Source organism: Mesorhizobium sp. M1227 (genome assembly GCF_040318315.1).
GTDB lineage: Bacteria > Pseudomonadota > Alphaproteobacteria > Rhizobiales > Rhizobiaceae > Mesorhizobium.
In genome coordinates, this window is sequence record NZ_JAMYLZ010000017.1 from 1 (window position 1) to 111222 (window position 111222).

Genomic DNA, 111222 nt, shown 5'->3' on the forward strand with positions numbered 1-111222 from the left:
AAGGCAGGAAATGGCAGTCGCTCCTTCGCTCAACTGCCTCTCCAAAGAATCCTTTCTCAGCCTAAACTCAACCCCAAAATCGCCATATGCGATTCCCCTGCCCCTTGTGGGGAGGGGTTAGGGGTGGGGGTCCTTCTTCGTAAGAATCCACATGCGATTTGCCCTGCCCCTGCGGGAGATGCCAAGTGGGGCGAAGGAATACGAGTTTGCAATCGTTCTGAGCAGCGACCTCGGACGAGCAGGAATTCGGATTTTCTATCGCTACAGCGTATTTTGTTCTTGCTTTGTGCCGGCAGCTATGCTACTAATTTCGGTGTGGTGCTAATTGGCTCCCAACGACCCGCCTCCGAGGCGGGTTTTTCGTTTAGAAACGCCCGGCAGGGCCAGAGGGGCGGCGCCTACTTCGATAATTGGCCGTCTTCAACACCAACCTGGCGCAATCGCCCGTCCAAAGCGATTGCCCGCGCCGGCGACGGCCCACCCGGCTGATCAGCCAGGCACCGTGGCGGCAACGGCATCAGCGCGGCCAAGACCGGCAACCGCTTTCCTGACCCGCTGCAGATGTGCCTGGCGTCCGGCGGCCGAGACGCTGTCCATCCGGTAGAGCGCCAGGAATTTGGTCCGGCACAGCGGATGGCAGACGGAGCGGAAGCCGCGCAGCAGGGTCCGCCGGCCGGGCTGTCCCATGATCCACGACATCAGCGGCGTGGCGCCACATGTGGTCATTGCCATCACCCGGCGTATGTGCCGCAATTTGGGCCGCGGGCCGCGTCGTGCCGTCGGCATCTCGAAAGCGAAGCCCGGCACCAGCACACGCTCCAGCCAGCCTTTCAGCATCGCCGGCAGGCCATACCACCAGGTCGGATAGATGAAGACGACCGCCTCCGCCCAGAGCAGCTCCTGCGCATGTTCGTGCACCGGTTGCAGGTTCGCCGCCTTGTCGTGGTAACCGCGCCATTCCTGCGTGCGCATGACCGGATCGAAGCCGGTCGCATAGAGGTCGAGCAGGTGGACCTGGTGACCGCTTTCGGCAAGCGTCTCCAGCACCGTGTCGCGCACCGCGCCGCTGAAGCTGTCGGCGCAGGGATGGCAATGGACGACGAGGACCTTCATCTGGCGTTCAGACCTGTCGGTCGCGAGAGGATCGCGGGGGTGCATGCAAGCGTCGCATGCAAACAAGCCACCCGCAGACGTAGTCGATCAGCTGTTTTCATGCGAAGCCCCGCAGCCCCCGTATCAAGACGCAACACCTCCGGTCGCGTCAAGGCCCGTTCGTGCGCAGACGTGGGCTTGCTGGGGCCAAAACCCTAACGGTGGATTCGGTTTTTCGATCAGCATTGTTCCAGAATGTCCGCGCCCTAGCTTCACGGCCGGTCCAAAGCGTCAGGAGAAAAAGAATGCAGACAGGAAAACTGAGCGGCAAGATCGCCTTGGTGACTGGCGCCTCTTCCGGCATCGGCGAGGCCACCGCCTTGGCGCTGGCGGCCGAGGGCGCCACGCTGGCGATTGCCGCGCGGCGCGCCGAGCGGCTGGACCATCTGGCGAAGCGGATCCGTGAGACCGGCAGCGCGGCACTGCCGATTGCCGTCGATGTCGCCGACGAAGCGCAAGCCACGGCGATGGTCGAGCGGGTCCAGCAGGAGTACGGCCGGCTCGACATGCTGCTTGCGGTTGCCGGGGTCGGCGTCGCCGCGCCGTTCCGCAACACGACGCCGGAAGAATACCGCCGGATGGTCGACGTCAACATCCTGGGCCTGCTTTATCCGATCCATGCGGCACTGCCGTCGATGCAGCGGCAAGGCGCCGGCCACATCGTCGTAGTCTCGTCCGGCACCGGCCGTTATATCCACCCTTCGGTGGTTTATTCCGGCACCAAGCACGCGGTGAGCGCGATGGCGGAATCGCTGCGCCGCGAGATCGGCAAGGACGGCATCCGCGTCACCTGCATCGAGCCTGGCGCCGTCAAGACCGAGTTCACCCAGAATATGCGCGCCGATGTGCGCCAGGCGGTCGAGCAGAGGCTGGGCGACATGGAGCAGCTGGAAAGCCAGGACATCGCCGCCGCCATCCTTTATGCGGTGAGCCAGCCGCCAAGGGTCAACGTCAACATCCTGACGCTCTATCCGACCGCGCAGGCGTGAGGCCGCAAGGTGGTACCCTGCGCCGCCCCCGCAGCGTCATCCGCCGGTCATCAGCGTGAACACAAGCTGCCGCAGCTTGCCGCCCGGGCCGAATTCGACCCGGTCGAAATCGCGGCTAGCCTGCCGTTGTGCCTGCGAGATTCCGGCGAGCCGTCTCGTCACTTCGATCCTGATCTTGCTGCAGCCACGGTCATCGGCGACGGTCAGGCCAATGGTGGCCGCCTCGATCTTGTGCACCATGTCGACGATGCTGGCGCCGTGCACCTTCTCGTGGGCGGCAAGGCCGGCTGCGAAAACCTCCCAGTTCTTCTGGATTGCGCCCGGCAGCCCCGCAGCCGGCTTCGGCAAGGTGTAGGTGATGATCAGCTTCGGCTGCGCCGACACCAGCACGCAGGCGTCGCCTTGCGGCTGGTAGTCCCTTACCCAGGTCAGCTTGAAATTGGTATGCGCGATGACGCGGCGCTCGCCGAGCAGCGGCCCGCGCCCGCCGATCGAGGCATAGAGCTCCGGGCCGGATTGCCCTGAGATGGCATAGGTCTCGACCTTCTCGACCGCCTGCCAGCCGGCATGCGCCGGCGATGTCGGCAGGAAGGCGAGCAGCAGGCAAAGGCGAATGGCTGTTTTCATGCAAGTCCTCGCAGCCGCTGCGCACGACGCAAACGATATGCAGTTCCCTTCCGTGGACATAGCCGGCGGCCGGCTATAGTGGGATGCTCGTATACAAGAATCCACAGGCAACATCATGTCGCCGCGACCGAACATTGCCCGGCAACGCCCTGCCCCCGGGGCCCAGCCTCCCGGCGTCAGCCTCTGTCGCGCGCTGTCGAAGCTTGGCCTGTGCTCGCGCAAGCAGGCCGAGCATCTGGTTGCCGAGGGGCGCGTGCGGGTCGCCGGCAAGATCGTGCGCAACGGCTCGATGCGCGTCGATCCAGGCCGCGATCGCATCGAGGTCGACGGCCGCCGCGTCGCCGCCGAGCGCAAGGTCTATCTGATGCTCAACAAGCCGCGCGGGCTGGTCACCACCCGCGACGACCCGCAGGACCGCGGCACCGTCTACGACTGCCTGGCAGGCCTCGACCTGCCTTTCGTCTCGCCGGTCGGCCGGCTCGACAAGGCGAGCGAAGGCCTGCTGTTGATGACCAACGACACGCGCTTCGCGCAGCGCCTGCTCGATCCCGCCTCGCATGTCGCCAAGACCTATCACGTGCAGATCGGCGCGCTGCCCGACGAGGCCATGCTGGCGCGCTTGCGCGCCGGCGCGACCGTCGACGGAGAATTGCTGGCGGCCCGCTCGATCGAGTTGCTGCGCGGCGGCACCAGCACCGCCTGGCTGGAAATCGTGCTCGACGAGGGCCGCAACCGCCATATCCGCCGGCTGCTCGCCGCCCATGATATCGAGGTGCTGCGCCTGGTGCGGATCGCGATCGGATCTCTGCAACTCGGCGACCTTGCCAAAGGCAAGGCACGCCATCTGAGCGCGGAAGAGCAGGCGCTGCTTCAGGCCTGAACTGCTGGCGGCGACTCGACAGTCAGGCAGCTGCCCGCCAAAGCTGTTCCCTGTCGGATACAGCATCAATTGCCCGCAAGAGAACTGACACCGCGGTGTCCAGGCTGCTTTCCTCGGCCTCCAACTCGACAAGCCCTGTCCAGGGATCGAGATCAGCAGGATCACGCTCTATGTTCGCGACCAACGTCTCGCGTGATTCAAATCGAAATGTGAGGGGTTCATCAATCTTCATTGTCGGAAGAAGCCTTGGCTTTGCCGCACTGGGCCAGCACCTTGCCGATGGCGGCGGATGAGCCGGCAAGCGGAAAGCTGTTCTCGCCATATTTGCCCGAGGCGACCGTGACCTCGCCCTTGGAGCGCAGCAGGGCCAACAGCGGGTCGGTGCTGCTCAATTCCACGGTGAAGGTGTTGTACATTTCTTCGAGTTGAAGCGTCTTGGTCACCGCCTTGCCGCCGGCCTTGAACGCGAACGAAGCGATGCCGGGTTCCAGTTGCGGACCGCTGTCGCCCAAATCATAGCTCAGCGTCGGCTTGCCGAAACAGGCCAGCGTCAGCTGGGCGCCGCCATTCGATCCGCCGCAGACCGACGCCATCAGCACTTTGCCGCCCTCCTCTTCCTCCAGTTTCGCCGTCCAGCCGCACGGCGCGGCAAACGCCGGCTGCGCCGCTTGCAGGACGACCTGAGCGGCGACGCAACCCGCCACGACGAATTTCGCCAATCCGCTTCGCATGATCTTCCCTTCCCAAAGTCATCGAACCATCGTCGGCCACGTGGCATCAAGGACTATACAAAACAAATTGTCCCGTGGCATTACCGGCGACAGGGCGCTGTAGCAATTCAGGCGGTAGATTTTCGATCGAGTGGAAGCGGCACCAGCACCGCCTGGCTGGAGATCGTGCTCGACGAGGGCCGCAACCGCCACATCCGCCGGCGGCTCCAGGGGGCCTTCGCACCGAACGGGTGATTGACATTAACATTCCTGTTTCATATTTTCCTTTTGTGAAACCGAAATGCGACAGCGCAATTGAAGGGCTGGTCCGACGCGAAGTGGCTCGGCAGCCGGAGAGAAAAGCATGAGCACGGCGTTGCGGGCGGTCCCCAGATTCCTGGACGAATTGGGCACGTTTGGCGGTCTCAAGGGAACCGACATTGCAAACATCACCGACGTGTCCAAGGCCACGGTTTCGAGGTGGAAGGCCGGCGACATCAAGCCCCAGCCGCGCAGCGAGCTCATTCTATCGGACCTGCACTATATCGTCGGCCGACTGCAGGAATTCTACGAGCCAAGCGATATCCGCACCTGGCTTTACGCTCGCCACCCGCAATTGAACGGTGAAAGGGCGATAGATCTCATTCACGACGACCGTGCTCTCGACGTGCTCAAAGTCATCGATCGGCTTGAGAACGAGGTCTTTCTGTAATTGGCGATCGCCGGGCGGATGAGACGAGACAGTCGGCTCATCGACGCTATCGAGGCAATAGTTCCGGTCGAATACTCCGGAACGGTTTGGCGTGTGGTGCGCCAGGGCCGCAGCCCGATCCAGTGCTCGAGCTCCGGCGGCCGTTGGGACGATGGAACGTTCGACGTGCTCTACACCTCGCAAGAGCGCGAAGGTGCCTTGAGCGAGATGAGATTCCACCTGACGCGGGGGCAGCCAGTGATCCCTTCGCGTGTCAGATACAATCTCTTCGAGATCGATCTTGCTTTGGACCGGACGCTCAGACTGCTCGACCTGGCAGCCTTGCAGACCCTTGGCCTCGACACCGCGCGCTACGGGCAGCTTTCGTATCAGGAAAAGCACGCCGAATATCCGAGATCGCAAGACATCGGCGAGGCCGCGCATTTCCTCGATTATGACGGCCTGATCGTGCCCAGCGCGCGACATGACTGCCTGAACGTCGTCGCGTTTTGTGATCGGTTGCCGGCCGGAGCGATGACGAGCAGAACCGATCACGGGGAAATTGCCTGGGCTAGCGGCGGCCCCGCTGCCGTCCATCCCCCGCTCGGGTGATGCGGCCAGCGGAAGTGGCGCGCTAACATTGCCTCCAAGTGTAGAGCGTCTAACGCGCAAGGGAGGATCCATGCGTATGCTCCGACTGATACCGACGCTGCTGGCGCTGCTGGCCGTCATGCCATTGAACGCTGAAGCGACGACGAAGAAGTACCCCAAGGGCCACGGCACGAATTGCGCCGAGAAGGACCAGGCGTGCCAGAAGAAATGCCAGGCTGTGCCGATCGACTACAACAGCGTCAAGTCCATCAAGGGGCGCAACGAATGTCTGAATAATTGCACCATCGGCTACGATCAGTGTCTCGGGGCACCCGCCCGAATCCAGGAACAGACAATCCAGGAGGACGCCGCGCAATAGAAGCCCGCCAGAGATGGCTCCAATGCGCAAAACATAGGTGTGATCGAATGACGGCGACAGCGCGCCGGTCGCCTTCATGTGCGGCCGCCGACTTCGTCGGCATGTCGTCGGAATCTTCATAGACGCGAAACGCGCCCGATTGGCGGAGCTCCTCGGTGCCGTAGCCGCCGCTGAGCAGGCCGACATTCAGCAGGACCGTGCGATGCGTCACCCGCCGCGCGCCGCGTCATGGATTTCGGCAAAATCCAGCCCATATTCCTAGATGTGGAGCTTTGAGCGTGAAACTCGCGCGTGCGGTCCTGCTTGCCGCGGCTTTCGTGGCTGTTGCGGCCGTTTGTCCCTCTTCCGCAACCGGAGAGGCGGACGGCCGGGAGAAAATTGTGTTGCGCGTCGAGATAGACGGCGCCATCGGTCCGGCGAGTGCCAGGCAGCTCGAGGAAGCACTGGCGGTGGCCGCGGACCGAAATGCCCAGGCTCTCATCCTGCAGATGGACACGCCCGGCGGGCTGGTCACCAGCATGCGCGAGATGATCGCCGGCATTCTCGCCTCGCCGGTTCCCGTCATCGGCTATGTCGCGCCCGCCGGCGGGCACGCGGCGAGCGCCGGAACCTACATCCTCTACGCCACCCATCTGGCGGCGATGGCGCCCGGCACCAATCTGGGCGCGGCAACGCCGATCGAGATGGGCGGGCCGCTGCCATCGTTTCCCGGCGGCAAGAACGATGGCCCGGAGGCGGACAAGGACAAGAAGAACGCACCCGCGGGCGATGCGATGATCGCCAAGGCGACGAACGATGCCGTTGCCCTGATCCGCAGCCTGGCTGAATTGCGCGGGCGCAATGCCGAATGGGGAGAAAAGGCCGTGCGCGAGGCGGCCAGCCTGTCGGCCGGCGCTGCGCTGCAGCAGCATGTCATCGACTTCGTCGCCCGTGACACCACCGAACTGCTTCAACTGGCCGACGGCCGGACCGTCGAGATCGCCGGCAAAAAAGAGGCATTGGCGACGAAAGGGCTGCCGGTCGAAACGCTCGAGCCAGGCTGGCTCATCCGGCTTCTCGCCGTGATCACGGACCCGAACATCGCCGTCATCCTGATGCTGGTCGGCGTCTATGGCCTCGTCTTCGAATTCACGAGCCCGGGCGCGGTCGCGCCCGGCGTGATCGGCACGATTTGCCTTCTGCTCGGACTCTATGCGCTCAATCTCCTGCCGATCAGCTATGCCGGCCTTGCCTTGATGCTGCTTGGCATCATCTTCCTGGTCGTCGAAGCCTTGAACCCGACTGTGGTCCTTGGGCTGGGAGGCGTGGCTGCGTTTCTGCTGGGCGCTGCAATGTTGCTCAGGATCGAGGGGCCCGGCTTCGAGATGTCGTGGGCCGTTATCGGCACCGCCGCCGTCCTGACGCTCGGCCTGGCGCTGTTGACCGGCAGCTATCTGTGGGCGGCCCGCAAGAACGTTCCGCGTGTTGGCGCACAGGCCATGCAGGGGCTGCCGGCGGAGGTCCTCGACTGGCAGGGCAGCGAGGGCCACGTGCTCGCCCGGGGCGAGCGCTGGCGGGCAAAAGCCGACGAACCGCTTGCAGTGGGCGACAGCGTCGAGGTGGCCGATGTCAGGGATCTTGTGCTGACGATACGGCGCCGCAATGTGAGAAGCGATGGAGCAAGGCAATGATCATCGGTTATGTGGCCTATCTGGCAGCAGCGCTCGTCGTGGTCATGTTCCTATCCGCGGCCATTCGCATCCTGCGGGAATATGAGCGCGGCGTGGTCTTCACGCTCGGCCGCTTCACCGGGGTCAAGGGCCCCGGCCTTATCATCCTCATCCCCTTCGTGCAGCAGATGGTGAAGGTCGATCTGCGAGTGGTGGTCCAGGACGTCCCGCCGCAGGACGTGATCTCGCGCGACAACGTCTCGGTGAAGGTCAACGCGGTGCTGTATTTTCGTATCGTCGACGCCGAGCGGGCGGTGATCCAGGTTGAAGACTTCATGACCGCCACCAACCAGCTGGCACAGACCACGTTGCGCTCGGTGCTCGGCAAGCATGAGCTCGATGAAATGCTGGCCGAACGTGACAAGCTCAACAGCGATATCCAGGAGATTCTCGACCAGCGCACCGATGCCTGGGGCATCAAGGTCTCCGATGTCGAGATCAAGCATGTCGACCTCAACGAGAACATGGTCCGCGCCATCGCCAAGCAGGCCGAGGCGGAACGGCTGCGGCGTGCGAAAGTGATCAATGCCGACGGCGAACAGCAGGCGGCGGCAAAGCTCGTCGAGGCCGGCAAGATGCTGGCCGAAGCACCGCAGGCCATGCAGCTACGCTATTTCGAGGCTCTCCATGACATCGCCGGTGAACGCTCGTCGACGGTCGTGTTTCCGGTGCCGATGGATCTGCTCGGTCATTTCATCAAGCAGGGTGGTGGAGGCGGAGGCGGCTGAGCGCATAATCTCCCCCTCGAGGGGAGATCAGCACCCTCACCTCCGCCACGGCGGGACCGGCGCAAAGCGTTTGCCGATCCAGTCGGCGAAGGCACGTGTCTTGGCGGCTTGCCCCTTGGCCGAAGGCATGACGACATAGACAGCGCCCTCGTCGGCAAGCGTCCAGTCCTCCAGCACTGGTACCAGACGGCCGTCGGCGAGCTCGCGTCCGACCAGCCAATCCGTGCTCATCATCAGTCCGACGCCTTGCACGGCGGCTTCGACCAGCACCTCGGCGTCGTCGGTGACCAGCGGCCCGGAGACCTCGATACTGATGCGGCGACCCGAACTGTCGGTCATCTCCCAGGCCGGAAAGGTCTGGAAACCCGAGAAGCCCAGGCAGCTGTGTTCCAGCAGCGCCTCCGGCGCAGTCGGCGTGCCCCGGCGGGCGAGGTAGGACGGCGCGGCGCACAGCAGCCGCCGCCGTGTAGCGACCTTGCGCGCCACCAGCCGCGAATCCTCCAGCGCGCCGAGACGCACGGCGACATCGAAATTCTCGGCGACGAGATCGACGAAGCGGTTGGAGAACTCGGCCTCGATACGAACGTCGGGAAATTCGGCGAGAAACTGGGGCAGCAGCGGGCCGATCCACATGCGCCCGAACGAGCCGGGCAGCGCCAGCCGCAGCACGCCGCGCGGCCCGCCGCCGGCATGCGCCGACGCGACAGCCTCGGCCTCGTCGACCGCAGCCAGGATGGCGCGGACCCGGATGAGAAATTCCGAACCCGCCTCGGTCAGCGACACGCTTCGTGTCGTCCGGTGCAGCAGGCGCACGCCCAACCGCTCTTCCAGCGAGGCAAGGCGCCGCGACAGGATCGTCGCGTCGCGGCCGATGCGAGCAGCCGCCCTGGTGAAGGAGCGTGCTTCAGCGATTGCCGCGAAGGCGGCCATTTCGACCAATGCTGCCGGTTCGTGCGATTGCTGCATCAGGTGCAGAGCTCAAATGTAAAAGCCAAGGATTATATACCAATAGCGCAGCAGCTAGTTTCACTCAATCCCGGCCCGTCAATCGGCCATCAACCGGAGTGAGACATGAAAGCGATCGAACTGACTGCCCCGAGACTGGACGCGTTTCGCGCGGCCACCGTTCCCACGCCTGAACCGCAACGCGGCGAAGTGCTGATCCGCCTGCGCGCCGCAAGCCTCAATTTTGTCGATGTCGCGATAGCGAGCGGCAACTATCCAGGTCCGAGCTTTCCGCTCATTCCCGTCGTCGACGGCGCCGGCGAGATCGTCGGCATCGGCGAGGGCGTGTCGAGGCTCGCCATCAACGACCGCGTCATCGCCCATGCAAAACCGCGCTGGATCGGCGGCCGTCCGCGGCCTTATGAGACCAGAGAGATGCGCGGGCTGACACTGCCCGGCTCGCTCGCCGAATATGTCGCGCTGCCGGCCAATGCCGTCGTGCCGATGCCGGCGCATCTGTCCTTCGAAGCGGCAGCGACGCTGCCGATCGCCGGCACCACCGCGTGGAATGCGCTTCGCGCCGCCGATGCCGGGCCGGGGTCGGTCGTCGTCCTGCTCGGTACCGGCGGTGTCTCGATCCTGACCCTGCAGCTGGCCAAGGCAGCCGGCGCCACGGTCATCATCACCTCGTCGTCTGACGAAAAGCTGGCCCGCGCCAAGGCCTTGGGTGCGGATCATCTCATAAATTATCGTGAGACGCCGGACTGGGACGCCAAGGTGCTCGAGTTGACCGACGGCCTCGGCGCCGATCTGATCGTCGAAACCGGCGGCTCGGCCACCTTCGCCCGCTCCATCAATGCCGCGGCGCCCGGCGGCACGGTGTTCGCCATCGGCTTCGTCACCGGCGCCGAGGCCACCACGAACCTGCTGCCGATCATCATCAAGGCACTCAAGGTTGTGGGCAACAACACCGGTTCGGTATCCGATCTGTGCGACGCGGCGCGCGCCATCGGCGCCGCCCGTATCGATCCGGTCATCGACACTGTCTACAGCCAGCACCAGGCGACCGAGGCCTACGCCCACATGGCAGCCGGCGGCCGGCATTTCGGCAAGCTCGCGTTCAGTCTGTCGTGGTGAGCCTGAAAAAGGCAGAGCGTTGAAGCTGCCGATCTCCCCTCTCGTGGGGAGATCGGTCGTCACCTCGGCTTTTGACAATCGCCAATGCGCCGACAGTCCCAACCTCCGCCTAAATCAGCTTCTCCAGCGTGATCGGCAGGTCCCGCACCCTTTTCCCGGTGGCGTGGAATACCGCGTTGGCGATCGCCGGCGCCACGCCGACAATGCCCAGCTCGCCGACCCCCTTGCCGCCAAGCGCCGAGGAATGCGGATCGGGAATACCGACCGAGATCACCTCGATGTCGGGAATGTCGGCATTGGTGGCGATGAGATAGTCGGCGAAATTGTCGTTGACGATGCGCCCATGCCGGCGGTCGACGATGCCCTCCTCGAGCAGCGCCTGGCCGATGCCCATGATGATGCCGCCCTTCCATTGGCTTTCGGCGAGCTTGGGATTGTAGAGCCGGCCCGAATCCAGCGCCGACACCACGCGGGAGACGCGAACCGTGCCAAAGTCCTCGTCGACACGGACTTCGATGAAATGCGCGCACCAGCTGTGGCGGGAATAGTCGCCCTCGGTGTGTGGCAGCGCCATGGCTATGGTGGTGTAGTTCTTGTAGCGGTCCTCGACCGTCGAATTGGCCGGCATGGTGTCGCCCTTCGCCTCGATATGCTCGCGCCCGACGCTCCTGAGCAGTTCGGCGATGGAAACTTCAGGGCCGTTGCCGCGCGGCGAGGCGATGCGGCCATTGGCGACGACGAGCGTGTTGGCCTGCAGCGCATGGAACGGCGAAGCCGGATCGCTGATGGCGAGCCCGATCAGCTGGTCGAGCGCGGCACTCGCCGCCTTGTGGACGGCGCCGGTCATCACCCCGGCCAGCCGCGAACCGCCGGTGACGCCGGCACGGGCATAGCGGGAATCGCCAAGCTTGACGACGACGTTTTCCGCCGGCACGCCCACCACCTCGGCGGCGGTCTGCGCCAGGATCGTGTAGGTGCCCTGCCCCATGTCGATCGATGAGCTTTCGACCTCGACCGAGCCGTCGGCGAGAATGCGCACGACCGCCTCGCCATAGGCGCGCCGCACCGGATAGGTGCCTGCCGCGACACCCCAGCCGATCAGCTGGTTGCCGTCGCGCATCGAACGCGGCCGGGGGTTCCGCTTCGACCAGCCAAAGGCTTCGGCGCCGGCCGCGAAGGCCTCACGCAGCTGCCGTGTCGACCACGGCTTCTTCGCATGCGGATCCTGCTCGGCATAATTCCTGAGCCGGATTTCCAGCGGATCGATACCGACCTCATAGGCGAGCTCGTCGATGGCGCTTTCGATGCCGAAGGCGCTCGGGTTCTCGCCCGGCGCGCGCAATGCCCCCGGCACCACCGTGTTGACCCGCACGACGTTCTGCCGCGACGAGAAATTCGGCGTCGCGTACATGACCGAGGTGACCGAGCCGAGCGGCTCGACCCACATGCCGTCGACCGAGGTCTCGTTGACGCCGCGATGCACGATCGACTGGATCTGGCCCTCCGCGTTGGCGCCGAGCGCCACGGTCTGGCGCGTCGCCGCCCGTCCGCCATAGGCGGTGAAGGTCTGCGGCCTGGTGACCGCCAGCTTCACCGGCCGTCCCAGCATTTTCGCGGCGACTGCCGCTACAGCGCCGTAGCCATAGGCAAACGCCTTGGAGCCGAAGCCGCCGCCAATATAAGGCGAGACCAGTCGTACATTCTCGAACGGCACGCCGAACCATTCGGCATAGGTCCGCGCCATGCCGTCGAGCCATTGGCTCGGCTCCCAGACCGTCAGCTGGTCGCCCTGCCACTTTGCGATCAGGCCATGCGGCTCCATCGGCGCCTGGTATTCGCGCGGCGTGTTGTAGGCGTTGCAGATCCTGACCGGAGCCGAGGCGAACGCTGTCTCCGCCTCGCCCCATTCCTTGGTCATCGCATCGACGGGGATGCCGTCGCCGGCCTTTGGATCGCTGAGGTCGACGATCGCCGGCGCCTCGTCATAGGCGATCTTGACCAGCGCCGCGGCGGCGACCGCCTGCTCGAAACTCTCGGCCACCACCGCCGCGACATGCTGGCCGCTGAAGGTGATGTCGCGCGCCAGCGGGCAATAAGCGACGTCCGGCGGCGGCGTGCCCAGCCAGTCCGTTGCGGTTCTCAGCGGCAGGATATTGTCGGGCGTCAGCACCAGCAGCACGCCGGGCGACGCCTTGGCCGCGGCCGTGTCGATCGAACGCACCCGGCCGGCGGCAATGGTGCTCTCGACCAGCACCGCATGGGTAAGCCCCTCGAGCTGCTGCTCGACGGCGTATTTGGCGGCACCGGTGATCTTGGCCGGGCCGTCGACGCGCGACAGCCGGCCGCCGACCTGGTCGGCGAGGACGGCACCGTCCGAAGCGTCGCCGCGTTTGGCATCGCCGGGTCTTGTTCTCAACTCGTGAACGGTCATGCCGTTTCTCCCATTTTGAGGATGGCGCGGGCGACGACGCGCGGCGCCAGTTCGATCTTGTAGTGGTTGGCGCCATGGTCGACGGCGCCCTCGACGGCGAGCAGGCTGGCTTGCCTGACGACCTCCGGCTCGAGCACTTTGCCTTTCAGCGCCTCTTCGACGGCAAGGGCGCGCCATGGCTTGGTGGCGACGCCGCCAAGCGCGACGCGCAGATCGCGGATCGTCCTTCCGTCGGCCTCGAATTCGATGCCGACCGCGGCACTTGCCGCGGCGAATTCATAGGACTGGCGGTCGCGGACCTTGAGATAGGTCGAGCGGCGGGCGGCCGCCGAAGCGGGAATGCCGATCGCGGTGATCATCTCGCCGGGCTCGATCGCATGTTCCCTTTCGGGTGTGCTGCCCGGCAACAGGAAAAAATCATCGACGGCGATCTGACGGTCGCCGAGATGGACGATCGCGTCGAAGGCGACGAGTGCAACCGCCAGGTCGCCGGGATAGGTGGCGACGCAGGCCTCGCTGGTGCCGAGCACGGCATGGCCGCGGGTGACCCCGCCAATCGCCGAGCAGCCGCTGCCGGGCGAGCGCTTGTTGCAGGCGGGGAAATTTGCCGGATCGCGGAAATAGGGGCAGCGTGTACGCTGCATCAGATTGCCGCCGATCGTCGCCATGTTGCGCAGCTGCGCCGATGCCGCCTGCCACAATGCTTCCGAGACTGCGGGGAACCGGCTCTTGATATCGGCATGGTCGGCGACGCGGCTCATCCTGGCCAGCGCGCCGATCGTGGCGCCCCGGTCATCAACGGCAATCGTGTCCAGTCCTTTGAGATGGGTGATGTCGACCACGGTCTCGGGTTCGGCAACGCCGCATTTCGCGAGATCGACAAGCGTCGTGCCGCCGGCCAGAAGCATGGCGCCGGGAAGTGCTGCTGCCTCACGGGCTGCATCGACGGAGCCGGCGCGGAGATACGAAAAGTCCCTCATGACGCGGCCTCCATGGCCGCCTGGCGCACGGCGGCGACGATATGCGGATAGGCGCCGCAGCGGCAGAGATTGCCGGCCATGTATTCGCGGATCTCCTCATCCGAGCCGGCATGGCCTTCGCGAATGCAGGCGACCGCCGACATGATCTGGCCCGGCGTGCAATAGCCGCACTGGAAGGCATCCTGTTCGAGGAAGGCGGCCTGCACCGCATGCAGCGTGCCATCCTCCCCGGCAAGCCCTTCGATGGTGGTGATGTCCCTGCTTTCAGCCTGAGTGGCAAGCGTCAGGCAGGCCAGCACGCGCTGGCCGTCGATATGAACGGTGCAGGCGCCGCACTGGCCCTGGTCGCAGCCCTTCTTGGTGCCGGTCAGCCCGAGATGGTCGCGCAAGGCGTCGAGCAGGGTAACGCGCGGTTCGACCTCCAGCTCATGTCGATGTCCGTTGATTCGAAGTTGGATTGGAGTTCGGGTTTTGCTTGTCATGGGGCGTCTGGCTCCAGTTGCTTGACGCGGGAGGGGATGATCTGGTGCCCGGCCGGCGAGCGGCAAGGTCAGCTTATGGCTAGGTGAAGGCTATCTTCCCCTTGGGGGAAGTGCCCGGCAGGGCAGAGGGGGTCGGTTCGACTTGGCGCGAGCTCCGGGGCTGCGACTTGGGAGGTCGAAAGACGTGACATACCCGATCCCGTGATTACATGAGAAAGGCGCTCCACAATCGGAGGCGCCTCCGTTTGTTACCTAAGGGCCTGCTCCGCCCTGTTCAAGCCCCGGATCGAAAATGATCAAAATTGGAGGAAATTGGCAGGGCAGCCGGCCGTCATGTCTGGAGATAAAAAAGCACCACCGGCCCAAGCCGGTGGTGCTCTCTGAACTGTCTGTAGGGGCAGGACAGTCCAATGATCCTGAGGGGATCGTGCTCAACATGGGCTCATTTTTGCCCCACGGCATCGGCCGAACAGATGACGAGTGCCGGCCGCGAGGAAATATCCTCCGTCGTCATCCACCGGACGTCATCCACGGGCCGTGCACCGGAGGCGGGCAAGATGCCTCGCCTGCCGGAACGCCGGCCCAGATTCGATCCTGTGATTATGTTTACTTGCGATTATATTTGCCGGAGACGTAACGAAGGTGGAAGCGTCTGCGTTCTTGAAACGGGGCCTGCCTATCCGGGTATGCTTCGGATCAGCACTGGAGAAAAAATTGGCCGCGGAGCCGCCCGTCATTTCTGGAGACAAAACCGAAGCCGCCGTTGCAAAGCCGCTGCGCGCCGACGCGCAGCGCAACCGCGATGCTCTGGTCGAGGTCGCGGCAAAAGCCTTTGCCGCGCAAGGCGTCGATGCCTCGCTGGAGGAGATTGCGCGCCAGGCCGGCGTCGGCATCGGCACGCTCTACCGGCATTTCCCAACCCGCGAGCACCTGGTCGAGGTGGTTTATCGGCGCGAAGTGGAAGGACTGTGCCAGGCGGCCGACGAACTCGCCCGCGATCATGCGCCCGACATGGCGCTCGAACAATGGATGCAGCGCTTCGTCGACTACATCGCCACCAAGCGCGGGCTGTCGACAAGCCTGCGCATCCTGCTCACGACCAACTCAACCCTGTTCTCCGACGTTTCCGGCAGGGTGACGCTCGCCTTGCGGCGGCTGATCGATGCTGCGGTCGCCGACGGCTCGATCCGCGGCGATGTCGATGCCTCCGACGTGCTGCATGCGCTGGGCGGCATCTATTCGGCCCCGGACACCAAGGACTGGCGCGACCGCTCGCGCCGATTGGTGTCGCTGCTGATGGATGGGTTGCGGTTTGGAGCGGCCAAATCCGGCCCATCCAAGGAATAACGAATGCAGTGACTGTCCTTATTTCAGCGAGATGCTCATACCGCTGAGATCGGCATTGACTTGCAGGCCTACCTGCCTGCCCGTGAGTTCGAGTTGGGCACCCTTGTCATTGGTCATGACGATCACCTGGGCTCCTTTGCCGAGCGCGCCGCCACCGCCCGCTGCACCGTACACCCCCGTCACATCCCGGGCGCGGCGTATGTGGCGCACGGTACCTTTGAAATAGGTCTTGGAGGCGCCGAAGGCGAGGCCGCCCGAGATGCCGCCGACCGAGATGGGATATCGGCGACCATGGAAGGTCAGTGTGCCCTCGCCTCCGGAGCCGCCGATGAAGAAGGCCGCCTTGTAGACGGCGAAGCGGATCGTACCGCTGTCGGCATGCGCGACGCTGGCAAAGCTAACTGCCGCCGCAGCGATGACGGCAACTGCGACTGAACGAAATCTGGACGAAATCTTCATGATGAGAACTCCTCAAGATCGCCGCATGCCCAGCCGGCCGGGCACGTCGGCGTCGTATCAAAGTCATAGCTGAACAGTCTCGCCCGTCATTGGTTCCAAGCACGCGGCCTGAATCCGGCTGCGAGAAGACCGCCACGAAACGAGGCGGATGGCGAGCATAGTCCTGGCTGTAAGAACAGTGGCCGAATGGTGGGGATGATCGTAGGTGTTGAGGCGGAATGGTATTAGTCTGCGCTGTCTGGGGTTTCGGGAGCGCGGCAAAGCAATGGACTTCAACTCACGACATGGCTACCTGCTGATCGGTGGCCTGATCCTGGTCGGCGCCGGGCTCCTGGTCGTTTCGCTGATCGTCAATCTTCGCGTGGCGCACAGTGTGCGTGACGACGTACGCCATCGTGAAAAGCTGCTGGAATATTATCGCAATATCTTTTCGCAGCTGGGCGTGATCCTGATCGGGATTGGCGTGTCCCTGTTCATCTTCTTTTTCCAGCAGAATTATCAGGACCAGCGCAAACGCGAAACGGAGCTCCAGCAGGTTCTCGCCAAACTGGCGGCGCGTGTTGCCCGCGGCAGCGCTGTCGTGGAGGCCCTCGGCGAATTCGACGCGCTGCTGGATGATGGCGGTGCCTATGCCAGTCCGGAACACGGCGGTGACAACGCCGCTGTCAGCGCCCAGGGAACGGGGCTCGCCAAGCAGGTTTCGCAGATCCTTCTGGTCGAGCGCGACGTCGATGTTCAGGGGTTCGATATTCTCAATCTGTCACGCGATTTCGAAGCATCGTTCGTTGTCAACGAGCTCAACCCAACGCTATGGTTCAACATCGTCCGGGACGAGAGCGACATCAAATATGCCACTACCCAGATCGCTCTGGATTACAAGGACCTGCAGGATGCAATCGGCGGCGAGCCGATCGAGGTTGCGATCGCCAATCCCGAAAAGGAACGGAAGATCAAGCAGGAGGTGCTCGACGTCTTTTATGATGCCGACCTCCTGCGCCAGCGCAGCAGGCGGTTTCTCGCCCGCGCGTGCTGGCTTTTCAGCACGGGGCGCGGCTTCGTCAAGCTTGCACCGGCCAATGAAATCGAAGCCGATGCCAGATCGCACCAGGAATGGCTCGACCGGTCGAAACCCTTTCTGACGCAGTTGAAGTCAGGAAGCGGCGATTGCTTCAAACTGCTCCAGTTCGGCCCGGCGCCTTTGAGTTGAGAACGCGCCAAACACTCAACGACCAGGTTCGACCCCATTGCGGACGATCCGTCAAGCGCCACAAACGCGTATGACTTCATCAGATCAAGTGTTGTCTCGGCGCGTACAGAAAGGTTGTCTGGCACCTCGATCCGAACGAGTAAAATGTCTGTTCCTTGATCAATTCCGAACAAAGCGGCAATCGGTCGGGGACCATCGAAATGGCACGATGCCCATCGCTGTGGAGATGCATCTGTATCGGTTTCTTTGAGCTCGTCTTCGAGAATCCTACGCAATCCGACATCAAGGGCCTCGCCAGCCATGTGACCGAGTTCATCGATCAGCGGGTTCCAATTAACTAGCCAGACCCAATTCTGCACCCAGGCCACCTGCTGGTCTCCAATTTGGGACGAAAGCCGACTGGTCTCGTTAGTCGGTCTTTGCATGATTTGTCGAATCCGCTATCGGCGATTCCTACCATAATAAGCTTGACTGCTTTTTGACCATCTCGGCTGTTGGCGGCAGCCCGCTGATTGAATTTTGACCTAAAGCGGTTCAGCTTTTGATAGTCGCTGACCCGCTCCAAATATCTGTTTTTACGCAATTATGGACGGAAAGCCGCTCCGGACTTTCCTGGAAGTGCTCTAATCTCCCACGCGTTGCAGCGTGCCGAGATGATTGTCGTCGAGAAATTCGACGGTGATGGCCGACGCCTTGCCGTCGGGGCCGACGGCAAAGCTGACGGCCGAGGGCCTGTCCGGCATCTCGGCATCGGGGAAGGTCACGAAGAGGTCGCGGTCGAAATGCTTCAGCGAATAGGACCGCGCGCCGGCAGGCCCGACCTTGAGGACAAGAGTGTCTCCTTCGCCCGATACAATAGCATCGCCGAAGAAATCGCTGAAGTAACGGCCTGCATAGGCACTAGCCGGCTCGGCTGGACTTGCTGGAGAGGGCGGCGCGGCATAGGTGGCCTTGGCCGCCGCAATCACCGGGCCGAACATGCTCGCATAGATATTATTCCATGCCTTTACCTTATCCTTCCCCAGCGTTCCGTCGAAAACGAGATCGGCGAAGCTGTCGGACAGCCCCTCCGGCACGCCTGTCGGAAAGGCGTTGGCGACGACGACGATGCCAAGCTTCTCCTCGGGGAAGAGCATCACCAGGCTGCGTGCGCCGGTGCTGAAGGCGCCCGCGTGACCCCAGATCAGCCCGTGCCGGCCGAATTCAATATTCCAGCCGAGGCCGTAGAAGGCCTCGCCTCCGGAGACGGGATTCTTGCCGCGAGCCGTCAAGGGAATATGTGTCTGGTCCAGCGCATCGGCGGCAATGAGTCTCTTGCCGGCATGGACCCCGTTGCCGAGCACAAGGCGCATCCATTGCGAGAGGTCGCGTGCGGTGGAACTGACGCCGCCTGCTGGCGCCTGCGCATCCGGATAGCGCTGGACCTTCGCGGTCCAGGCGCCATCGATTTTGGCGTGGAGCTCGGCGCGGTTGGCGTGTTTGATGAAGTCCGAATGACGCGAGCTGGTCGAGGCCATTCCAAGCGGACGGTAGAGCTTCTCTTCGGAGACCTCTTCCCATGATTTACCCGTCGGCTTCGCGGCCGCGACGGCACCCTCGGTCAGTCCGAAATTACTGTAGGAATAGCCCGCACGAAAGCTCGATGACGGCGACACGAACCGCAGCCGGCGCAGGATCTCCGCGCGGTCATAGCCGATATCCTCGAGGTCGTCGCCAGCGGTGCCGGGAAGCCCGCTGCGGTGCGCAAACAGGTCGCGGACCGTGAGTTCGCTGGTCGGATAGGGCTGAGCGAGCCGGAAAGCCGGATCGAGGTCGGCGATCTTGGAATCCCACGAAGCGATCCCGTCGCTGACCAGCGCCGCCACGACGGTGGCGGAGACCGGCTTGGAGAGCGAGGCAATCTGGAAAACCGTGTCAGCATCGACGGTCTCCGGTTTTCCGGCTTCGCGATGCCCGAACCCCTTGAGGAAGATCACCTCGTCGCCATGCACGACGCCGATGGCCAGACCGGGCACGCTACCATCCGCGACGACGCCTTCGGCCAGTAATTCGAGCTTCGCAATGGCCGCGGCGATCCGGTCGGGCGTAATGGTGTCGGCCGACGCCGCTTTCGGCGAAAGCGTAATAAGGGCGATGAAGGCCAATATCCTCCACCGGAGGTGATTCCGGTTTGTGAATAGCCGCATGCTCAGCCCCCTCCGCCTCCCCGGCGTGCACTATCGCAGGCCAACGCAGGGAAGGCCAGCCTCACGCTCGACCCACCATCCATTGACGGATGTCCGCTTCGCACCAGTCGAAATTCAGACAGCTGCGCCTGAGCTAGGATGCAGCGCGCAGGCGAAGGCGCCGCCTGCTGGCGCGGGCCTTCTCCGCCACCGCGGCGGTGATCTCGACCACGCCGTCTTCACGCGGTCTGGCGTTGGTGACCTTGTGGAGCCGCTCATAGGGCAATAGTTCCTTGACCCGGGCTTGAAGCGACGCGACTTCGGCTCGCAGATCCTCGCATTCCTGCCGCTGGACGTCGAACTGTATCTGTTCGGATGCCTGCTGCAGGGAAAGCTGCGAAAAATTCGCGCTGATTGCGGAAAGGTTCATCTTGTCGTTTTCGCTCTCCTTCGTGAGGGCGGACAATTTTTGCTCGACAATTTGCTTTTCCGCCACCGCGTCGCTCGCTTGGGCTTTGAGCCTGGCGATCTCGCTGGCGGCTTCGCTGTTGTGGTTGGAGGCGGCCTCCAGTCGCGATCGAAGATCCTCGATTTCAGAACGCAAGCCGGTCATCTCCGCGACACTGCGTGCAAGTTCGGCTTCCCTGTCACCGTCCCTGATGCGGGCCGCTTCCGTTATTTCCGATAGCTTTGCCTGCGCCATATCGAGCGATTTCTGCAGCCGCATCTCCTCTTTCTCGCTCTTGCCAAGCGCGGCCAGCAGTTCCGAAACCTGCGCGGCATCATTGGCATGGACGGTCGAGAGTTCGTCCAGCCTGTGCCGGGCCTCGGCCTCCCGTTTCAGCGCCTTGTCGAGGTCGATCGACAGGCTGACATGTTTCTCCCGCAGCATCTCGTTCTCGCGCGAGCGTCTGTTGGCCTCGACGGCTCTGGCCGAGAGTGTTTTGACAAGCTCGCCGAACTCGGCCTCGCGTTTTGCGCTCGCATTGCCTGCGACGACGAGTTCTAGCCTTGCCGCAGCCAGCGCGCCGCGAAGTGCTTCCTTGTCCTCGACCAGGCTCGCCTCGTGCTGCTGCAGGGCCTCGATAGCGCTGTCGCGCTCGCGCTGCTTTCTGGTTGCATCGTGGAGCTGTTCGGACAGCACCCTTTGCTGCGCGGTCAGGCCGGTATTTGCCAGTTCCAATTCGTTGGCGCGAAGAATGTCGCCGTGGAGCAGTTTCAGGAATTCGCCCGTCAGATGATGCGAGGTCGCGATCTCCGACAGTTTCGCATTGATCTCCCCCAGATACTCCTGCGCGTCGTGAAAGAGCCCATCGACCGCATTTAAGGCAGCCAGCCGGGTTTGCGTATGGGGGGACAGCCGTCGTGCGGTCTCGAAGGCGTCCGCATTGGCTTCGAGTTGCGAGCTGTCATCCGTTGCCGCGAGATTCTCATCCGATACCGTCTCATCCGGCACAGTGACGTCGTTCAACGGCGACTGATCGTCCACATTGAGACATTCGCTAAACGCATCCGCCAAATCGGTTTCGAGCTCCTTGAACGCTCTCTCCACTGTCTCGGCACGCTTGATCAAACCTTTGAAATTCATGACCGAATATCCCTCTCGTGCAGCGCCGGCAAGGAGCGGATTTTCAATACTTGACCCTCGCCTCCCCCGAATGCGGGTTCATCTCCTGACGTGCGCTCTGGCCGACGCACGCTAGGGACAGGCTTGGCCACTGTCCTCGTGTGTTTGAATGACGCAAAGCCGTGTTCTGCCGCGCTCCATACCCGAGGCGTTGGCACCGCTCGCAAAATGCCTGCTCATTTCACCCGAAACGGATATGAAGCGGCGCAAGCCTGAGGATCGCCTGGTGATTGTCTTGAGGACCGGCCGAGCCCTCGGTGTTCTGCAGCAGCTACAAGGTCACGGCCTAAGACGACGCGTGTCACTGCCGGGAGGCCTGACCTAATAAATGCCTGACCTAATAAATGATTGTGTTGAATACGTTTCGCTGATTAGCTGCTGTGCATAGACCAGGGACAAGACCGATAAAATGTTGTCCCGGGAGGACCGCGATGCCGGTGCTTGAGGTTCGCCACGTCTCCAAGAATTTCGGGGCTATCCAGGCCCTGACCGACGTCAGCTTCCAGGTGGAGCGAGGCGAAGTCGTTGGTCTGATGGGGGACAACGGCGCCGGCAAGTCGACGATAGTCAAGACTGTGGCCGGGAATTTTCCTCCGAGCGACGGCGAAATTGTAGTCGAGGGCGAGGTGTGCCACTTCCACCAGCCCGTGCAGGCCCGCGCCAAGGGGATCGAAGTTGTTTATCAGGACCTGGCGCTCGCCGATAATCTGACGGCCGCGCAGAACGTCTTTCTGGGGCGCGAGATCAAGAAAGGCTTCTGGCCGATCAGGATTCTTGACAAGCAGGCGATGATCGATCGCTCGGCAGCGCTGTTCAAGGAACTCAAATCGGAAACCCGGCCGCGCGACCTCGTCAGGAAGATGTCGGGTGGGCAGCGCCAGGCGGTCGCCATCGCGCGGACCCGGCTTTCAAATGCCAAGCTGGTGCTGATGGACGAACCAACGGCCGCCATCTCGGTGCGCCAGGTGGCGGAAGTACTCGAACTGATCCGACGCCTCAAAGCACAAGGAGTCGGCGTCATGCTGATCAGTCACCGAATGCCTGACGTGTTCGCCGTGGCAGATCGCATTATCGTCCTCAGGCGGGGCTCGAAAGTTGCCGACAAGCCAGCCGACAAAACATCGCCCGAGGAAATCACCGGACTGATAACGGGGGCCATCCGTGGCGAATAGTGTTCAGGAGTCAGTTGGCGTTCGGGGGTCAGTCGAAGAACATGGCAGGCCGGCCATGTCGGATTTCGTCCCGACCAAGGAAAAAACAGTTCTCCAACGTGTGATTTCAAGTCAGCCCTTCTGGGTGATGATCGCGCTCATCGCGCTCGTCATGTTGATGACTGCGATGGAGCCGAGCTTCGGCACCTCTGAAAACGTCGCCAATGTGACGCGCAACTTCGCACCTTTCGGCATCATGGCACTTGGCATGACGATCGTCATCATCACCGGCGGTATCGATCTGTCGGTCGGCTCCGTCATGGGTCTCGTGGTCATCGTCGCCGGCCTGTTCCTCACCTGGCATTATCCCTGGTACGTCGCCTTCGCCATGGGCCTTTTCTCCGGTCTGGCCTGTGGCGCGGTCAACGGATTCTTTGTCGCCTATGTCGGGATGCCGTCCTTTGTGGTCACCCTCGGCATGCTGTCCGTCGCGCGCTCGCTGGCGGTCGTATTCTCGGCCAACCAGATGCTCTACCAGTTCGGGCCCGATGCTCCGATCGTGAAGGCAATCGGTCAGTGGAAATGGCCGCGGCATGGTCCGAACGACTGGGCACCGCATTGGATACCAGAACTGTCGTCACAGTTCTGGACCATGGTGATCCTGGCCCTGATTGTCGGCTTCGTATTCAACTTCACAGCCTGGGCCCGGCATCTCTTCGCCATCGGCGGCAATGAGGAGGCGGCACGGCTCACCGGCGTTCCGGTCAACTGGATTAAATTCGAGGCCTATGTCTTCTCGGCTTTCACCGCCGCGCTCGCCTCGCTCCTGCTCCTCGGCTATAACGGTTCGGCTATAAATGCCATGGGCCAGGGCTACGAACTGCGCGTTATCGCCGCGACAGTCATTGGCGGCGCCAGCCTCATGGGCGGCGCCGGCACGGCCTTCGGTGCGATCATCGGTTCGGCCTTCCTCGAGGTGATCAGGAATGCGCTGCTGATGGCCGGCATCGATTCAAACTGGCAGGGTGCCTTCGTCGGCGCCTTCATCGTTCTTGCGGTTCTCTTGGGCATGCAAACGGGCGGCAAATCGATTCTCGCCGCGTCGCTGGCAGTCTTGATGCCCAAAAAACGCCGCTAGAAACCCGCCGGCGGGAGGCTTGCGGGACATCACACCAAGGAGGAGAACGTCACATGAAAAAACATCTGCTGACGGCCGCCGTCGCGCTTGGCGCAATGGTGCTTGCCGTTTCCGGCGCCCAGGCGAAATACACCTTCGCCCTGGTGCCGAAGAACATGAACAATCCTTTCTTCGACCAGGCACGCGACGGCTGCAAGAAAGCCGAGGCCGAATCCAATGGCGCCGTGGAGTGCATGTATATCGGCCCCGGCGAGCATGGTGGTGGCGACGAGCAGGTGCAGATCGTGCAGGATCTCGTGGCCAAGAAGGTGGACGGCATCGCCGTGTCGCCATCGAACGCCGCCGCGATGGCGGTTGCGCTGCAGGCCGCCAAGGAAGCCGGCATCCCGGTCCTCACCTGGGACTCCGATCTCCTGCCCGAAAACAAGGATCTGCGCGTTGCCTATATCGGCACGCACAATTATGAGATCGGCGAGAACCTCGCCAAGCTTGTCATGCAGATCAAGCCCAAAGGCGGCACGATCTGCATCCAGTCCGGCGGCGCCGCGGCGGCCAACCACAACGAGCGCATGCAGGGCATTCGCGATACGCTTTCGGGCACCAAATCGGCGGCCTCGCCCGGGGATCGGCTGACGGGCCAGAACGGCTGGACCGAAATCGAAGGCTGTCCGCTCTACACCAACGATGATTTCCCGCTTTCGGTGCAACAGTTCGAGGATATCATGGCGAAAAACCCGAACCTCGACGCATTCGTCCCAACCGGTGGCTTCCCGCAGTTCATCCCCGACGCCAACCGCGCCGCGGTCGCACCGTACAAGGACAAGATCGCCTCGAAAGCCCTGGCCCTTGTCGTTGCCGACACGCTTCCGGTACAGATCGACCAGATGAAGGAAGGTTTCTCCCTTGGCCAGGTCGGTCAGCGGCCGTTCGAGATGGGCTACAAGACGATGATGGCGCTGAAGGACATGAAGGAGGGCAAGGCTCCGCCGGCCGACCCGACCTACACGGGCCTCGATGTCTGCACTCCGGAGACAGCCGACACCTGCGTCGCCAAATAGCGCTTTTGGGCGGGAGGAAACTCCCGCCCTTTTCATAGGGGATCTCAATGCCGGAATTGTTCTCGCTCAAGGGCCGTGTCGCATTGGTCACGGGTGCCTCGCGTGGTCTTGGTTTTGCCATGGCCAAGGCACTTGCCGAAAACGGTGCGACGGTGATCGTCAATGCCCGCGACGTGGCCGCCCTTTCCGTGGCGGCCGAAAGGATCGGTGCAGAAGCCCTGCCGTTCGATGTCACCGACGCGGCGATCTCAAGGGCGTCGCTCGAAGGAATCGTCGAACGCCACGGCCGCCTCGACATTCTGGTCAACAACGCCGGCATCCAGCATCGGAAACCGCTGGTCGAATGGCAGGACGAGGATTTCAACCATGTGGTTGCCGTCAATCTGTCGGCTTGCTTCCGCATGATGCGCGACGCGGTGCGCCTGATGCTGCCAAACAAGTTCGGGCGCATAATAAACACCGGATCGGTCGCAGCGATCCTTGGCCGCCCCACCATTCACGCCTATGTGGCGGCAAAGGCAGGCCTGCACGGGCTGACACGCTCCACTGCCGCTGAGCTGGGCCGTCACGGCATCACCGTCAACGCCATCGCCCCCGGCTATTTCGCCACCGAGCTCAACACCGCACTTATGCACGACGAGGCCTTCACCAAATGGGTCGAGGCACGAACCCCCGCGGGCCGCTGGGCCCAGCCTGAGGAGCTCGGCGGAGCCGTGGTGTTTCTCGCCTCCGACGCTGCCGCTTACGTCAACGGGCACGTGCTGGCGGTTGACGGCGGGCTATCGGTTTCCCTGTGATTTCAACCGGCGACACCGTGCCGGGAGGGCGTGCCTGCTAGCCGCCTGAAATGACGACTTGATGCATGCGCTGCTGGCCCGGTCCCCTGCGCGGACGCCGACGCCACACGATTGGATGCCGCGCCGCATTGCAGCCGCCGACTTTCGATTCGCAACAGGTTATTTCGACGTCTGGCGGCATCGATGCTTGATGCCGCCAATATTTCATTCCACACACCGGTCACAATGAGAGACGACATACGGGATCAGCGCCGGGTATTCGGGTGGGCCTTGCCTGCCTCCGCGGTCGTGCATTTGCTCGCCGCCGCGCTTCTTTTGTCCGCACTGCCGCTGTCGCCCCCGCAGCCGCAGAAGGAGCAGCCCATCGCAGTTGATATCGTGCCGCCGCCTAAACCGCCGGAAAAAACCAAACCTCCGTCCCCCGCTGAACCGCCCAAGCCGGAAAAGCAGCCGGAAGCCAAGGTCGAGACGCCGACGAGCCGTGAGGTCACCGCGCAGAGACCTGTCTTCCAATTCGGTGAGAAGGACGCCGGTCCTCGCAAGTCTCTGGACGGCAACAGTGCGGAGGATGGTTCGGAACAACCGCCAGCGCCGCAAGTTCCCAGTAACCAGGATCTTGCACAGCCACCTGCCGTGACAGCGGTCGAGGGGAAAGACCAGGCTCCGTCGCCTGGCGCATCACCGCCGCCGAAGCCCAAGCCAGCGGATGTCGCCAAGGAGCAAAAACCCTTGAAGCTTCAGCAAGCCAAGACGTTGTTCTCGGAAGCAGTAACCGGTGATCCGATAGCGACAATCGCAATGGCTGCTTTGCCGCGCGGCGAACGGGTCGGGCAGCTCTGCGCCACGGAACTCGGCGGGCAGTTGCTCCACGCCTCGCCCCCCTATTTTTTTGATAGCATTCCCAAGTATCGGTTGAAGGAGGGCACGGTCCTTGACGTCGCCAGTGCACCCTTTCCCGTCAACGGGCAGTGGTACGATCTGAGCTTTCGTTGCGAGGTCGATCCGGACGCGACGAAAGTCATTTCCTTCGGCTTCCGTGTCGGAGATCCGGTGCCGCCCAGCGAATTGAAACGTCGCGGGCTGCCGGCCGAATAACTCGCTGAGGCTAATCGAGGCCGACGCGGGGCCTCAATCCACGAAGCAACCCGGCATCCGTAAGTTAGCTTTCGCCAACGGCCGGCCCAAGGTGGGACGAATGCTCGCCCGTCTTGGCAATCGCTGTGTCGAGGTTTAGCTTATGCTAAGGGAGGGTTCGATGACTTCAAGTTTCAACGTTCACCATGCTGCCGGCTATGAGCAGCTCATGGGCCGCTGGAGCCAAAAGCTTGCGCCGCTGTTCATCGGCTTCGCGGGCCTCAAGGACGGCGAAAAGATCCTCGACGTCGGTTGCGGCACCGGCAGTCTGACCTTCGCGCTCGCCAAGGCCGCTGACCTCGGTGAGGTCGCGGCGATCGACTTTTCGGCCGTTTTCGTCGAGGAGGCAATCCGGCGCAACACCGATCCGCGGATAAAAATCCGTCAGGCGGATGCCTGCGCCCTGCCCTTTGAGGATGGCGCGTTCGACCGTGCCCTGGCCCTGCTCGTGCTCCATTTCGTGCCCGAAGCCGGCAAGGCAGTCACCGAGATGCGCCGCGTCGTGCGGCCGGGCGGCGTCGTCGCGGCGACGGTATGGGACCATCTCGGCGGCATGCCGGGGATGCGCATGATGATCGACACGGTGGCGGTGCTCAGTGAAGGCGGACGCCAGCTGCGTGCCCGCTATTGCACGCAGCCGATGATGCAGCCGGGTGAAATGAAACGGACCTTTGTCGAACAGGGTCTCCGCGACGTTACGGAAACCCAGTTGATGATCCGCATGGACTACCAAAATTTCGAGGATTACTGGGCGCCGATTGCCGCCGGCGAAGGGCCGCTCGGTAAGTATGTGGCCACGCTCGACCCGGAAGAGCGGGCGCGCACCGACGCCGCCATGCGCGACGCCTACGAGGCCGGCCGGCCCGACGGCCCGAGGTCCTTTGCCAATGTCGCCTGGGCCTGCCGCGGCGTCGTTGCCTGACCTTGGCGCTAATGCATGCCGCGCAAAAAGCGCGTCGCATGAGGCCGATCGAACGCGACGCGCTTTAGCCGATCCCATAGACCAGCCCGACGCGGCCATCCGACAGCCGCTCGACCTTGCGCAGTTCGAGCCCACGACGATTTTTCGCCGTCCCAAACAGCGCCTTTCCTTCACCGGCAAGCAGCGGATAGACGATCAGCCTGAGTTCATCGACCAGCCCGGCATCGATAAGGCTTGCGGTAATTCGGGCGCCGCCCATAAGGTAGATGCCCTTGCCGGGCTGCTGTTTCAACGCAGCGATATCCTCGAAATTCCGCACGAAGCGCGTCTTTGGCCAGGCCGCCGAAGTCATTGTGTTCGACAGCACATAATGCGGGGTCTGCGCGGCGAAGCGGGCCCATTCTAACTCGGCCGGCTTCGGCAATTTGCCGGTCATCGGCAGCGGCTTGTCGGGCTCGTTCTGGATGGCGCTCCAGTAGCGCTCGTAGCCGGCATACATGACGCTGCCAAGCAGGCAGGCATCGATTTGCGGCGTCAGGCCGTATTCGTCCGACCACGCGTCGACCCAATCGGCGTAACCCTCGGGCCCCTCCATCTTGCCATCGACGGAAATCTTCATTCCAGCGATCAATTTGCGCATGACTTCCTCCATCAGGCTTGCGGGATGCAAGCACGTTTCATCGGTTCAGCGTTGCTTCGTGTTGCTGGCGGCGACCTCAGGGATAGCCGCCGCGAGTTGCATCAGGCCGGCAGACGGCGGTCGTATTCTTCCCGCAGGCGGCTCCAGCCGTCCCAGAACGAGGTCGGCGTCTTGCCCGCCAGGCGGGCGGCCAGCAGGTCGAGGTGTATGTGCCAGCCGGCGGTGATGTTGAGCTGGATTGCACGTTCCGGCAGGCGGCGATGAACGACGGTGAGCAGCACATCGCTACCCTTCGCCTCCAGCAAGAAGGAGACGCCGCCGGTGTTTCCCCAGGTGATGGAAAGCTTGCGCGGCGGATCGAGTTCGGTGATCCGGCCCTCCATACGATGCTCTTCGGGAAAGCCCGCGGGGCGCTGGCCAGGCGGGTCCGTCAGCTCGTCGTTACGCCAGACCAATTCGAACGAGCTGCCGGCCTTCATTTCCATCTGGCCCGCGGCCATCCATTGCCGGCGCAAGTCACTCTCGGTGAGATAGGCCCAGACGCGTTCGATGGGTCCGGGCAAAAGGCGCTGGATGGTGAACGTGGCGGCCTCGCTCAGCGCGCCATAGGCGTCGATGCTTCTCATCTGGTTCATTGCTCGTCTCCTTCTTTCGGGTTGGGCGATTTCCTGGACTCATTCTGGGCTTTGCGTGCGTCCTCTTCGCGAAGAAGGCGTTCGAGAACATCGAGACGACCGGTCCAGAAGCGCTCGTAGAAGCTGAGCCACTGATGGGCGCTGGCCAGCGGTCCAGGGGCTAGTCGGCACAGATGCGTGCGGCCCCTCACCTCTCGACGAATAAGCCCTGCGTTCTCCAGCGCCTTGATGTGCTTGGAGGCCGCCGCGAGCGACATCGCGAAGGGTTCCGCCAGCTGGCTTACCGTTTTCTCGCCATCGGCGAGATCGCGAAGCATGTGCCGCCGGGTGGCGTCGCCAAGGGCGTGAAAAACCGCGTCCATCTGGGGTGTCTCTAATTCAACCATGTAGTTGAATATAGACGCACGCTTTGAGATAGTCAACCATTTGGTTGAATAATTTATATGAAGCGCCACGGGGCCGTTTGCGCCATCCAGCGAGTCGACGTGACGGGAGATGCGGACGCGCCCCGCGACAATAAGGGCGAGGCCCTTATTTGCCGTCGAAGAAACTGTGGATCGCGGCTTCCAGCTTTTCGATAAGCTGAGGGTTGTGGCAGCTGCCAGCCCAGATCAGGGCGTTTAGCCTCATCTCTTTGTTGATAAAGCTCACTTTCCCAGAATCCAGCAGGTATTCCGCGATCTCGTAGTGCCGCCCCTTGATAGCCTCGATGAGCGCGTTGTTTCTCCCCGTCTTGTCGGTCAGATTTACTTCCGCGCCATTCTCCACGAGCAACTTGACGACTTCGAGATGCCCGTTCTTCGCCGCCTCGATAAGAGCCGTTCTGCCGTAGTAGTCAGCTCGCGCGTTGATCTCTATTTGGGGGTGTCTCACGAGGACAGAGATACACGCGTAATGTCCCTTGGCCGCCGCAAGGCTCAAGGGCGTGCTCTTCCACTTGTTTCTGGCATTCACGTCGATTTCCGGGTCTTCGATCAGCGCCTCCACCACAGCTGTGCGGTCATTGAGGGCTGAAAGGTGAAGTGCAGACCAGCCGCCGTCGTCCGACTGATTGATGTCGGCGCCAGCCGCCAATTCCGATCGAACCGCCTCCGCATCGCCTTGTTCTGCCGCGACCAGCAGGGGCGACCAGTCTCTTGCCCCTTCGGCTTCCAAGCTGTTGGTCAACGCAGTCGCCTCCTCGGATCGTCCACAGAATACCACAGAATCCGCGATAGTGGGGTCGTCCTGTATAGAGTTCCCTGGAGTCCGTGGGTCGCAGAGAGCTGTCGGCCCGAAGCGGAGGATCAGCGCTTCACGTCCCTCTCCTCACATTCTCCTGATATCGACTGGCTTTGGCGGCCATTCAGACTAGATAGAGCCTGCGCCGGGCGGAACGATGCAGAAGGACCTGAACATGCCTGAACAGATTACACTGACTAGACCTGAACAAATCAGATTGAACGACGGCTCCGCCATTCCGCAAATCGGCCTCGGCGTGTGGCAGGTCGATCCAGCCATCACCGCCAAGGTGGTGCGCTGGGGAATCGAGGCCGGCTACAGGCTGATCGACACCGCCGAAGGCTATCAGAACGAGGAAGGTGTCGGGCAGGCGATCCGCTCGGCCGGCGTCCCGAGAAGCGAGTTGTTCATCACCTCGAAACTGCGCAATGGCGCGCATCAGCGCGACGCCGCCTTGCGCGCCTTCGACGAGACGATGAGCAAGCTCGGCATCGAACAGATCGACCTGTTCCTGATCCATTGGCCGGTGCCCAGCCAGGACAGATATGTCGAGGCCTGGAAGACGCTGATCGAACTCAGGCAATCAGGCCGGATCAAGTCGATCGGCGTTTCGAATTTCAACCAGGACCACCTCGAACGGATCATCGGCGAGACCGGCGTCACGCCGACCGTCAACCAGATCGAGCTCCACCCCCGCTTCCAGCAGCGTGACAAACGTGAATTCCACGACAGGCACAACATCCGCATTGAGAGCTGGAGCCCGCTGGGCAGCGGCCGGCTGTTGAGCGATCCGACGCTTGAAAGTATCGCCAGGAAACACGGCAAGTCGGTGGCGCAGACGATCGTCAGGTGGCACCTTCAGGAAGGGCTGATCGTCATTCCAAAGTCGATCCACCAGGACCGCATCGCCGCCAATTTCGATGTCTTCGATTTCGAGCTCGAAGCAAAGGACCTCGAGCTTATCCGGGGCATGGATTCGCCCGACGGCCGCACCGGCCCGAACCCCGCTACAGCTGCATTCCTGTTCTGAGGGCCGACAGTGAAGCTGCCTATCTCCCCCCTTGTGGGGGAGATATCCGGCAGGACAGAGGGAGGCGTTGTCCCGCCAGCGATCAAAACTACCTTCCCGCTAGCTCATATCCCGGAGCCATCCACCAGCGGCACATCTTCGCCCTCCCAGGGGCTCGGCATCGATCCCTTGCTGAGATTGGCCGACGGCAGCGGCATCCAGCACTTCAGTTCGGGTTCGGCATATTCGACGATGCGTCCTGGAGACGAGTCGGAGGCGCGCCAGCCTTCGCTGCCGAACTGATCGGCGCGGGCCCAGTAAGCCATGTCGACCTCGGCCGGACCCTGCTCGGACGGCCGAACCGTGACAAGGATTCTGCTGCCGTCCCTTGGCGCGCTCGACATGTGGCGCCACTGACCGGGCTCGTCCATTGCATTTCCTCCTGCGATCTTCGCCTCGAACGGATAGTCGCTTCGCGTTCGGAAGCGGTCAACCCGAACTTTTTTGCCTGAGACAAAACCCCTGTCCGGTCGTCGCGGAACAAGTCATGGCACGCCGGGTTTGGGCAAGTTGTTGAAGGAAGCAAAATGAGACCAGCGCCGCGACCGATCCTTACCATTATTGCATGGCAGGCCGCGTCTTTCGTTCGCAACCCGGTCCCGTCGCAATGAGGCAGGCCGGTTCCGATCATTCCATCCCACCGAAGGAGGGCAAAGGCGGCATAGGACGAGCGCTCGGCCTCGGACTGATAACAGGGGCGGCCGACGACGATTGTTCCGCAATAGGCACCTATGCAAGTGCCGGCGCCCGTTTCGGACCCGACCTGCTCTGGACGGCCCCGGTGACGTTGCCGATGATGTACGCGGTTGTCTATCTGTCGTCGAAGCTCGGCCAGGTGTCGGGGCGCGGATTGTTCCACGTCATCAAGGACTTCTACCCGCGGTGGCTGCTCTGGTCGGTGCTGTTGGGTGTGCTCGTCGGCAACACCATCGAGGCAGCGGCGGATCTTGGTGGAATGGCGGCGGCGATCAACATATTCGTGCCGCTTCCCATTCCGCTGATCGTGCTGTTCGTCGCCGCCCTCATCTTCGCCCTCCAGGTTTTCGGCTCCTATACTTTGATCCGCAACATCTTTCGCTGGCTGGCGCTGGCGCTGCTCGCCTATGTCGGTGCCGCCATTCTGGCCAAGCCGGACGCCGCGGCGGTGCTGCGCGGGACGTTGCTCCCCAGGATCGAATTCAATCGCGAGTTCCTGTCGATCCTGGTCGCCATCATCGGCACGACGCTGTCCGCCTATCTCTATACGTGGCAGTCCAATGAGGAGGTGGAGGAGGAGATTGCCCAGGGGCGCACAACGCTCAGCCAAAGGAAGGGCGCTACCGACAGCGAACTCCGCCGCTCGCGCCGGGACATCCTCATCGGCATGATGTTTTCAAATCTCATCATGTATTTCATCATCCTGTCGACGGGGGCGACGCTCTACAAGGCGGGGCATCACGATATCGACACGGCCGCGCAAGCCGCGGAGGCGCTGCGGCCGCTCGCCGGCCAGGCCGCAAGCGTTCTGTTCGCCGCAGGTGTGATCGGCGTCGGTTTCCTAGCGGTTCCTGTCATGACCACCGGCGCTGCCTATGACGTGGCACAAGCCATCGGCTGGAAAAACAGCCTGCACGCCCGGGCTCGAGAGGCGCCCAAATTTTACCTCGCCATCGGATTTTTTACGGCGATCGCCGCTGGCCTGAACTTTCTCGGCTTCAATCCGATGAAGGCGCTGGTCTGGTCCGGCATCGTTCAAGGCTTCTCGACACCGCCCTTGCTGCTGCTCATCATGCTGATGACGAACAGCCGCAGGATCATGGGCGATCAGGTTAACAGCCGCAGCACCAACATACTCGGCTGGGCAACGACCGTCGCCATCTTCTCGGCGACGATCGGCCTGGTGGCAACCTGGTTCATGTAAATCCGGCAGGACAAGGGACGCCGCCAGTTGGACTACCCGTTCCCGCTTGCGGATTGCCCCAGCTTTGCCGGCCTTGGAAACTCCACAACATCTCCCACCGGCCGCTTGTATTGCGCTGCGACAATTGCATCGATCAGGAGATCCAGAGCCGCACGAGCCGTGCGGCTCGTCTCGTCCTCGCCGCTCAAATAGTGGCAGGCTCGTTCAAGGTGCAGGTGTGCGGCGGCAAAGTCGCTTGTCATAGGCATCTCCCTGTTGCCCGCCCGCCGGCAAGATGACCGCCTCGATTTAGCCAAAAGCAAATATCCACAGCCGGATTTGAATCAAATTGGCCTGACTCACTGCATGCCGCGGAGCCACTCCAGCGCCGTGGCCTGTGCCTCGCTTGCATCCTCCCCGAGGACCGCTAGGCCGTCGAGGATCGTGGTATCGGGACATAGTTCCTCGACGTCGCGCCGGGAGCGTCCGAGGGCGACTTGCCTTATATGTCCGGCCGGCTTCATGCGCTCTGTCCGACGCGCTGCGCCATCGCGGCTGAAGGCGCTGTGGCGGGTTTTCAGCGCGCTGCGGCGCATTGAATGAACCAATTGTGGGCGATGTGCCGCAAACTCCGTTCGCCCAATGCGCTACTTTTGAAATTTTCTCACTCTCTTAATTCTACAAACTCTCTAGATTTAACATAGATCGCTAGACCCAAGATCTTAAAATAGAGCGCTTGAGAGGGAGCCAGGAATGTCGAAAAAGCTCGTGGTGGGGCTGTCGGGCAATTTGACCCGGCCCTCGAAGACCAAGGCGTTCGTCAGCCACATCGTCGGGCAGGCCGCCGAAAGCATCGGCGCGGCCTCGGCCGTCTTCGATATCGAGGATCTCGGCGCTTCCCTGCCGCAGGCAAGGCGCCTCGGCGACCTCGACCCGGCGGCGCGCAACATTGTCGAACGGCTGCTGGGCGCCGACATCCTGGTGGCCGGCTCGCCGACTTTCAAAGGCAGCTATACCGGGCTTTTCAAGCATTTCTTCGACCTGCTCGATCCGTCGTCGCTGAGGGGCAAGCCCGTCATTCTCGCCGCGACCGGCGGCGGCGAGCGCCATTCGCTGATCGTCGAGCACCAGTTGCGGCCGCTGTTCGGCTTCTTCGAGGCGCTGACCGTGCCGACCGCGATCTACGCCTCCGACAAGGATTTTGCCAATGGCGTGCTGGTGTCGGAAGCCATCCACGCCCGCGCCCGGCAGGCGGTCGCCGAGGCATGCCGTGTAACCGGGGTGCCCTACGGCGTCGGCCTTGCCGCCTGAACGCACCACTGACCCGAGATCCCCTTTCCGATCCGTCCAGGAGCACGCCGCGATGACCAGATCCACCAAATCCGGGCAAATCAAACTGGGCGCTTTCCTGCCCGGCGGCGGACAGCATATCGCCGCCTGGCGCCACCCCGAGGCGCCGGCCGACGGCGCCACCAATTTCGAGTTCCACAAGCAGCTCGCCCTGACCGCCGAGCGCGGCCTGTTCGATGCCTATTTCCTCGCCGACAATCTGACGGTCGGGCTCGGCGCCCGCGAAGGCGGCAATGCCAAGATCGCCGGCTTCGAGCCAGTGACGCTGTTTGCAGCGCTGGCGCCGCTCACCACGCATCTCGGCTTCATCGCTACCGCCTCGACCACCTACGAGGAGCCCTACACGCTCGCCCGCAAATTCGCCTCGCTCGATCATCTGTCGAATGGCCGCGCCGGCTGGAACGTCGTCACCTCGGCCGGCGACGAAACCGCGCGCAACTTCAATCGCGAGACGCAGCCTGCCCACGCCGAGCGCTATGCCCGCGCGCATGAGCACGTCGAGACGGTCAAGGCCCTGTGGGACAGCTGGGAGGACGATGCCTTCATCCGCGACAAGAAATCGGGGCGCTTCTACGACAAGGACAAGCTCCACGACATCGACCACAAGGGAGCGCATTTCAGCGTGAAAGGGCCGCTCAACGTGCCGCGCCCGGTGCAGGGGCACCCGGTCGTGGTGCAGGCGGGGCAATCGGAAGACGGTCGCAAGCTCGCCGCCCACTCGGCGGAAGTCATCTTCACCGCCCATCAGAACCTGGCGTCGGCGCAGGAATTCTATCGCGATATCAAGGCGCGCGTGGCGGCCGTCGGCCGCGATCCCGAGCAGGTGCTGATCATGCCGGGCGTGGCACCCTTCGTCGGCCGCACCGAAGAAGAAGCGCGCGCCAAGTACCAGCAACTGAACGATCTCATCCTGCCCGAAGATGGCGTCGCCCTGCTCAACGGGCTGGCCGGCCAGACGCTCGACATCACCGGCTATCCGCTCGATGGACCACTGCCGCCGAGCAAGGAGACCGAAGGCATGAAGAGCCGCCAGGCGCTGATCCGCCAGATTGCTGACGAGCACAACTTCACCATCCGACAGCTCTACCAATGGGTGGCAACGGCCCGCGGCCATTATACCGTCATCGGCAGCGCCACGCAGGTCGCCGATCAGCTGGAGGAATGGTTCGGCAACGAAGCCGCCGACGGCTTCAACATCCTGCCGCCCTGGCTGCCCGGCGGGCTCGACGACTTCGTCGAGCTGGTGATCCCCGAACTGCAGCGCCGCGGCCTGTTCCGCACCGCCTATGAAGGCAGGACCCTACGCGAGAACCTCGGCCTCAGGCGGCCGGAAAACCCCTGGACCGCCGCCCGCTCGGCGGTGCTGGCCGCCGAATAATCCCGAGAAGCCCGATATTTTCCAAGCAGGAGGCAACCCGATGACCTTGCAGCACATCGAACAGGCCGCCAGCCTCGGCACGCCTGACAGCACGACAAGCCTCGGCACGGATTTCCTGCGCCTCGGTGGCCGGGCGGGCATCCGCATCCTGTCGCGCTACGGCGTCCTCATCGCTTTCCTCGCAATCTGGCAAGTGTCGAGCAGCGCGGGCTGGGTCAACGCGGCCGTGCTGCCGCCGATCGACATGATTGTCGCGGCACTTTGGAAGGGGCTGGTCGGCGGCACTCTGCTCAGCGACATCGCCATCAGCCTGCAGCGCGCCGGTCTCGCTTTCGCGGCCGCCGTGCTGGTCGCCATCCCGCTTGGCCTGTTCATGGGTCAGGTGCGCACGGTCGAGACCGCGCTCGATCCCATCCTGCAGGTCTTCCGCCAGACCTCGGCGCTGGCGCTCTATCCCGTCTTCATCCTGCTGCTAGGGCTCGGCGAAGCCTCCAAGGTGTTCATCATCTTCTGGGCGACGCTGTTCCCATTGCTGCTCAACACCATCGGCGGCGTCAAGCAGGTCGATCCGAAACTGCTGGAGATGGCCCGCGTCTATGGCGCCGGGCAGCTCACCGTCTTCCGTCGCGTCGTGCTGCCCGGCGCCGTGCCGTCGATCTTCGTCGGACTGAGGCTCAGCGCCACCACGGCGCTGCTGCTGTTGATCGCTTCCGAAATGATCGGCGCCAACAAGGGCATCGGCTTCCAGGTGATGAACGCGCAATACAATTTCCAGATCCCGCTGATGTTTGCGGCAATCGTCATCCTCGCCGGCCTCGGCCTGATTGCAAACCAGGCGCTGGTCAGCCTGCAGCGCCGGCTCTGCCGCTGGAGCAATGCCGTCGACTGACCACCCGCCCTTACCAATCTCAACCAGGCCAGAACTCAAATCAGGAAAGACCCGGACCATGAAAATCTCCCGCCGTTCCCTGCTTGCTGGCGCGCCCTTCGCCGCCGGCCTTCTCACCGCCGGCCTGCCGCGCTTCGCCTTTGCCGAAGCGGCACCCGTCAAGTTCCGCTCACTCGCCAGCCGTGGCAGCATCTCTCCGCATGAGTTGGCCGCCGAGCTCGGCTATTTCAAAGGCCTCGGTATCGAGGTCGAGAATGTCGGCTATTCCGGCGGCGGCCCGGAATCATTGTTTGCGCTGGCCTCCGGCAGCGTCGATATCGGCTCGGCTGCAACCGCAGCCGTGATCAACTCGATCTCCGGCGGCAACGACTTCGTCGCCGCCTATCCGAGCAACGGCATCAACGGCAAGGTGCGTAGCGTCTTCTACGTGCTGGACGACAGCCCGATCAAATCGATCGCCGACATCGCCGGCAAGACCATCGCCGTCAACACGCTCGGCGCCCATCTCGACTACACCGTGCGCGAGGCGCTGCACAGCGTCGGCCTGCCGCCGAATGCCGCCAATCTCGTCGTCGTGCCCGGACCGCAGCTCGAACAGACCTTGCGCTCCCGTCAGGTCGACATCGCGGCGCTCGGCTACTGGCAGGCGACGTTTGCCGGCGCCCTCGTGGACAACGGCGGCGTGCGCGGCGTGTTCAACGACACCGACGTGCTGGGCGAGCTGGCCGGCGGCTTCGTCGTGCTCAGGCGCGACTTCATCGCCGCGCATCCCGACGCCGCCCGCAATTTCGTCGAACAATCGGCGCGCGCCTCCGACTGGTCGCTGCAGAACCCCGACGAAGCGCGCAAGGTGCTGGCAAATATCCTCGACAAGCGCGGCGAGAACGGCGAGCTGGCGCGTTACTGGACCGGCTTCGGCCTGCGCCAGGGCGCCAAGGCGACGGACCGCGATATCGACTTCTGGGTCAGCGTGCTCGAGCGCGACGGCCGCCTGCCAAAGGGCAAGCTGAAGGCAACGGACATCCTCTACCGGCCGGGCGAAACCAAGACCAACTGACAAAAGCAACCGACCAACCAGTTGGGAGACGAGCGCGATGAGCAGCACAAGCGGCGGTCAGGTCAGCATACGCGACCTGTCCAAATCGTTCAGCATCAGTGGGCGCTCGCTCGCCGTTCTGAGGACCCTCAACCTCGACATCCGCTCGGGTGAATGCCTTGTCATCGTCGGCGCCAGCGGATCGGGCAAGACCACGCTGCTGCGCATACTTGCGGGGCTGGAGGCCGCCGACAGCGGCGGCGTCGCCATCGACGGCAAGCCGGTGCACGGCGTCGGTGCCGAGCGTGCGGTGATTTTCCAGGAACCGCGCCTGCTGCCCTGGCTGACCGTGCTCGGCAATGTCGCCTTCGGCCTCGAAGTGCGCGGCGTGCCCAAGGCCGAGGCCGAGGAACGGGCGCACTTCTATATCGCGCTCGTCGGCCTCGCCGAATTCAGCGATGCCTTTCCCCGGCAGCTATCGGGCGGCATGGCGCAGCGCGTCGGCATCGCCCGCGCGCTGACCGTGCAGCCCGAAATCCTGCTGCTCGACGAGCCGCTGGGCGCGCTCGATGCGATGACCAAGATCGGCATGCAGGAGGAACTGGCGCGCATCTGGAGCGAGGAGAACGTCACCATGGTGATGGTGACGCACGACCTCGAGGAAGCAATCTACCTCGCCGACCGGGTGCTGATCCTGCCCAAGGAGAAAGGCGGCGCGGCGCGGCTGATCGACATCGACCTGCCCCGCCCGCGCGAGCGCAGCGAAAGCCGCTTCGTGCGCTACCGCGAAGAATTGCTGCGCGAATTCGGCCTGCACTGAAAGCCGCCTAAGACCCCTGCCCCGCTCTTTCCTGGAACCGGATTCCCCGCCCCCGCATTTCCTTAACCGGGAGGCGAAGGAGCGCGGCATGAAAGCTTTGTTCGCAATCTTCGGCGGCTTCGTGCTGACGCTCGCCGTATTCGCCAGCGGCCTCGCCTTCGCCACCTGGCTTCTAATAGCCAAGCCGGTACGGCCGGCCGCCCCGGTCTCCAGCGTCGCCGAACTGTGGGCCAAGGACCCGCGACCGGTGAACCCGGCCTCGCAGCGCCTCGAACGCCTCCCGGCCGGCCCGGTCCCCGTTCGCACCTCGGAAGTCGATCGCAGCTCGAAACCCACCGATGCCGCCGCAGCGTCGACAACCGACATTACCGCGACCGGCTCCATCCAGCCACCAGCGGAAGAGCAGCAGACGCTGCCCGCCGCCCACGTGGAATGGTGCGCCAGCCGCTACCGCTCCTACAGGCCGGACGACAACCACTACACATCCTACAGCGGACAACAGCGCCCCTGCATCTCGCCCTATCTCGGCGCCGCCGATGACGGCAGCTATTTCGAGGCGAGCGATACGTCGTCGGTGGAGGGCTACGCGCCATCGGATGAACCCGGCGCCGCCGAGCTCTCATTCGACCACGTGCAATACTGCTTCAGCCGCTACCGGTCATATCGACCGGAGGACAACAGCTATCAGCCGTATTCGGGCGGGCCGCGCAGGCAGTGCGAGTAGGCAGGCCGTGGGGTGGCTGGCGGCCGCAGTGCATAGCGCCTTGCGCGACCCCACCCAACGATCACGCAGATTTCTTGGATCGTTCGGGTTGGCGCGGCGTTCATCCGATACCCAAAGGAGAAATCAACATGGGCGACGACCGGGAAGACAAGATTCGTGAGCGCGCATACCAGATCTGGGAACGCGAAGGCGGGATCCATGGCGATCCCGAGCGGCACTGGCACCGGGCCGAGGCCGAGATCGACAGGGAGGCGGCCCTGCCACTGACGGCAGGCGATGCCCTGCCGGAAACCCGCGAGGTCGCGAGCTCCGACGTTTTGACGGTGGAGGCCCTGGCGGTGCGCACCGGCATATCGGGCGAACAGGCGCAGGAGCTGATCGACAGGCTGGGAAACGACAGGGCGGCTATCGAACAAGCCGCGCGCAACCTTAAGGGGAAGCAGCGGCTCGGGGAGTGACAGATGATCAGAAAACTCAAAGACGGAAAATACCGCCTCTATTCGCGCAAGAAGGACGAAAAGACCGGCAAGCGCCGCAATCTCGGCACCTTCGATACCCGCGAGGCCGCCGAAAAGCACGAACGTGAGGTGCAGTATTTCAAGAGGCATTGAGGCGGCGTGCTGTCGCTTCGATGCCTCCATTAGTTTCTGTTGATCTTGAACAAAACGGGAACAAAAATGTCAAGAGCGAATTGACTCTGCGAGGAATGCCTTCAGCATATTGTACTTCGCGTACCCGGAGGAGTAGGTTATGAATAACCTGCTGCCGAAAGCCCTATTTGGCGGGCTGCTCTGGGGGGATAAGGCCGTGCGCTTTGTGTTCATTGACGAGGCGGGGACTGAACCGTCAGCCCCTGTAACTGTGGTTGTTGGTATCATTATTGACGCTGACAAGCAGCTAATGAGAGCGGAAGCGGCAGTAAATGAGGCGCTTGAATCCGTCCCGACCGACCTTCGGAAAGGCTTTGTGTATTCCGCTAAGGACGTCTGGAACAACCCAGATTATTGGGAAAAATGGTCTCGATCGAATCGACTAGCATTCCTAAAATCAATGATGTCGTTACCGAGACGTTTGAAGGCGCCGATAACCCTATCGATTGTCAGGCGCGGTTTGATCAAGGAGCCGCTGTCGGAGCCCCCCATGCAGCCGCATCAGTTTGAGCATTTCATGGCTTTTGCTACGTGAATTGCGCGAGCGGACAAACACATACGCGACCATGGGCAGATTGATGAGGTTGGGACCGTGGTTGCGGAACAGGCTTCGGAAATGACGAAGTTTCTTCGCGCTGGCGCTTTGTTCCACCGACAGTTTCCGCGCGTTATTCCACCATCGGATCTATCTCCCACAGAAGAAGAAACAAAACTCGGCTACATAAAGCAAGAAACAGAATTGCGCGTCTCCAGAATAAGAGCGACCATACACTTCGTAGAGAAATCAGACGACAAGCTTATACTTCTTGCAGACCCAGTAGCTTATGGTTTTAGACGCTTCTTTAATAGAGCTGAATTCGGAGATCAATTTGTTAGAAGTATAATTGGAAACGACTTGTCAGAAAAAGATTGGGAAGGGTCAATAAACGCTACAACGTTCAACTGGATTTGACGATTCGCTATCCACCTTTTTTCTGCTGAATTCGTTTGGCTATTCCAAGTATGACTCTATCAAATGCTTCTCCGCTCTCGTCAACTTCAAGCTCCCGAGCGGTTTCCTTAAACCGCTCGGATTGCTCTTTCTGACTAAGCTTTGTCGCCTTTTTGCCCCTTGGCTTTCGGGCGGTATTTGGAGGGTCGCCAGACGCCATAGGGTGCCTCGCCTTGCTTTAGTTGTTTCATAGGTGAGGCGCTTGCCGACGATACCATCAAGAATGCGATCGGCCCGCGCTTCATCATTCACGCCAAGGGCTACCCGCTGATTATGGCGAAAGTCAAATTCGGCGAGGTAGCGGTGAAGGTGCTTCTCGGCGCAATGCTGATAGGTGCCACGCATGCCACGCTTGAAGATGCTGAAATAGCTTTCGATGGTGTTCGAATGTACCTCGCCACGGACGTACTCGCCAGCCGAATGCTTGACCGAATCATGAGTGGCAAAGTGATCGCTCATGCCACCATAAAACTTGTTTTCGTCGGTGTAGAGGGTGCTTTCGCGGGCAACGTTCTCAGTCACCAGTTCGGCAACGTTGATCTTGGTCGCCTGCGCGACGTGGAAGGTGCGAACAGAGCCGCCACGTTCGATAAGGCCAAGCACGGCGCGCTTGCCGGACGGGCCGCCACGGCTCTTGAATTTGAACGGGGTCTTGCGATCGGTGCGCAGCACGGGTTTCTCAGCGGTGTTGCCGAAATAGGTTTCGTCCGCCTCGACAATTTGACCCTCGCCACCGAGCGGGCCAAGGTTGCCGTCGCGCACGGCCTCGCGGATGCGGTGCGAAATGAACCAAGCGGTCTTCAGGGTCACGCCAAGGGTGCGGTGAAGCTGGTTGCTCGAAATGCCCTTCTTGGACGAAGCGATAAGGAATATCGCCTGTAGCCAATGGTTGAGCTTGACGTGGCTAGCTTCAAAGATGGTGCCGATTTTCACGGTAAAGGGCTTGCGGCACTGGTAGCACTTGTAGGTGCCAATGCGGGTGCTCTTGCCTTCCATCTTCGAAATACGCTCAAAGCCGCCGCAATGCGGGCAAACTGGGCCATTCGGCCAAATCCTGGCCTCTACAAACTTGTAGGCGGCGGCTTCGTCGTGAAAGTGGCGGTCGGATAGGACGGACATCCAGGTAACTCCTTATGTCCCCTTTATAATTCACCCAATTGGGTACGTCAGGTAAAGGAGTAAGGATTACGGAGAATAACCCATAAAAGCGTGCACCGGATGGCGCGCGCTTACAATTCATGTAGCTAGCTGCGACGCGTCGGGATTAGGAACAAATATGGGAATTAAAATAGATGTTCCAATAAGTTCGCTCCTGCGATCTGGTATCGGCGAGTCTTTGCTTGCGAACAACGCGGGGTAAAGCTCGTCTGTATGCGGATGCGCCGTCATATATGCCCTAAATCCCCAACTATAGGCGTCTGCCAATTGCAACAGTGGAGCTTGGCCCTTCCTGAGAAATTGAATGTCATCCACTATATTAGTTATCTGCCTTTGGTATATCCATGAATCCGGCTTAGGAGAAATTCTCCTAACATCAGCCAAGGCGAAATCGAGGTATTTTTTCATGTGATCGCAGCTTTCGGCCTTTATTGAAGCGTGTTCATTTGGGAAATTGTTCCCTATATATTTATCGACTACCACAAAACACGCACAGAATGCCGACCAATGACGATAGGTATTTCTATTTTTTGTTGGAATGCCAACCGTGGCATCTTTGTGCATCCAAGAAACAGCCACAGGTATCGCGTGAAAATTACAGACTTCAATCATGTCGCGGATAAAAATAACCCTTTCTTGTCTTGTCCATCCACTTAGTTTTTCAAAATCGCCAGTGGCGGCAAAAATATCAGCGGCATGAAACCAACGGTCATAGTTATCACCTAGGTGATGCCGCTTCACTCTTTCAATTGAACTTACGACACCCCTATAGTCCTTATCTACATCGATGATGACGCCGGCCACGACGGCAACCAGTTCTCGCGAACTGGTTCCTGACTCATCTATGTAAATGTGCCGCACCCATCGCTCTCCCGCGAGCGGGCCGCCAAACAATGCGCGTGGCCAAACTGCCCGCCCGATTCCTGTCGGAACGCTCAGCAAGGTACCACCTCTCTGGTGGGTACGCAAAGTACAATATACTGAATGCCTTCCTATTTGTCAGTAGGTGGGGCGGTTGCTCACAAATCGAGGAGAGCCGCGATGGGCAGACGAAAAAGCCGGTTCGACAGGCTGTCGGCGAGGGATGCGGAGGCGATCATCAGGGACGCTTTGAGCCTGCGCCGGACGGTGCTGTCGTCGCAGCTGCATTTGAAGGCGCATGGCGAGCTGTTCTGGCAGCTTTGCGGGCTTGTCGAGAAATTGCACGAGGTGCTGGCCAGCGTCGCGGAGAAGGAGCCCGATTACCGGATGGCGGAGCTTGGCCTGCTTCCGCTGCCCGAGGATTACTCGACCCGGAAATGAGCCATGGCCGAGCCGATGGACAGCGTTGGGCGTGCCGCCAAGGCCAACATGCTGCTCATCGTGGAGTGCGGCCATTGCTACCATGTCGGACGCTTCAGGGCGAATGACGTGGCCCAGGTGGTGGGCTGGAGCAAGCCGCTGGAAGCGATCAGGTTCAGGTGCAAACGATGCAGCCGCAAGGACACGACGGTGAAGATGCAGTTCATCGACCAGGACCATCCGCCCAAGGGCTACATCTGGGTGCTGCAGAAATTCAAGCGCTAAAACAACGAGCCTTGCGCCGGCGCCTGCTGCGGAAACGTGATCTGTGTCGCAGGCTTGTCGACGATCACCAGCGCATCATCGGGCGCCGTGCGCTGCAGGTGCCTTGCCTCCGACCATGGCGCCGTCAGCCAGGTCTCGGTTTCTTCCGGCGTGGTCAGGATCACCGGCATCGCCTTCTCGTGGATCGGCGCGATCAGCGCGTTGGGCTGGGTCGTCATGAAGCCATAGACCTGGTGATCGGCGGGGCCGTCCTTGACCTTGCGAAGGCCATGCCAGCGCGTCCACAGGCCGGCAAAGAAGAACAGCGGGCGGTCCCCGCCGAGTGCAAACCAGTAGTTGCGCTGGATGCCGGTCCCGGGGTCCTTGTCGCCGGGCGTCGGGCTGGGCTCGGCAAAGCTGGTGACAGGCACGACGCAGCGGTTCTCGATGCCGAGATATTGCTGCCAATGGCCGTATTGCGGATTGCGGACATTGGTGGTGCCATAGTCGGCCTTGCCCTTGACCCGCTCCAGTGGCGTCGGCATGCCCCACAGCAGATTGGCCAATTCGCGTTCGCCGTCCGGCGCGTTGCGCACTACCGGGCCGGGCTGGTTGGGATAGATGTCGATGGAGGGTTCGAGATTGCCGAGGATGTCGCGCAAGGCGCGGGTCCACTGGCGGATGGCCTCCTGGCTGGTCGTGATGTTGTAGAGATTGCACATTTCAGGCCGTTCCCGGATGCTCAGGCATCTTGTTGGAAACGGCCTGGAATTTCCAGCGCTGTCCGTTGGGTTGCTGACACGGCAGGCCGTGTCAGCAATGGCTTTGTGAGACCTACCGCGCCGATTGTCTCATAGCTTGTGCGGCTACCGCCGCGAGAAAAGCCCTCGCCGCGGCATCGCAGGCCGCTCGAGACGGGCCTTTGGCGAAAAGAAGAAGCTCGGCGGCTCGAATGTTGAGCCCGTGCTTCCTTGCGAATGTGGCTAGATCATAAGGCTTGTTGTCGTAAGGTTCGTCGTCGTAGTCGATCGTCAGATCGTAGTTTTCTTTCATTTTCTTCCTCCCTTTAGCGATCTCCCCCCTCCTGTCGCTAACGCAAAATTAACGTCGATGGCGGCGGGCGAGTCCACCAATCAGAGATTGTGTAAAAAACGTACGAGCTCGCATGCTCGCCCTCGCAACGGGCCTGCGAGCAATCGCCGCCGACCGGACCGGTCGAAAGAGCCGATTATGATGGCAATGTTGGAAAGGCTGCCACAGCCTGGTGCTACGGGTGTCCGCGACGCCTAGCGTGCCTAAATAGCCGGCATTTTCATCTTCCAGGCCCCGGTCCGCAGCCGGCCTCGTTGGGTCCGGCTAAAGGATAAGTCCGGCTAATAACACCGTAAGGAGCAGCGACAGCGGAACGGCCGCAAGACACCAGATCTCCAACGTGTTGTTTTGCAGCGGGTCCATCATCAGCCTCACTTTTTGGTTTGTCATTGTGACACTAACGGTTGGTCGGAGGTAGCGGTTCCAAGCGACGCCGTTCATAGAGCGCTGCCTGTGCTGCATATTAGCAACAGCTTGACGACCGCTGAGCCGGTACCGCTTGGACAACTTCACTGGCGCCGGTGGATGCGTATTCCGCAGGACTGCAAGCGCCCCTCGGCATCAGTCGTGCGGGGATCGATCGCCGCCCATGATCAGCGCCGAGCCGGTCATGCCCCGGAACCCAATGGCTGCATCTATCTCCGGCCGAAGTTTCGCTACCACCGAGCCGATCCGATGTTCACTCCAGCCAGCGATGCGCGTTTACAGGGACCTAAGTCTGACCTGCCTGCGCAATGGTCTTGTGTACGGCCGGCATCGGGAACAACTGCGCCCGTCTTCAGTTGATGGCGTCACCTCCTCGAGGAGACATCGGCGCAGAATCAGTCCCTTCATGCGCTGATTAGGGTCCGCCTGCCATTGCTGGATTTGGCAGGCGGACCCTTGGTTCTGTACGCTCCAGATGGAAAGCGGGTAAGCTCGGGATCACTCATCATCCCAGAAATCCCGTAGAGACGTAGGCGGAGGTCTTCCTCGCCCCTGAGATGCTTGACCTGGCTTGACATCCGAGACGACCTCCCAGCGCGCGCACGCAGCGGGGTCGCCCTCAGCCTTCCAGCGCCTCGTGCTGGTAAAGCTCGTCCATGCTGAGCGTCGCAAGCGCGGCGAACGGCGCCTGCTTTTTCACGCGGCCGTGGCTCAGGATCACGACGTCGTCGCAGAACGAAACGGTGCTGCGATGATGGCTGATGACAATGGTGGTGCGGCGGCCGGCGCGCGACTTGAGCGTCTCGACGATTGCAGCTTCCGACAGGCCGTCCACCGCATTGGTGGCTTCGTCGAGGATGAGGATATTGGGATCGCGCACCAGGGCTCTGGCCAGCGCGATCCGCTGCCGCTGTCCCGCCGAGAGATTGACGCCACGATAGCCGACGACCGTCCGGTAGCCCTGCGGCAGTTGCTCGATGAAGCCATGCGCTTCGGCCAGTTTTGCCGCGCGCTCGGCGTCATCGGCCGAGGCCGCGTCCTGGCCGTAGATGATGTTGTCGAAAATCGTGCCGTCGACCAGCTCCAGCTCCTGGCTGGCGAGCGCGATGTGCTTTCGCCATTGGCTGGGGTCGATGCGGTCCAGAGGCGATCCATCAACGAGAATCCTGCCGCTATCCGGTTCGACGAAGCGGCACAAAAGATTGACGATCGTCGTCTTGCCGGCGCCCGACCGGCCGATCAGCGCGGTCGAGCGGCCGCTGCGGAGGTCGAAGCTCGCCGCATGCAGCACCACCGCGCGCTGTTCCGAACCGGAATAGGTAAAGGTGACGTCTTCGAACTTGATGCCTTGGCTGAGCCCGGGGAATGGGCTGTTGCCTTGCGGCGGCTGGGGCTTGTCGGACGGGTCCAGCATCCACGTCACCTCTTCAAGCGATCCACTCAGGCCCTGCAGCTGGCTCCAGGCCATTTGCAGCGACCGCATATAGGGCTGCAGCCTGTAGAGCAGGATGACGAAGGCGACGATCAGCGGGAAGGAAACATTGGCGAACCAGGCGCCGATCACCACCGCCAGGAACAGCATGGCGTGCAGAACCTCGGTCAGCGGCGGCAAAGCTCCCTGACGCGTCAAAAGCACGAACGCCGCCCGGCGCACCGCATCCGATGCTTGGTCGAATGCCGCCTTCTCGCGTTGCTCCTGGCCAAAAATGCGGATCAGCCGCCCGGCATGCACCAGATGCAGCATCTGCGATGCGAGCTGGCTGTTGCGGGAGGCGACGCTGCGGCTCGGCGCCTTCAAATTGGCCGACAGCACGGCGTGCGCGACCTGGACCAGCGCCAGCCCCAGCGTGACCAGCAGCGTCATCTGCCACGACAGAAGCAGCAGGAAGGCCAATAGGATGATTGCGGCCGATGCATTGACGATTGCCCCCAACGTGATCTGGATGGCATCCGAGGCCCGCCAGGATTCGTTGGAGATGATGTTGAGCAGCCGTCCCGGGCTTTGCTGCAGGAAGAATGGGTAGCCCACCCGCAGCAGCTGCTCCGACAGCGCGCTGCGGATCGAATGGCTCGCCTTGCCGTAGATGAAGGTGGTCAGCAGCGTGTTGGCGAAAGCGAACAGGTTCTTCAGCACGATCGAGCCGAGGATGGCGACCGATATGACGATCAGCCGGTCGCGCTCGCTCAGGCTCGATCCGACATGCTGGAAGACGGCGGAAAAGCCGGCCATGCCGGTCTGCCCCTGCTGCCCCATGATTATGTTCAGCAACGGGATGATCAGGCCGATGCCGAAGCCTTCAAGCGCGGCGCTGAGCAGCCCGAGCACCACCACGGCAGGAAGCAGGCGCAACTGCTTTCTCCCCAGCGCGCGGCGCAGCATCGGCAAGCTGGGCGGCATCAATCGCATGGTGGCGGATCACCTCGCCTCGGCATTTGCCTGTTGCTCCTGTCGCATTTGCGCCGGCTGCGGCGATTTCGCCAGCAAAAGCACCGCGAACTTGGCCGCCCCGAGCAAATTCATGCCGACGATCGGCCAGTGCGACAGCTTGAGTTCACGGTCGAACAGAGGGCCTTTCACCAGTTCGCGCAAGGCCGCCCTCATCGACCAGTAGCAATGCCGAAGCAGCCACGGCGCGTGGCGGATATGTTTCAGGCAAAGCCCGCCATTGCCCATGCTGTAGTCGCGGTGCAGCTTTTCGATGGCCTTGCGGTCGCGCCGGCCGTGATGGTGATAGATAGTCATGTCGGGCACATATTCGACCGGGATCCCAAGTAGCACCGCCCGCACTAGATAGTCCGTATCCTCTGCGGAGCGCAGCGGGCCGCCGGCGCCGAACCGTTCGTCGAAACGGCCGATGCGGGCGGCAACATCGCGGTGCATCGTCATGTTGCAGCCAAGCACGAAGCCGCCGGGATGGACGTCTGGGGTAAGCCGCGCGCGCACCGGCGACCGCTTTATGGTGAACGGCAGGTCGCGGGGGTCGCCGATCTCGACCCGCCCACCGCGGATGACCCGTTCGCCGGCCGCATAGTGCCGCTGCAGATCGCGCAAATAATCCTTGTGGACCGCGCAATCATCATCGACGAAGACCAGCACGCGGCCCCGCGCCCGCTCCAGCCCGGCGTTGCGCGCGGCCGCCAATCCGGGTCGCGGCTCGCGAATGGCCGTGAACGGAATGTCCGAAAGTTCGGCTATGCCGGCCAGCCGCTCTGCTGTGCAGTCGGTCGAACCGTTGTCGACAACCACCAGTTCGGCAGAGAAGGCAGCGTAGGCGCGGCACGCGGCCTGGATCGACTTTATGCAAGGCTCGAGCACGGTGACGCGGTCGCGTGTGCAGACAATGAAGCTGACCTCCGGTGCCGGCCCGTGCTGCGGCCGGGGCGACATGGCCGCCGGCACCGTCGAGTGGCCGCGCTGCTGGAGCTGGTGCGATTTGACGAACATGCGTTGCTAGCTCAACTGGTTCGAAGGCAAAACCGCCGCGGCCGGCACGGACTGCAGATACCGCGACAGGGCATCCACCTGCCTGGTGACCGACATCGAGGCGAGACTGAAGCGCGGCGCGAAGGCACCGGTCCGAAACACGTACTGCTCGCGCCGCCGGATGAGTTTCCATTTCGCCGTCCGCGTCAGGAATTCGTGCATCAGCAGCGGCTGCCTTTCCCCCGATATCAGCTGGTAGAGGAAATAGAACAGGTTCAGCGTGCCGGCCTGGTAGCTCGGCCTCGTCTCGGCCGGCAGTGCCGAAATCCTTTCTTCCAGCGCAAGGATCCATTCGGCGGCACGGCGAACCGTGTCCATCGACAGGACCTCACCGATGTCGCGCAGGCCTTGCGTCTCTTGTGCGAGCCCTTCGCGCTCGAGGTTCTCGGCGACGATCTTCAGATGGGTCCTGCGCATTTCGCGCTTGTGCCTGTTGGTCACGCTGTCGTCATGGATACGATAGGCGATCAGGCTTTCGGGGATCATGGCCGCCGGGTAGCGGTCGGTCAGCCGTCTGAACAGGTCGAAATCCTCGGCATGCTTGTAGCTTTCGTCATAAAATAGAACGCTCTCTTCGATGACCTTCCTGTTGTAGACGACCGTGGAATGCATGAAGATCGTGAAGAACATCGACAGTATTCGCAGGATATTGTCCTGGAATATCGGATCGGGCGAACCCCTGGCGATGCGGTTGCCGAGCAAGGTATCGAAACCCGCGCCGCATAGAGCCAGGTCAGGCTGCTGGTTGAACAGCGCGACCTGCCGCGACAGGCGCTGGGGATAGGCGATGTCGTCGGCGTCCATCCTGGCGACCAGATCGCCGCGCGCCACGGCCAGGCCTTCGTTCAAAGTTGCGATCAGGCCACGGTTTTCGCGTGAGATGATCGAGATGCGATTGTCGGCCTGGCGGTATTTCTGCAGGATCTGCAGCGAGTTGTCGGTCGAGCCGTCATCGATGGCGATAACCTCCAGACGCTCGTAATCCTGGCGCAGGACGCTGCCCAGCGCAGCGGCGAGATAAGGTCCCGCATTGTAGATCGGCAGCAGAACGGAAACCAAGGGAGCAGCAGCCATGATCAGCTCCGATCGGTTCGGTGCAGCTTGCGCGGCAAGGGTGACGTGCCGCCATCAAGCGGCCTGCCCGGATATGCTCCGGCCGCGATCCATCCGGCATTGCCCACGTCCATGCCTGCCGAGATGGCGCCTGGGCCTTTTCCAGCAACATAGGGGAAGTGGCGCTTGAGGCTGTTGAGCGGCTTTTCGAAAAGCAGCCACGAAACCGAAGCCAGCATGAGCGTCGCAGTTCCCGCGACCAGGAACCGCCCCGGCCCTTGCTCCGAGACGTTGAGCGGGATCCAGGGCTGCGACTTGACAACCAGAGCCAGCACTATGGGATGGTAGAGATAGACGCCGTAGCTTATGCGGCCAAGGCCAAGCAGCGGCGGCAGTTCGAGAAGTTTTCCGACGCGACCGCCAATGCCCGTTGAACAGCTTGCAACGATGACCACCAGAGGCGCGACAGGCAGGATCTGCAACAGCAGCCAGAGACCCCATTCCTGCACCGGATTTGCCGGCGCCGGCGCAAACCACTGCAGAACGAAAAACGCCGCGGCGAGCCCCGGCCAGCCAGCTCGGAGCCATTGCGGCAAGCCGGCTGTTCTTGACCGGTAGGCGGCGAGCAGCGCGCCTGACGCCAATGCATCCATCGACGCCGGCGGCAGCAGGTCGCGCGCCAAAACGGGCGTTCCCGCGATTGGCCAATAGAACCGGTAGGCCAGCGACAGCACGATCACGCCGATGCAGATCGCTTCGAGGCGCTGGCGCGGTGCCAGCAGGACGATCAGTGGCCAGGCGATATAGAACTGCTCCTCGATGCTCAGGCTCCAGAAATGGCAGAGCAGCCAGGGCGTCCATTCATTCTGCGCCGCGTACCAGAAATTCGACAGATAGAGGGCATGCCAGGCCAGCGATCCTCTGGACTGCTCCAGGTCCACCAGCCAGACGAAACCCAGCACGGCGAAATAGGGCGGGAATATTCGCAGCGCCCGCCTGATATAGAAGGATTTCAGCGCCGGTCCGGTTTCGAATTCGGCGGCCGCTCTGGCTTCCAGCAGTAGTCGCGTGATCAGAAAGCCGCTCAGCACGAAGAACAGGCGCACGCCGATATGGCCCCAGAACGAGGACCCTCCGGCCGCGAAGAAATGCGAGTACAGCACCATCGTCACGGCGATGGCCCTCAGCGCGTCCAATTGGGTGTCGCGCGCATTTCCCATTAGCGGCATACGCCGGCGGGACGGCGAAACTGCCAATCGGTCAATATAGCGGCGTCGTTCACGGCGCATTCCAATCGGAAGCGCCCCCCTTGCGCAGAATAGGACCACCATTGTGCAACGCAACACAAAAAGTTGACACATTTGAAACAGGAACGTGAGGCGCGACTAATAAAAGCCAAAAAACAGCAGGAAACAGCCTGAATTGTCCATTCTTGACGATTTTTTCGCACTGCCTTGGCCCGCCGATATCGGCGAGAGGGTGCTGCGATGCAGCATGTTCGCCGCCATCACGGGCGCAAGATCTGGGTCTGGACACAGATGCCCCGCCACAGGACCGGCCGGCAACCGACGCTCGGCGACCTTTTTGCTGCGCTGGCGCGGCTGCTGTTAGCGCGACAACAGTGGGAGCAAGCGCAAGCTTCCCGCCTTCGAGTTACGCCTCCTTGCTGGCATTCGCGAGCGCCACTGCGCGACGCTCCGGGAGCGCCAATCCGACGAGCGCGCCGGCGAGCGAGAGCAGAGCGGAGACGTCGATTGCCGAGGTGAAGCCATCGCTGAACGCGTCGGTGGACGAGAAGCTTCCAGTGCCGGCGAACACCGCACCGGCGATCGCGATCCCGGATACGCCACCGAGGAAGCGGAATGTGTTGAACGTGCCGGCAGCCTTGCCGACCTCCGGCCGGGCGACCGCATTGAGAACCGCGTTCTGCGCGGCAGGCATGGCCATCGACACGCCGGCACCGGTAATGATCAGCGGGGCGACTAGCTGAACGTAGGGCAGATCAGGTGCTGCGATCTGCGCCAGCCAGGCCATTCCAGCCGCTTGCAGGATCAGTCCGGCCACGACAAGCCAGCGCTCGCCAACGCGGTTGATCAGGCTGCCGGCGATCGGTGCGACCACGAAAAGCGTGGCGGTCCAAGGCAGCAATCCCATGCCGGCGCCGAGCGGCCCACGGCTCTGGGCAAACTGCAGAAACTGCGGCAACAGGAACACGAGGCCATACATGGCCGCGCAGAGCAGGAAGTTCGCCCCTACGCCCGAGGAGAATGCACGCGCCCGAAAGAACCGCAAAGGCAGCATGGGCTCACGGGTACGCAACTGCCAAAGGACGAATGCGATGGCCAGAAGCAGCCCGGCCGTCAGCGCCGACAGCACTTCAGAGCTGCTCCAGCCCGCAATGTTGCCGCGCATCAGACCCCAGACCACTCCAAATGCCGCCGCGGTTACCAGCACGACGCCGAGGACATCGATTGCCGTGCCCGGCCCGTAACTCTCCGGAATCCGACGCATCACCAGCGGGATGAGGACGATGCCGACCGGGACATTGAGCCAGAAGATCCAGTGCCAGGAGAGGCCTTCGGAGATCGCACCGCCCGCCATCGGGCCGATGATCAGGGCCAGGCCGGTGATGCTGCTGAAGATACCCAGCGCCTTGCCTCGTTCCTCCGGAGGAAAAGCGACGCTCAGCAGCGCCATGGCCAGCGGCATGACCATTGCGGCACCTGCGCCCTGGACCGCACGGGCCGCAATCAGCAATCCGGCATTGCCAGCGAGCGCGCAGGCAACCGACGCTGCGACGAACAACGCCAATCCGGCAACGAGCGTACGGCGGCGGCCGAACCTGTCACCGAGCGCAGCCCCGGTCATGAGCAGGACGGCAAAACTCAAATTATAGGCGTTCATCGTCCATTGCAGCGTCTCCAGCGAGGCATCGAGCTCGACCCGCATCGTGCTCAATGCCGTCGCCACGACCATCGCATCGAGAACGACCATCAAGGAGCCTATCGACGTGAGGGCGAGAACCCAGACCTTCGTTGATCCCGCACTTTGCTTGCTCATGACTATGGCGCCTCCGGCTTGAAAAAGGGGCCCGCCAGGTTGACGGGTCCGTGATCCAGAGACGCGTAGGAACCATCAAAGGATTCCAGCAAGAGAAAGTTTTTTCGACGAATCCTTTTGCCATCGTCGAGCGTCTATAAGACGCTGCGCCTGATGACGGGCGCCCTGCCTGGGAGATACGCATGAAATTGATCCTTGTGCGATGACCGGATCCGCAACCGGCACCCCAGAAGGACGGGAGCCATTTGACCGGCTGCTCGGCGAATTACGGCCGAAACTGCACCGTTATTGCGCCCGCATGACCGGTTCGGTGATCGATGCCGAGGATGTTGTCCAGGAAGCTACGGTCAAGGCGCTCGAGGCGTTCCCCGGGACCGGGCCGATTGCCAATGTCGAGGGCTGGCTGTTTCGCATCGCGCACAATGCCGCGCTCGACCACCTGCGCCGTCGTGCCAGGTTGGATGCCGCGCATGTCGTTGAGGATATCGATATGATCCCGGACCCCGGTATGTCGGCCGAGGGTCGACACACTGCAGCCGCAAGCCTGCAGACTTTCATGCGCCTGCCCGCGGCGCAGCGTAGCAGCGTCATCCTCATGGATGTGCTCGGCTATACGATCGAAGAGATCGGCAACATTATCGACAGCAGCGTTCCGGCGGTGAAAGCCGCACTGCATCGCGGCCGTTTGCGCTTGCGCGAAGTCTCCGGCGAGCCTGACGATCGGCCTGTGCCGGTGTTGGCCGAGCCCGAGCGGGCGCGTCTGGCAGCCTACGTGGAGCGGTTCAACGCCCGCGACTTCGATGCGATCCGCGACATGCTGGCCGAGGACGTCCGGCTTGACCTCGTCAACCGGCTCCGGGCGAGCGGCCGCACGAAAGTGAGCCGGTACTTCCACAATTACGCGGGTATCCACGATTGGCGGCTGCTTCCAGGCCTGGTGGATCGGCGCCCAGCCATTCTGGTGATCGACCCGGATGACTCGGCCGGAGGGCCAAAATATCTCATCCTGCTGGAATGGGCCGGCGACAGACTGTCGAGAATTCGCGATTTCCGCTATGCGCGCTACACGCTTGATGGCGCCGAGGTGGTGCCTCTGCTTGCATAGCAATTCGCGTTTCATAATGCCGAACACTGCCAGCTATTTTGGATCGCGGCCGCTTGCCATCCAAGCGGCCGCCCTTTTCCGCCGATCCTGCTTTAAGCCGGTTGCAACTCCCTGCGCGGCAGCGGCGGGAAGGCGATCGCAATCGCCATCGCGCCAAGCCCGACAAGAGCCGAGCCGATAAACAGCCAGGAATAGCTGGCGTAGGCATCGAACACCATGCCGCCGGCGAGCGGGCCGAAAGCCATGCCGAGGCTGGACAGCATGGTTACTGCACCGAACACCGTGCCGAGGATGCGCTGGCCGAAATATTCCCGCGCCAGCACCGCATAGAGCGGCATGACGCCGCCATAGGTGGCGCCGAAGATGACGGCGAGCGTGTAGAATTGACCAAGCTCGCTGACCGCCAGATAGGCGGCTATAACCACGGCCTGTATGGCCAGCCCGGTAATCAGCACCGGCTTGACGCCCAGCCGATCGGCAAGCACGCCGTAAAGCAGCCGGCCACCCAGCCCTGCCAGGCCCTCGATGCTGTAGATGCTGACCGCCGCCATCGGCGCTATGCCGCACAGCATCGCATAGCTCACCATGTGGAAGATCGGCCCGGAATGCGCCGCGCAGCAGGCAAAGAAGGTCAGTCCCAACACGATGAATTGCGGCGAGCGCAGCGCCTGCGGAACCGTCATGCCGGCACCCTCGGCGACAACGCTTGGGGCAGCGCCGTCGGCAGCGGGCTTGGGCGGCTGGCGCACCAGAAGCGCGGCCGGCAGTAGCAGCACCCACGCGGTTATGCCGATGTCGAACATTGCGGTGCGCCAGTCGTAGGCCGAAATCAGCCAGCGGGCGAAGGGCGAGATGGTCATTGGCGCCACGCCCATGCCGGCCGAGACCAGCGAGACGGCGAGGCTGCGGTTCGTGTCGAACCAGGCGGAGGTGAGCGCGATCATCGGCGCGAAGAAGGCGCTTGCCGCGAGGCCGACGAGCACGCCGTAGGCCAACTGGAAAACGAGCAGCGAACCGGTGCGGCTGGCCAGGACCAGCGCCAGGCCAAGCAGCACGGCGCCGGTCATCACGACGATGCGGGCGCCGAAGCGGTCGTAAATGGCGCCCCAGACGAAGCCGCCGAGGCCCATTACCAGGAAGTTCAGCGTCATCGCACTCGATATGCCGGCGCGCGACCATTGTGTGTCAAGCGCCATCGGTTCGAGAAAGATCGCCAGCGAGAACATCGCCCCGAGGGCGACACAGGTCATCAGCGCGCCAGCCGCGACGATAACCCAACGATAGGGAAGGCTCATTTCACTTTTCTCCCATGCCGGAAGCGTTGATACGGCACGACCTTTTCGAGCTTCGCCGAGCCGCTTGCGTCCGAAGGACGTTGGACATGTCATGAATCCGACAATCCGGTTGCATTTTTTATCCAGTCGGCGCGATGGCGCCATTCCACGGCTTTCTGGATTGACCGCGCACCATTCGAAGCTAGATTTCCAACCGGCGATCAGGAGCTGTCAAGCATGGCAAATCAGGAACTTCATCGCGGGCGTCTCATCGACCACCTCCATCTGGTGGTCAGGGATCTCAAGGCCAGCCGTCGTTTCTACGAGGCGGTTCTCAACGTGCTCGGCATACCGATCGGTGGCGCCGGCAATGATTATTTCTGGGCCGACGAGCTGTTCATCTCCAGCCCCGACAGCCCGGCGGCCCTGGGAAAGCTGACCGGCCGCCACCACCTGGCCTTCCAGGCAAAGGACCGCGCGATGGTCGATGCCTTCTACAGGGCCGGGCTTGAGGCCGGCGGCACCGACAATGGTGCGCCGGGCGAGCGATCCTACCATCCCGGCTATTACGCCGCCTTCCTGCTCGACCCCGACGGCAACAACATCGAGGCCGTCCACCACGGCGCGGCCAACCGCAGCGCCGATTCAGTGAAGATCACGTTCTAGCTTCGGGTAAGGGTGGCTCGCACCGGCCGGCACGGTTGGTCTCTGCCAAAAGCTGGGTGCTTGCGTCAGACCGCGTCTGCCCTATCGCGTCAGTGCCGCCATTTGGCCCACCAGGAAGTCGACGAACAGCCGCGCCCGGACCGGTAGCTGCCGCCCGTAGGCATGGACGATGTGCACCGGCATGGTCCGCATCGCCACCTCGGGCAGCATGCGGACCAGGCGGCCCGTGTCGAGATCGTCCTGCACCGCAAACTGCATGAGATGCGCGATGCCGGCACCGGCAAGTGCTGCATTGCGGATGGCGCCGCCGTCGTCGGTGTCTAACCGGCCATCCGGCACGATCATCGTACCGTCGGCAAACGTGACCGGATAAGGCCGGCCGGCCATCTGGTGGCGGACGAAATCATGATTCTGTAGGTCCTCGACCGATGCCGGGCGGCCGCGCCGCTCGACATAGGCCGGTGAGGCCACCAGCACGATCGGCAGATTGGCGATCTTGCGGGCAACCAGCCCCGTGTCCGACAGCGCCCCCATGCGCACGGCAACATCATAGCCTTCGCGGATCAGATCGGCGTGACGGTCGGTGACGCTGAGCTCGACCTTCACTTCGCCATGCTGCGCAAGGAACGCTTGCGCCCATGCCGCGATCAGGCCGCGACCGAGTTCGACCGGCGCTGTAACGCGCAGCAGGCCGCGCGCCGTATCGGCCATCTGGACGATGTCTTCGGCATCGTCCAGCGCCCTTAGCAGTGGCGCCACGCGCTCGTAATAGGCGAGGCCTTCGCTGGTGAGCCCGAGCCGACGCGTCGAGCGCTGGATCAGCCTGACGCCGAGCCGGCGCTCGAGCCGCGCCACGCTTTTCGACACCGCCGACGGGCTGGAGCCGACCAGCCGGCTGGCGGCATGGAAAGAGCCGGCATCGACGGTTCGGACGAAGGCGACGAGACCGGCGGTCTTTTCGAGGATGGTGGTCATTCCGGAATTCCAGGAACGAAAGAACGGATTGTGGGCACCATAATACGCGTTTCGATCATGATTAAATACCGCTCATCGTCAACAAAGGAGAGATTTGATGAGCAAGCTGAACGGCAAGGTCGCCATCGTCACCGGCGCCTCCAAGGGTATCGGCGCCGCCATCGCCAAGAGTCTTGCCACGGCCGGCGCCGCAGTGGTCGTCAACTACGCCTCGTCACGGGAAGGCGCCGACCGCGTCGTCGCCGAGATCGAGGACCGTGGCGGCCGCGCCGTCGCCGTCCAGGGCGACGTGTCGCAAGCGGCTGATGTGCGCCGCCTGTTCGAGGCGGCGAAATTGGAGTTTGGCGGGCTCGACATACTGGTCAACAATGCCGGAGTCTTCGCATTCGAGCCGCTGGAAGCGGTTACCGAGGCCGAGTTTCACCGCGAGTTCGACACCAATGTGTTGGGCATCATTCTGACCACGCAAGCAGCAGTGAACCATTTTGGCGCGGGCGGCGGCAGCATCATCAACATAAGCTCGGTCGCCAGCCGCAATCCGCAACCGAACTCGCTCGTCTACGCCGCGACCAAAGGTGCGGTGGACACGATCACGCTGTCGATGTCGCGGGAGCTCGGCGCACGCAACATCCGCGTCAACGCCATCGCGCCCGGCGGCATCGATACCGAGGGCCTCGCGCGCATCGGCATCGTCGGCAGCGAATTCGAGAAGCAGATTATAGCCATGACGCCGCTCGGTCGCTTCGGCCTGCCCGACGACGTCGCCCGCGTCGCGGTGTTCCTCGCCTCCGACGAAGCGTCTTGGCTGACCGGCGAGCGCATCACCGCCTCCGGTGGCTGGCGATAGGCATGGAGGGCGCGAACCTGCCGGCTCGCGGACCATGCTACCCGCGGCGCGACGCACTGCAATCGATGACGAGAGCGATCTAAGCCCTATGTAGCAGCGAGGGAGGAGCGCCGTGCGCCATCGATGACGGCGAGATGCCAGGGAGGTAACGGATGACGGGCGACGAAACAGCAATCCGAAAGCTGGTCGAGACGTGGATGGATGCGAGCAAGAGTGGAGACATCGCGACCGTCCTCAGCTTGATGACGGACGACGCGATCTTCATGGTTCCCGGCCGGGAACCCTTCGACAAGGAGATCTTCGCGGCAGCCGCGCGGGAGACGGCCGGCGTTCATATCGACGGCACGAGCGATATCGTGGAACTACAACTTCTCGGCAATTGGGCCTTCATCCGCAGCCGCATCAATATGACCGCGACTCCGCCGGACGGGAAGCCGGTCCATCGATCGGGATTTGCGCTGACGCTCCTGCGCAAGGAGGCGGATGGTGAGTGGCGGCTCGCGCGCGACGCAAACCTGCTGACCCAGCAAGGCTAGAGCCGGTCTCCGGCATCTCTGCACCTAGGCGAAGATGCGATGCAGGTCGCTCTGATCCTCCTCCACTGATCACACCGGCAAGAGGGCGTTCGGCTTGACATCGGCGATGGAGGCGAACGTGTGCGTTTCGCGCACGCCGGGCAGCGGCAGGATGACCCGCTGCAGGAAATCCTGGAACACCGCCATATCGGCGATCCGCGCCTTGACCAGATAATCGAAACCGCCAACCACCATATGGCACTCCAGAACCTCCGGAGCTTTCGCCACGGCTTCGGCGAAGCGGTCAAAGACATGCGGCGCCGTGTGGTCAAGCCGGACCTCGATGAACACCAGCGTTCCCCGGCCGACCTTGCGCGGATCGAGCACGGCCCTGACTGCGGTGATGAACCCGTCGCGGAACAGGCGCTTAACCCGCTGGCTGGTTCCGGTCGGAGACAGCCCGACACGCCCGGCAAGATCAAGCGTCGTCCGGCGTCCGTCTTCCTGGAGCAGCCGGAGCAGGCTGCGGTCTATCTGGTCGAGGTCGCTCATTTCACAATCCACGCTATCTAAGGGATTTGCGTGTTGATTTCACGCAGAGACACCGAAATCAACGTATTTCACAACATAAAACCTCGCAATAGCCTGCGCTTCCCTCACCGCTGAAAGCAAACGTGGTGAGCCGATTTCGAACACAGGAGTGCAGGATGACCAAGGAAGCGTTCAGCCCAGCCGGCAGGAGTGCGGCGGAAATCAGCAAGGGAGCGACCGAGATCCTGGTGCTGAGCGAAGCCGACGTGATGGCGTGCATCGACCTCAGTCAGCTTCTCGATGTTCTGGAAGACGGCTTCAAGGCGCTGTCACAAGGCAAGGTCGTCAATCCACCCCGACCACAGCTCGACATCCCCGAGGCCGGCTACAGCCTCGCCATGCCGGCCTGGATGGAGGGCATGAACCTGACCGTCAAGATCGTCAACGTCTTCGAAGGCAACCTGGCCAAGAACCTGCCCAGCCACCTCGCCACCATCACCCTGTTTGATCCGCTGTCCGGCCTGCCGGTCTGTATCATGGACGGCACCTTCATAACCGCGGTGCGGACCTCCGGCTCCGCCGTGCTGTCGGTGCGCACGCTTGCCCGCAGGGACGCCAGGATAGCGACCGTGGTCGGCGCCGGCGTGCAGGCCAACCAGCACCTGCATCTGTTGCCCTTGGTGCGCGACTTTGCCGAAATCCGTGTCGCTTCGAAGAGCTTCGACGATGCGGCAGCGCTTGCCCGGCTGCATCCGTCGGTGGTGGCGGTCGCCGATCTCGAGACGGCAGTGCGCAGTTCCGACGTGGTGTGCCTGGCGACCCACTCCTACCAGCCGGTGATCGACGCAGGCTGGGTCCAGCCGGGCACGCATGTCTCCTCGGTCGGGGTGGCGCCGCCCGGCGGTGAAATGCCGATCGAGCTCATCGGCAGATCCAGTCTTTTTGTCGAAACCAAGGATGCATTCAAACCGACCCCGGTCGGATCTTGCGAGCTTGCCAGCTTCGACCCGGATTTCGGCACCGAGCTTGGCGCCATGCTGCTCGACCGCGCGCCGGGCCGCGTTTCGGATCAACAGATCACCATCTACAAGGCGATGGGCATTGCGATGGAAGACATGGTCGCTGCCGACCTCGTCTATCGTTGCGCCCGGCGTCTGCGCAAGGGAAAGCTCATCGTGCTGTAGGGGCGCGCCGCACGCCAGGCGGGATCGACGGTGCTGACAATGGCGCTTTCGCGCAAGCGGCCGGGCTAAAGGCCGGCCCCTCAGGCCGGCTCGCGCTTCAGCGCCTGCGCCATGCAGTGAATGCCGCCGCCGGTCTTCGAGATCTCGCTCATGTCGATGGCCGCCACCTCGAAGCCGCGCGCCTTGAGCTGGCCGATCAGTGTCTGGCTCGAGGTCGGGGCGATTACCCTGTCCTTGCCCAGCGACATGAAGTTGCAGCCGAGCGCCATGGTATCCTGGAACGGCACGTCGATGATCTCGTGGCCCTTGCCCTTCAGCCAGTCGACGATGCCCCGTTCCGTACAGGCAAGGCAGACGGCGGTCAGCTTTTCGGCGATCGGCACCACCATCAGGTCGATATGGACGTAATACTCGTCGATGAAGGCGATCCGGGTCTCCCAGCCCTCCTTGTCGAACCAGGCCTGGACCTGGCGCGCGCCCTCCTCCTGCGTGCGGGCGCCGCCGCAGCCGATCAGCACGACGCCGTCCTCGATGACGTTGAAGTCGCCGCCCTCGAACGTGCCGGCGGTGACCATATCATAGATCGGGATGCCGAGCTTCTCATAGGTGCGGATCGCCGCGTAGTTCTCGCCACGCCGCCACCATTGCGACATGGCGGTGATGATGGCGCCGTACGGCGTCATGACGCTGGAATCGCGCGAGTAGACCTGCATCGGCAGTTCCGGCGTCGGCTCGTGCCAGTGGATATTGACACCGAAATGCTCATAGGCGGCGACCAGGTCCTTGTGCTGCGCCTGCGCGATCTGGACGTTGCATGGCGCTTCGCGCAGGTGCTTGCGCGACAGCGAGCTGGTCGAGAGATGGCGCAGGAAATTCGGCGAGCCGAGCAGCACGTCGGTCAGCACGTCGGTCTCGTTGGCGAAGCCCCAGGCGGTCAGCGGCTTGGTTCCGCCGGCCGGGTTGCGGTGCTGCAGCGAAAACGGCTCGGCGACGATGCGGTCATGGACGGTCATGGGGTTTCTCCTCGTGAAGGGCGGCTTGGTTGATCATGCGGCTTGGTTGCCTGGTATCCACCAATCCCGTCCGCGCGGGGTGGTGATGTATTCCGGCCAGCGAAATCTGATTGGCGGATCGTAGTCGCAGAGCGGCGCGATCCAGTTCGAGCCGCCGATGCCGCCGCCGGTGCGGGTGACGAATTCATCCATCGCCGCGTCGCGCGCAGCCTCGTCTTCCAACAGGCGAAGTGCTGCCAGCGCGACCGTCTTTGCGGCGCAGATGACCATCGGGTCGATGGTGGCAGAAATGCCGCCCAGCGCATTCATCGCCCAGGACGGAAACGCGTGGCCGTTCTCGGATCGCAGCGCCGGCCGGGCGACGTAGAACCGCGCCGTCGGCGTCTGCCACGACATGTCGGTGTAATCGTCGGAGGTCGAATTCAGCTGCGATGGCGGCAAGTCACGGCGCAGGATCGCCTCGGCATCCTGTGGTGCAATCAGCCGCTCCAGTTCGTCGATGAATGGTTCCTCGGTCGCCTCGCCCCCGGCATTGACCTGGACTTCGCGGGCGATCGCCTTGGCCGTCTTGTCCCAGCACGGCGGCCCGACCGCCGCCAGCGCGTCGAAGGCAATGCCGGCCATTGCGTGGTTGGCAAGCCCCGGCCGCGACTTCGACACCCAGTGCCGCTCATGGCGGCAGCCGCTCATCCTGGCTGCGGCTTCCGCATTGCGGTCGAGCACGGCGGTGACCTGCTCGGCCATCGCCAGCGTCGGCACGCGGATCATGTACTGGATCTCGGCCAGCCCGGCCGGCAGATTGTCGGCGGTCGCCTGGCCCGCCGTCAGGATCGCCTCGCTGATCGACCAGCCGCCCTGATGCGGCAGCATGGAATCGCGCAGCGCCTTGGACGCCATATACATCATCATCAGCGCGTCGTTGGCGCCGGGCGCCCTGACTGCCGAATGCGCCTGCGGGATGGGTGCTGCGCCGCCTGCCGCCCTCGCCCAATGTTCCGGCTCGTCGCACACAAAGCGGTAGATCATCGCATAGGCCGCACCGCAATGCGTATCCCAGCGCGCGGTATTGCAGAGCGGCAGCATATAAAAAGGATGGAAGGAGACCATGCCCGCCAGCCCATCGTAATAGCCCTTCGCGGCATGGATCGGCTTCGACCCGCGCACCTTCTCCGCCGGCTCGCCGGTGAAGCGCAGCGTGCCTGATATGCCGTGGCGCTGCATCGCCGCCTTGGTCGCCAGCAGCCCGCCGAGGCTGGCAATGCCGAGGCCGGAATGCGGATCGGTGTGGCCGCCAGCCTGTTCGCCGAGGCCCGGGCGCGGTCGCTTCACCGTCGCCGCATCCTGGCAATTGCCGGGCACTGCATCATACTCGGCATACAGGCCGATGGTCGGCCCCGCGCCGTTGGTCCAGTGGGCGCAGAAGGCGGTCGGCATGCCGCCAGAACCTTCCTCGACGGAAAAGCCTTCGTGCTTCAGATGCTCGACATACCAGGCGGCCGACTGGTATTCGCGCCAGGCGGTCTCGCCGAAGTCGAAGATTGTCCGCGTCCACGCCGACAGCGACGGCTGGATGTCGTCCAGACAGGCAAGTGCGGTCGCTTGCGCGGAGGTCACCGGTTTCTCCATGGTGGAAAGAAAGCAGTGAAGCGCCCCGCCAAAAAGTGATATGTTTTCCCGGCTCATGCAAATTCGGTTCACCTCTTGAGAATTCCCTCGACGCAGGCGCTGCGCGCCCTCGACAGTTTTGCCCGCCACGGCAGCGTCTGGCGCGCCGCCGACGAACTGCATCTGACCCGCAGCGCAGTCAGCCATCAGCTTCGCCTGCTCGAACGCGATCTCGGCTTCGACCTGCTCGAGCGCATTGGCAAGGGCGTGGCGCTGACGCCGCGCGGCCAGCGCTATGCCAGCGACGTGCGCAAGGCGCTGACGGTGCTGGGCGACGCGGTGACACGCCATGCCGGCACCGGCATCGGCGGCTCGTTCAGCGTCAGTTGTACGCCGGGTTTCGCCTCGCTGTTCCTGTGCACCCATATCGGCGAGTTCCGGCAGATGTACCCCGATGTCGCGCTGCGCATCCTGACGCCGCGCCGTCTCGACGACGTGAGCAATGCCGAGGCCGATGCCTTCATCGCCTTCGGCGTCGGCAATTGGCCGAACCGCGCGGTCGAGCTGTTGTGCGGGATCTCCTTTACGCCGCTGTGCAGCCCGACGCTGCTCAACAAGATCGGCGGCTTCTCCAAGCCGGCCGACGTGCTGCGCGCCAATCTCCTGCATCTCGGCGATACCGAGGACTGGGCGCGCTGGCTGGCGCTGTCCAAGGTCGAGAACCCCGACCCGGAAGGCGGCATCTTCTTTTCCGACATGAACCTGGTCTTTTCGGCGGCGATCGCCGGCCAGGGCATCGCCATGGGCGACGAGCTGACCAGCGGCCGGGCACTGAGCGAAGGCCGGCTGGTCCGCCCCTTCGACATAGCGATCAATTCACCGCGCTCGTATTTTCTGGTTTCCGAGCACGCCAAGGCGGCGCATCCGGTGCTGGAGGCGTTTGGGCGGTGGCTGCGGTCGAAGCTGTCGGAGAACCAGCGTTAATCTCCCCCCTCGAGGGGGAGATTGGCGCATAGATGAATCAAATTTGCCGATCAGGCGAAAACTATTCGGTTGCGGTGAGCCGCCGCCCTGCCTACGATTTCGCCTACGCTAAGGAAAGGGCAGGATGCAGCAACCCGGCCGGGCCGCAGAGATCAAGGCAATCGGGATCGGCAAGAGCTTCGGCTCGTTCCGTGCGCTGGACGATCTGACGCTCGATATCGGCCGTGGCGAGTTCCTCACCCTGCTCGGCCCCTCCGGTTCCGGCAAGACCACCTTCCTGATGATCCTTGCCGGCTTCATTCAGCCGACCGACGGTCGCCTTTACAGCGACGGCGTCGACATCACCGAGCGGCCGGCCGAGCAGCGTGCCGCCGGCATGGTGTTCCAGGGCTATGCGCTGTTCCCGCATATGAGCGTCGAGGCCAACATCGCCTTTCCGCTCAAGGTGCGAAAGAAACCGGCGGCCGAGATCAAACGCCGCGTCGGCGAAATGATCGAGCGCGTCGGGCTCAAGGGCCACGAAAAGAAACTGCCGTCGCAATTGTCCGGTGGCCAGCAGCAGCGGGTCGCACTGGCGCGGGCGCTGGTGTTCGAGCCGGGCGTACTTTTGCTCGATGAGCCGTTTTCAGCACTCGACAAGGGCCTGCGCGGCCAGATGCAGGCCGAGATGAAGCGGTTGCACCAGGAGACCGGCACCACCTTCGTCTTCGTCACCCATGACCAGAGCGAGGCGCTGGCGTTGTCATCTCGCGTCGCCATCTTCAACCACGGCAAATTGCTGCAGGTCGGCGCGCCGGACGAGGTCTACGACCGGCCGGACAACCGCTTCGTCGCCGAGTTCCTGGGCGAGATCAACATGCTGCCCCTGAAGGGCGTACGCCCGGCCAACAATGGCTCGACGGGCCTCTGCGAAGACCGCGCGATCAGCATGCGCTGCAAGGCCGAGAAGGTCCGGGGCGACGCCATCCTGGCGATCCGGCCCGAATACATGTCGATCGCCCGCGAAGCCGCGACAGGCGAGAACGGCATTGCCGCGACTGCCGTCGCCTCGACCTATCTCGGCGCTGCGACGCGGCTCGATCTGACGACGCGGCAAGGCGCCAAGGTGACGATCTCTGTGCCGAACGAGGTCGCCGCTTCCGCGCTCAGCAAGGGCAATTCCGTCTGGCTGACCTGGCCGGCGGAGAAAGGCTTCCTCCTTCCGAACGGAGGACAATGACGATCGGCGCGGCGAATTCGCCAAGCTGACTTTCAGGAAATATCAATGACAAAAAAGGGGAACTGACATGACAAACCAAACCAAGAAAAATTCCATCGAGGCGCTATCCGCCAGGGCAGTGCGCGGCGAGATCTCGCGCCGGCAGTTTACGCAGCTGGCCGCACTGGTGCTGGCCGGCACGCCGATGCTGCTGCGCTCGACCGGCGCCTTTGCCGCGGCTAAGGAACTGGTGCTCGTCAACTGGGGCGGCGACGCCATTACCGCCTATGACGCGGCTTACGGCCAGGCCTTCACCAAGGAAACCGGCATTGTCGTTAAGATGGACGGCTCCGGCCCGACCGAAGGCGCGATCGCGGCGCAGTTCAAGAGCGGCGCCCCGACCTGGGACCTGGTCGACGTCGATCCGTTCTCGGCCATCACGCTCGGCGCCCAAGGCATGCTCGAGCCGATCGATTATGCGGTCGTCGACAAGAAGAAGATGCGGCCGGGCTTCGGCTGGGAATACGCCGCCTCGACCTATTTCTTCTCCTATGTCATCGCCTATGATGCCGAGAAATACGGCAGCCAGGCACCAACCGGCATGGCCGACTTCTTCGACGTGGCAAAATTCCCCGGCAAGCGCTCGCTCTACAAATGGGGCGTGTCGAGCTGGGAAGCGGCACTGCTCGCCGACGGCATCGCACCGGCATCGCTCTACCCGCTCGACCTCAAGCGCGCGCATGACAAGATCGCCGCCTTCAAGGAAAACGTCGTCGCCTATTGGGGTGGCGGCGCCGAAAGCCAGAGCGTGCTGCTCAATGGCGAGGCCTCGATGGCGATCGTCTGGTCGACCCGGGCTTCGCTCATCGAGCAGGATTCCGGCGGCAAGATCAAGTTCATCTGGGACCAGGGCCTGATCTCGCCCGGCGCGCTCGCCGTGCTCAAGGGCAATCCCGGCGGCAAGGACGCGGCGATGAAGTTCATCGCCAGCACCCAGGACCCGGAGAAGGAACTCATCATGTTCGAAAAGCTCGGTCAGGGTCCGGCCAACCCGGCCACCGATGCGCTGATACCCGCCGACAAGAGGCGCATCAATCCGGTCGATCCCGAGAACATGAAGAAGCAGATCCCGCTCGACATGGATTGGTACGCCAAGAACTACGGGGCGGCACTCGACGAATACACGAAGATCATCTCCGCCTGACAAGCCGGGATAACCGGATGAGAGCATACCTCTCCGACAGGATGGGCGCGGCGCTGTTGATGGCGCCGCTGCTCCTCTTTCTTGTGCTGGCCTATGCCTGGCCATTCCTTGGCGTGGTTAAATGGAGCTTCACCCTGCCCACGCCGGGGCTGGGGCAGTACAATGCGCTGCTCACGGATCAGTTGGTGCAGTCGGTCTTCATCCGCACGCTGCGTATCGCCGCGATCGTGACGATCGTTTCGGTTGTCGCCGCCTACGCCATCACCGTTGTCTGGGTACGCGGCACGCCGGTGCAGCGCGTCGTGGCCGAGTTCTGCATCCTGGTGCCGTTCTGGATCTCGGTGCTGACGCGCGCCTTCGGCTGGGTGGCGCTTTTGTCCAATCGCGGCCTGATCAACACCTGGCTGCAGGCGGTCGGCTTCATCTCAGAGCCGCTGGCGCTGGTGCGCAACGAGTTCGGCGTTATCGTCGGCATGACGCATTTCCTCATTCCCTTCGCCGTGTTTCCGCTGGCCTCATCGATGCGCAGCCTCGACGACCGTGTGCTGCTGGCGGCGCGCGGCCTCGGCTCCAGCCGTATGCGCACCTTCTGGTCGGTATTCGTGCCGATGACCAGCTCCGGCATCATCGGCTCGGCGCTGATCGTCTTCGTCTTTTCGCTCGGCTTCTTCGTCACGCCGGCGATCCTCGGCGGCGGCCGTAGCGTGATGATCGCCGAGCTGATCTACCTTCGCATCTTCCAGAGCCCGGACTGGGGCCTGGGCGCCGCAATCAGTGTCGTGCTGGTGCTGTTTGTCGGCGCGCTGATGGCGCTGCTGTTCCGCTATATCAGACCCAAGCAACTGGTGTAGCGCGATGCCGACCTACCGCCCCGGTCCCGTCTCGCTGGTCCTCGCCGCCCTCGTCGCGCTGTTCCTGCTGCTGCCGCTGCTCGCCGTCATCCCGGTATCGCTGACGCCGAGCCGCATGCTGGCGATGCCGTCGGGCGAATTGTCGCTGCGCCATTACCGGGCGCTGATCGAGGATCCGCGCTGGATCGATTCGATCCTGCTCTCGATCAGGATCGGCATCGTCAGCAGCGCCTTTTCCACCGTGCTGGCGCTCTGCTTCAGCCTCGGCATCTGGATGTTCCAGCCGCGCTTCACGGCAGCATTGGTCGGTTTTGTGCTGCTGCCGATGGTGGTGCCGCCGGTGGTCTCGGCAATCACGCTCTACTTCCTGCTGACCTCGATCTCGGGGTTCTCGTCGTTCTTCGGCTATGACACCTGGCTGGGTGTCGCCATGGCGCATGCGGTGATGACGGTGCCCTTCGCCACGGTGCTGATCCTGGTGTCGCTCAGCCAGCTCGACCGCCGCATCGACCTCGCCGCCCGTGGCCTCGGCGCCACCGTGTGGGAGCGCGCCACCCGCATCATCATGCCCAATATCAAGTTCGGCATCGTCACCGCGGCGTTGTTGTCTTTCGTGCTGTCCTGGGAGGAGATCGGCGTCACCCTGTTTATCACCTCGGTCAACGCCATCACGCTGCCGCGCTTGATGTGGATGGGCCTGCGCGACAACATCGACCCGGCGATCGCCGCACTCTCGGTGATCCTGATCGTCATCACCGTACTGGTGCTTGTGGCGCGCAGCGTCGTGGTCAGGCTGCGCGAGGCGCAGTGAGGGCCGCCTCACGCCGTGGTGACTGGCGCGAATGAAACCTTGCGCTACGATTTTCGTTATAGATGGTTCAACACGTCGAGGGCTCTGCCATGAACCAGGGATGGTTTGCCAAGCCGGTTGCGGTTGCGGTCGGCATCGTGGGAGATATCCGCAACATTTCCAACGCACGGCAGGCTGTCGAGTTGCTGGAAGCCCACTGGCGTGACGCCGGCAGCGCCAAACACGGCTTGGCGCTGCGCACATGCCGCCGTGCCATGAGTGACGACCGCTGGACCGAAGCCGCCAGGGACGCGTTCATCGAGGCCGCGCGGGAAGCGCATGTCCTGGTCGAGCGAGCCGTCGAACCGGAGAACCGGTCCAGGCAGGCGGGACCGTGATCGATTTTTGAGAGCTCGGTGGTCCGGCGGATCTATTGCATCTCAGGCAGCATGCAATCTTGGAACGGCGCTGACGTCGACCCCGCGCTCCGCATGCCAGGCATCATAGGCAGCCTGCATCCTGAGCCAGATCGCGGCGCCGTCGCCGAACATCTTTCCAAGACGGGCAGCGACAGCCGGCGACACCGGCTTCTTTTCGCGGATGATGTCATAAAGCTGCTGGCGCGAGATTCCGAGCAGATTGGCGATCTCCACCTTGGTCTTTCCGGTTGCCGGGATAATGTCGTCAAGCAGCGCTCCAGGGTGGGATGGGCAGCGCTCCATCGGACGCATCGGCTCATAAGAGGTCATGGGCTGGTTGTCCTTTCGCTTGGGGCGCCACGTACCCATAATGATATTGTTCGAAATCTACCCGGGTTGCCAGACCTCCCGAAAACCTGGCGGAGTTGTGGCACAGCGCCACCCACTATCCCATGGCGTGGCGGATGGTCTTGGACAGGCGGCTCAAAAATGCCGGCCTCGACGACGCATCAAGCTTCCACGACAGCACCGCGGTCGCCATTTTCCGCGGCAACACCCCGACCGACAGGAACCAGGCGGCAAGGATTGCACGCCGCCGCAGGGATGCGGTCATTTCGAAGCTGGCGACCGCGCCGGCCGCCCCGAGCGCCAGCCGGGAATCGTCGGCCACGGGATGTCGGCCGCTGTCCGCGCAGAGCGATGCCAGCCGCTCTTCCAGGTGGACCGGATCGTGGCGGACAGCATCCGACGGCACGATGGTCAGGCCGATCCCGGAGGCCTGGTCAGACAGCGCCTGCATGCGGCGGAAATCGTGAGTTACCCGCCAGCGTGCCCGCTCGGCGAGCTTTTCACCGAAGACTGAATGGTTGGCGCCATGGATCCGGTAGGCGCCGAGGCATTCGTCGATCGATTGGACATGCCCGTACATCGGCGCCAGCGTTGCCAGATAGCCGTCGGCGCCCTGGCGGAACTCCGGCTCCGGTATCGGCATGATCGATTCGAGCGTTGCGCGGTCAAAGGCCAGCCCGCTGGTCACGGTCGTCTGATAGCGGCCCTTGTGCAGGAGTTTCGGCATGACGTCGCCGCTGTCGAAAGCCAGTTCGGGCGGCGGAAAGACATCCTTGATGCGTTGCCCTTCGTCAACGATATGCAGTCTGGACTGGACCTGGGCGGTTGCCTCGTCCCAGGTCTCGACGATGGTGGAGACGGCGGTCGGATAGAGATAATCGTCGGCGTCGAGGAACAGGACGATCTTGCCCGAGCTCGCAGCGAAGCCGGTGTTGAACGCCGCCGCGTGTCCGCCATTTTGCGCTCGCGGGCATGCGAGGATCTCGTCGCGATAGGATTCCATGATTGTCGTGGAATTGTCCTGCGATGCATCGTCGACGACGATGACTTCGACATCCGCGTAGTCCTGCTCGAGGGCGCTGTCGATGCAGCGTTTGAGGAACCGCGCATAGTTGTAGTTCGGGATGATGATGGATACCGGAATGACAGGCTGCATCGCGTTTGACCTCGCATCTTGCTTTGGTTCGGCAAAGGCCCGCTAATGGGCCCGCCCCCTCTTCAAGCGCCCCTCTTGGCGCAACGAGTTCCCTGGGAGAAAGCCTGCGCTTCCCACGAGGAGACGGGTCACGTTTCGCGTTGCGACTTCGTACTGAGGCCGCCATTGCCTTCGAGGCTGCTGCCATGGTCAGGGTCGGCGGCAGCAAAAGCTCCGACGTTCGGCCAAGGTGGGTCGCAACCGAGCCCGACGGAAATGTCTCGCCTCGCGATCAGGTCGGGAGCGAAGCGGACGGGTGCCCTGAAGGCATGGCGGATACTGGCCTGCAAATGCGGCTGGAACAAGCCCCGCGTCGAAAATAGCGCCACTTCAGGTTGCGTTTCAGGCGGCATACCGCGACCGCCGCCGCTTCTGCCCCGAAGCCGGCGAACCGCCTCCGGGGCCTTGTGGTCATGTGGCCTGGACGGTCAGGCGGCCTGCAAACCCGGCAGCGACAGGTCGACTTCCTCCGGCAAGTCGCCGGCCATGGCGGCGGCAAACTTCGTCTGGTCAAGTTCTCCCTCCCAGCGTGCCACCACCACTGTCGCCACCGCATTGCCGATGAAATTGGTCAGCGCCCGGCATTCCGACATGAAGCGGTCGACACCAAGGATCAGCGCCATGCCGGCGACCGGCACGGTGGGGACGACTGAAAGCGTTGCCGCCAGCGTGATGAAGCCCGCGCCGGTGATGCCGGCAGCACCCTTGGAGCTCAGCATGGCGACGGCGAGCAGCAGGATCTGGTCGCCGTAGGTGAGTGGCGTGTCGGTCGCCTGCGCGATGAACAGCGCCGCCAGCGTCATGTAGATGTTGGTGCCGTCGAGGTTGAAGGAATAGCCGGTCGGGATGACCAGACCGACCACCGAGCGGTTGCAGCCGGCGCGCTCCATCTTGGCCATGAGGCCCGGCAATGCCGCTTCCGAGGACGAGGTGCCGAGCACCAGCAGCAGCTCTTCCTTGATGTAGCGGATCAGCGCCAGGATCGAGAAGCCGTTGTAGCGGGCGACAGCGCCGAGCACCACCAGCACGAACAGCAGCGCGGTCAGGTAGAACGTGCCGATCAGCATGGCGAGGTTGGCGATCGAGCCGATGCCGTATTTGCCGATCGTGAAGGCCATGGCGCCAAACGCGCCGATCGGTGCGGCCTTCATCAGGATGGCGACGAGGCGGAAGATCGGCGTGGTCAGCGCCTGCAGGAAATCGACGACCGGACGGCCGCGATCGCCGACCAGCGCCAGGGCGACACCGAACAGCACCGAGAAGAACAGCACCTGCAGGATGTCGCCCTGTGCGAAGGCGCCGGTGATGGTGTCGGGGATGATGTTCATCAGGAAGCCGACGATGGTAGTGTCGTGCGCCTTCTCGGCATAGGCCGCCACCTTGGCGGTATCGAGCGTCGCTGGATTGATGTGCATGCCGGCGCCGGGCTGGACGACATTGGAGACGACCAGGCCGACGACCAGCGCCAGCGTCGAGAACACCAGGAAATAGATCATCGCCTTGCCGGCGACGCGGCCGACCTTCTGCAGGTCGGAAACACCGGCGATGCCGGTCGCCACCGTCAGGAAGATCACCGGCGCGATCACCATCTTCACCAGCTTGATGAAAGCATCGCCGAACGGCTTCATCGCCTCGCCGGTTTCGGGATAGAAATGGCCGAGCAGCACGCCGGCGGCGATCGCCGCGAGCACCTGCACATATAGATGCCGGTATAAGGGAAGTTTGCCGCGCGGCTCGGCGGCAGCGATTGCTGTCTGCATAACGTCCTCCATGGCGCCCCGATCGAAAGCTCGACTCCCCGGGGCAGTTGTTTTGAGACCAGCAGCCTCGCGACTGCTGAATTCGTGTTTGCAACAGTCGTGCCAGATACGCAGAAGAGCTTTTCATCATTGATTTTGTTGAGCATTCGCAAACGTCCGCTGTGCTGGACGCATGGATAGGTGCGAATCTCCGCATAGGTCGAATTGTGCTTTGTGCGAATTCATGCACAAATGGGCGATGCTGCAACGCCCCGCCGGTGCCTTGTCTTCGACGCCCGAGCAACTCGCCAGGCGGGCGCGCCGAGCCTGGCTGCTGTTTGCGGCCATCGCGCTTTTGATCGTCACGGCAGCGCTCTACGGCGCCGGCCTTTACGGCCGCACCGCCGAGATCGGGACCCTGGCGGCGCAGGGGCGTACCGACGCCAATCTGAAGGTCGCGCTGCTGCGCGCGGTGCTCGAAAGCCCGCGCGCCCTGCCGCTGCTTTTGTCCGCAGACCAGCAAGTGCGTGACGCGCTGTCGCAGAAAAATGCCGCGGCAATCGATGTGCTGAACCGCAAGCTCGAGGGGCTGGTCTCCGGCACCAAGGCGTCGGTACTCTATGTCGTCGGCACCGATGGACTGGCGGTCGCCTCCAGCAACTGGCGCGAGCCGATCAGCTTCGTCGGCAATGACTACCGTTTCCGCGACTATTTCTCCGGCGCGATGCAGGCCGGAACCGCCGAGTATTTTGCGCTCGGCAATGTCAGCAAGCGCCCCGGCCTCTACATTTCGCGGCGCGTCGGCGACACAGACGCACCGCTCGGCGTCGTCGTCGTCAAGATGGAGTTCGACCAGCTCGAAGCCGACTGGCGCGAGGCGAACCGCCCGGCTTATGTCAGCGACGAGAATGGCGTCGTGCTGATCACCAGCGTGCCGTCCTGGCGTTTCATGACAACCGCACCGCTGGCCGCACCTAAGCAAGCCGCGATCCGCGACAGCCAACAGTTCGGCGACGCGCCGCTTGTGCCGTTGCCGATCAAGCACGCGCAGGCGCTCAGCCCGGATGTGTCGATCGTCCACGCGGTGACGCCCGGCGGCAGCGACGCGGAGTATCTCAGCCTTTCCACGACGGTTCCTTCGACCCCCTGGCGGCTCGACTATCTGATCCCGGCTGAAGCGCCGATCGCCGCTGCGGTCCGCGAAATGCGGCTTCTTGCGCTCGGCGTCGTCGTCCCGCTGCTCGGCCTTGCCGCGTATCTGTTGTGGCGCCGGCAGTCGGCGCAGATGCGGATTGCCGCTGAACAGGCGGCCCGCACCGAACTCGAACGCCGCGTCGTCGAACGGACCGAGGATTTGAGCCGCGCCCGCGACCGGTTGCAGGCCGAGATAACAGGCCACCGCAGCACGGAAGCCAAGCTCCAAATCGTGCAGCAGGATCTGGTCCAGGCCAACCGCCTCGCCATCCTCGGCCAGGTCGCGGCCGGTGTCGCCCATGAGATCAACCAGCCGGTCGCCACCATACGCGCCTATGCCGACAATGCCCGCACCTTCCTCGACCGCAAGCAGACCGGGCCGGCCGAGGAAAACCTCGGCGCTATCGCAGCCCTTACCGAACGCATCGGCTCAATCACCGAGGAGTTGAAGGCATTTGCCCGCAAGGGCCGCACCGCCGCCGAGCCTGTCGAATTGCGCGGCGTCATCGAGGGCGCCGTCATGCTGTTGAGAAGCCGCTTTGCCGGCCGGCTCGACGCATTGGCCATCGACCTGCCGCCGCCGAGCCTCAAGGTCATGGGCAATCGGGTGCGGCTCGAACAGGTGCTGATCAACCTCTTCCAGAACGCGCTCGAAGCACTCGACGGCCGCGACGACGCTCGTGTGCAGGTGTCGGTCGAGGAGACCGCGGACGGCGTGACGGTCGGCGTGTCCGATAACGGACCGGGCATTCCACCCGCGATCCTCAAATCGCTGTTCACGCCGTTCAACACCTCCAAGGAAAAAGGCCTTGGCCTTGGCCTCGTCATCTCGAAGGACATCGTCGCCGATTATGGCGGCCGCATCGAAGTTTCGAGCGACGACAGCGGCACCCGCTTCACCATTCATCTCCAGACAGCAGCGTAAGCCATCATGACGAACGACAATGCCGCGCCGGTGATCCTGATCGACGACGACCGCGATCTCCTCAAGGCCACCGTGCAGACGCTGGAGCTTGCCGGCTTCTCGGTCTCGGCCTTTGCGGTGGCGGCCGAGGCGCTGGCCGGGCTCGACGCCGGTTTTACCGGCGTCGTGGTGTCGGATATCCGCATGCCTCAGATCGACGGCTTGCAGCTTTTCAACCGCATCCTGCGGCTGGATGCCGACATTCCCGTCATCCTCGTCACCGGCCACGGCGACATCGCCATGGCCGTCAAGGCGATCAAGGACGGCGCCTACGACTTCATCACAAAGCCCTTCGCCGCCGACCGGCTGGTACAGAGCGTGCGCCGCGCAGCGGAAAAGCGCCGCCTGGTGATGGAGAACCGCGCCTTGCGCGAGGCGGCCGGAGAGGCGCAGGACGGCCTGCCGCTGATCGGCCAGACGCCGGCGATGGACAGGCTGCGCCGCACGCTACGCCAGATCGCCGACACCGACGTCGATGTGCTGGTGACCGGCGAGACCGGCTCCGGCAAGGAGGTGGTGGCAAGCCTTCTGCATCGCTGGAGCCGCCGCGCCAAGGGCAATTTCGTCGCGCTGAATTGCGGCACGCTGCCGGAGACCGTCATCGAGAGCGAGTTGTTCGGCCATGAGGCCGGCGCCTTCACCGGCGCGCAGAAGAAACGGATCGGCCGCATCGAGCACGCCAGCGGCGGCACGCTGTTCCTCGACGAGATCGAAAGCATGCCGGTCTCGACGCAGGTGCAGATGCTGCGCGTGCTGGAGATGCGCGAGGTCACCCCGCTCGGCACCAACGAGGTGCGCCCGGTCGACCTGCGCGTCGTCGCCGCCGCCAAGGTCGACCTCGCCGATCCGCGCCAGCGCGGCGCTTTCCGCGAGGACCTTTACTACCGGCTCAACGTGGTGACGATCTCGATCCCGCCGCTGCGCGAGCGCCGCGACGATGTCGCCCTGCTGTTCTTCTATTTCGCCGAGCGCGCCGCCGCCCGTTTCCACCGCCAGGTGCCGGCAGTGCCGGCTTCGGTGCATCGCCATCTCAGCGACCATGACTGGCCGGGCAATGTGCGCGAACTGGCGCATTTCGCCGAGCGGTTCGTGCTTGGATTGGAGGAAGGCGCCGAAGCACAACCCCCTGCCCCGACCCAATCGAACGCCGCCATGAAGCTGCCGGAGCGGCTGGAGCGCTACGAGGCCGACATCATTCGCGAGACGCTTGGCCGCAACGAGGGCGACGTCAGGCGCACGATCGAAGCGCTGGGGATTCCGCGCAAGACCTTCTACGACAAGCTCCAGCGCCACGGTATCGTGCGCAGCGATTTTTCGAGGTAATCGTCGCCAGGGCTTGACCGGGCGGCCCGGTTACTTGGCGTCGTGGAAGATGATACCGACAGTGTGGCGCATGCCGGAGCGAAGCCGGCTGACGCCGTGCCTGAGATTGACCCGGTAATTGCCCTTGCTGCCCTGGACCGGTCGATTGTGGACCGCGAAGGCGACCGCGTCGCCCCGGCGCAGCGGCACCACCTCGGCGCGGCTCTGCATGCGCGGACGCTGCTCGGTCAGCACGAACTCGCCGCCGGTGAAATCCTTGCCTGGTTCCGACAACAGGATCGCCACCTGCAGCGGGAAGGCCAGATCGCCGTAGAGATCCTGGTGCAAGCAGTTGAAGTCGCCGGGAACATATTGCAGCAGGAGCGGCGTCGGCCGCGTCTGGCCCTGCTCGTGGCATTGCTCGAGGAACGCGGCGTGTTCGTCGGGATAGCGCTGGGCGATACCCATGCGCTCGTTCCAGTCATTGGCGACCGCGGCCAGGCGCGGATAGAGCGCGGTGCGCAAGCCGCCGATCAAGTCGGGCAAGGGATAGCGGAAATAGCGGTACTCGCCCTTGCCGAAGCCATGCCGCGCCATATGGACATGGCTGCGGAAATGGCTCTCGTCCGAATAAAGTCCGGCGATATGCCGGCACTCCTGCGGCGTCAGCAGCTTTTCCATCACCGCGCAACCATAGCCGCTCAGCTCATCGGCCAGCGTCCGCCAGTCATATCCGGCAACGCGCACCTCCGCCGATTTGACCGCCGCTTTCGCGCCTATCGAATGGATGGTCATGGCTTCGCCTCCTGTGGCTTCTCTGTCATTGAGATGGGTGAAACGGCGCGCGCGGACCACCCGTTTCTTGCCGGGTAACTCGTTAGCGATTGTCTCGGGGATTTCGTTGAATACAATGCAGCTGGGCTTGCCGCGATGGGGGGCGATTTGATCGGACGGGTTCGACAGGGGGACAGGGCAGTCCGGCAATTCCTCGTTTGCCTCGTCGTCATGCTGGTCTCGGCGCTCCCGGCCTTGCCCGCCAGCAGCGACTGCGTCAGCGACGATGAGGTCGATCCGGCGGTGCGGATTCCCGCCTGTACGCGCATGATCGAGGATGCGACAGAGCCCCTCGAAAACCGCGGTATTGCCTATTTCAAGCGCGGCAATGCCCTGACGGAACGAGGCGACTATGACCGCGCGATCGCCGACTACAGCGCGTTCATCGGCATCGCACCGACCGTCGCCAGCGGCTACTACAACCGGGGCATCAGCTGGGTCTTCAAGGGCGACTACGACAAGGGCATCGCCGATCTGGACAAGGCGATCAGCCTGGACCCGAAATATGGCGATGCCTACTACAACCGCGGCGTCGCCTGGACCTTCAAGGGCGAGAACGACCGGGCTTTGGCCGACTATGACAGGGCAATCAGCCTCAATCCGGGAGACGGCAGAAATTACCACAATCGCGGGCTGATCTGGTCACGCAAAGGCGACGACGACCGCGCGATAGCCGACTTCGACCGGGCCATCAGGCTCAACCCGAACGACGCCGGTTCCCTGAACGATCGAGCCGATGCGTTGACCAGCAAGGGCGATGAGGAGCGCGCGCTGGCCGACTATGACAAGGTGATCAGCCTCGATCCGAAAAACGCGCATGCCTACTACCGGCGCGGCAACGCCCGGCTGACGGGCGGCGATTTTGACGGCGCCATCACCGACTACAATAAGGTCGTCGCGATCGATCCGAAGGATGCTAGCGTCTACTACAACAGAGGCCTCGCCTGGTCGAACAAGGGCGACCATGACCAGGCGCTGGCGGACTTCGACACGTCCATCAGCCTCGATCCGACATTTGCACCAGCCTATTACAGCAGAGGCGTCACTTGGGCCAACCGGGGGGACCATGACCGCGCCATAGCCGATTATGGCAAGGCGATTGGCATCGATTCAAAACTCGCCGTCGCATACTACGCGCGAGGCGCGGCCCGATCCGACGCAGGTGACGCCGATGGCGGCATCGCCGACTATGGTCAGGCCATCGCGCTCGATCCGAAATATGTCGACGCCTACAACAACCGGGGGATAGCATGGGCGGCGAAAGGCGATTTCGACGGCGCCATCACCGACTACGACCAGGCGATCAGACTCGATCCGAAACACGCCATCTCTTATTGAAACCGGGGTCTGGCCCGAGCAAACAAGGGCGACATCGATCGTGCCATCGCCGATTACAGCCAGGCGATCACCTTCGATCCGAACCTTGGCAATGCCTATTTCAACAGAGGCATCGCCTCGCTTGCAAGGGGCGATGCGGACAGTGCCATTGCCGATTACACCCAGGCGATCAGGCTCGATCCGACAAATCCGAAAATCTACGTCAGTCGTAGCCATGCCTGGTACAAGAAGGGGGAAGACGACCACGCCATTGAGGACTCCAACCGAGCCATCGGTCTCGATCCAAAAGGCGCGATGCCCTTCAACAACCGTGGCATGTCCTTGTGGCGAAAGGGCGAAGCCGACAAGGCCATCGCTGATTTTGACCAGGCGATCCGCCTCGATCCGAAATACGCCGACGCATACGCCAATCGAGGTGCAGCTCTGGCGGACCGGGGCGATAGGGACCGTGCGCTGGCCGACCTCAACCAGGCGATTACCATCGACCCGGGTCAGACCGACGCCTATCTGCATCGGGGCATGATAGATATCGACAGGGGCGATTTCGACGACGCGATGGCCAATCTCGACAAGGCGATCAGTCTTGACCAGAAAGATACCTACGCTTTCAACGCTCGGGGTTTAGTGTGGTTCAAGAAGGGCGATAATGACCACGCCCTCGCCGACTACAACATAGCGATCGATCTTGATCCGAAGCGTGCCGAGACTTTCAACAACCGGGGGATGGTCTGGGCGCGCAAAGGCGACGTCAACCGCGCCTTCAAAGATTACGGACAAGCCATCAACCTCGATCCAAAATACTCAAGCGCTTACTACAATCGGGGAATAGCCTGGTTCGCCAAAGGGGACAATGACCGTGCTATGGCCGATTACGACCAGGCAATCAGCTCCGACCCCGGGAACATCGATGCCTACAACAACCGAGGACTGGTGTGGGCGGCAAAGGGCGAGTTCGACCGTGCCATCGCCGACTACGACAAAGCGCTCGGCCTCAACCCGAAAAATACCTTTTCCTATTCCAATCGTGGAATCGCGCGTGCGGGAAAGAGCGACAATGACGGCGCCCTCGCCGATTTCGACAAGGCCATCAGCCTCGATCCAAAAGACCCTTCTGCATTTTTCAACCGGGGCATAACGTGGATTGCCAAGGGTGATGCCGAGAAGGCCATCGCCGATTTCGATAAGGCGATTAGCCTCGATCCGAAACTGATGCCCGCCTACTACAAACGCGGCGAGGCATGGCTAGAAAAAGGCGACAATGACCGGGCGATCGCCGATTACAGCCAGACCGTTACGCTCGACCCGACAAAGGCGATCGCCTACAACGACCGAGGTTTCGCCTGGAGCAGGAAAGGCGAATACGATCTCGCCATCGCCGACTACGACCGCGCGATCAGCCTCGATCCGAGACTTGTCAAGAGCTACCAAAACCGAGGCGTAGCCTGGACGGCAAAGGACCAATACAGCCGCGCTATCGCCGACTATGGCGAAGCAATCAACCTCGATCCGAAAGACGCCTCCACCTATGCTGGCCGGGGCGTCCTGTATCTCTATTCCGGCGCGACGGCGATGGCGCAGACGGATTTCGAGCAGGCGGCCTCTCTCACCCCCGACAATGCCTACTTTGCCATCTGGCTTGATATCGCGGCGCGGCGCAACGGCGCGGCGAGCCACTTGAAGGAGGCGAAAAGCAAGCTCGACATGACGAAGTGGCCGGCACCGCTGGTCAGCATGCTGCTGGGTGAAAAGACGTCCGCCGAAGCACTTTCGGATGCCGGTGCTGTGGGCCTGGCTCAGAGAACCGGACAAGTCTGCGAAACGAATTTCTACACGGCCGAGCTTAGCCGGCTCCAAGGGCATAGCGAGGAAGCCTTACGGCTTTACCGGCTCGCCGCTAGCGATTGTCCCAGGGATTTCGTCGAATACCGAGCCGCCATGAGTGCGCTGCACGATCTGGGCGTGCCGCCATAACTCTGCAAACGACCGTCTCTTTTGCCGAGAAGATCGTTGGCGAACAAGGCGATAGAGACACACCCTGCCAGACTGATCCAAGCCGGCCGGCGTCCATATGTCAGGAGCCTTCGCCAGCGCGATTCCGGTTTTCACTGGCCCGCGCTAGGCTGGCAGCAACCGCAACCGGACTGCCCATAGCATGATTGTCCAGACCTGCATCAATGGCGCGCGCAGCGCCGATTTTCACCCGCGACTGCCGCTTGATCCCGAAGCCATGGCGCGCGACGGTGCGACCTGCGTCGCCGCCGGTGCCGCCGAACTGCATGTCCATGCCCGCGGGCTGGACGGCCGCGAAAGCCTGGCTCCGGCGGCGATGGATCGGACGGTGCTGGCGCTTCGTCGCGCCTGCCCTGGAACGCTGATCGGCGTGTCGACCGGCGCCTGGATTGAGAATGACGACGAGCGGACGCTGGCCGCGATCGCCGCTTGGAGCGAGCTGCCCGACTATGCCTCGGTCAATCTCAGCGAAGACGCCGCGCCCGCTATCATGGAGCGTCTGCGCCAACGCGGCATTGGCATCGAGGCGGGGCTTGCCTCCGTCGCCGACGCCGAACGCCTGGTGAGCCTCGACCATGGCAAACGCGTGCTGCGGATCCTGATCGAAATCTCCGAGCAGGAGCCGGACGCTGCGCTGGAGATCAGCGACGATATCGCCGCCGTGCTCGACGGCGCCGGAATGCGCCGGGCAATCCTGCTGCACGGCGCCGACGCCACGGTCTGGCCTTTCGTGCACCGGGCGGCGGAACGCCGTTGGTCGACGCGCGTCGGACTGGAAGACGGCAAGGAGCTCCCTGATGGAACAGTAGCATCTAGTAACGCTGCGCTGACAGCGGCAGCCGTCGCTATCTTCGAGTCCAGCCGTTAGCGCGGGAACGGCCAATCTCCTCTTCACTGGGGAGATGCCAAGTTTGGCAACGAGGCAGGCCAAAGTCGGCCGAGCATAAGTGTGGCGGCACGCTATATCAATAAAACTTATCTAAAACTTTACGTGTTAATTAAACCAACAATTAATCGGCACATCAACGATCACGTATGTTAATGCTCTCCTGCACCGGGGACCATTTTTTGATGAACATCATTCCACAGAATGATCACGCTGCGCCGCGTCGGATTCAACAGTATACATCGATACAGGTACTGCGGGGGCTGGCAGCTCTCATGGTTGTTATCTATCATCTTCCGGCCGCGCTGGGCATGCTCGATCTGCGTATTCCCGTTCTAAACAGCGGCGTCGACCTGTTTTTCGTCATTAGTGGTTTTGTAATGGTTCTCTCGACAGAGAACAGACGCGCCGACCACCGTGCTTTTTTGATGCAGCGCTTCACGCGCGTCGTTCCGTTCTATTGGGTTATGACCTTCCTTATGGTCGCCGCACTTTGGTTGTTTGCCGGTCGTGCAGTGTCTCTTGAGCAGACCACCAATAGCCTGCTTTTCATAGCCTATCTCGATACGGTCACAGGCTATGTCCAACCGGTGCTTGGCGTGGGTTGGACGCTCAATCTGGAAATCCTGTTTTACATTCTGTTCGCGGCGACTATGCGTTTCGGCACGCTGACGCAAATGGCCATGGTCGGCGTTGTCTTTGCAATCGCCGTAGCGGCGCGCATCGTCTTCAAACCCGCCGCCGACACTGTGCTGTTTTTCTATACCACGCCAATCCTGTTTGAGTTCCTTGCCGGCATGGTGCTCGGCCACCTGGTCGGCAGACTGGCGCGTTTGGCTACCGTCCTGGGTGTCTCGGCGCTCGTGTTCGCCATCGTGTCCATGCTGGTGATGGTACTTGGCTTCAACTTGCCGCGAACCCTTGCTCAGGGAATCCCGGCCTTGATCCTAGTCGCCGGTTGCATCAGCCTGGAAAGCTACTTCCGGCTTTTTGCTCCTCGCCTGCTGGCAAGGTTGGGCGATGCCTCCTACTCTCTCTATCTGACGCATCCTATCGTGCTGCTTGCGACCGCTCCTGTCGTTGCAAGCGTCAGCGTATCACCATGGCTTGCTGGCATGGTTATTGTCACCGCCTGCATTGCCGTCTCCCTGGCCAACTACAGTTTTGTTGAAAAGCCGATTTTGGCCATTTCGCGGATGAGCCTTTCCGCCCGTCACGTGAAGGCATGAGTTGCGGCTGCGCTCCGCGGAACCACGGTGTCCCGCCAATCTTAGACCGGCGGCGCTGAACCTTCAAAAGATCCGGAAACAAAAACCCGCCTCGGGAGGACGGGTCGTTGGAGCCAAATTGGCACCATACCCAAATTAGTAGCATAGCTGCCGGCACAAAGCAAGAACAAAATGTGGCGACATCGACGAAACTGCCGATAGGCGCAGCGGCACGGCGGATGACATGGCTCTTGCCGTTGTTAAAAATCTCTCATAAGGTATTTTCATATCAGAAAGAAAATACGATCATTTCTTTCCCTTTATGAAAGCCTGAGCGTTTGCGGGAACATCTCGATCAGACCGACCGGCGACTGGTCAAGCTGCTGTCGCAAGATGCGCAGCTTGGCGTCAACCGCCTCGCTGAGAAGATGGCGATCTCGGTGCCGACCGTGCGCATGCGGCTGCGCAACCTGCTCGACCGCAACCTGCTCAAGATCGTCGGGCTGCTCAACCTGACCGAACGCCCTGAGCTGATCTCGGCCATCGTCGGCATCAATGCGCAGGGACGCGGCCGCGCCCGGGAACTGGCGCAGCGCATCTCCGAACTGCCTTTCGTGAACTCGGCCGCCGTCGTCACCGGGCGCTTCGACATCATCGTCGACGTGACCGTGGCCGGTGATGTCGCCGATCTCTACCGCGTCACCAGCGAGCTGATCCCCGGCGCCGGCGAGCCGGGCGAAGTCGTGCGCAGCGAGACCTTCGTCGTCATGGCGTCCTGCAACAAATGGGTCAGCCTGCCGGAAGGCTGCTGGTCGGACGAGACGCGGAAGGAAATGGCATGAAGATCGCGGTTCTCGGCGGCCTCGGCCTGCAAGGCCGGGCGGCGATCGCCGATCTCGTTGCCAGCGACGGCGTCGAGCAAGTGGTCTGTGTCGACACGGCAACCGACGGCGCTGCGCGGCTTGGCGGCCTGACCGACCTTGCCAGGGTGCGTTTTGTCGTGCCGGAGGGCGCGATCGGTCCGGTGCTGGCCGATGTGATGAAGGACGTCGATGCGGTCATCGACCTGTTGCCGCAGCCGCTGATGCGCGACGCGGTGCAGGCGGCGATCGCGACGCGCACGCCGCTGGTCACCACCAATTACGGCAAGGCCATCGCCGATCTCGCTCCCGAGGCCGAAAAGGCCGGCGTGTCGATCGTCACCGAATGCGGGCTCGACCCCGGCATCGACCTGGTGCTCTACGCGCGCGCCGCCAGCCAATTCGACACCATCACCGCGATCGATTCCTACTGCGGCGGCATTCCCGAGCCGAAGGCGGTGGTCGAGCCGCTGCGCTACAAGGTGAGCTGGAATTTCGACATGGTTCTGGTCAGCCAGAACCGCGACAGCGTGCTGGTCGAGGACGGCAAACGGGTCGATGTGCCGGCCGCCCGCCAGCACGACAATCGTTTCATCCACGAGATCGAGGTGGCGGGACTGGGCAGGCTCGAAGCCTTCCCCAATGGCGACGCGCCGCATTATGCCGGCATGCTCGCCGCCGCTAAGGGGCTGCAGCGCTCCGGCCGCTATTCGCTTCGCTGGCCCGGCTGGTCGGCGTTCTGGGCGCCGCTGAAGCAGCTCGGCTTCCTGTCCGAGGACAAGGTGCAAAGCACCGGTGCCAGCCCACGCGAATTCCTCGGCCGGCTGCTTGGCCCGCAACTGCAATATGGCGCCGACGAAAAGGACCTTTGCGTGATGCGCAACGTCTTTGTCGGCAGCGAAGGCGACCGCCGCAAGACGGTGACCTCGGAGCTGGTCATCGAACGCGACCTCGCCTCGGGCCTATTCGGCATGAGCCTCGGCGTCGGCTATCCCGCCAGCATTGTGGCGCAGATGCTGGCACGGCGCGAGATCGCCGCGCCCGGCCTGCTCAACCCGCTGCTGCATGTTCCCGATGGCCGCTTCCTCGATGAGCTGGCCAAGCGCGGCATCAAGGTTGCCGAAACGGTGAGCTGGGACTGAAGGATTTTCGAACGGTGGTCGCCGCCGGCAACGGCGCTGCCGCTCAAAAAGCACCTCGATGGGGTGAAATAACAAGTGGAACAACAAACGAAACAAGGAGGAATGCCCAAATGAAGATTGCCAAGCTTTTCATCGCCGGCCTTGCGCTCGCTGGCCTTACCGCTGCCGCCAGTGCGGGAACGCTCGACGAGATCACCAAGCGCGGTGAGTTGCGCGTCGCCGTGCAGACGCAGGGACCGCCCTTCTCGCTGGTGGGTGCTGCCGGCGAACGCACCGGCAGTTCGGTCGAACTCGCCGAACTGATGGCCAAGGAAATGGGCGTCAAGATCACCTTCCTCGACTTCGACTGGGACGGCCTGATCCCGGCGCTGCTGTCGGGCAAGGCCGATCTTCTGGTCGCCGACATGACCCCGACACTGGCGCGTGGCATGAAGGTCGCCTTCACCAAGCCTTACATGTACACGGGCAGCACAGTCTTCACCAAGGCTGGGACCGCCTTCAAGTCCACCGAGGACTGCAAGGCCAAGGGCACCAAGATCGCCGTGCTGCTCGGCGCCACCGGCGAGAAGGAAGCCAAGGCCGCCTTCCCCGACGCCGATATCAAGAGCTACAAGGGCGGCGGCCCGCTGCTGCTCGACGCCGTCAACAACGGCCAGGCCGATTGCGGCGTCAACGACGTCTCGGCGGTCAAGGGCCAGTCGACCGCTTACCCCGCCGACAGCTTCATCATCATGCCGGACATGCTGTCGAAAGAGCCGCTGGCCTTCGCCACACGCTATGACGAGCAGGACCTGCTGGTCTGGATGAACCTGTTCCTCGACCAGGTCAGCCTCGACGGCCGCCTGCAGAAGAACCTCGATTACTGGGTCAATTCCGACGCCTGGAAGAAGGATCACTGAGTAGTGTGAATAGGGAGTAGGGAGTAGGGAGTAGTAAAGCGCTACTCGCTACTCGCTACTCGCTACTCGCTACTTGCTGCTCCTATTCCCAATTCCCTATTCCCAATTCCCTATTCACTATTCCCTATTCACTATTCACCATTCACCGTCCAAAATGCTCGAAAACTTCAGCTTCCGCACCATCGTCGAATATCTGCCCCTGTTCGGGCAGGGCCTCGTCACGACCGTGTGGCTGTCTGTCCTCTCCTTTGCCGGCGCGCTCGCCGTCGGCATCGTGCTCGCCGCCATGAACCTGCAGCGCGGCCGGCTGTTCCGCGTCCCGGCCAAGGCCTATATCGACGCGGTGCGTGCCACGCCGCTGCTGGCGCAGCTTTATTTCCTCTATTTCGGCCTGCCGCGGCTCGGCTTCGTCCTGCCCGAGTTCGTCGTCGGCATCTTGGCCCTGTCGCTGAACAGCGGCGCCTATGTCGCCGAGATCATCCGCGCCGGCATCCTGTCGATCCCGCGCGGCCAGGTGGAGGCCGGCGTCGCCTCGGGCATGACCTATGTCCAGCGCATGCGCCTCGTCATCCTGCCGCAGGCGTTCAAGGTGACGATCCCGCCGCTGCTCGGCCAGGCGATCGTGCTGGTCAAGGATTCCGCCCTGTTGTCGCTGATCTCGGTTGCCGAGCTGACGCGCGCCGGACAATTGCTGGCCTCCGACCGCTTCATGCCGGCCGAAGGTTTCATCACCATCGCAGCCTTCTACCTCCTGCTCTATTACGGGCTGAAGGGGCTGGCGGCGCTCTCCGGGCGCTGGCTCGGCCTGGCGGGGGCACGGACATGATCTGGCAGCAGCTGCAAAGCATCGCCGGCAGCTATCCCTTCGCCTTGCGCGGCCTCGGCATGACCGTGGTGCTGTCGCTGATCAGCCTGGTGCTGGGCACGCTGCTCGGCTTCGGCCTCGGCATCCTGCGCACCGGCGGCAACCGGCTGATCAGCGGCGCGATCGGCGCCTGGGTCGACCTGATCCGCGGCACGCCGTTCCTGGTGCAGATCTTCCTGATCTTCTTCATCCTGCCGGAACTCGGCATCGAGCTCGACGCCTTCACCGCCGGCATCATCGCGCTGACCAACCTGGCCGCCTGCTTCATCTGCGAGATCGTCGTCGCCGGCATCCGCTCGGTGCCGACCGGCCAGGTCGAGGCAGCACTGGCGTCCGGCCTGTCGCGCTGGCAGCGCATGCGCCAGGTGGTGCTGCCGCAGGCGATGCGCATCGTGCTGCCGCCGCTGGTCGGGCAATATGTGCTGCTGATCAAGGATTCCTCGGTCGTCTCGGCCATAGGCCTCACCGACCTCACCCGCGTCGGCTGGCTGGTGGTGCAGCGTGTACCCAATGGGCTGCTGGTCTTCTTCCTCGTCGGCCTCGGTTACTTCATCGTCTGCTACCCCCTGATCATGCTGGCCCGCCGGCTGGAGCAACGCATGGGCGCGGCGCATGGCGAGGTACAGTTGTGACATCGAACCTCAAGGGTCCGGCAATATGACCAAAACCGGCATGATCGACTTTCGCGGCGTCAACAAATGGTTCGGCCAGCTCAACGTGCTCAGGGATATCACGCTGAGCGTCGAGCCGCGCGAAGTGGTCGTCGTCTGCGGCCCGAGCGGCTCGGGCAAGAGCACCCTGATCCGCTGCATCAACGGGCTGGAGACGATCCGCGACGGCGACCTGACGGTCGACGGCCAGCGCCTCGGCGACCCCGCCACCAACATGACGCGGCTGCGCACCGAGGTCGGCTTCGTCTTCCAGTCGTTCAACCTCTACCCGCACAGGACGGCGCTCGAGAACGTCACCCTGGCGCCGATCCATGTCCGCAAGATCCCGCGCGCTGAAGCCGAGAAGGCCGGGCGCGAATTGCTCGCCAAGGTCGGCCTCGCCGACAAGGTGAACGCCTATCCGGCGCAGCTGTCTGGTGGCCAGCAGCAGCGCGTGGCGATCGCGCGCTGCCTCGGCATGCGCCCCAAGATCATGCTGTTCGACGAGCCGACCTCGGCGCTCGATCCCGAGATGATCTCGGAAGTGCTCGACGTCATGGTCGCGGTGGCGGAGGAAGGCATGACCATGATGGTGGTGACGCACGAGATGGGCTTTGCCCGCAAGGTCGCCCAGCGCGTCGTGTTCATGGACGCCGGCGCCATCGTCGAGAGCGGCACGCCGGATGAGTTCTTCTCCAACCCGAAGACCGACCGCAGCCGCGCTTTTCTGAGCAAGATCCTGCGGCATTGACAGCAGCGACAATACGCACCGAACCTGCCGTCGCCTTTGCGCCGAGGTTGCGCTCGAGCCTACAATGAATCATCCGCAGCGGCGCACTATGGCGACACACCGAGCGCGCGCAGTGCATTGCCTGCTGCGACATATTCGATGAAGTCGTGGGGGCAGTCGCGTTCCGCAAGCCGGTACCGCCGCAAGGCTTCATCGTCACGGCCGTCGAGCCGGTAAAAACTCCGCGACATAGAGATTGGCCTCGCATAGATTTTCGCGTTTCTTGGCCGGGACCGGGACGGGATCGTCGGCTGCGGCCAACGCTGCTTCGGGCGTCTGTTCGCCAAGAAACATGCGAAACCAGCGGCGCCGGCCAACTTCACGGCCGCGGCCAAGACACTTCGGGTCTCGCCGTCGGCGATCAGCAAGATGATCAGGCACTGGAAGCGCGGCTTAGCGCGACCCTTCTGACGCGGACCACGAGGGCGACGAGCCTGACTGAAGCCGGCGAGAGGTTTTGAGCCAGGCAGGACCGGCGCTGGAGCTCATCCTTGCCGCAATGAGGGATGCGGGAAGCTTTGCCGAAAAGCCTGCCGGCCGGTTGCGGTTGAATGTCCCGCAGATGACCTATCCGAACTTCCTCAAAGTACCAGAAACTTAGGCAATGATACTTTCCAAATCCCTGCCCCGGAGCGCCGATCTGGTTCCTTTCGTGGCTCCTGCGGACGTGGCCGCGCTGTTCGCGACCAAATCTTGCGCCGGGTTAACGTCCGCTCTGGGCCTAAGATCTGCCGAAGCGTTCAGCCGACCAAGCGGCAGCAATGGGTGGCGAGCCGACGCTCCACGCGAACGCATGGAATGGCCGGCTTGCTGGGCTAGCCGGACGTTGAATGTGGATCAATTCGGGCTGAAAAGAAGCACAGTTCTGGCTCCATGACGCCGGCAGAGCCGATGGTGCCGCCAACGCAATTCCTTTCTCTGCCCGTTTCGGACCGACGCTTCTCAGAACGCGAAATCCGCGGACTGAACGACATCGGCTGGGAGCCAGGTTTCATGAACTTGCAAGATCTCGGGCCCCCGGCGGTAGCCGCGATCGCGGATCACCATCGTCGTGACCCGGCCATTGTTCGGTTGATCAGAGTCCTTCGCGTCGCGTTGCCATTCGTGGTAGTTCACGACCGCCAGGTCGGCGCTTTGATGGCTGATCCGGATGTCGCGTATTTTGATACGGAAGGCCGGATTCGATCCGTAGATGCTCTTCATGTAACCTGCGAAATCATTTTTCCCGAACGCCCTGCCGCCCGGCATGATGGCGACCAGATCGTCGCTGATCCGGTCGAGCGCGTTCTTCTTGAACGTCGCATCGTCGCCAGGGCATCGGCCCGCCACCCAGTCGGTGAAGAATCCGTGGATGTCGTGGATCGTCGCCTCGATTTCCTTCGTTTGAAGGGACATTTTTTCCTCCTGTCTCAAGATGATGCTGGATCAGGCGCTTTACGCCGTGGCTTGCCCCGACCGGACGCTGCTTGAGGACAGCCCGTACCACGCGAGCCACAGGCACATGAGAAGCGAGGAAATCAGCCAGATCGGACCTCCGATGCCGATCCCGAGCTGCTCACCGAGTGTCCACCCGGTTGCCGAAAGGATACCGAACGCCGAGCCGACGATCGCGGCCCATCGGGGCAGTATCCCAACGTTGTCGCGGGCATCGTGATACGCGACAAGCGCTGTCGCCAGGGCTAGCGCCCAGAATCCGTTACCCATGCCGCCGGAAAACGCCCACCAGGTCATGAAGGCGTTGGTGTCACCCCGGTCGGCCGCGACCGCGACCACCGATGCCTCGGCGACTGCGGTGGAGAACGTAGTCAGGGCGCCGAGAGCCATCACCATCCAGGCGGAACTCAGCATCGGCGAACGCCGAACCCGGGGGTTGAGCGCCAGGTTCAGGAACGAAGCGCCGGCGATCAGGAACAGCGCCGCTGCCGCCGTCCAATGGACCGTAGCCCATCGCCCATGGCCCTCGGCGATATTCTGCATCTGAACAGACAAATCCGCGTCCGGTGGCCCGTGAAAGACGAGCGCAGCCGCCAGCAGCAGCGTTCCGGTGGCGAGCCAGACACCGCCCGGCCCGCTCATGCTGTTATTATTCGTTGGCATCGGGAAAACCTCCTGTGGCCTTTACCACGCCATGAGGTTTAGACCCGCGCCACGGTTGCCCGCTTCGGCGTAAGTACCCACGCAGCGAGAAATTTGGCTTGGGTAGGATTACCCAGATACGACCATGCCGATCAGGCCGTGCTCGACCGCATAGGCCGTGGCTGCCGCGCGCGTGCGCACGTTCAGCCGCGTCAGGATATCGCTAACGTGACGGTCTACCGTCCGCTGGCTCAGACCGAGCTCGCGGGCAATTTGAGGAGGTGGCGGCAGGTTACCGATGTGACAGAAGTTCGTTTCGGGCTCAATCGAGCCGTTCATCGCGTCCGCCGCCGAGGACCGGGGGAAGGGTGGATGCTGCCATTCGTCTCGTCGATGGGAACGAGTAGGTAGCGCCAATATCGCGACATTCATGGCGCTTCTCAAAAGCGGCCCTTCGCGCAACGGCTCGAATCGACCCCATTTCTGCCGTTCGGATATCGGCCTCATCATCTCCAAGGCGGACATTCACCCATTATTCGACTAAAAATCTCGTTCCGATCAAAGCCGCCCTACTTCGTTGCAGCGGCTGCGGCTTCCCCCGGCGGCATAATCCGCATCATGAACGTCGACACCGCTTCCCCGGGTTTGAACGGGCCGGGAACCTGGTGGCTGACCGGCTTCACACTTTGGAGGAATGCCGCGATCGCCATGGCGTCATCCGCGGTGAGATGCGCGAAGTCGCGCCAAGGCATGATCGGCGCCAGGATGCGGCCGTCCGGCCGTTCGCCGGTCTGGATCGCGGTGACGATCTGCTCCGGGGTCCAGCTTCCGATACCGGTCTCCCTGTCAGGGGTGATATTACGGGCGACAAAGACACCAAGACCAGGAATCTCGAAGCCCACGTCCGAACCGCCGAGGAAGCGCGACATGTCGGGCTTCCCGAAGAAGTAACCGGATGTGTGACAGTCGCTGCAGCCGGCAATCGTAACCAGATATTCGCCGCGCGCGATCTGTGTGTCATCGGCCATGGCCGCGTAAGATGGCAGGGCAACAATCGACGCTGTCAAGAATGCAAGATGAACTGGTGTCCGAAACATTGCTTCCTCCCTGTGATCTGTTCGTGTTTGTCCGTCGACCTCCCGCGCCGTCAACCGGTCGCAATTCCCCGATTTTAACCACGTCGAGGACGCTGAATTCTAGCATGGCCAGCACGTAGTAACCATCAGCGATCAATTGGATGGTCGGCACTTGTCGCGACCCGTTGAGCGCAGCTGTGACGGAGCTTGCTCAGCCGACGCACACGCCTTCTTTTGGCGCGATCGAGCCACGCACGTTGATGGATCGACTTCGTCGCCTGAAATGCCTTGACGGTCGGACCGGGTCGAACTCGGTCGTTCAGAGTGATTGGGTTTGATCCTGAAACGTCAGCCGCAGGCGACCGGATTCTTCAGCCGCCACACCGCATCATGCGCCGCCTCGGCCGGCCGCGCGCGCCTGTCAACCTGAGCAGTCCCACCTGTCAGCCGCATCAGTGCACCCACCGCGAACCACGCGGAACCGTCAAATCCCCATAGCGCCGGAACCACGCCCTCCATCCCGCGGGTTCTTTCCCTGGAGGCTTTCGGACGCCGGCCCTCGCGCCAAGCCAACACCTGTTGGCCGGCATCCGTAACCCTAAACAATAGCCGACATTTGCCGCACGCCTTCAGCTTTGACATCGGCGCTATCTTCAATTGCTGCCGGGGTGGCGGTGTAACCTTCAACGTGAGTCATCATGACCTCCCTGATGTTGATAGGACGCCGCTGGCCTCTTGGGGTGCTCACGCGCTGAAGCTCGCGCTGCGAGCTTTCGACACGCTGTTCTCGGCTCGCGCGAGCCCCAACCCGAACCACAACGTCCACAGGGCCATTACAAAAGACGACGCAACCCAGACGAGGCTGCCCAGCCCGATGCCGAACCACATGCCCAGCGGCCATCCGACGAAGGCACCAAGCCCGGCCACGACTCCGACCAGTGACGCCCAGGTCGGCGTTACCTGTTGCCGGCTCAGCGTCTCATTGCCGGCGATCACGGCAACCGCCAGGCAGAGGAACATGAAGCCGTTGGCCTTGCCCTCGGCGAAGGCCCACCAGACCGCGAATCGCGCCATGTCGTTGGCGGCGACGGCATCGGCGACGGTGGTGGCCTCGGCCACGGCGGTTGTCATCGTCCAGAGCGCGCCGACGGCCACCACCGCCCAGGCGGATAGGGTCCACCAGCGTTCGGTCAGTCGAGAGCCGGCGGTCAGCACGATCAGGCTCGCGACGACGAACAGCGAAAGTGCTGCCGCGGCGGCCCAATGCACGACCACCCACAGGGTGACGCCACTGGCGATGGCCTGCATTTGCTGGGCGAGGTCGGGATTAATCGGCCCGTGACCGATCAGGACGAAACCCAAGAGTACAGAAGCGATCGCAAGCCAGGCGCCCGCGACCCGCATTCCGGTATCGGCATGCGACATCGCTACTTCCCTTCATTGTGGCCGGATGTTCGCAGCGCGATCACTGCGTCCGTCTCGCGATCTGTGGGCGAGCTGCGCCGTGGCGCCGCGCATCCATGGCCGATCGATTTCGAGTGCAAGCTAGCGCGGAAGGGAGGGCGGCGCTTCGGGCGAACCACCCAATGGGCGCCGATGACGGCATGGGTGATTCGACCCATGCCAGACCTGCTCAAACCAGGCGGTGCTCGTAGGCCCAGGCGGTGGCGGCAGCGCGCGTGGGGACGTCAAGCTTGTTGAAAATATTGCTGACGTGCCTGTCCACTGTCTTCCCGCTCAAATCCAGTTCGTTGGCGATTTGCTTGTTGGTTTTGCCGGCAGCGACCAGGCGGAGAACTTGCAGTTCACGGGCAGAGAGGCCGCGGGCTCCGTCTGATCGCATGCCAAGCAGGATATCGACACGAGAAAGGTCCGGCATCGCACCGAGCTGCCGAAACACTGTCCGGGCTGCCTGCAACTCCAGTTCCGCACCATCGTTGTCACCGAGGGCGCGGCAAGCCTGGCCTATCATGACGCCTACGCGCGCTGCTTCGTATGGCGCTTCGACTTGCTGCCACCCCTCGAGTGCCTGGCGCAGCCAAGTCAATGCAGCCTGCGCTTCGCCTTCTGCCAGTTCCACCGCTCCCCGCGCGTGAGCGGCAAGGGCGCGTAGCGGTTCGGTTCCGTAGCTTTCTCCAATGTCCGCCAGTTCGTGGCAGGCACGCCGTGCTTCCTCGATGTCATCAGCCGCCAGCATGATCTCGACGTGAGCAGGCAGCAGCCGAATGCGCTTCAGTTGGTCGGTCGTCGCGCCCATGACGCGCCGGATTGCGGCCGCAGCCGCATCGATGTGCCTTTCGGCCAACCGCAACAGGGCAAGGCCCGGCTGCGGTTCGAAGCCATGTTGGCTTGCACTCCGATATGCCTGCTCGGCCACGTCAAAGTCTCCGCGAAGGCGGTATACTTCCGCCAGCTGGTACCATGCTCCAGCCGTATCTCTCCGATTGTTCGACTGCGTCAAACGCTCCACGGCCTGCTGCGCTTCGTCGATCGCGTGCTGCCATGCGCCGCTGAGCCGCTTGATCTCGGCGCGATGCATCAGGCAGGTGCCGCTGAAACTGATCAGCTGGGGCTGTTCGGCGCACCATCGCCCCAGGGCGGAGGTCCATTCGCGTGCGCGGCCCAGAGCATGGACTTGCTGACACGCTTCGATCACGCTGCAGTAGATCAAGCCGGTAAGCAGCGGCGACAATTCGCCGGCCGTGACCGAAACCATCGCCTCGTCCAGGAGCGCGAAACCTTCCGCGGTTCGCCGCTGGCGCAACAGAACACGGCCCTGCAAGTGCCGTGCACAGGCCACCAGATCCACGTCCGCAAAGCGCTCGCCAATCTCGACTGCGCCGCTCGCCGCAGCGTAGGCCGCTTCAAGGTTGCCCGAAGCAAGCTGCTGTTCGACATGGGGCAGCATCAGGTAACCCTGTTCGGCGCAATCATGTGGCTCGCGTTCGAGCAGCCGATGCGCCCGTCCAAACCAGCCGGCCGCCTGAGCCATCTCCCCACGAAAGACAAGGCGCAGGCCAAGCCAGAAGGCGCAGCGGGCGGCCCGATGGCACTCGCCCGCGTCCAGATATGCATGATGGGTTCGCTCCAGGGCCCGCAGGTACTCCTCGTCGCGCCCGGTCAAATAGGCCGACATCGCCAGCCGTTCGAGATCGTCCACTGCGAGCGGAGCCGCTTCGCCGGCACGCGAGAAGAACCGATAGGCGTCGTCCCACGCCCTTTCCTCGTAAGCCTCACGACCGAGCACGAGCTGGTCCGCCTCCTGCAAGGAGCCGCTGTTGAATTGCTGTCGGTCTGACCTGCCCATCCGCATTGGTTCCTAGCCATCAATGGCTGCTTTGGAGCCAAGGTGCAGTATAGCATGCTCGAACGCGAATGACCGGAATGCACTTAAAGCGCTCTGAACGGGGAACGTCCCTGACGACTGAAACGGGTCGAACTCGGTCGTTCAGAGTGATCGAGTTTTGACCTAAAACGTCAGCCGGAGGCGACCAGCGGCTTCAGCCGAACGTCGCCAAACGTTCGGTTCGGACCTCGACCCACTGGCAGCGCCGGCTCTCGTGGTAGAAGGACAGGAAGGGCGGCGGGAATGCAGGGTCCGCGAAAGCGCCCACCGGGATGGCGGTCAGACCGGGTTGAGCGTCGATCCGGTAATGGACGGTGGTGCCGCAATCCGGGCAGAAGCTGTAGATGACGCGGCCGCCCTCGTCGCCAATGCGCGTGAACTCCGCCGAGCGGCCCTGGACAGAAACGTCATCTTCCTCAAACCGCGCGTTGAAGCTGAACGCGCTGCCGGTGCGTCGCTTGCAGGCCAAGCAATGGCAAACCGAGACGCGTACCGGCTCGCCCGAGCAGGTGGCTGACAACTGACCGCAGGAACATTCGGCGCGTCGCGTGACCATGGCTGGCTCCTATCAAGATTCCCTGAACGATATCACTGCGTATCGGTGCTCAATTCGGCCCGCTTCTCATCCGAGACGACGGCGAGGTCGAGGACCTTCTGCAATTCGGCAGCATGCCGGAACGACGGTTCGGCCTGGACGCCGTTGCGCACCGCATCGACGAAGCGCTGGTAGTTGGTCTGCACCGTTCCGGCGTCCAGAACTTGCCATTTGGCGTTCTCGACATCCTCGCCGATGCAGGCTTTCAGCTCCGAGCCGGTCAGATTGTGCACGACTTCGATGCCGCCCTTGTCGCCGTAGATGCGCAGGCGGAGTTCGTTGAGATGGCCGGTTGCCCAGCGGCTGGCATGGACGACGCCGAAGGCGCCATTGCGGAAATCAAGCGCCATGGTGAAACTGTCATTGGCGTCGAGCTCGTATTCGCCGATGCGGTTTTCGGGCGCCTTGTCGAAGGATCTCAGGCGGCAGAACACATGGTCGATGTCGAGTGCGGCGCCATAGCTGGCGAAATCGAGGATGTGGATGCCGACGTCGCCCAGCACGCCGTTGGAGCCATGGCCGCGCGACAGCCGCCACAGCCATTTCGAATCGGTGCGCCAGTCGCCCCAGAATTTGGACACCAGCCAGCTCTGCAGATAGGACGCCTCGACATGCCTGACCGTGCCGATCTCGCCGGCCAGCACCATGGCGCGCGCTCTCTGCAGCGGCGCGACATTGCGATAGGTCAGGTTGACCATGTTGATGATGCCGGCTCGCTCGGCGGCAGCGGCCATCTCACTGGCCTTCTCGAAGTTTTCGGCCAGCGGTTTTTCGCACAGCACCGGCTTGCCCGCCGCGATCAGCATCATGGTGGTCGGATGGTGGATGCGATCGGGCGTCACGTTCGCCACCGCGTCGAACTTGCCCCATGCCAGCGCCTCGTCCAGCGACGCGAAGCGGTTGGGGATACCATAGATGTCCGAAAACTTGTCGACGCGCGTACGGTCGAGATCGACGGCGCCGATCAGTTCGACGCCCTCGATCTTGCCGAACTGCCTGGCGTGCTCCTCCGCCATCCAGCCGGTACCGAGTATCAACAGACGCATGATTCTTATCCTTAGGACAGGGCTTTATCTTCTTGTTCGATCACGGATTTGGTCTAGCGAAAGCCGGCTCCGCCGGGGGAATGAAGTTTTCCGCCGCGCTCGACGATCGGCTCGAGCGCCTTTTCCACCGGCACGTTCGGCGCATCGAGGATGGCCGGATTGGAGCCTTGCGGGTTGTGCGCCCATCTCACCGCATTGCGCAGCACCTTGTGGACGTTGGCGTCGTGATAGGTCGGATAGGTCTCGTGGCCGGGCCTGAAATAGAAGATGTTGCCGGCGCCGCGGCGATAGGTCAGCCCCGACCGGAACACTTCGCCGCCCTGGAACCACGAGATGAAGACGGTCTCCAGCGGCTCCGGCACGGCGAACTGCTCGCCATACATCTCCTCGTTCTCGAGCTCGAAATACTCGCCGATCCCGGCAGCGATCGGGTGGTTGGCGCTGGTCACCCAAAGCCGTTCGCGCTCGCCCGCCTCGCGCCATTTCAGCGTGCAGGGAGTGCCCATCAGCTTCTTGAATACCTTCGAGAAATGGCCGGAATGGAGAACAATCAGCCCCATGCCTTCCCAGACGCGGCGCGCCACGCGCTCGACCACTTCGTCGGCGACGGCGCCATGGTCCTTGTGCCCCCACCACAGCAAGACGTCGGTTTCGGCCAGACGGTCGGCCGGCAGCCCATGCTCCTTCTGCTCCAGCGTTGCCCAGGACACTGATATTTCCGGGTCGAGCTTCAGTGCATTGGCGATCGTCGCATGCATGCCCTCAGGATAGATGCCCGCGACCACCTCGTTGGTCCGCTCATGGATATTCTCGCCCCAGACGACAGCGCGTATTGTCATGATGTCCTCGTGATTGTTTGAAGCTGGAGCCGCCCCGGCCGGTCGTTCATAGTGTCATCGGACGGGATTGAAAACCTTCGAGATTGGCCAAACCTCCCCAGCTTCGTCATCCCAGGGCGGAGCAGGCGCGAAGCGACGTCGCGAAGACCCTGGGATGACGAAGCCATGAAGGGCTGCCGCGAGCGACCTAAGCCCCTCGCCCCTCTTGGGCGACGCGTGTCAGCGGCTTTGACAGGCGCGGCACCACGACGAGCCGCTTGATCTTGCCCTTCTTGTAGGCGGCGAGGAAGCGGGCATAGTCCTTGAAGACGACGCAGCCATTCGATTCGGCGCGGCCGCCGCGCAGCATGTAGGTGTGGGCGAGCAGGCCGTCACGGCCATATTTGTTGCTGCCGCTGGCCGGCGTCAGACGGATCGCCTCGACACCGTGGAAGCGCGATTCGCGCATCGTCAGATTGTAGGTATCCGGCGGCGTCGGGCCGACATTCTTCTTGTGGACGTAGCGTGGCTGGTCGACCATCGCGCCCAGTCCCGAATGTGCCTCCAGCCGCGAGCCGTCGGGCATATAGACGGTCTTGGCCGAGATGTCGTAGACGGCGACGCCGGTACCCATGTTGGGCGTGGTGAACAGGTTCCTGAAGGCTCCGCCGAGTCCGCCGGAAGGCATGTCGGGCTTGGCATAGGCCAGCATGTCGCCGCCCTGCGTCTTCGAACGTTTGCCCGGCTTGCCCGATACACCCGGCACTGCCGCTTGTGACGAATTGCGAGGCGACAGGCTGCCGGGTTGCGTCTCGACCGGCGGAGCGTCGGCCGTCTGCACCTTGCTCGCCTTGGCGGTCCTGGAGGCCTGCGCCTTGGGCGGCTCCGTTTTCGATGCCTGATCCTTTTGCGCCTGATCTTTTCGCGCCTGGTCTTTTGGCGCCTGATCTCTTGACGCTTGAGCCCGCGGCGCCTCGGCCAGCTTATCGATGTCCGCCCGCGGACGCAGCGTCGGCAGCGGAATGCTGTCGGGCATGTCGTCTTGCGGCGGCAGCGAGGCCAGTTGGACCTCAGGTTCTTGCGGCTCTTGCGAAGCCGCGGGCTCGCTTGCCGCGACGGCTGCCGGGAGCACGTCGATCATCTGCTCCGGCAATGTGTTCGCCAGCGCCAGCGCAAGGCGCGACGAGCGTTCGATCTCCGCCACCGCGGGCCCGAAGCGCACTGACGCCGGGCCGTTCAGGTCGGGTATGCGTACCGGCTCGGCGAACCGGGCGTCGGCCGGCAGGCTGGCGAGCATGACGGAAGAGCCGGCTGAGGCACGGGCAAAGGCGGCGGCAAGCTTTTGCGGCGACAGCGCGGCCTTGGCAACCACGTCGTCGAAGCTCGATTGCCGCGACGCATCAGCGACAAGCGGCACGGTGTTGCGCTTGAGGCGGGCCGATTTTCCCTGGTGGACGAAGTTCGACGCCGACCGCAGGCAGTTGGCATCGCATCCGTGCTGCAGCAGCTTGGCCGACAGCGCCGCGTTTGCTGCGGCCCATGTCGGGGCCTGCGCCTTTGCAAGGCTGCGGCGAGGATCGGCGAGCGCGATGGTGCGCGGCGCGAGCAGGCTTTGCGGGAGACCGTTGGAAGCGGCGCTGAGCGAGGTTCCCACTGAATAAAGGCCGGCCAAGGTCGCCACCGACCATAAAGCAATGGCTGCGCCGACGGCCGGAACCGCGACCCAGCGCAGGCCGGGCCTCATCGAAGTCAATCCAGTTGCAGGACTGTCACCCCGGGTTTTCGCACTTACAAACGCCATTCAACCACTCTCAATCGGCCGATGCCGGCTAGCGGATTTCGCAGCCGTGACATTCACAGTTCGCCTGGTGCCCCCAGCACGCTTTGCGTCTGTTGCCGATTGATTCAAAAGATGGACAAAGTTGGTTAACCAATCCCTCTACCGACCGCCGATTGGGCGACGGTCACACCGAAAAACGCCCTCCAAAACCTGCATAGTTGGCAAAACTGCCCTCCAATGATGACTTTGCTGCCCGTTTTTGTCGGCCGAGTCAAGAAAGCGAAATGACTAGACCTTGCTGGGCGGAGTCGGCCATGGCTGCGAAAGTGAAGCCGGGCCGACCAGAATCGCGCGGCCGGCCGCCGCCGCCATCAAGCCCCGGCGATCGTCAACCTGCCACTTGTCGACCTGCCACTTGGGCGAATGAACGGTCATCGTCTGGGAAATCGGAATAGCGGCAAGACGTGTGCTGCATGGCAGCTGAACGTCGCAGGTGCTGGAACGGGATATCCAACACCTCGAGCAATTTCAGGAAAGTGCGAAACGGTTTTCCGTCCGGAATTGCGTCAAAACAAAAGACAGAGCGTTTCCGTGAAACGATGAACCGTTCAGACCACAGCCATGATTATGTGAGCCTGGATTTTGGCAGCAACCTCGCCGCTGCCATGCCTGTCTGCAATCGCGGCTGCGGCGTAGTCGGTTGCAGCGTCCAGCTTTCCCGCCTCTCTGGCCTCGATTTCATTGCGAAGGAGAGTGCCCTGGCAATAAGCAACGGCCGGAAGGCGCGGCGAGGAGGCACGGCTTTGTTCGGCTCTCGTCTCGATCACCACACCGGAAAAACCTGCGTCCTCCAGCTCGCAACGGATCAGTGCCGTATCGTGGTAGCCATGCGGCGTGCGTGCCAGAAAGCGCGGCGGATCGTTCGGAAAAATCCTCGCCAGGGCATTGGTCACATCGTCCGCAAATACATTCTCTTCGATGCGATCCCATACGCTGAATAGAAAATGTCCTCCGGGCTTCAGGACTCGCCGGGCTTCGCGATAGGCGGATGAGCGGTTGGGAAAGAACATCGCACCGAACTGACAACAAACGAGATCGAAGGCCGCATTTTCGAACGGTAGCGCCAGAGCATCAGCCTGACGCCATTTGATGCGATCGTCGGGAGCTTGCCGCGAAGCGGCGTAGTCGAGCATCGGCTGGTTGAGGTCGGTTACGACATAGCTTGCATCGGCGGACAGTTTTGGCGCCAATGCGCGGGTGACAACCCCGGTGCCCGCGGCGGTTTCCAGAACGGCGCTTGGCGACAAGGACGCTGCTCGTCGTGCAAGATCTGCGGCGAACGGCTCGAAAATCAACGGCACCATATAGCGGTCGTAGTTTTCCGGAATTGAGCCAGCGAATACCTTGTCCGTTTCCAACATTGCTATCCCCCGTCGCCCGTTTGATGGCTCGCCAGCATAGCATGGAATTGTTTGCTGTTCGGTCGCATTCGACCGGGAGGCGGTTCGCTTCCGTAAGCTCCGAAACGCCGTGCTGCAATTATCTGCATGTGTGCTAATGTATTGTGGTCATGCGCATTGGTGCGTGGCCAAACATTAAATGGGAGGACGCGATGAAAACCATGAATCGCAGGTCCGCGATTGCGCTCGGCGTGACGGCGGCAGCGGTAACGCCTTTGTTCACGCTGGCGGCGGCGGCAAAGGTGAAGAAATACGGCCCGAAGGAAGGCAAGGAGATTGCACCCGGCGTCAGATTGGTCGAGGTCGGCACCGGCAATTCCGATATCCCCGCCTACAAGAGCATCTCAATTGTCGATATAGTCTTTCAGCCCGGAGCAGCCGCCCCTCAAATGGTGATGGACAACGACATGGTCTGCACCATTGCTGCCGGTGAATTCACGATCAAGAAGGCGGACAAGGAATTCAAGCTCAAGGAAGGTGACGTATATACCTGCTCCAAGGGCAAGACCGACGCGGCAGCCAACACCAGCAAGGTGGTCGGCATCCACCGCATCGCCGTCTTGATACCTGCCTAGCGCATACCGACGAAAACCGGCCCGCGTCCTCTTCGGAGACGCGGGCCTTTTGATGACGTGCGTGGCCTTGAGCGGTTCATCGCTTCACCGCTTCGACCCGGTCGACTTCGTCCAAGTGTGGTGAGGCTCATGCTATTCGTGGTTTTTCCTCCCGATTTTTACTTATGAGCGGTTCTCCCTCCGACCGCTTTGAAAGGGTGATATTATACTAGAGATCGCGCAAGTTTCTGGCTGACTGCTGCATTGGCGGATTGGCAATGCGGCAGCGCGCTGAGCGTTTTGGAGTTCACGAAACGGCCCGGTGCTCTTCCCGAGCTGCCTCCCAGACCTCGCGCGCCGCATCTGCATTCAGTGCCGCGATTCCCAGGCCGACGATCAAATCCGGCCACGCCGAGCGCCACAGGAAGGCCGTCACCAATCCGGCCAGTATGATCGCAATATTGGCGACCGCATCGTTGCGGGCCGAGAGGAATGCCGCCCTGGTAAGACTGCCGCTGTGATGGCGGTAGCGCGCCAGCATGTAGGCGCATGACAGATTGACCGCCAGAGCGCCCAATCCCGCCAGCGTCAGCGCCGTTGGCTGCGGCGGCACCGGCATGTTGAACTTTTCCCACGCGGTCCACAGAGTCGCCAGGCCCGGCACCAGCAGGATAAGCGCCAGCGCCATGCCGACCCGCGAGCGGGCACGCAGCGACCATCCCATGGCGAGCAGTATGAGGAGATTGACCGAGGCATCTTCCAGAAAATCGACGCTGTCGGCGAACAGCGACACCGAGCCGATCGCCAGCGCGACGGCGAATTCAATGCCGAAATAACCCAGGTTCAGCAGTGCGACGACAAGCACCACCCGGCGAAGGCCGTCCGACGCAATGGCTTGCTGCATGGTCTGCCCTAACACGATGCCGTTGTCGCTCTTACCAGTTGCTCTTCCAACGCAACAGCCGCATGGCATTGGCCGTCACCAGCACCGTCGCCCCGGTGTCCGCGAGAATGGCGGGCCAGAGGCCGGTGATGCCGGCGATCGTCGTCACCAGGAACACTGCCTTCAGGGCCAACGCAATGGTGACGTTCTGCTTGATGGTGGCCATGGTTGCTTGGGACAGCCTGATCATGGCTGCAACGTCGCCGACGCGTCCATGCAGCACCGCTGCGTCAGCCGTTTCAAGAGCCACATCGGTGCCGCCGCCCATGGCAATGCCGACATCGGCGGCGGCAAGTGCGGGCGCATCGTTGATGCCGTCGCCGACCTTGGCTACTCTAAGCCCCTGCCCCTTCAACTCGCTGAGGATGCGCTGCTTGTCCTCCGGGAGCAGTTCGGCGCGCACCTCGATGCCGAGCTGTTTGCCGATGGCAGCCGCCGTGCGCTTATTGTCGCCGGTTAGCATGACTGTCCTGATGCCTGCATTGGTCAGCGCCTTTAGCCCGGCGAAAGCATCCGGCCGGGGTTCGTCGCGCATGGCAATGAAGCCGGCCAGCGCGTTGTCTATAAGCAGCACCGCCACTGACTTGTCTTCATCGTTCAATGCCACGATGCGTGCCGCCTGGTCTGCTGGCAGCAGGTTTATCTCGCCCGCCGCGACTGGCGATCCCAGAAACAGGTTCTTGCCGCCGACACGACCGATAACCCCTTTACCGCCGATCGCTTTGGCTTCGGCGGCAGGCGGCACGGGAATGTTGCCGGCTTTCGCCCTTTGGAGGATGGCCAAAGCGAGGGGATGGCTCGAGCCGATCTCAAGCGCTGCCGCCAGCGAAAGGATGTCGCGTTCACTGGCACCCACCGCAACGACATCGGTGACCTGTGGCTTGCCGAGCGTCAGCGTGCCGGTCTTGTCGAGCGCCACGGCGTTGATGGTCGCGAGCCCTTCCAGCACCGCCCCACCTTTCATCAGCAGGCCGCGCCGGGCTCCGGCCGAAAGCGACGCCGCGATCGCCGCCGGAACTGAAATGACCAGCGCGCACGGGCAGCCGATGAGCAGCAGCGCCAGCCCCTTGTATATCCATTCGTTCCAATCGCCGCCCAAGAGCAGCGGCGGTGTGGTGGCCACGAGCGCCGCGATAGCGACAACGCCGGGCATGTACCAGCGCGAAAAGCGATCGATGAAGCGCTCGGTCGGCGCCTTGTTTTCCTGCGCCTCCTCGACCAGCTTGATCACGCGTGCAATCGTGTTGTCTGCGGCGGTCGCCGTCACCTTGACGCGCAGCACGCCGTCGCCGTTGATAGTGCCGGCAAAGACCGTGTCGCCGACGTCCTTGCGCACCGGCACGCTTTCACCGGAGACGGGTGATTCATCGATGGCGCTCCCGCCTTCGGTGATCTCGCCGTCAGCCGGAATCCGGTCGCCCGGCCGCACGAGGATGATGGCGCCCACAGCCAGACTTTCTGCCGGCACCTCGCGGGTCTGGCCGTCTTTCTCGACGAACGCGGTTTTGGGAACGAGGGCCGTGAGCGCTTGAATACTGGACCGTGCCTTGCCGGCCGCAACCCCTTCGAGCAACTCGCCGATCAGGAACAAGAAGACCACCGTCGCCGCTTCCTCGCCGGCACCGATGATGACGGCCCCGGCCGCCGCCACAGTCATCAGCATTTCGATTGTGAACGGAATGCCTGCCGCTGCGGCCATGGCCGCTCGGCGCGCGATCGGAGCCAGGCCGAGCAGCATTGCGGCGATGAAGGCCCACGGGCCGGTCGCGGGCCAGGCGTAATCAATCGCGAAAGCCACGGCCAAGGCGACCCCGCTGGCGATGGCCAGGCGACCCTTGGCGCTGTCCCACCATAGCTCCGACGCCGGCGCATCATCGTTATCATGTAACCGCGCCACGTTCTCGTCGTGATTGCGCCTTCCGTCGGCATGGTTGTCGGCGGATTGATCGGACGCCGGCGTCCCAGACTTGGAGGTCAGCGGAGCGACGGCGTAGCCGAGGCCGGTGACCTTCCTCTCGATCGCGCCGAGATTGCTTTCGGGAGTATGAGTGACCGTCAGAGTGCCCGCCGAAACGGATACGTTGATGTCCTGAACACCAGGCATCCGCCGCACGGCCGTATCGATTTTGCTGGCGCAACCGGCGCAATCCATGCCTTCCACGCGGTAGCGGGTCTGTTGTTTGGTCGCAGCCATGATGAACCTCTTGTATCTTCGACCGCGACGCTACATCCTCTAGCGACTAGAGGAGCAAGCGAAATGTCAACAGGTGTGACCATCGGTGAAGCGGCCCGACACAGCGGCGTGAAGGTTCCAACCATCCGCTACTATGAGCAGATAGAGTTGCTTCCTGCCGCTGCCCGCAGCGAAGCCAATCGCCGGCAGTATGAAGCGGCAGACTTGCGCCGGCTCGCCTTCATCAGGCACGCGCGCGAGTTGGGGTTCGGGATCGAAGCCATCAGGGCGCTGCTGACGCTGCAGGATAATCCCAGCCAGCCTTGTGCCACCGCCGACGCCATTGCCCAGGCGCGTCTGGCCGACGTGGTTCAGCGGATACGCGGCCTTACAGCATTGAAAGCCGAGCTGGAGCATATGGTCGAAGGCTGCCGGCACGGAAAAGTCTGCGAATGCCGTGTCATCGAAGTGCTGGCGGATCACGATAAATGCGAGCATCCACACCATTGATTTGCCAGAGCAGAGCTCGCGTCAGCCCCGATGTCTCGGCATCCGGAGCTTGCAAAAGCCGCACTTTACGGTCAACCTGAGCGGATGATGGCGCGCCTGTCACCAAAACACCTCCTGGTCATGCTTCTCGCGGTCGTCGTGACCGCCGGGTTCAGCCTGTCCGCCGCTCAAGCTGCCGTCATGTCGGCCAGGATGGCAGTCGACGGCCGCATGACCATGGCCGCGGATACCGGCACCACCGACGCCGACATGGCCAAGATGGCCGATGCCAGGGACGGTGACTGCAACGCTTGCCTCAAGGGCTCGGCCGGCAATGACAAACCGATGCAATGTGCGCCGACCTGTGTCGCACCGGTTCTGGCGGTGCTGCCGGAGGCTCTCGCCGTGACGGGACTGCCGCGGGCCGAGCTGCCGTCGGCGCTTACCGTCCCGTTCCTGCACGGGCGAAGTCTGCTGCCCGAGCCATTCCCTCCAAGACCCAGCGCTCTCGTCTGACGCCGTTTCTGCCGTTCCACGGCTGATTAGCGGCGTTTGATCGCTCGGTTGCGCGTAACTGCGCAGCGGGCGCGGTAGCAATTCAATCGACGTCGCGACGTTCGCCGTCGGTTACCGCAAGGGTCACAAAAGTGAATTCCGTTTCAAATCCGTTCATAACGCGCCGCAAATTCCTGCTTGCGGCAGCGAGCATTGCGGCGGCGCCGATCCGCCCTGCGCTGGCGATGGCCACCGGCGAATACCGGATCAGGGTGGCGCCGGGCCAGGCCCGGTTCGCCGGCCCTGATGGTCCGCGCACTCCGGTATGGGCCTATGATGGCACGGTCCCCGGCCCGACACTGCGCTTGCGCCAGGGGCAGCCCGCTCGGATCATCGTCGAGAACGGACTGGACGAAGACACCACGGTTCACTGGCATGGCATCCGGCTGCCGAACGCGATGGATGGCGTGCCCGGCCTGACGCAGAAGCCGATCAGGCCAGGTGAAAATTTCATCTATGAATTCACCCCGCCCGATGCCGGCACCTTCTGGTATCACCCGCACGCCAACAGCCTGGTCCAGCTCGGCCGTGGCCTTGCCGGCGCACTGGTCGTCGAGGAGGTCGAGCCGGTCGCCGTCGACCGTGACATTCTGTGGCTGCTGCAGGACTGGCGGCTTGCGGCCGATGGGCAGATCGCCGGCGGCTTCGGCAGTGCCATGGATGCGTCGATGTCGGGCCGCGTCGGCAATGTCGTCACCGTCAACGGCACGGGGCCAGGCGATCGGAGCGTGAAGGCCGGCGAGCGCGTCAGGCTGCGGCTCGCCAATGCCTCGCTTGCCCGCATGATGGCGCTGCGCTTCGAAGGCCACCGTCCGGTCGTCGTCGCCATCGACGGCCAGCCCTGCGATCCGCATGAACCGGAGGGCGGTCGCCTGGTGCTGGCGCCCGCCATGCGCATCGACATCGTGCTCGACATGCAGGGCCACCCCGGCAGCCGCCACGCGGTGATCGACGATTTCTACGACGGCCTCGCCTATACGCTGACCACGCTGGCCTATGACGCAGCGCCGCCGCTGAGAACCCATCCGCTCGACGCGCCAGCCGGCCTGCCGCGCAACCCTCTGCCCCAGCCCGACCTCGCTGGCGCCGAGCGCCAGGAAATCGTGCTGCAGGGCGGCATGATGGGCGGCGGCAAGCTCAAGGGCGTCGGCGGCATGATGGGCATGGGGATGATGGGCATGAACGGCGGTGCGGCCTGGGCGATCAACGGCATGTCGATGACCGGCGACGGCCATGCCGGCATGGCGCCGCAGTTCACGCTGAAACGCGGTGTGACCTGCCATCTCACCATGCGCAACGAAACCGCCTGGTGGCACCCGATGCATGTCCACGGCTTCAGCCTGTCGGTCATCTCGCGCAACGGTTCGCCGGTGCCGCACCGCCAATGGCAGGACACGGTGCTGCTCGCCCCCAAGGATGTGATCGAATGCGCCTTCGTCGCCGACAATCCCGGCGACTGGATGCTGCACTGCCATGTCGCCGACCACCAGATGGCGGGTCTTATGACCGTCTTCCGCGTGACCTGAAACTTTTTATCCAACGAAGGAGAACTGCAATGAAACTGACCTACCGCCTTGCCGCACTGTCCCTGCTGATCGCAACGCCGCTGCCCGCCTTCGCCGCAACGATCAACGCCGTCATGTACAAGAACCCGCAATGCAGCTGCTGCGAGTCCTACGCCAACTATCTCGAGCACAACGGCTTCAAGGTCGACATCAAGCCGGTCAACAATCTCTCCCAGATCAGCAGCGATGCCGGCGTGCCGGCCGACCTCGAAGGCTGCCACACGCTGATGGTCGACGGCTATATCGTCGATGGCCTGGTGCCGGTCGAGATCGTCAAGAAGCTTTTGACCGAGCGCCCTGCCATCACCGGCATAACGCTCGCCGGCATGCCGGCCGGCGCCCCAGGCATGGGTGGCGAGAAGCAAGGCCCCTTCGTCGTCTACGCCTTCACCAAGGACGGCAAGGCGCCCACCGTCTACGCGACCGAGTGAGGACATTGTGAGCAAACTAGCCATGGTCCTGGTTGGCATGCTGCTGGCGTTTTCGTGGCCGGTATCAGCCGCTGAGCCGCCGCAGAACTTTGCCGTTCACGAGGCGCCCGTCCCCGTGCCGGAAATCAGCTTCGAGGATGGCAATGGCAAGCCGAAAATGCTTGCGGATTTCCACGGCAAGGTCGTGCTGCTTAACGTCTGGGCGACATGGTGCGCGCCCTGCCGCAAGGAGATGCCGACGCTCGATCGTCTGCAGGCCAAGCTCGGCGGTCCGGATTTCGAGGTCGTCGCGCTGTCGATGGACCGTGCCGGACCTGACGCCGTCAAAATGTTCTATGGCGAGATCGGGGTCACACACCTCGCCCTCAACATCGACAGTTCCGCGAAGGCGATGTTCACGCTCGGCGCTGTCGGCCTTCCGATGACCCTGCTGATCGACCGCGACGGCAAGGAAATCGGCCGGTTGATTGGGCCGGCCGAATGGGACGCGCCCGACATGGTCGACTTCCTCCGCGGCCGCATCGCCGCCAACCCGGAAAGGAAGTGACCGATGCACATCCAATCGAGCTGGAAAGGATGGATGCGTGTGCTGCTGGTCGCGCTCGCAGCACTGGTCGCGGGCTTCGCCTACGGTGCGCGGGCGCACTCACTCGACGATGTCGGCGCCATGCTGCAAAGCGATGAGAAATATTTCCAGCAGATCGACAAGCCGGCGCCTGATTTCACACTGCGCACCGCCGATGGGCGTGTCGTGCGAACGGCGGATCTGCGCGGCAAGGTGGTCGTCCTCCACTTCATCTACACGTCGTGCCCGGATGTGTGTCCCCTGCATGCCGAGAAGATCGCCGATGTCCAAAACATGGTGAACGGCACGCCGATGAAGAATCAGGTCACCTTTGTCAGCATCACCACCGATCCAAAGAAAGACACGCCCGACGTGCTGCACTCCTACGGGTCGGCGCACGGGCTCGATCCCGTCAATTGGCTCTTCCTGACCACGACCGAGGATCAGCCGGAGGATGCGACCCGCAGACTGGCGGAGGCCTTCGGCCACAAGTTCACGCTGACCGATGACGGCTATCAGATGCATGGCATCGTCACCCATGTGATCGACAAGGAGGGCCGCTGGCGGGCGAATTTCCATGGCCTGGATTTCGCGTCCGTCAATCTCGTCACCTTCGTCAATGCGCTCACCAACAATGTCGAGCGCCCGCACCATGATCAGGAAACGGGATGGTGGGCGAAAATCAAGGACATGTTCTGAGCACCATTCGCACGTGCCGGCGGTCCGGCGAAACAGAGGGAGGGAGAAGCCTGTGATCCACAAGTCCAACCCATTGCGCGGAGCCATCGGCAAAATGGCCCATGCCTTCATACTGGCCGGCGCGACCGTTTGGCTCGCGCTCGGTCTCAACGGTCAGGCGATCGCCGCGGGCGAGATGTCCCAGGACCAGTTCGACCAGCGTATCCACGATTATATCCTCGCGCATCCCGAAGTCGTCATGGAGGCGCTGCAGAGCCTCGACGCCCGTCAGCGCGAGGCTGCGGCAAAAGAGGCGAAAGCCGCCCTGGCGGCCAAGGCCGACGAGATTTTCCGGGACCCGGCGAGCCCGGTCGGCGGCAACGCCGAAGGCGACGTCACCATGGTCGAGTTCTTTGACTATAACTGCCCCTATTGCCGGCAGGTCGCGCCGATCATGGCGCAAGCAATGGCCGACGATCCGCATCTTAAGGTCGTCTACAAGGAATTCCCGATCCTCAGCACGGATTCCGTATTTGCTGCCAAGGCGGCTCTCGCCGCAAAGCGCCAGGGCAAATACCTGGCATTCCACAAGGCCCTGTATGCGGTGAAGACGCGGGTGACCGAAACGGTCGTGCTGAAGGTCGCTGCCGACGTCGGGCTCGACGTGGCTAAACTGAAGACCGACATGCAGCGGCCCGACATCCAGGCGTCGATCGACCGGAATACGCAACTGGCACAGGCGCTGAAGATCAGCGGAACGCCAAGCTTCGTCGTTGGCGAGCAGATTTTCCCCGGCGCGACCGACCTGGCAACGATGAAGAAACTGATCCAGCAGGCGAGGAGCAGCAAATGAGCCGAATATGCTACCTAAACCGACGGACGGTTGTTCTGGGCGGCGCCTTTTGCGCCGCCGCGGTCCTGAGCTTCCTCAAGGGGCCGGATCTGGCGATGGCCGATGGGGATGCCGATCTGCTGCGCCGTTTCAAATATCTCAGCCAGAACGGCAACAGCACGTGTTCGGCCAAGTTCACCGAGTCGATCGCGACCATGCCGGCGATGTCGCGGATCACGGGCTCGTGCTGCAGCCCGATGGAGATGAAGCGCTATGCCGAGCAGGTGAGCGGCCTGGCCAGGTACCGCGACATCGCGATGATCCCAAGCGATCCGTACGATATTCAGGCCGGCATCGCACAGAAGATGATGCCCTACTACGATGTGAAGCTCTCCGGCGACGAGCAGCAGGCTTACGACTATGCGATGGCTAATTCCAACGAGAAGGGCCCTTGCTGCTGCCCATGCTGGCGCTGGAAAGTGTATGGCGGGCTGGCGAAGTTCCTGATCCGCGAGCACGGTTTCACCGGCAAGCAGGTCGTCGACGTCTGGGATCTCTCCGACGGCTGCGGCGGTGGAGAGTAGAGCCGGGCGACGCCTCGGATGCGGTTCAACAAGCGCTCTCAACCTGTTCTAGCTTCTTGAAAGGTGCGCTTGACCTTCCGGTGGCTGGAACGGTTAGGCTCATTGCCAACTTCCGGAGATCGTCCAATGGCGGACCGAACCATGAATTTCGAAAGGCAGCTATTGGCCCCGTTCAGAGAGGCATATCGGCAAGGCAGATCAGATGTCGCGGAGCATTTGCTGCGAGCGCTGGAGGCACTGATCACAGCCCTGCCGTTCCCGAGTTACCGCACGGCCAGCATGTTTTGGCCGAAGCCTACTATGAACTCGTTCGTCGATAGCATTGAACATGCCCTGATTGACCGGCAAGCCACCGCCTTCGTGGGCTGATCGAGTTGATCGAGTTCGCCTTGACGGGCATACATGGCGAACTAGTTCCCCTCGCAATCGCCGGTGGCAGCGGCGGCGGGAGGGATGATTGTAATGATGATGGACGGTTCAATGTGGATGATGGGCGGCATGGCGCTCATTTGGGTCCTGGTGCTTGTCACCCTCGTGCTCGCGATCGCGGCGCTGGTCAAATATTTGCGAACCTGACAGCATAGGCAGTCGGGGTCAAAAGAGCAAAAAGGGCGGAAAGTTGTAGTCGTCATCGGAAGCAGCAGCGTCATCGGGTCGGCGTCGGAACTGGTCCGGCCCCCTCGGCTCTTAACGTCTGTCGCCTTCGGCCCTCTCAGGAGTGGCAAATCGCCGGCTATGAGGTCTGGATGGCGAAGCGCAAAGACACGGTTATTGTTACCGGCAGCACCGGCTTCATCGGCTCGGCTCTGGTCAACAGCTTCGCCGACCGGTTTGCTCTCGTCGGCCTCGACCGGGCGGCGACGCGTCAGCCGCCGCCGGCCGCGGAGTGCGTCTGCATCGACCTGACATCGGAGGACGTCGTGGCAGCCGGCTTGGCGCGCGTGCGGACGGCCTATGGCGCCCGCCTCGCCTCGGTGATCCATCTTGCGGCCTATTTCGATCTCACAGGCGAACGGAACCCGCTCTACGAAAAGATTACCGTTGGCGGCACCGAGAAGCTCCTGCGCGCCCTGAAACAATTTGAGGTCGAGCAGTTTGTCTTCATGAGTTCGATGCTGGCGCACAAGGGTGGCCGACCAGGCGACATCATCGATGAGGATTGGCCGCTCGAATCGAACCTACCCTACCGCACCTCGAAGATCGAGACCGAGCGCCTGATCCATGAGCAGCACGGGGCGATCCCTGTCGTCTATGCCAGGCCGGCCGGCGTCTATGATGATCTCGGCCGTAACGCATTCCTCGCCAATCAGATTGCGCGTATCTACGAAGAGGATCCGACCGGGCATGTATATCCGGGTGACCTGCGCACCGGGCAGTCGTTCCTGCATCTGGAAGACCTCACCGATGCGGTGGCGCGCCTTATAGATCGGCGGAAGAAACTTCCCACGGAGCTGGCGCTGCTTCTCGGCGAGCCTGAGGTCATGGGCTACGGCGAACTTCAAGCCGAGATTGGTCGGTTGATCCGTGGCGAGAACTGGGAGACACGGGAGGTGCCGAAGGCGCTCGCCAAGGCGGGTGCCTGGGTCCAACAGGACGTGCTGGGCGAAGAATCATTTGTTCGTCCCTGGATGGTCGATATCGCCGACGACCACTACGCGATCGATATCAGCCGTGCCCGCAATGTCCTCGGCTGGCAGCCCCGGCATTCCCTGCGCGAGACGTTGCCGCGGATCGTCGACGCGCTCAAGGCAGATCCCGCCGGCTGGTATCGGGCCAACAAGCTCAACGCCGCCAAGGTGGCCGGCAGCGGAACAAAAGCGCGAGAGAAAGACAAGGCGTTCGAGGCCAAACACGACAAGATGAAACCCGGACACATGGCCGAGATGGCGGGGATGGGCAAGCAGATGCTCTGGGCTCATTTCCTGGTCATCACGCTTGGCGTGTGGCTCCTCACCAGCCCGCTTCAGTTCGCGCTGTTCGATCCGGCGGCGGCCGGCACTGTGCGTGACGTCACGCAAGAGCGTGGACTGTGGGAACCGGTGCTGCGCAACGCGCTCACCGGCTGGAGCGACATTGTCTCGGGCTTGCTGCTGATGCTGTTTGGCGGGCTCGCACTGTCGCCGCGTTTTTCCTGGGCGCAATGGGGCACGACGATCGCCGGCCTGTGGCTGCTGTTCGCGCCGCTGTTCTTCTGGACGCCGAGCGCCGCCGCCACCATGAACGACACGATCGTCGGCGCGCTGGCCATCGCTTTCTCGGTGCTCGTCCCGATGATGCCGGGCATGAGCCACGAAGGGATGATGGACGAGAGCACCGTTCCGCCTGGCTGGACCTACTCGCCGTCATCCTGGCTGCAGCGCCTGCCGATCATCGCGCTCGGTTTCTTCGGTTTCCTCATCGCCCGCTATCTCACTGCCTACCAGCTCGGCCATGTGGGTGCTGTCTGGGAGCCGTTCTTCCCCGGCGGAGACGGCAGGAACGGCACGGAATTCATCATCACATCCGACGTTTCTCGAGCCTGGCCAGTTGCTGATGCCGGGCTTGGCGCCGTGGCCTATATGATCGAAACCCTGATGGGCGCGATGGGCACGGCGACCCGCTGGCGCACCATGCCCTGGATGGTGACCTTCTTCTTCATCCTGGTGGTGCCGCTCGGCGGCGTCTCGATCTTCTTCATCATCATCCAGCCGATCATGATCGGCACCTATTGCACACTGTGCCTCATCGCGGCGGCGGCCATGCTGGTCATGATCCCGCTGACGCTGGACGAGGTGGTCGCCATGGGCCAGTACATGCTGCGCAGCGTGCGGGCAGACCGTCCGTTCTGGCGCACCTTTTTCCAAGGCGGGCCGGAGCCGAACGGCGAGGCGGACAAGAACGATCCCGGCTTTTCCGCCGCGCTTGCCGCACAGTCCGCCGCAGCCATTCGCGGTGTCACGTTTCCATGGACGCTGGTCGCATGCTGTATCGTCGGCGGTTGGCTGATGGTCTCGCGGCTGGTCTTCGGCACAGCCGGCGCCATTGCAAACAGCGATCACCTCTCGGGCGCCATGATCATCACGATCGCGGTCTGCGCCATGGCCGAGGTGGCACGGCCGTTGCGTTTCCTCAACCTGCCGTTCGGGTTATGGCTGATCGCAGCGCCCTGGCTGCTCGACGGCGCGACCAGAGGTTCGACATTGAACAATGCCGTTGCAGGGCTAGTTGTGATCGGCCTCAGCCTGCCTCGGGGGCGCCGAAGCAAGGAGCACTACGGCTCATGGGACCGCTATGTCGCCTAGACGAAGCCTGGAACCGGCTTGGTCTTGCCGCTCAGTTGCGCGCCCAGCGTCAGTGCCTGCGGGAAATTCTGGACGATCGCCGCCATCAAGGTGGCGCTGCCGGGGCGAAGGGCAATTCCGGCAACGGCCGCGGCGGCGTATACCCGTGTCGAAAACAGTCTTTTCCAGGCCGCCTCGTAGCGTCTGGCGGCAGCCTCGCGCCCTGCTCGGCCACTTGGCGCGCATGCGAGTTCGCAAGCCAGCAGCCAGCCGGACTGAAGCGCCATCGAGATGCCCTCGGCGATGACAGGATGAGACTCTCCGGCTGCATTGCCGACGCGGAAGATGTCCCCTTCGTAGCACGAGCGAATTCCCGGCCGGATCGGACCTGCGGCAAGCCACGGACCGTCGAGGAGAGCCGGTTCCAGGGCGTCCCGCACGCCCCGGCATGAATTCAGGAGATGCCGGGAGACCG

The 111222-nt window shown here is 62.8% G+C and carries 114 protein-coding genes and 3 pseudogenes (1 of these 117 only partly in view); 66 read left to right on the top strand and 51 right to left on the bottom strand.

The features are described from left to right. Positions 1-489: 489 nt before the first annotated feature. On the bottom strand, positions 490-1113 hold the full coding sequence (locus NKH28_RS19725) for an NAD(P)H-dependent oxidoreductase (protein WP_352614374.1): 624 nt from the start codon (positions 1111-1113) through the stop codon (positions 490-492). A 284-nt stretch (positions 1114-1397) separates the two neighbouring features. Between NKH28_RS19725 and NKH28_RS19730 the strand changes: the two genes are divergently transcribed. After that, the gene (locus NKH28_RS19730) at positions 1398-2141 is read left to right on the top strand and encodes an SDR family oxidoreductase (RefSeq protein ID WP_352817036.1); all 744 of its coding nucleotides are present in this window, start codon (positions 1398-1400) and stop codon (positions 2139-2141) included. 36 nt (positions 2142-2177) lie between these two features. Here the strand turns inward: NKH28_RS19730 and NKH28_RS19735 are convergent, their stop codons facing one another. Then, positions 2178-2768: a DUF922 domain-containing Zn-dependent protease gene (locus NKH28_RS19735; protein WP_352501240.1), complete on the bottom strand. Its 591-nt coding sequence runs from the start codon at positions 2766-2768 to the stop codon at positions 2178-2180. 115 nt (positions 2769-2883) lie between these two features. Between NKH28_RS19735 and NKH28_RS19740 the strand changes: the two genes are divergently transcribed. Then, entirely contained in the window at positions 2884-3648 is a 765-nt protein-coding gene (locus tag NKH28_RS19740; RefSeq protein WP_352501241.1) for a pseudouridine synthase, read from the top strand. Positions 3649-3670: 22 nt separating this feature from the next. Here NKH28_RS19740 and NKH28_RS19745 read toward each other — a convergent pair whose 3' ends face one another. Continuing rightward, on the bottom strand, positions 3671-3880 hold the full coding sequence (locus tag NKH28_RS19745) for a hypothetical protein (RefSeq protein ID WP_352501242.1): 210 nt from the start codon (positions 3878-3880) through the stop codon (positions 3671-3673). Then, entirely contained in the window at positions 3870-4379 is a 510-nt protein-coding gene (locus NKH28_RS19750) for a hypothetical protein (protein WP_352501243.1), read from the bottom strand. The genes NKH28_RS19745 and NKH28_RS19750 overlap by 11 nt, the downstream gene beginning before the upstream one ends. A 135-nt stretch (positions 4380-4514) precedes the next feature. On the opposite strand from NKH28_RS19750, the pseudogene NKH28_RS34510 reads away from it, so the two are divergent. The 4 genes and pseudogenes from NKH28_RS34510 to NKH28_RS19765 all read left to right on the top strand — a co-directional run. Beyond that, a pseudogene (locus tag NKH28_RS34510) lies at positions 4515-4586 on the top strand (pseudouridine synthase); the annotation flags it as partial. A 136-nt stretch (positions 4587-4722) separates the two neighbouring features. Continuing rightward, positions 4723-5070 (top strand): antitoxin Xre/MbcA/ParS toxin-binding domain-containing protein, encoded by a 348-nt coding sequence (locus NKH28_RS19755; protein ID WP_023680350.1) that lies wholly within the window; start codon positions 4723-4725, stop codon positions 5068-5070. A gap of 18 nt (positions 5071-5088) precedes the next feature. After that, the gene (locus NKH28_RS19760) at positions 5089-5661 is read left to right on the top strand and encodes an RES family NAD+ phosphorylase (RefSeq protein WP_352822320.1); all 573 of its coding nucleotides are present in this window, start codon (positions 5089-5091) and stop codon (positions 5659-5661) included. Between the two features lie 70 nt (positions 5662-5731). Further along, complete coding sequence (locus tag NKH28_RS19765; RefSeq protein ID WP_352980131.1) at positions 5732-6019, top strand: hypothetical protein; 288 nt, start codon at positions 5732-5734, stop codon at positions 6017-6019. Positions 6020-6119: 100 nt separating this feature from the next. On the opposite strand, the pseudogene NKH28_RS19770 reads toward NKH28_RS19765, so the two are convergent. Continuing rightward, a pseudogene (locus tag NKH28_RS19770) lies at positions 6120-6209 on the bottom strand (HAD family hydrolase); the annotation flags it as partial. Positions 6210-6297: 88 nt separating this feature from the next. Between NKH28_RS19770 and NKH28_RS19775 the strand changes: the two are divergent. Both NKH28_RS19775 and NKH28_RS19780 read left to right on the top strand, forming a co-directional pair. After that, positions 6298-7689: an NfeD family protein gene (locus tag NKH28_RS19775; protein ID WP_352541189.1), complete on the top strand. Its 1392-nt coding sequence runs from the start codon at positions 6298-6300 to the stop codon at positions 7687-7689. Continuing rightward, the gene (locus NKH28_RS19780; protein ID WP_023680344.1) at positions 7686-8456 is read left to right on the top strand and encodes a slipin family protein; all 771 of its coding nucleotides are present in this window, start codon (positions 7686-7688) and stop codon (positions 8454-8456) included. The genes NKH28_RS19775 and NKH28_RS19780 overlap by 4 nt, the downstream gene beginning before the upstream one ends. A 36-nt stretch (positions 8457-8492) precedes the next feature. Here the strand turns inward: NKH28_RS19780 and NKH28_RS19785 are convergent, their stop codons facing one another. Beyond that, positions 8493-9422, bottom strand: coding sequence for a LysR family transcriptional regulator (locus NKH28_RS19785; protein ID WP_352685278.1), 930 nt, complete (start codon positions 9420-9422; stop codon positions 8493-8495). 105 nt (positions 9423-9527) lie between these two features. Here NKH28_RS19785 and NKH28_RS19790 point away from each other — a divergent pair, with 105 nt between their 5' ends. Further along, entirely contained in the window at positions 9528-10538 is a 1011-nt protein-coding gene (locus tag NKH28_RS19790; RefSeq protein WP_352541190.1) for a zinc-dependent alcohol dehydrogenase family protein, read from the top strand. Between the two features lie 109 nt (positions 10539-10647). Here NKH28_RS19790 and NKH28_RS19795 read toward each other — a convergent pair whose 3' ends face one another. The 3 genes from NKH28_RS19795 to NKH28_RS19805 are packed head-to-tail and all read right to left on the bottom strand — an operon-like array spanning position 10648 to position 14431. Continuing rightward, positions 10648-12969 carry a xanthine dehydrogenase family protein molybdopterin-binding subunit gene (locus NKH28_RS19795; protein ID WP_352834093.1) on the bottom strand — a complete coding sequence of 774 codons (2322 nt, stop codon included), beginning with the start codon at positions 12967-12969 and terminating at the stop codon, positions 10648-10650. Beyond that, on the bottom strand, positions 12966-13949 hold the full coding sequence (locus NKH28_RS19800) for an FAD binding domain-containing protein (protein ID WP_352834090.1): 984 nt from the start codon (positions 13947-13949) through the stop codon (positions 12966-12968). Before NKH28_RS19800 ends, NKH28_RS19795 begins: the two co-directional genes overlap by 4 nt. Next, on the bottom strand, positions 13946-14431 hold the full coding sequence (locus NKH28_RS19805) for a (2Fe-2S)-binding protein (RefSeq protein WP_352451438.1): 486 nt from the start codon (positions 14429-14431) through the stop codon (positions 13946-13948). Before NKH28_RS19805 ends, NKH28_RS19800 begins: the two co-directional genes overlap by 4 nt. A 714-nt stretch (positions 14432-15145) precedes the next feature. On the opposite strand from NKH28_RS19805, the gene NKH28_RS19810 reads away from it, so the two are divergent. Then, positions 15146-15778: a TetR/AcrR family transcriptional regulator gene (locus NKH28_RS19810; RefSeq protein WP_023677324.1), complete on the top strand. Its 633-nt coding sequence runs from the start codon at positions 15146-15148 to the stop codon at positions 15776-15778. A gap of 18 nt (positions 15779-15796) precedes the next feature. Here NKH28_RS19810 and NKH28_RS19815 read toward each other — a convergent pair whose 3' ends face one another. Further along, the gene (locus tag NKH28_RS19815) at positions 15797-16237 is read right to left on the bottom strand and encodes a lipid-binding SYLF domain-containing protein (RefSeq protein WP_352451439.1); all 441 of its coding nucleotides are present in this window, start codon (positions 16235-16237) and stop codon (positions 15797-15799) included. A gap of 265 nt (positions 16238-16502) precedes the next feature. Here NKH28_RS19815 and NKH28_RS19820 point away from each other — a divergent pair, with 265 nt between their 5' ends. Further along, positions 16503-17444, top strand: coding sequence for a hypothetical protein (locus tag NKH28_RS19820; RefSeq protein ID WP_352834087.1), 942 nt, complete (start codon positions 16503-16505; stop codon positions 17442-17444). Between the two features lie 623 nt (positions 17445-18067). Here NKH28_RS19820 and NKH28_RS19825 read toward each other — a convergent pair. Beyond that, positions 18068-19630: a serine hydrolase gene (locus tag NKH28_RS19825; RefSeq protein WP_352980134.1), complete on the bottom strand. Its 1563-nt coding sequence runs from the start codon at positions 19628-19630 to the stop codon at positions 18068-18070. Positions 19631-19763: 133 nt separating this feature from the next. Continuing rightward, positions 19764-21197: a coiled-coil domain-containing protein gene (locus tag NKH28_RS19830; protein ID WP_352817065.1), complete on the bottom strand. Its 1434-nt coding sequence runs from the start codon at positions 21195-21197 to the stop codon at positions 19764-19766. A gap of 470 nt (positions 21198-21667) precedes the next feature. Here NKH28_RS19830 and NKH28_RS19835 point away from each other — a divergent pair, with 470 nt between their 5' ends. The 6 genes from NKH28_RS19835 to NKH28_RS19860 all read left to right on the top strand — a co-directional run bounded on the left by NKH28_RS19835 (position 21668) and on the right by NKH28_RS19860 (position 27436). Then, the gene (locus NKH28_RS19835) at positions 21668-22408 is read left to right on the top strand and encodes an ATP-binding cassette domain-containing protein (protein ID WP_254819718.1); all 741 of its coding nucleotides are present in this window, start codon (positions 21668-21670) and stop codon (positions 22406-22408) included. Between the two features lie 55 nt (positions 22409-22463). Further along, a complete protein-coding gene (locus tag NKH28_RS19840) occupies positions 22464-23525 on the top strand; it encodes an ABC transporter permease (RefSeq protein WP_352489990.1) in 1062 nt (353 codons plus the stop codon). A 53-nt stretch (positions 23526-23578) separates the two neighbouring features. Continuing rightward, a complete protein-coding gene (locus NKH28_RS19845; RefSeq protein WP_352489989.1) occupies positions 23579-24583 on the top strand; it encodes a sugar-binding protein in 1005 nt (334 codons plus the stop codon). 47 nt (positions 24584-24630) lie between these two features. Further along, complete coding sequence (locus NKH28_RS19850) at positions 24631-25380, top strand: glucose 1-dehydrogenase (protein ID WP_352489988.1); 750 nt, start codon at positions 24631-24633, stop codon at positions 25378-25380. A 183-nt stretch (positions 25381-25563) separates the two neighbouring features. After that, positions 25564-26475: a DUF930 domain-containing protein gene (locus tag NKH28_RS19855; RefSeq protein WP_352980137.1), complete on the top strand. Its 912-nt coding sequence runs from the start codon at positions 25564-25566 to the stop codon at positions 26473-26475. 160 nt (positions 26476-26635) lie between these two features. After that, positions 26636-27436, top strand: a complete 801-nt coding sequence (locus NKH28_RS19860) for a class I SAM-dependent methyltransferase (protein ID WP_352980139.1) — start codon at positions 26636-26638, stop codon at positions 27434-27436. A 64-nt stretch (positions 27437-27500) separates the two neighbouring features. On the opposite strand, the gene NKH28_RS19865 is transcribed toward NKH28_RS19860, so the two are convergent. From NKH28_RS19865 to NKH28_RS19880, 4 genes are all read right to left on the bottom strand, one after another. Beyond that, positions 27501-28076 carry a dihydrofolate reductase family protein gene (locus tag NKH28_RS19865; RefSeq protein WP_352980141.1) on the bottom strand — a complete coding sequence of 192 codons (576 nt, stop codon included), beginning with the start codon at positions 28074-28076 and terminating at the stop codon, positions 27501-27503. A 101-nt stretch (positions 28077-28177) separates the two neighbouring features. Next, positions 28178-28711, bottom strand: coding sequence for an SRPBCC family protein (locus tag NKH28_RS19870; RefSeq protein WP_352980143.1), 534 nt, complete (start codon positions 28709-28711; stop codon positions 28178-28180). Further along, complete coding sequence (locus NKH28_RS19875; RefSeq protein WP_352980227.1) at positions 28708-29097, bottom strand: ArsR/SmtB family transcription factor; 390 nt, start codon at positions 29095-29097, stop codon at positions 28708-28710. Before NKH28_RS19875 ends, NKH28_RS19870 begins: the two co-directional genes overlap by 4 nt. 145 nt (positions 29098-29242) lie before the next feature. Beyond that, positions 29243-29878, bottom strand: a complete 636-nt coding sequence (locus tag NKH28_RS19880; RefSeq protein ID WP_352980145.1) for an ankyrin repeat domain-containing protein — start codon at positions 29876-29878, stop codon at positions 29243-29245. Positions 29879-30107: 229 nt separating this feature from the next. Here NKH28_RS19880 and NKH28_RS19885 point away from each other — a divergent pair, with 229 nt between their 5' ends. After that, on the top strand, positions 30108-30962 hold the full coding sequence (locus NKH28_RS19885; RefSeq protein WP_352980148.1) for an aldo/keto reductase: 855 nt from the start codon (positions 30108-30110) through the stop codon (positions 30960-30962). 104 nt (positions 30963-31066) lie between these two features. Here the strand turns inward: NKH28_RS19885 and NKH28_RS19890 are convergent, their stop codons facing one another. Beyond that, positions 31067-31372, bottom strand: coding sequence for a hypothetical protein (locus tag NKH28_RS19890; RefSeq protein ID WP_023677305.1), 306 nt, complete (start codon positions 31370-31372; stop codon positions 31067-31069). 236 nt (positions 31373-31608) lie between these two features. Here NKH28_RS19890 and NKH28_RS19895 point away from each other — a divergent pair, with 236 nt between their 5' ends. The 11 genes from NKH28_RS19895 (at position 31609) to NKH28_RS19945 (ending at position 40679) form a co-directional block, all read left to right on the top strand. Continuing rightward, positions 31609-32901, top strand: a complete 1293-nt coding sequence (locus NKH28_RS19895) for an Nramp family divalent metal transporter (protein ID WP_352744138.1) — start codon at positions 31609-31611, stop codon at positions 32899-32901. A 732-nt stretch (positions 32902-33633) separates the two neighbouring features. Next, the gene (gene msuE / locus NKH28_RS19900; RefSeq protein WP_023677302.1) at positions 33634-34191 is read left to right on the top strand and encodes an FMN reductase; all 558 of its coding nucleotides are present in this window, start codon (positions 33634-33636) and stop codon (positions 34189-34191) included. A gap of 52 nt (positions 34192-34243) precedes the next feature. Then, positions 34244-35608, top strand: a complete 1365-nt coding sequence (locus tag NKH28_RS19905) for an LLM class flavin-dependent oxidoreductase (protein ID WP_352501263.1) — start codon at positions 34244-34246, stop codon at positions 35606-35608. Positions 35609-35648: 40 nt separating this feature from the next. Continuing rightward, positions 35649-36497: an ABC transporter permease gene (locus tag NKH28_RS19910; RefSeq protein WP_352980150.1), complete on the top strand. Its 849-nt coding sequence runs from the start codon at positions 35649-35651 to the stop codon at positions 36495-36497. Between the two features lie 58 nt (positions 36498-36555). After that, positions 36556-37554: an ABC transporter substrate-binding protein gene (locus NKH28_RS19915; RefSeq protein WP_352980152.1), complete on the top strand. Its 999-nt coding sequence runs from the start codon at positions 36556-36558 to the stop codon at positions 37552-37554. A 37-nt stretch (positions 37555-37591) separates the two neighbouring features. Beyond that, positions 37592-38353, top strand: a complete 762-nt coding sequence (locus NKH28_RS19920) for an ABC transporter ATP-binding protein (RefSeq protein WP_352980154.1) — start codon at positions 37592-37594, stop codon at positions 38351-38353. 88 nt (positions 38354-38441) lie between these two features. After that, positions 38442-39077, top strand: coding sequence for a BA14K family protein (locus tag NKH28_RS19925; protein ID WP_352980156.1), 636 nt, complete (start codon positions 38442-38444; stop codon positions 39075-39077). 128 nt (positions 39078-39205) lie between these two features. Next, positions 39206-39535, top strand: a complete 330-nt coding sequence (locus NKH28_RS19930; RefSeq protein ID WP_287286361.1) for a DUF2934 domain-containing protein — start codon at positions 39206-39208, stop codon at positions 39533-39535. 3 nt (positions 39536-39538) lie between these two features. Then, the gene (locus NKH28_RS19935; RefSeq protein ID WP_023677295.1) at positions 39539-39688 is read left to right on the top strand and encodes a hypothetical protein; all 150 of its coding nucleotides are present in this window, start codon (positions 39539-39541) and stop codon (positions 39686-39688) included. A 139-nt stretch (positions 39689-39827) separates the two neighbouring features. Next, positions 39828-40262 carry a hypothetical protein gene (locus tag NKH28_RS19940; protein WP_352980158.1) on the top strand — a complete coding sequence of 145 codons (435 nt, stop codon included), beginning with the start codon at positions 39828-39830 and terminating at the stop codon, positions 40260-40262. Positions 40263-40343: 81 nt separating this feature from the next. Continuing rightward, positions 40344-40679 carry a hypothetical protein gene (locus tag NKH28_RS19945; RefSeq protein ID WP_352980160.1) on the top strand — a complete coding sequence of 112 codons (336 nt, stop codon included), beginning with the start codon at positions 40344-40346 and terminating at the stop codon, positions 40677-40679. Positions 40680-40895: 216 nt separating this feature from the next. Here NKH28_RS19945 and NKH28_RS19950 read toward each other — a convergent pair. Then, positions 40896-41837, bottom strand: a pseudogene (locus NKH28_RS19950) (IS1595 family transposase); the annotation flags it as partial. Between the two features lie 117 nt (positions 41838-41954). Beyond that, positions 41955-42737: a DUF3800 domain-containing protein gene (locus NKH28_RS19955; protein ID WP_352980162.1), complete on the bottom strand. Its 783-nt coding sequence runs from the start codon at positions 42735-42737 to the stop codon at positions 41955-41957. 180 nt (positions 42738-42917) lie between these two features. Here NKH28_RS19955 and NKH28_RS19960 point away from each other — a divergent pair, with 180 nt between their 5' ends. Next, positions 42918-43178 carry a hypothetical protein gene (locus NKH28_RS19960; protein WP_254819421.1) on the top strand — a complete coding sequence of 87 codons (261 nt, stop codon included), beginning with the start codon at positions 42918-42920 and terminating at the stop codon, positions 43176-43178. 3 nt (positions 43179-43181) lie between these two features. Further along, positions 43182-43442 carry a hypothetical protein gene (locus NKH28_RS19965; protein WP_352980164.1) on the top strand — a complete coding sequence of 87 codons (261 nt, stop codon included), beginning with the start codon at positions 43182-43184 and terminating at the stop codon, positions 43440-43442. Here the strand turns inward: NKH28_RS19965 and NKH28_RS19970 are convergent. The 7 genes from NKH28_RS19970 to NKH28_RS20000 all read right to left on the bottom strand — a co-directional run bounded on the left by NKH28_RS19970 (position 43439) and on the right by NKH28_RS20000 (position 52536). Then, positions 43439-44143, bottom strand: coding sequence for an SOS response-associated peptidase (locus NKH28_RS19970; protein ID WP_352980166.1), 705 nt, complete (start codon positions 44141-44143; stop codon positions 43439-43441). The genes NKH28_RS19965 and NKH28_RS19970 overlap by 4 nt on opposite strands. A gap of 112 nt (positions 44144-44255) precedes the next feature. Then, on the bottom strand, positions 44256-44474 hold the full coding sequence (locus tag NKH28_RS19975; protein WP_292659780.1) for a hypothetical protein: 219 nt from the start codon (positions 44472-44474) through the stop codon (positions 44256-44258). Positions 44475-45558: 1084 nt separating this feature from the next. Beyond that, positions 45559-47346, bottom strand: coding sequence for an ABC transporter ATP-binding protein (locus NKH28_RS19980; protein ID WP_352980168.1), 1788 nt, complete (start codon positions 47344-47346; stop codon positions 45559-45561). A gap of 9 nt (positions 47347-47355) precedes the next feature. Further along, a complete protein-coding gene (locus tag NKH28_RS19985) occupies positions 47356-48384 on the bottom strand; it encodes a glycosyltransferase family 2 protein (RefSeq protein WP_502906646.1) in 1029 nt (342 codons plus the stop codon). Positions 48385-48390: 6 nt separating this feature from the next. After that, positions 48391-49497: a glycosyltransferase family 2 protein gene (locus NKH28_RS19990; protein WP_352980170.1), complete on the bottom strand. Its 1107-nt coding sequence runs from the start codon at positions 49495-49497 to the stop codon at positions 48391-48393. 2 nt (positions 49498-49499) lie between these two features. Then, positions 49500-50696 (bottom strand): acyltransferase family protein, encoded by a 1197-nt coding sequence (locus tag NKH28_RS19995; RefSeq protein ID WP_352980231.1) that lies wholly within the window; start codon positions 50694-50696, stop codon positions 49500-49502. A gap of 433 nt (positions 50697-51129) precedes the next feature. Further along, positions 51130-52536, bottom strand: a complete 1407-nt coding sequence (locus NKH28_RS20000; RefSeq protein ID WP_352980171.1) for a DHA2 family efflux MFS transporter permease subunit — start codon at positions 52534-52536, stop codon at positions 51130-51132. A 202-nt stretch (positions 52537-52738) separates the two neighbouring features. Between NKH28_RS20000 and NKH28_RS20005 the strand changes: the two genes are divergently transcribed. Further along, positions 52739-53641, top strand: a complete 903-nt coding sequence (locus tag NKH28_RS20005; RefSeq protein WP_352980173.1) for a sigma-70 family RNA polymerase sigma factor — start codon at positions 52739-52741, stop codon at positions 53639-53641. Positions 53642-53733: 92 nt separating this feature from the next. On the opposite strand, the gene NKH28_RS20010 is transcribed toward NKH28_RS20005, so the two are convergent. Beyond that, positions 53734-54936 carry an MFS transporter gene (locus NKH28_RS20010; protein WP_352980175.1) on the bottom strand — a complete coding sequence of 401 codons (1203 nt, stop codon included), beginning with the start codon at positions 54934-54936 and terminating at the stop codon, positions 53734-53736. A 216-nt stretch (positions 54937-55152) separates the two neighbouring features. Here NKH28_RS20010 and NKH28_RS20015 point away from each other — a divergent pair, with 216 nt between their 5' ends. Then, the gene (locus NKH28_RS20015; RefSeq protein WP_352685254.1) at positions 55153-55581 is read left to right on the top strand and encodes a VOC family protein; all 429 of its coding nucleotides are present in this window, start codon (positions 55153-55155) and stop codon (positions 55579-55581) included. Positions 55582-55662: 81 nt separating this feature from the next. On the opposite strand, the gene NKH28_RS20020 is transcribed toward NKH28_RS20015, so the two are convergent. Further along, positions 55663-56556: a LysR family transcriptional regulator gene (locus NKH28_RS20020; protein ID WP_352541215.1), complete on the bottom strand. Its 894-nt coding sequence runs from the start codon at positions 56554-56556 to the stop codon at positions 55663-55665. A 97-nt stretch (positions 56557-56653) separates the two neighbouring features. On the opposite strand from NKH28_RS20020, the gene NKH28_RS20025 reads away from it, so the two are divergent. Both NKH28_RS20025 and NKH28_RS20030 read left to right on the top strand, forming a co-directional pair. Beyond that, positions 56654-57403: an SDR family NAD(P)-dependent oxidoreductase gene (locus NKH28_RS20025; RefSeq protein ID WP_023677277.1), complete on the top strand. Its 750-nt coding sequence runs from the start codon at positions 56654-56656 to the stop codon at positions 57401-57403. Between the two features lie 152 nt (positions 57404-57555). Then, a complete protein-coding gene (locus NKH28_RS20030) occupies positions 57556-57939 on the top strand; it encodes a YybH family protein (RefSeq protein ID WP_352980178.1) in 384 nt (127 codons plus the stop codon). A gap of 69 nt (positions 57940-58008) precedes the next feature. On the opposite strand, the gene NKH28_RS20035 is transcribed toward NKH28_RS20030, so the two are convergent. Next, entirely contained in the window at positions 58009-58470 is a 462-nt protein-coding gene (locus NKH28_RS20035; protein WP_126105586.1) for an Lrp/AsnC family transcriptional regulator, read from the bottom strand. Between the two features lie 155 nt (positions 58471-58625). Here NKH28_RS20035 and NKH28_RS20040 point away from each other — a divergent pair, with 155 nt between their 5' ends. After that, positions 58626-59633 carry an ornithine cyclodeaminase family protein gene (locus NKH28_RS20040; protein WP_352980180.1) on the top strand — a complete coding sequence of 336 codons (1008 nt, stop codon included), beginning with the start codon at positions 58626-58628 and terminating at the stop codon, positions 59631-59633. An 80-nt stretch (positions 59634-59713) separates the two neighbouring features. On the opposite strand, the gene NKH28_RS20045 is transcribed toward NKH28_RS20040, so the two are convergent. Together NKH28_RS20045 and NKH28_RS20050 are read right to left on the bottom strand one after the other, a co-directional pair. After that, a complete protein-coding gene (locus tag NKH28_RS20045) occupies positions 59714-60646 on the bottom strand; it encodes a dimethylarginine dimethylaminohydrolase family protein (protein WP_352980182.1) in 933 nt (310 codons plus the stop codon). 33 nt (positions 60647-60679) lie between these two features. Next, positions 60680-62272, bottom strand: coding sequence for a zinc-binding metallopeptidase family protein (locus NKH28_RS20050; protein ID WP_352980233.1), 1593 nt, complete (start codon positions 62270-62272; stop codon positions 60680-60682). Positions 62273-62347: 75 nt separating this feature from the next. On the opposite strand from NKH28_RS20050, the gene NKH28_RS20055 reads away from it, so the two are divergent. The 6 genes from NKH28_RS20055 to NKH28_RS20080 all read left to right on the top strand — a co-directional run bounded on the left by NKH28_RS20055 (position 62348) and on the right by NKH28_RS20080 (position 67676). Continuing rightward, positions 62348-63235 (top strand): LysR substrate-binding domain-containing protein, encoded by an 888-nt coding sequence (locus NKH28_RS20055; RefSeq protein ID WP_023677271.1) that lies wholly within the window; start codon positions 62348-62350, stop codon positions 63233-63235. Between the two features lie 124 nt (positions 63236-63359). Next, entirely contained in the window at positions 63360-64454 is a 1095-nt protein-coding gene (locus tag NKH28_RS20060) for an ABC transporter ATP-binding protein (protein WP_023677270.1), read from the top strand. A gap of 67 nt (positions 64455-64521) precedes the next feature. Beyond that, on the top strand, positions 64522-65637 hold the full coding sequence (locus tag NKH28_RS20065) for an ABC transporter substrate-binding protein (RefSeq protein ID WP_023677269.1): 1116 nt from the start codon (positions 64522-64524) through the stop codon (positions 65635-65637). Between the two features lie 17 nt (positions 65638-65654). After that, entirely contained in the window at positions 65655-66488 is an 834-nt protein-coding gene (locus NKH28_RS20070; protein WP_352473751.1) for an ABC transporter permease, read from the top strand. Positions 66489-66492: 4 nt separating this feature from the next. Next, positions 66493-67299, top strand: coding sequence for an ABC transporter permease (locus NKH28_RS20075; RefSeq protein ID WP_352980184.1), 807 nt, complete (start codon positions 66493-66495; stop codon positions 67297-67299). An 89-nt stretch (positions 67300-67388) separates the two neighbouring features. Further along, positions 67389-67676: a DUF982 domain-containing protein gene (locus NKH28_RS20080; protein ID WP_352980186.1), complete on the top strand. Its 288-nt coding sequence runs from the start codon at positions 67389-67391 to the stop codon at positions 67674-67676. A 42-nt stretch (positions 67677-67718) separates the two neighbouring features. On the opposite strand, the gene NKH28_RS20085 is transcribed toward NKH28_RS20080, so the two are convergent. The 3 genes from NKH28_RS20085 to NKH28_RS20095 form a co-directional block, all read right to left on the bottom strand. After that, complete coding sequence (locus NKH28_RS20085) at positions 67719-68027, bottom strand: HigA family addiction module antitoxin (protein WP_352770473.1); 309 nt, start codon at positions 68025-68027, stop codon at positions 67719-67721. 115 nt (positions 68028-68142) lie between these two features. Beyond that, complete coding sequence (locus NKH28_RS20090; protein WP_352770472.1) at positions 68143-69201, bottom strand: glycosyltransferase family 2 protein; 1059 nt, start codon at positions 69199-69201, stop codon at positions 68143-68145. A 467-nt stretch (positions 69202-69668) separates the two neighbouring features. After that, positions 69669-71000 (bottom strand): dicarboxylate/amino acid:cation symporter, encoded by a 1332-nt coding sequence (locus tag NKH28_RS20095; protein WP_031211944.1) that lies wholly within the window; start codon positions 70998-71000, stop codon positions 69669-69671. A 238-nt stretch (positions 71001-71238) separates the two neighbouring features. On the opposite strand from NKH28_RS20095, the gene NKH28_RS20100 reads away from it, so the two are divergent. Both NKH28_RS20100 and NKH28_RS20105 read left to right on the top strand, forming a co-directional pair. After that, positions 71239-73098 (top strand): sensor histidine kinase, encoded by a 1860-nt coding sequence (locus NKH28_RS20100; protein WP_352980188.1) that lies wholly within the window; start codon positions 71239-71241, stop codon positions 73096-73098. A 6-nt stretch (positions 73099-73104) separates the two neighbouring features. After that, positions 73105-74460, top strand: coding sequence for a sigma-54-dependent transcriptional regulator (locus NKH28_RS20105; protein ID WP_352770467.1), 1356 nt, complete (start codon positions 73105-73107; stop codon positions 74458-74460). A 30-nt stretch (positions 74461-74490) separates the two neighbouring features. Here the strand turns inward: NKH28_RS20105 and NKH28_RS20110 are convergent, their stop codons facing one another. Then, entirely contained in the window at positions 74491-75234 is a 744-nt protein-coding gene (locus tag NKH28_RS20110) for a 2OG-Fe(II) oxygenase (RefSeq protein ID WP_352774355.1), read from the bottom strand. 135 nt (positions 75235-75369) lie between these two features. Between NKH28_RS20110 and NKH28_RS20115 the strand changes: the two genes are divergently transcribed. From NKH28_RS20115 to NKH28_RS20160, 10 genes are all read left to right on the top strand, one after another. Then, entirely contained in the window at positions 75370-76611 is a 1242-nt protein-coding gene (locus NKH28_RS20115; protein WP_352980190.1) for a tetratricopeptide repeat protein, read from the top strand. Positions 76612-76620: 9 nt separating this feature from the next. Next, on the top strand, positions 76621-78582 hold the full coding sequence (locus tag NKH28_RS20120; protein ID WP_352980235.1) for a tetratricopeptide repeat protein: 1962 nt from the start codon (positions 76621-76623) through the stop codon (positions 78580-78582). Between the two features lie 181 nt (positions 78583-78763). Beyond that, positions 78764-79489 carry a 3-keto-5-aminohexanoate cleavage protein gene (locus NKH28_RS20125; protein WP_352920313.1) on the top strand — a complete coding sequence of 242 codons (726 nt, stop codon included), beginning with the start codon at positions 78764-78766 and terminating at the stop codon, positions 79487-79489. A gap of 203 nt (positions 79490-79692) precedes the next feature. After that, a complete protein-coding gene (locus tag NKH28_RS20130; RefSeq protein ID WP_352980192.1) occupies positions 79693-80736 on the top strand; it encodes an acyltransferase family protein in 1044 nt (347 codons plus the stop codon). A 317-nt stretch (positions 80737-81053) separates the two neighbouring features. Then, on the top strand, positions 81054-81557 hold the full coding sequence (locus NKH28_RS20135; protein ID WP_023677254.1) for an Lrp/AsnC family transcriptional regulator: 504 nt from the start codon (positions 81054-81056) through the stop codon (positions 81555-81557). Beyond that, a complete protein-coding gene (locus NKH28_RS20140; protein WP_352980194.1) occupies positions 81554-82717 on the top strand; it encodes a saccharopine dehydrogenase family protein in 1164 nt (387 codons plus the stop codon). Before NKH28_RS20135 ends, NKH28_RS20140 begins: the two co-directional genes overlap by 4 nt. Positions 82718-82827: 110 nt before the next feature. Then, positions 82828-83616 (top strand): ABC transporter substrate-binding protein, encoded by a 789-nt coding sequence (locus tag NKH28_RS20145; protein WP_352569105.1) that lies wholly within the window; start codon positions 82828-82830, stop codon positions 83614-83616. Between the two features lie 154 nt (positions 83617-83770). Next, positions 83771-84442, top strand: a complete 672-nt coding sequence (locus tag NKH28_RS20150) for an amino acid ABC transporter permease (RefSeq protein ID WP_352451492.1) — start codon at positions 83771-83773, stop codon at positions 84440-84442. After that, positions 84439-85113, top strand: coding sequence for an amino acid ABC transporter permease (locus NKH28_RS20155; protein ID WP_352980196.1), 675 nt, complete (start codon positions 84439-84441; stop codon positions 85111-85113). The genes NKH28_RS20150 and NKH28_RS20155 overlap by 4 nt, the downstream gene beginning before the upstream one ends. Before the next feature lie 25 nt (positions 85114-85138). Beyond that, entirely contained in the window at positions 85139-85882 is a 744-nt protein-coding gene (locus tag NKH28_RS20160) for an amino acid ABC transporter ATP-binding protein (RefSeq protein ID WP_352832012.1), read from the top strand. A gap of 86 nt (positions 85883-85968) precedes the next feature. Here the strand turns inward: NKH28_RS20160 and NKH28_RS20165 are convergent, their stop codons facing one another. The 13 genes from NKH28_RS20165 to NKH28_RS20225 all read right to left on the bottom strand — a co-directional run bounded on the left by NKH28_RS20165 (position 85969) and on the right by NKH28_RS20225 (position 98079). After that, entirely contained in the window at positions 85969-86112 is a 144-nt protein-coding gene (locus NKH28_RS20165) for a hypothetical protein (protein WP_352685236.1), read from the bottom strand. A 751-nt stretch (positions 86113-86863) separates the two neighbouring features. Beyond that, positions 86864-87316: a nuclear transport factor 2 family protein gene (locus tag NKH28_RS20170; protein WP_352980198.1), complete on the bottom strand. Its 453-nt coding sequence runs from the start codon at positions 87314-87316 to the stop codon at positions 86864-86866. A 39-nt stretch (positions 87317-87355) separates the two neighbouring features. Further along, entirely contained in the window at positions 87356-88018 is a 663-nt protein-coding gene (locus tag NKH28_RS20175) for a hypothetical protein (RefSeq protein ID WP_352832016.1), read from the bottom strand. Positions 88019-88126: 108 nt separating this feature from the next. Then, positions 88127-88522 (bottom strand): LuxR C-terminal-related transcriptional regulator, encoded by a 396-nt coding sequence (locus NKH28_RS20180; RefSeq protein ID WP_352980199.1) that lies wholly within the window; start codon positions 88520-88522, stop codon positions 88127-88129. Between the two features lie 44 nt (positions 88523-88566). After that, positions 88567-89094, bottom strand: a complete 528-nt coding sequence (locus NKH28_RS20185) for a c-type cytochrome (RefSeq protein WP_502893757.1) — start codon at positions 89092-89094, stop codon at positions 88567-88569. Between the two features lie 327 nt (positions 89095-89421). Continuing rightward, positions 89422-89592, bottom strand: coding sequence for a hypothetical protein (locus tag NKH28_RS20190; protein WP_352501300.1), 171 nt, complete (start codon positions 89590-89592; stop codon positions 89422-89424). A gap of 225 nt (positions 89593-89817) precedes the next feature. After that, positions 89818-90498, bottom strand: coding sequence for a hypothetical protein (locus NKH28_RS20195; protein ID WP_352501301.1), 681 nt, complete (start codon positions 90496-90498; stop codon positions 89818-89820). Positions 90499-90706: 208 nt separating this feature from the next. Further along, positions 90707-92380: a LuxR C-terminal-related transcriptional regulator gene (locus tag NKH28_RS20200; protein ID WP_352541237.1), complete on the bottom strand. Its 1674-nt coding sequence runs from the start codon at positions 92378-92380 to the stop codon at positions 90707-90709. A gap of 193 nt (positions 92381-92573) precedes the next feature. After that, entirely contained in the window at positions 92574-92975 is a 402-nt protein-coding gene (locus tag NKH28_RS20205) for a GFA family protein (protein ID WP_352903225.1), read from the bottom strand. A 32-nt stretch (positions 92976-93007) separates the two neighbouring features. After that, on the bottom strand, positions 93008-94060 hold the full coding sequence (locus tag NKH28_RS20210) for a Gfo/Idh/MocA family protein (protein ID WP_352980201.1): 1053 nt from the start codon (positions 94058-94060) through the stop codon (positions 93008-93010). A 53-nt stretch (positions 94061-94113) separates the two neighbouring features. Next, complete coding sequence (locus NKH28_RS20215; RefSeq protein WP_352980203.1) at positions 94114-94899, bottom strand: ThuA domain-containing protein; 786 nt, start codon at positions 94897-94899, stop codon at positions 94114-94116. A gap of 187 nt (positions 94900-95086) precedes the next feature. Continuing rightward, complete coding sequence (locus tag NKH28_RS20220; protein WP_352980205.1) at positions 95087-96622, bottom strand: DUF2778 domain-containing protein; 1536 nt, start codon at positions 96620-96622, stop codon at positions 95087-95089. 644 nt (positions 96623-97266) lie between these two features. Beyond that, positions 97267-98079 carry a class I SAM-dependent methyltransferase gene (locus NKH28_RS20225; RefSeq protein ID WP_352980207.1) on the bottom strand — a complete coding sequence of 271 codons (813 nt, stop codon included), beginning with the start codon at positions 98077-98079 and terminating at the stop codon, positions 97267-97269. Positions 98080-98270: 191 nt separating this feature from the next. Between NKH28_RS20225 and NKH28_RS20230 the strand changes: the two genes are divergently transcribed. Next, positions 98271-98693 (top strand): hypothetical protein, encoded by a 423-nt coding sequence (locus tag NKH28_RS20230; protein ID WP_352817350.1) that lies wholly within the window; start codon positions 98271-98273, stop codon positions 98691-98693. Positions 98694-98979: 286 nt separating this feature from the next. On the opposite strand, the gene NKH28_RS20235 is transcribed toward NKH28_RS20230, so the two are convergent. After that, entirely contained in the window at positions 98980-99576 is a 597-nt protein-coding gene (locus tag NKH28_RS20235; protein WP_352452320.1) for a cation efflux transmembrane domain-containing protein, read from the bottom strand. 31 nt (positions 99577-99607) lie between these two features. Then, complete coding sequence (locus NKH28_RS20240) at positions 99608-101809, bottom strand: heavy metal translocating P-type ATPase (protein WP_352452321.1); 2202 nt, start codon at positions 101807-101809, stop codon at positions 99608-99610. 63 nt (positions 101810-101872) lie between these two features. Here NKH28_RS20240 and NKH28_RS20245 point away from each other — a divergent pair, with 63 nt between their 5' ends. The 11 genes from NKH28_RS20245 (at position 101873) to NKH28_RS20295 (ending at position 110768) form a co-directional block, all read left to right on the top strand. After that, the gene (locus NKH28_RS20245) at positions 101873-102298 is read left to right on the top strand and encodes a MerR family transcriptional regulator (protein WP_352980209.1); all 426 of its coding nucleotides are present in this window, start codon (positions 101873-101875) and stop codon (positions 102296-102298) included. 120 nt (positions 102299-102418) lie between these two features. Next, complete coding sequence (locus tag NKH28_RS20250) at positions 102419-102793, top strand: hypothetical protein (RefSeq protein ID WP_352980211.1); 375 nt, start codon at positions 102419-102421, stop codon at positions 102791-102793. A gap of 131 nt (positions 102794-102924) precedes the next feature. Next, a complete protein-coding gene (locus NKH28_RS20255; RefSeq protein WP_352980213.1) occupies positions 102925-104358 on the top strand; it encodes a multicopper oxidase family protein in 1434 nt (477 codons plus the stop codon). Between the two features lie 29 nt (positions 104359-104387). Then, a complete protein-coding gene (locus NKH28_RS20260) occupies positions 104388-104828 on the top strand; it encodes a DUF411 domain-containing protein (RefSeq protein WP_352452325.1) in 441 nt (146 codons plus the stop codon). A 7-nt stretch (positions 104829-104835) separates the two neighbouring features. Continuing rightward, positions 104836-105375, top strand: coding sequence for a TlpA family protein disulfide reductase (locus NKH28_RS20265; RefSeq protein WP_352817332.1), 540 nt, complete (start codon positions 104836-104838; stop codon positions 105373-105375). A gap of 3 nt (positions 105376-105378) precedes the next feature. After that, a complete protein-coding gene (locus tag NKH28_RS20270) occupies positions 105379-106092 on the top strand; it encodes an SCO family protein (protein WP_502906648.1) in 714 nt (237 codons plus the stop codon). A 52-nt stretch (positions 106093-106144) separates the two neighbouring features. Further along, the gene (locus NKH28_RS20275; RefSeq protein ID WP_352980215.1) at positions 106145-106924 is read left to right on the top strand and encodes a DsbA family protein; all 780 of its coding nucleotides are present in this window, start codon (positions 106145-106147) and stop codon (positions 106922-106924) included. Next, positions 106921-107487, top strand: coding sequence for a hypothetical protein (locus NKH28_RS20280; RefSeq protein WP_352980217.1), 567 nt, complete (start codon positions 106921-106923; stop codon positions 107485-107487). The genes NKH28_RS20275 and NKH28_RS20280 overlap by 4 nt, the downstream gene beginning before the upstream one ends. A 126-nt stretch (positions 107488-107613) precedes the next feature. Then, complete coding sequence (locus tag NKH28_RS20285; RefSeq protein ID WP_352452330.1) at positions 107614-107856, top strand: hypothetical protein; 243 nt, start codon at positions 107614-107616, stop codon at positions 107854-107856. Between the two features lie 63 nt (positions 107857-107919). Continuing rightward, complete coding sequence (locus tag NKH28_RS20290; RefSeq protein WP_156937354.1) at positions 107920-108063, top strand: hypothetical protein; 144 nt, start codon at positions 107920-107922, stop codon at positions 108061-108063. 170 nt (positions 108064-108233) lie between these two features. Beyond that, positions 108234-110768, top strand: coding sequence for an NAD-dependent epimerase/dehydratase family protein (locus NKH28_RS20295; RefSeq protein ID WP_352980219.1), 2535 nt, complete (start codon positions 108234-108236; stop codon positions 110766-110768). Here NKH28_RS20295 and NKH28_RS20300 read toward each other — a convergent pair. After that, positions 110765-111222, bottom strand: partial view of an NAD(P)/FAD-dependent oxidoreductase gene (locus NKH28_RS20300; RefSeq protein WP_352980221.1) — the 3' portion only. 763 nt of this gene lie beyond the right edge of the window; 458 of the gene's 1221 nt are visible here — the last part of the coding sequence; its start codon lies beyond the right edge, outside the window; it ends in the stop codon at positions 110765-110767. The two genes, NKH28_RS20295 and NKH28_RS20300, sit on opposite strands and share 4 nt — an antisense overlap.

What these genes read in the sequence shown, in the direction of transcription:
- NKH28_RS19910 (WP_352980150.1), top strand. Translation starts at nt 35,649, where the DNA reads ATGACCTTGCAGCACATCGAACAGGCCGCCAGCCTCGGCACGCCTGAC.
- NKH28_RS20045 (WP_352980182.1), bottom strand. Translation starts at nt 60,646, where the DNA reads ATGACCGTCCATGACCGCATCGTCGCCGAGCCGTTTTCGCTGCAGCAC.
- NKH28_RS20160 (WP_352832012.1), top strand. Translation starts at nt 85,139, where the DNA reads ATGACCAAAACCGGCATGATCGACTTTCGCGGCGTCAACAAATGGTTC.
- NKH28_RS19990 (WP_352980170.1), bottom strand. Translation starts at nt 49,497, where the DNA reads ATGGCTGCTGCTCCCTTGGTTTCCGTTCTGCTGCCGATCTACAATGCG.
- NKH28_RS20020 (WP_352541215.1), bottom strand. Translation starts at nt 56,556, where the DNA reads ATGACCACCATCCTCGAAAAGACCGCCGGTCTCGTCGCCTTCGTCCGA.
- NKH28_RS19765 (WP_352980131.1), top strand. Translation starts at nt 5,732, where the DNA reads ATGCGTATGCTCCGACTGATACCGACGCTGCTGGCGCTGCTGGCCGTC.
- NKH28_RS20070 (WP_352473751.1), top strand. Translation starts at nt 65,655, where the DNA reads ATGAGAGCATACCTCTCCGACAGGATGGGCGCGGCGCTGTTGATGGCG.
- NKH28_RS20295 (WP_352980219.1), top strand. Translation starts at nt 108,234, where the DNA reads ATGGCGAAGCGCAAAGACACGGTTATTGTTACCGGCAGCACCGGCTTC.
- NKH28_RS19760 (WP_352822320.1), top strand. Translation starts at nt 5,089, where the DNA reads ATGAGACGAGACAGTCGGCTCATCGACGCTATCGAGGCAATAGTTCCG.
- NKH28_RS20200 (WP_352541237.1), bottom strand. Translation starts at nt 92,380, where the DNA reads ATGGGCAGGTCAGACCGACAGCAATTCAACAGCGGCTCCTTGCAGGAG.
- NKH28_RS20155 (WP_352980196.1), top strand. Translation starts at nt 84,439, where the DNA reads ATGATCTGGCAGCAGCTGCAAAGCATCGCCGGCAGCTATCCCTTCGCC.
- NKH28_RS19835 (WP_254819718.1), top strand. Translation starts at nt 21,668, where the DNA reads ATGCCGGTGCTTGAGGTTCGCCACGTCTCCAAGAATTTCGGGGCTATC.
- NKH28_RS19795 (WP_352834093.1), bottom strand. Translation starts at nt 12,969, where the DNA reads ATGACCGTTCACGAGTTGAGAACAAGACCCGGCGATGCCAAACGCGGC.
- NKH28_RS19975 (WP_292659780.1), bottom strand. Translation starts at nt 44,474, where the DNA reads ATGAAAGAAAACTACGATCTGACGATCGACTACGACGACGAACCTTAC.
- NKH28_RS20030 (WP_352980178.1), top strand. Translation starts at nt 57,556, where the DNA reads ATGACGGGCGACGAAACAGCAATCCGAAAGCTGGTCGAGACGTGGATG.
- NKH28_RS19905 (WP_352501263.1), top strand. Translation starts at nt 34,244, where the DNA reads ATGACCAGATCCACCAAATCCGGGCAAATCAAACTGGGCGCTTTCCTG.
- NKH28_RS19960 (WP_254819421.1), top strand. Translation starts at nt 42,918, where the DNA reads ATGGGCAGACGAAAAAGCCGGTTCGACAGGCTGTCGGCGAGGGATGCG.
- NKH28_RS19815 (WP_352451439.1), bottom strand. Translation starts at nt 16,237, where the DNA reads ATGAAGATTTCGTCCAGATTTCGTTCAGTCGCAGTTGCCGTCATCGCT.
- NKH28_RS20095 (WP_031211944.1), bottom strand. Translation starts at nt 71,000, where the DNA reads ATGCAGACAGCAATCGCTGCCGCCGAGCCGCGCGGCAAACTTCCCTTA.
- NKH28_RS19920 (WP_352980154.1), top strand. Translation starts at nt 37,592, where the DNA reads ATGAGCAGCACAAGCGGCGGTCAGGTCAGCATACGCGACCTGTCCAAA.
- NKH28_RS19830 (WP_352817065.1), bottom strand. Translation starts at nt 21,197, where the DNA reads ATGAATTTCAAAGGTTTGATCAAGCGTGCCGAGACAGTGGAGAGAGCG.
- NKH28_RS20080 (WP_352980186.1), top strand. Translation starts at nt 67,389, where the DNA reads ATGAACCAGGGATGGTTTGCCAAGCCGGTTGCGGTTGCGGTCGGCATC.
- NKH28_RS20075 (WP_352980184.1), top strand. Translation starts at nt 66,493, where the DNA reads ATGCCGACCTACCGCCCCGGTCCCGTCTCGCTGGTCCTCGCCGCCCTC.
- NKH28_RS20240 (WP_352452321.1), bottom strand. Translation starts at nt 101,809, where the DNA reads ATGGCTGCGACCAAACAACAGACCCGCTACCGCGTGGAAGGCATGGAT.
- NKH28_RS19730 (WP_352817036.1), top strand. Translation starts at nt 1,398, where the DNA reads ATGCAGACAGGAAAACTGAGCGGCAAGATCGCCTTGGTGACTGGCGCC.
- NKH28_RS20110 (WP_352774355.1), bottom strand. Translation starts at nt 75,234, where the DNA reads ATGACCATCCATTCGATAGGCGCGAAAGCGGCGGTCAAATCGGCGGAG.
- NKH28_RS19850 (WP_352489988.1), top strand. Translation starts at nt 24,631, where the DNA reads ATGCCGGAATTGTTCTCGCTCAAGGGCCGTGTCGCATTGGTCACGGGT.
- NKH28_RS19845 (WP_352489989.1), top strand. Translation starts at nt 23,579, where the DNA reads ATGAAAAAACATCTGCTGACGGCCGCCGTCGCGCTTGGCGCAATGGTG.
- NKH28_RS20015 (WP_352685254.1), top strand. Translation starts at nt 55,153, where the DNA reads ATGGCAAATCAGGAACTTCATCGCGGGCGTCTCATCGACCACCTCCAT.
- NKH28_RS20115 (WP_352980190.1), top strand. Translation starts at nt 75,370, where the DNA reads ATGGGGGGCGATTTGATCGGACGGGTTCGACAGGGGGACAGGGCAGTC.
- NKH28_RS19875 (WP_352980227.1), bottom strand. Translation starts at nt 29,097, where the DNA reads ATGGTTGAATTAGAGACACCCCAGATGGACGCGGTTTTTCACGCCCTT.
- NKH28_RS20215 (WP_352980203.1), bottom strand. Translation starts at nt 94,899, where the DNA reads ATGACAATACGCGCTGTCGTCTGGGGCGAGAATATCCATGAGCGGACC.
- NKH28_RS20180 (WP_352980199.1), bottom strand. Translation starts at nt 88,522, where the DNA reads ATGTCCGCCTTGGAGATGATGAGGCCGATATCCGAACGGCAGAAATGG.
- NKH28_RS20235 (WP_352452320.1), bottom strand. Translation starts at nt 99,576, where the DNA reads ATGCAGCAAGCCATTGCGTCGGACGGCCTTCGCCGGGTGGTGCTTGTC.
- NKH28_RS19870 (WP_352980143.1), bottom strand. Translation starts at nt 28,711, where the DNA reads ATGAACCAGATGAGAAGCATCGACGCCTATGGCGCGCTGAGCGAGGCC.
- NKH28_RS20065 (WP_023677269.1), top strand. Translation starts at nt 64,522, where the DNA reads ATGACAAACCAAACCAAGAAAAATTCCATCGAGGCGCTATCCGCCAGG.
- NKH28_RS19860 (WP_352980139.1), top strand. Translation starts at nt 26,636, where the DNA reads ATGACTTCAAGTTTCAACGTTCACCATGCTGCCGGCTATGAGCAGCTC.
- NKH28_RS19750 (WP_352501243.1), bottom strand. Translation starts at nt 4,379, where the DNA reads ATGCGAAGCGGATTGGCGAAATTCGTCGTGGCGGGTTGCGTCGCCGCT.
- NKH28_RS19735 (WP_352501240.1), bottom strand. Translation starts at nt 2,768, where the DNA reads ATGAAAACAGCCATTCGCCTTTGCCTGCTGCTCGCCTTCCTGCCGACA.
- NKH28_RS19865 (WP_352980141.1), bottom strand. Translation starts at nt 28,076, where the DNA reads ATGCGCAAATTGATCGCTGGAATGAAGATTTCCGTCGATGGCAAGATG.
- NKH28_RS20175 (WP_352832016.1), bottom strand. Translation starts at nt 88,018, where the DNA reads ATGCCAACGAATAATAACAGCATGAGCGGGCCGGGCGGTGTCTGGCTC.
- NKH28_RS20035 (WP_126105586.1), bottom strand. Translation starts at nt 58,470, where the DNA reads ATGAGCGACCTCGACCAGATAGACCGCAGCCTGCTCCGGCTGCTCCAG.
- NKH28_RS20100 (WP_352980188.1), top strand. Translation starts at nt 71,239, where the DNA reads ATGCTGCAACGCCCCGCCGGTGCCTTGTCTTCGACGCCCGAGCAACTC.
- NKH28_RS20285 (WP_352452330.1), top strand. Translation starts at nt 107,614, where the DNA reads ATGGCGGACCGAACCATGAATTTCGAAAGGCAGCTATTGGCCCCGTTC.
- NKH28_RS20195 (WP_352501301.1), bottom strand. Translation starts at nt 90,498, where the DNA reads ATGTCGCATGCCGATACCGGAATGCGGGTCGCGGGCGCCTGGCTTGCG.
- NKH28_RS19985 (WP_502906646.1), bottom strand. Translation starts at nt 48,384, where the DNA reads ATGTTCGTCAAATCGCACCAGCTCCAGCAGCGCGGCCACTCGACGGTG.
- NKH28_RS20050 (WP_352980233.1), bottom strand. Translation starts at nt 62,272, where the DNA reads ATGGAGAAACCGGTGACCTCCGCGCAAGCGACCGCACTTGCCTGTCTG.
- NKH28_RS19965 (WP_352980164.1), top strand. Translation starts at nt 43,182, where the DNA reads ATGGCCGAGCCGATGGACAGCGTTGGGCGTGCCGCCAAGGCCAACATG.
- NKH28_RS20060 (WP_023677270.1), top strand. Translation starts at nt 63,360, where the DNA reads ATGCAGCAACCCGGCCGGGCCGCAGAGATCAAGGCAATCGGGATCGGC.
- NKH28_RS20220 (WP_352980205.1), bottom strand. Translation starts at nt 96,622, where the DNA reads ATGAGGCCCGGCCTGCGCTGGGTCGCGGTTCCGGCCGTCGGCGCAGCC.
- NKH28_RS19825 (WP_352980134.1), bottom strand. Translation starts at nt 19,630, where the DNA reads ATGCGGCTATTCACAAACCGGAATCACCTCCGGTGGAGGATATTGGCC.
- NKH28_RS20150 (WP_352451492.1), top strand. Translation starts at nt 83,771, where the DNA reads ATGCTCGAAAACTTCAGCTTCCGCACCATCGTCGAATATCTGCCCCTG.
- NKH28_RS19820 (WP_352834087.1), top strand. Translation starts at nt 16,503, where the DNA reads ATGGACTTCAACTCACGACATGGCTACCTGCTGATCGGTGGCCTGATC.
- NKH28_RS20280 (WP_352980217.1), top strand. Translation starts at nt 106,921, where the DNA reads ATGAGCCGAATATGCTACCTAAACCGACGGACGGTTGTTCTGGGCGGC.
- NKH28_RS19890 (WP_023677305.1), bottom strand. Translation starts at nt 31,372, where the DNA reads ATGGACGAGCCCGGTCAGTGGCGCCACATGTCGAGCGCGCCAAGGGAC.
- NKH28_RS20025 (WP_023677277.1), top strand. Translation starts at nt 56,654, where the DNA reads ATGAGCAAGCTGAACGGCAAGGTCGCCATCGTCACCGGCGCCTCCAAG.
- msuE (WP_023677302.1), top strand. Translation starts at nt 33,634, where the DNA reads ATGTCGAAAAAGCTCGTGGTGGGGCTGTCGGGCAATTTGACCCGGCCC.
- NKH28_RS19790 (WP_352541190.1), top strand. Translation starts at nt 9,528, where the DNA reads ATGAAAGCGATCGAACTGACTGCCCCGAGACTGGACGCGTTTCGCGCG.
- NKH28_RS20085 (WP_352770473.1), bottom strand. Translation starts at nt 68,027, where the DNA reads ATGACCTCTTATGAGCCGATGCGTCCGATGGAGCGCTGCCCATCCCAC.
- NKH28_RS20090 (WP_352770472.1), bottom strand. Translation starts at nt 69,201, where the DNA reads ATGCAGCCTGTCATTCCGGTATCCATCATCATCCCGAACTACAACTAT.
- NKH28_RS20105 (WP_352770467.1), top strand. Translation starts at nt 73,105, where the DNA reads ATGACGAACGACAATGCCGCGCCGGTGATCCTGATCGACGACGACCGC.
- NKH28_RS20205 (WP_352903225.1), bottom strand. Translation starts at nt 92,975, where the DNA reads ATGGTCACGCGACGCGCCGAATGTTCCTGCGGTCAGTTGTCAGCCACC.
- NKH28_RS19740 (WP_352501241.1), top strand. Translation starts at nt 2,884, where the DNA reads ATGTCGCCGCGACCGAACATTGCCCGGCAACGCCCTGCCCCCGGGGCC.
- NKH28_RS20140 (WP_352980194.1), top strand. Translation starts at nt 81,554, where the DNA reads ATGAAGATCGCGGTTCTCGGCGGCCTCGGCCTGCAAGGCCGGGCGGCG.
- NKH28_RS19840 (WP_352489990.1), top strand. Translation starts at nt 22,464, where the DNA reads ATGTCGGATTTCGTCCCGACCAAGGAAAAAACAGTTCTCCAACGTGTG.
- NKH28_RS19935 (WP_023677295.1), top strand. Translation starts at nt 39,539, where the DNA reads ATGATCAGAAAACTCAAAGACGGAAAATACCGCCTCTATTCGCGCAAG.
- NKH28_RS19725 (WP_352614374.1), bottom strand. Translation starts at nt 1,113, where the DNA reads ATGAAGGTCCTCGTCGTCCATTGCCATCCCTGCGCCGACAGCTTCAGC.
- NKH28_RS19885 (WP_352980148.1), top strand. Translation starts at nt 30,108, where the DNA reads ATGCCTGAACAGATTACACTGACTAGACCTGAACAAATCAGATTGAAC.
- NKH28_RS20260 (WP_352452325.1), top strand. Translation starts at nt 104,388, where the DNA reads ATGAAACTGACCTACCGCCTTGCCGCACTGTCCCTGCTGATCGCAACG.
- NKH28_RS20190 (WP_352501300.1), bottom strand. Translation starts at nt 89,592, where the DNA reads ATGGAGGGCGTGGTTCCGGCGCTATGGGGATTTGACGGTTCCGCGTGG.
- NKH28_RS19780 (WP_023680344.1), top strand. Translation starts at nt 7,686, where the DNA reads ATGATCATCGGTTATGTGGCCTATCTGGCAGCAGCGCTCGTCGTGGTC.
- NKH28_RS19925 (WP_352980156.1), top strand. Translation starts at nt 38,442, where the DNA reads ATGAAAGCTTTGTTCGCAATCTTCGGCGGCTTCGTGCTGACGCTCGCC.
- NKH28_RS19970 (WP_352980166.1), bottom strand. Translation starts at nt 44,143, where the DNA reads ATGTGCAATCTCTACAACATCACGACCAGCCAGGAGGCCATCCGCCAG.
- NKH28_RS19895 (WP_352744138.1), top strand. Translation starts at nt 31,609, where the DNA reads ATGAGGCAGGCCGGTTCCGATCATTCCATCCCACCGAAGGAGGGCAAA.
- NKH28_RS20000 (WP_352980171.1), bottom strand. Translation starts at nt 52,536, where the DNA reads ATGAGCAAGCAAAGTGCGGGATCAACGAAGGTCTGGGTTCTCGCCCTC.
- NKH28_RS20005 (WP_352980173.1), top strand. Translation starts at nt 52,739, where the DNA reads ATGACCGGATCCGCAACCGGCACCCCAGAAGGACGGGAGCCATTTGAC.
- NKH28_RS19755 (WP_023680350.1), top strand. Translation starts at nt 4,723, where the DNA reads ATGAGCACGGCGTTGCGGGCGGTCCCCAGATTCCTGGACGAATTGGGC.
- NKH28_RS19930 (WP_287286361.1), top strand. Translation starts at nt 39,206, where the DNA reads ATGGGCGACGACCGGGAAGACAAGATTCGTGAGCGCGCATACCAGATC.
- NKH28_RS20165 (WP_352685236.1), bottom strand. Translation starts at nt 86,112, where the DNA reads ATGTCGCGGAGTTTTTACCGGCTCGACGGCCGTGACGATGAAGCCTTG.
- NKH28_RS20245 (WP_352980209.1), top strand. Translation starts at nt 101,873, where the DNA reads ATGTCAACAGGTGTGACCATCGGTGAAGCGGCCCGACACAGCGGCGTG.
- NKH28_RS20210 (WP_352980201.1), bottom strand. Translation starts at nt 94,060, where the DNA reads ATGCGTCTGTTGATACTCGGTACCGGCTGGATGGCGGAGGAGCACGCC.
- NKH28_RS20270 (WP_502906648.1), top strand. Translation starts at nt 105,379, where the DNA reads ATGCACATCCAATCGAGCTGGAAAGGATGGATGCGTGTGCTGCTGGTC.
- NKH28_RS19805 (WP_352451438.1), bottom strand. Translation starts at nt 14,431, where the DNA reads ATGACAAGCAAAACCCGAACTCCAATCCAACTTCGAATCAACGGACAT.
- NKH28_RS20145 (WP_352569105.1), top strand. Translation starts at nt 82,828, where the DNA reads ATGAAGATTGCCAAGCTTTTCATCGCCGGCCTTGCGCTCGCTGGCCTT.
- NKH28_RS20225 (WP_352980207.1), bottom strand. Translation starts at nt 98,079, where the DNA reads ATGTTGGAAACGGACAAGGTATTCGCTGGCTCAATTCCGGAAAACTAC.
- NKH28_RS19800 (WP_352834090.1), bottom strand. Translation starts at nt 13,949, where the DNA reads ATGAGGGACTTTTCGTATCTCCGCGCCGGCTCCGTCGATGCAGCCCGT.
- NKH28_RS19980 (WP_352980168.1), bottom strand. Translation starts at nt 47,346, where the DNA reads ATGCGATTGATGCCGCCCAGCTTGCCGATGCTGCGCCGCGCGCTGGGG.
- NKH28_RS20230 (WP_352817350.1), top strand. Translation starts at nt 98,271, where the DNA reads ATGAAAACCATGAATCGCAGGTCCGCGATTGCGCTCGGCGTGACGGCG.
- NKH28_RS19940 (WP_352980158.1), top strand. Translation starts at nt 39,828, where the DNA reads ATGAATAACCTGCTGCCGAAAGCCCTATTTGGCGGGCTGCTCTGGGGG.
- NKH28_RS20170 (WP_352980198.1), bottom strand. Translation starts at nt 87,316, where the DNA reads ATGTCCCTTCAAACGAAGGAAATCGAGGCGACGATCCACGACATCCAC.
- NKH28_RS19945 (WP_352980160.1), top strand. Translation starts at nt 40,344, where the DNA reads ATGACGAAGTTTCTTCGCGCTGGCGCTTTGTTCCACCGACAGTTTCCG.
- NKH28_RS20130 (WP_352980192.1), top strand. Translation starts at nt 79,693, where the DNA reads ATGAACATCATTCCACAGAATGATCACGCTGCGCCGCGTCGGATTCAA.
- NKH28_RS20040 (WP_352980180.1), top strand. Translation starts at nt 58,626, where the DNA reads ATGACCAAGGAAGCGTTCAGCCCAGCCGGCAGGAGTGCGGCGGAAATC.
- NKH28_RS20125 (WP_352920313.1), top strand. Translation starts at nt 78,764, where the DNA reads ATGATTGTCCAGACCTGCATCAATGGCGCGCGCAGCGCCGATTTTCAC.
- NKH28_RS20185 (WP_502893757.1), bottom strand. Translation starts at nt 89,094, where the DNA reads ATGTTTCGGACACCAGTTCATCTTGCATTCTTGACAGCGTCGATTGTT.
- NKH28_RS19785 (WP_352685278.1), bottom strand. Translation starts at nt 9,422, where the DNA reads ATGCAGCAATCGCACGAACCGGCAGCATTGGTCGAAATGGCCGCCTTC.
- NKH28_RS19745 (WP_352501242.1), bottom strand. Translation starts at nt 3,880, where the DNA reads ATGAAGATTGATGAACCCCTCACATTTCGATTTGAATCACGCGAGACG.
- NKH28_RS19855 (WP_352980137.1), top strand. Translation starts at nt 25,564, where the DNA reads ATGCTTGATGCCGCCAATATTTCATTCCACACACCGGTCACAATGAGA.
- NKH28_RS19915 (WP_352980152.1), top strand. Translation starts at nt 36,556, where the DNA reads ATGAAAATCTCCCGCCGTTCCCTGCTTGCTGGCGCGCCCTTCGCCGCC.
- NKH28_RS20250 (WP_352980211.1), top strand. Translation starts at nt 102,419, where the DNA reads ATGCTTCTCGCGGTCGTCGTGACCGCCGGGTTCAGCCTGTCCGCCGCT.
- NKH28_RS19995 (WP_352980231.1), bottom strand. Translation starts at nt 50,696, where the DNA reads ATGGGAAATGCGCGCGACACCCAATTGGACGCGCTGAGGGCCATCGCC.
- NKH28_RS20010 (WP_352980175.1), bottom strand. Translation starts at nt 54,936, where the DNA reads ATGAGCCTTCCCTATCGTTGGGTTATCGTCGCGGCTGGCGCGCTGATG.